Raw genomic sequence first — 109644 nt, 5'->3', positions numbered from 1 at the left:
GCGCGTCGCTGATCATCCCTGGAGGGATCGCAACGCTATTTCCGCCTATTCTTGACCTACCGGCGGGTCGCTGATCATCCCTGGAGGGATTGCAACATCGCGAGCATGTTGACCAGCCCGACGTCGAGCAGGTCGCTGATCATCCCTGGAGCGATCGCAACGCCGGCGAACGGCGCCGGGCCCGACCCGCGCGAGTCGCTGATCATCCCTGGAGGGATCGCAACAAATCGTCACGCGGCGGAGACGACACCGCGCCGGGGTCGCTGATCATTCCAGGAGGGATCGCAATCTCGCTGGCCGGGCTGGAGGAATCTCACTTTCAGGTAAGCGCGAGCAGTGCTCCGAGGGCAAAACCGACCGCCCCGAGCCAGACGAGGGTCGGTAGCGCGTGCAGCCAGCGCGCGAGTGGTCGCGGTCCGGACCTCCCAGCAGCCCCGGCCGGCGGTCCAGGCTGGGCAGGCACCGAGTGTTGGGGCGTGAGTGCCTGGCCGGGCGGCGCGGGGGGACGGCCTGCTGCCGGCGCCCCCGGCGGCGGGGCTGCGGGGCGGGGGAGGATCGCGGATGGCGGTGGGGGGGTGGCCTGGCCGGCGAGGATCGTTTCCTGGTCGGCGAGGTCTGGGTCGGCGGGTGGGACGGGCGGCCGGGGTGCCGGGGGNGGGGGGATCAGGACGACGAGCGGGCCGTTGGCGGCGCCGAGGTGTACTCGAATCTCGCCGCCGACGAGGGGGACGCTGACCCTGCGGCTGCCGTCGACCCAGATGCCGTTGGAGCTGATATCGCGGGCGAGCCAGCCGTCGGCGCCGGGTTCGAGCCGCAGGTGGCGGCGGGAGACGCGGCCGTCGGCGAGGACGACGTCGCAGTCGCGGCCGCGGCCGACGACGTGCGCGCGGTCGGGCGGTAGGACGGTTTCGCCGGCCGGGGTGACGATCCGCAGCCCTGTCGGGTCCACTGCTTGTCCTCTCGAAACGGGCCGCCCGGTGGCGGGGCGGGTTGCCGACGGGGGCGGTCAGGCGGGGAAGACCTCGTCGCCGCGGACGGTCACCGCTACGCCGGGCAGGGGCGCCTTGGCCGGGCCGGCGACGGGTTGGCCGGTGCGGGTGTCGAACGCGCTGCCGTGGCAGGGGCAGCGGATCCGGCCCTTCGACACCGCGTTCACCGTGCAGCCCTGGTGGGTGCAGACGTTCGAGAAGCCCTGGACCGCGCCGGCGGCGTCCCTGGTCAGGACGATGCCGGCGTCGTCGAGGATGAGTCCGCCGTCCGCCGGCACGTCGCCGACCCGGGCCAGCGCCGCCTTGCCGCCCGAACCGCCCGAGCCCGAACCGCCCGAGCCCGCGCCCTTGCCGTCGGCGTCGTCGGCGCTCCCCGAGCCGCCGGAGCTGCCGGCGGCGGCCGGCGTCCGGCCGTGGTCGCCGGACCGGCCGGACGAGGACTTCGCCGCGTCACTGCTGTCTGCCACGACGTAGCCGACCGCCCCGGCGGCGACGGTCACGGCGATTCCCGGAACCACGGTCCNCCGGCTCGGCGCTTCCTGGGTCATCTTTTCTTCCTTGAAGTCGGGCCCGGGAGCGTCGGCTCAGACATGGGGAATTCCGGACTGGGTGAAGAACCACAGTGAGGCGCTCAACCACAGCACGACAAGTGACGCCAACACCGTGGAACCGAGCACCGGCAGCGCCCACCCGGGCAGGCCGCGCACCCGCAGGCCGAGCATTTTCGCCGCATAGGCGCCGTAGAAGAGGCAGCCGACCACGCTGTGCACCAGAACGCGGGCGTCGGTGTCGGTGAAACCGAGCGCCCAGATGCAGTGGAAGGCGACCGGCAGAGTAAGGACGAAGGCGGCCGTGCCGCTCCATCGATGCAGCGGAGCGGCCCAGGAGGGGGCCGGACCCGCGGCGGGCAGCCGGCCCCACATCCACAGTGCCGTGATGAGCTGGACGATCAGGAGAAGGGTGGCCGCCGTCGTCAGCCAGGCTTTCATCGGCAGCATTCCGGAAAAGCCGAGAGTGAACACGGGCCGGCCGGCCGGGTCGTGAACTTTCGCATACACGCCCATCGACACGGCGACGGCGGCGCCGAGCAGAAGAACGCCGGCCACCGGCACGCCCCGACCGGTCGACCTGTTGGGCGCCTGTGCGCCGACTGCCATGCCGCCCCCATCCCGCCGACCATTGTTTCTGCGGCAACTATGCCCGAAGGACTCGGTTCGCGCAGGCAAACGTCGGCGGGATGACAAATTCTTTGCGGACCATTCGGGTCCNCTTGTCGTGCCGGTCGGGTCAGGTGCGGGCGCGGACGGCGCGGCGGAGCTCGTCGGTCGCGTCGACGACGACCCGGCGCAGCACCGGGTCGAGGCCGCCCCGGTCGAGCAGGGCGTCGGCGTCCCGCAGCGTCCCGGCGGACACCGCGTACTGCGGGTAGGCGAAGGTGGCGATCTGGCGGGCGGCGTGCGGGGTGCGCCGCGCGCTCATCGCGGGCATCTGCTCGAAGTAGCGGGAGACGTACGCGGCGGTGAGGTCGTCCTGCTCGGGCTGCCAGAAGCCCTCGGCGGTCGCCCCGATCAGCCGCGCGGACACGCTGTCGTCAGCCACGATCATCTCCCAGGCGCGCGCCTTGGCCGCGGCGTCCGCGATGGCCGCGCGGGCCCGAGCCGCGTGTTCGGCGGCGCGGGCGCTGCGGTCGCGCCGGCCCTCCGCGGCGATCTCGGCCTCGCCGGCGCGGCCGAGCACGACCAGGCGGTGCAGCAGCGTCCAGCGCAGCTCGGGGTCGATGAGCAGCCCGGCGGGCACGTCGACCCCGGCGAGCCAGGCGGCGAGGGCGTCAACCTCGTCCGGTCCGCTGCATCCGATGACGCCGCGTGCGGCCGAGAGCTGGCGGCCGCTGCCCGGGGCGGCGTCCGCCAGCGCCCGCAGGCAGGCGGCGTGCAGCCGCGCGCCCGCGCCCGGCCGGGCCGACGGGGCGAGGTAGCGGGTGAGCGCGGTGGCGCGGGCGAAGCGCAGGGCGTCCTCGAAGACGGCGAGCTGGGTCTCCGACGGCAGGGCGGAGGCGGCGAGCGCCAGGTAGTCGGCCGCGGGCCACTGCGCATCGCGGGTCGCGTCGGCTGCCGCCGCCCAGATCACCGCGCGGGCCAGCGGATCGGCCACCCGGGGCAGCGCGGCCGGCAGGGCCGCCAGGTCCGCGGGCGTGAACCGCACCTTCGCGTAGGTCAGGTCGCCGTCGTTGACCAGCAGCAGCCGGCCGGCCGCGGTGCCGGTCAGCGCGGCGACCGCGGTGCGCCCGTCCGCCGCGGCCGGGTCGATGTCGACCTCGACCCGGCGCAGCAGCTCGATCGGCGCGGCGTCGGCGCCGTCCGCGTGACCGTCCGCGGGGCCGTAGATGCCGATGCCGAGGCGGTGCGGGCGCAGCGTCGGGTACGCCGCCGGCGCCGTCTGGACGACGGTGACCTGCTCGTAGCGGTCCTGGGCGTCGACGGTGACCTGCGGGCGCAGGGTGTTGACCTGCTCGCGGCGCAGCCACAGCTCCGCCCAGCCGGTGAGGTCGCGCCCGCTCGCCTCGGTCAGCGCGGCCAGCAGGTCGGCCAGGGTCGCGTTGCCGTAGGCGTTGCGGGTGAAGTAGGCGCGCAGCCCCGTCAGGAACGCCTCGTCGCCCACCCAGGCGACGAGCTGGCGCAGCACGGAGGCACCCTTGGCGTAGGAGATCCCGTCGAAGTTCAGCAGCGCGAGCGCGGTGTCGTCGACGTCCNCCGGCGCGACGGGATGCGTCGAGGGCCGCTGGTCGGCGGCGTAGCCCCAGCCCTTGNGGCCGACGGCGAAGCTGGTCCACGCCTCGGTGAACCGGGTCGCCTCGGNGGTCACCCGGTAGCCCATGTACTCGGCGAACGACTCGTTCAGCCACAGGTCGTCCCACCAGCGCATGGTGACCAGGTCGCCGAACCACATGTGCGCCATCTCGTGGGCGATCACGACGGCGCGCAGCTCGCGCTCGGTGTCGGTCACCGCCGAGCGGTAGACGAACTCGTCGCGNAACGTCACGCAGCCCGGGTTCTCCATCGCGCCGGCGTTGAACTCCGGCACGAACGCCTGGTCATAGGTGCCGAACGGGTAGCGGTCGGCGAACAGCTCGTGGTAGCGGTCGAGGCACGCCCGGGTGACGTCGAAGATCTCCGCGGCGTCGGCGTCCAGGTAGGGCGCGAGCGAGCGGCGGCAGACCAGCCCGAGCGGGATGCCGTCGTGATCGTCCTCGACGAGGTGGTACGGCCCGGCGACCACCGTCACGAAGTAGGTGGCCAGCGGCGGGGTCTCGGTGAACTCCCAGCGGCCCGCGGCGGTCTGCCGGCCCGCCCCGTTGGCCCGCACCACCCAGTCGGGGGGTGCCAGGACGGTCAGCCGGACCGGTGCCTTGAGGTCGGGCTGGTCGAAGCAGGCGAACATCCGCTGGGCGTCGTCGAGGAACGTCTGGGCGTACAGGTACACCTCGCCGTCCTCGGGATCGGTGAACCGGTGCAGGCCCTCGCCCGTGTTCGAGTAGCGCATCGTCGCCGTCACCGTGAGCTCGTTCGACCCGGCGAGGTCGGTGAGCGGGAGCCGGTTGCCGTCGAGCGTCGCCGGGTCCAGGACTCGGTCGTTGAGCCGCAGCAGATGCGCGGTCACCGGCTTGACCTCGGCGAACGTCGCCGGGCTGCCGTCGCTCGAAGTCGAGGTCGAGGTCGAGGTCGGGGTCGGGGTCGGAGCCGGGGTCGCCGCTGGTTCGCGCAGGCTGAAGCGCACCCTGGTCGTCGAGCCGAACTCCGTCGACGTGCGGGCCGCCGTCAGGTCCAGCTCGATGTCGTAGCCGTCGACGCGCAGCAGGTTCGCGCGCGTCACGGCCTCGTCCCGGGTGAGGGTGTGCATACCGCGAACCTACGAGATGGCCGGCCCGGGGGAACGGCGATCCCGCCGGACGTCGGCTCAGGGGTTGGCCGACTCCTGCGCCGGTCGACCCGCGGCCCGCGCCCGCGACGCGGATCCGCGCAGCCAGGTCAGGCCGAGAACGGGCAGGATGACCGGGATGAACAGGTAGCCGCTGCCGTAGTTCGACCAGACCGCCTGGTCGGGGAAGGCCGCCGAGTCCACGACGCTCGCGGTGCCCACGGCGAGCACGCCGGCCAGCTCGGTCGCGCAGGCGGCGACGGCGACCCGATGCCAGGACGCGCCGGGGCGGGCCAGCGCCACCGTCGCGACGACGTAGACCACGGCTGCGAACGCCGAGAGCAGGTAGGCCAGCCGGGCGTGGTCGAACTCGGTGGAGATCTGGACCGCCGACCGGGAGCAGGCGGCCACCGCGAAGATCGCGTAGACCGTGACGAGGATCCGCCCCGGCCCGCCCGCCGTCCGCGAGCCGCCGCGGCCACGCTCTGCCGGGCCCGCCGGCCTTGTCTCATCCACCTGTGCCTCCACCCGTGCTCTCCCAGACCTGACCGAGCCGGACGACGATGATGGCGACGGCGAGGCACGCGATGCCCAGCACCCCGCTGCCCCACCGGGACCGATCGCCCAGGGACCACCACACGCCCACGGGCAGCGCGACGACCGAGGCGATCAGGTACAGCACGAAGTTCACCGGCTGGTCGGCGTGCGAACCCCCCGCCACGACGACGATCGCGGCGATCACCTGGGCGATCAGGACGGCCTCGACCACCCCGGCCGCGGCCAGCAGCCCCACCCCGACGGCCCGGTCGCGCCAGGTCTGCAGCAGGCAGGCCACCCCGGCCACGAGCGCGCAGGCGATGGATGCGGCCGCCAGTCCGTCGATCATCGGCCGTGCCCCGGCCCGCCGTCCACCCGCATCCGTCCGCCCCTTCCGAGCTTGCCGCGCGTCCTGCCGCACGATCGTCCGCGCGCCTGTCTACGACGGATGGTAGAAGATTGCCGTCGAACCCGTCGGGCGGAACATCGTGCGTGGCGCCATGCCATGCCGCGCCGGGCCCGGCCCGGCTCAGCCCGGCGATCGTGCGGTTCCGCGGAACCGCGGTTCCGCGGAACCGCGCCGAGCCCGTCGCCCCCGCCCCCGGCCCCGGCCCTTGCCCCTGGCCCCTGGCCCCGGTGGTGCATGACCGCACGGATGACGGGAATACCGTCCGCTACCGACATCACATCGTGTCACAACCGTCACACCCCGGATGTCGGCGCGCGTCGGAGGTGGATTGACCGGGCGCTCTCGGCTTTGTCTCTGCGGATCGGTCGATCGCGGCTCTGCTGTCGCGGCCGGGAAATACCGCCATCCAGCTCGCGCTGTTCCGGGACATCGTCCGCCGTTTCCTGAGCCGGGTGAACGGTGGCCACGGGGTTCCGTGATCGTGCCTTCTGTCCGGTGAGAGGTGAAATCCGGGGAAGCGGNTCAACCCGGCGGACGGGGATGATCAAGGACGTAGCAGCGGATGGCGGCGATGAACCCGTCCCGTACATCGGTGACGAGCGCGGCCGGCAGGGCAGGCCAGGCCGACCCGTCCGGGACACGGCCCAGCAGCGTGCATTCGGTGACGACGGACCCCTCTCCGGCGACATGCAGCCGAGCGTCGCCGGCGATCACCCGCAACCCCGCCTCGCGCAGATCCCGCAGCCGGTCGGCGATCTCGTCGCGTCCGCGCAGCAGACGCGGGAGCGGGCCGGCCGGATCGGCGAGGGGGAATTCCACGACCGCGTCCCGGGCGAACAGTGCCGCGAGCTCGACCCAGCGACCGCCGCCGGCTCCGGCCAGTATCCGTTCGACCGCTTCCTGACCGGTCATGGTGGTGCCCTGAGTGCCCTGGGTGCCCTGGGTGCCCTGGGTGCCCTGGGTGGCGTGGGTGCTGGCGCCCTGGTTGGTGAGGGCGTCGAGCAGGCCGGGGAAGCGGGCGTCGACGTCGGCGGCGCGCAGCCGCATGCGCCGCTGCCGGCCCTCGACGGTCGTCGAGGTCAGGCCGGCCTCGCGCAGGACCCGCCAGTGGTTCGACAGCGTCGACTTCGGGATGTCCAGGCCCGCCGGGGCGCAGGTGACGTCGGACTGGGTGCGCAGGCGTCGGACGATCTCCAGCCGGACCGGGTCGCCGAGCGCGTGCAGGATCACCGCGAGGTCGAGATCCGCGGTGGCCGGGTGGGGCAGGCGTCGCACGGCGCCAGCATACGACGGACAGTTTGATAGTTCGGAAATATCGAACTATCTTTCCGGCATGATCCCCATCGGTCTCGTTCTCGAACCGCCCGCTCCCGACGTTCCCAACGCCGTCGACGACCTCGTCGCGCGGGCCCGGTGGGCGGCCGGCACCGGCCTGGCGTCGCTGTGGCTGGGGCAGGGGTACGGTCTCGACGCGCTGACCGCGCTCGCCCTGCTCGGCCGGGAGATCCCCGAGACCGCGCTGGGCACCGCGGTGACGATCATCCCTGGACGGCATCCGATCGCATTGTCCAGCCAGGCTCGGACGACGCAGGCGGCGACCGGCGGGCGGCTGCGGCTCGGCCTCGGCAGCGGGCACCGCGCGTCCGTGGAACAGCGCTACGGGCTGCCGTTCGACCGCCCGGCGCTGCGGCTGCGGGAGTACCTGGCGGCGCTGCTCCCGCTGCTGCGCGAGGGCGCCGCCGACGTCCGCGGCGAGACCGTCACCGCGGTCACCGGCGGCGTGGACGCGCGGGTGGCCGGGGCCGCGCCGCCGCCGGTCCTGGTCGCCGCGCTCGGCCCCGCCATGCTGCGCGTCGCCGGCGAGGTGGCGGACGGCACGGTGACCTGGCTGGCGGGGGCGCGGACCGTCGGCGAGTACATCGTCCCGGCGATCACCGACGCCGCCGCGGGCCGGGCCGCTCCCGAGGTCGCCGTGGGCCTGCCCGTCTGTGTCACCGACCATCCGGACGAGGTGCGCGAGCGTGCGGCCGGGGCGCTGGNGCTGTTCGACTCCATCCCCTCCTACCGGGCGGTACTGNACCGGGAGGGGGTCGTCACCGCGGCGGAGGTGGCGATCATCGGCGACGAACGGCAGGTCGAGCGGGAACTCGGCCGGCTCGCCGCCGCTGGAGCGACCCACCTCCTGGCCAACCTGCAGATCGCCGGTGCAGCGGAGCGGGCCCGCACGGTCGAGCTGCTCGGCGCGCTCTCGCAACCCAGGGCCGCGAACCCGCACCGGTAGCGGCCGGGTGCGAGGGCGCGGGAAGCGCAGGCGGCCCCGCCCCGGTTCGGCTGGATGCGCGGAAGCGGGTCGGCCGGTGCGGTAGCGTCGGCGTCCCGTTTGGGCAGGGGGCGACGGCCGAGGACCGGAATCGGGGCGGCGTGGATGTCGGAGCGAACCTGCGGCTCGTCGTGGGCCTCGCGTTGCTGCTCGCCGCGGCGGTCGCCTGCCTGACCTGGGCGCGGGTGCCGCGGCGCCGGGACGTGCTGACCGCGTCGGCCCGCGCGGTGGCCCAGCTCGCGCTCATCGGCCTCGCGTTGCGGGGGGTGTTCGCCGCGCCGGCGGCCGCGGCCGCCGTGCTCGCCGTCATGCTGGCGGCGGCGGTGGGGACCGCGTCGCGCCGGCTGGTCGGCTTCCCGGCGATCGTCCGCCGGGTCGGCGTGTCCTGCCTGCTGGGCGCGACGGTCGCCCTGGGACTGGTCTTCGCCGCCGGGGCGGTGGAGGCGACCGTGCGCAACCTCGTCGCCCTTGCCGGCAGCGTGGTCGGCGGGACGATGACGGCCTGCACGCTGACCGGGCGCCGGCTCGCCGACGGGTTGCGCCGCCGCCGTGACGAGGTGGAGGCGTGGCTGGCGCTCGGCGCGACGCCGCGGCGGGCCGTCGCCGACATCGCCCGCGAGAGCGTCGCCGAGGCACTCGTCCCGCCGCTCGACCAGACCCGCACCGTCGGGCTCGTCTCGCTGCCCGGGACGTTCGTCGGCGCGCTGCTCGGCGGCGCCTCCCCGGCCGCCGCCGCCCGCTTCCAGGTGATCATCCTGGTGGCCATGCTGACCGCGCAGAGCATCGCGGCGGTGTCGTTGTCCTACCTGCTCGGCGCGCCGACGCAGCTTCCGCCGACGGCGCCGGAACCGACCCCGCGGCGCTCGACTGGCAGGCCGAGCAGGCTGGGCGGGCTGGGGCGGAGGGGCACGCGCCTGTCCCGTCGATTCCGCCGGCCGGACGCGCCTCGACGAGGACGGCTGCCGTGACGGGCAGATGGCCTGACGGACGGATGGCCTGACGGACGGCTGGCCTGACGGACGGCTACCGTGGCCCGCGGGCGCGCCGGCCGGCGGGCGCGGGTCAGTCCGCGGTGGGCTCCAGCACGAAGACCGGGATCTCGCGCTCGGTCTTGCGCTGGTACTCGGCGTAGTTCGGGAAGGCGGCGACGGCGCGCTCCCACCACTGCGCCTTCTCGTCACCCGTGACCTCGCGGGCGACGTAGTCGCGCCGGACCGGGCCGTCCTGGAGCTCGACGTGNGGGTCGCTGAGGATGTTGAAGTACCAGACGGGGTGCTTGGGCGCGCCGCCGAGGGAGGCGACCGCCGCATAGGCGCCCTCGTGCTNGACCCGCATCAGCGGCGTCTTGCGGATCTTGCCGGACTTCGCGCCGCGGGTGGTCAGGACGATGACGGGCAGGCCCTGCAAGGAGGTGCCCCGGGTACCGCCGGAGCTCTCGATCTCCTCGACCTGGTCACGGACCCACTGCGCGGGACTTGGCTCGTACTCTCCGGTGAGTGGCATGCGTACCAGTCAACACCACCGGGTACTGACCGGCCGGGCGGACAGGCCGGCTGGCAGGCTGGACGGATGACCGGCGCACACACCACGGACGGCGGCGAGCTCGCCGCGGCCCGGCTGGCTGCTCAGGGGTTGGCGGGGACGCCGGCGCGGGACCCCGTCGACGTCGTCGGACGCCTGCTCGCCGTCCAGGCTCAGGATCCCCGCGGCCTGCGGCTGGCGATCCGGTCCCGGACCCGTGGGTTACACGCCGCCGACGTCCACCGGGCCCTGACCGACGACCGGTCGCTCGTCGTGACCTGGCTCAACCGCGGCACCCTGCACCTCGTCCGGGCCGAGGACTACTGGTGGCTGCGGGAGCTGACCGCGCCGACCATGGCCGCGCAGATCCGTCGCCGGCTGGCGCAGGAGGGCGTCTCGTCGGACGCCGCGGAGCGGGGCGTGTCCCGGATCGAACGCGCGCTGACCGACGACGGCCCCCTGTCACGCGACGAGCTTCGGAAACGGGTCGAGGCGGCCGGGGTTCCGACGGCCGGGCAGGCCATGATCTACCTGCTCATCGTCGCGGCGACGCGGGGCCTCGTGGTGCGCGGCCCCGTCGTCGGCACCGAGCAGAACTACGTGCTGGTCCGCGACTGGCTCGGCGCGCCGCCGCGGGAGTTCGACCGGGACGCCGCCCTCGCCGAGCTGGCCCGCCGCTACCTCGCCGGGCACGGCCCGGCCGACGATCGCGACCTGTCCCGCTGGGCGGGCCTGCCGCTGCGGGACGCCCGCCGCGGTCTCGCCGCCGTGGCCGACCTGGTGACGCGTGCGGACGGCCGGCTCGACCTGCCCCGAGGCGACGGGCCGGCGCCGGGCCTGCCGGCGCCACGCCTGCTCGGCCCGTTCGACCCGGTGCTGCACGGCTGGGACCGGCGGGACTGGTTGGGCGCGGCCGGGCGGGCCGTCACCGTCAACGGCATCTTCCGCCCGGTGATCCTCGTCGACGGTCGGGCGGCGGGAACCTGGTCGATGCCCGCCAGCCGCGTCGAGCTCGCGCCGTTCACCGACCCGCCGGACTGGGGGCCGGCGGTGGCGGAGGCGCTGCGCGCGGAGGCCGCGGACGTCCGGCGCTTCCTGGCGTCCCGCCCCGACTGAGCCCGGCGGGGCGGAGCTGGGGGAGGACGCTCAGGAGGAGAACAGCATCCGGGCGAAGCCGCCGTGCTTGTGGTGGCCGTGACCGTGGCCGCCATGGCCGCCGTGACCCCACGCCGGCTGGGCGTATCCGGGCTGGGCGTAGCCGGGCTGGGCGAAGTGGCCGGGCTGCGCGTACGGCCCCGGCGCGGGCGGCGGGGGAGGCGCGGGCTGGGACCACTGCGCCTCCAGCCGGGTGAGCGCCTCCAGCTCGCCGTAGTCCAGGAAGATGNCGCGGCAGCCGTCGCACTGCTCGATCTGGATGCCGNTGCGGTTGTAGGTCCGCATCATCGCGTGGCACTTGGGACACTGCAGCGTGTAGCTCACGGGGCGCAACCTGCCGTTCGATGCGGGAGACATCCGACGTCGCCGGTAGCGTACCGACCGGCGTCAGATCATCCGCTGCACAGTCGGGATGGCGACGCGTCGCCAGCCGTCCCCGCGATGCGCGCGCAGGCGTCGACGAAGGCCAGTGCGACCTCGTCCAGCCCGTCCTCCCGGTCGGCGTCGGGGCGGCCCGCGTCGGCGCGGGCGATGGCGGCGCGGGCGGTGTCGGCGCGGGCGGTGTCGGGGTGGGCCGCGTCGAGGTGGGCCGCGTCGAGGTGAGCGGCGACGGCGGTGGCGGCGTACTCGACCGTGAGGGCACGCGCGGGCAGGTCGAGCGCCGCCCAGGGATCGTCGCGGTTCGTCACCGCCGGGCCGCCGCACGCGGCGTAGGCGTCGAGGAAGCGTGCCCAGATCTCCACCGGCAGCAGGCCGGTCGCGAACCAGGCCGCGGGCCGGGCCAGGTCCCAGGCCGGATCCCCGAGACCGAGGTCGTCCACGTCGATGATCCGCCAGCCGGCCGCGGGCAGGGCGACAAGCTGCCCGAAGTGCCAGTCACCGTGGATCACCGTGGTGGGCCGCCCGGCCCGGATCGCGGCCGGCGGCGACGCGGGCGGGGACAGCGGCGTTGCTGAGGTGGGCGCGGGCGATGCGGTCGGCGCGGGCCGTGCGGTGGGCGGTGTGGTGGACGGGAGCGGTGCGGCGTGCGGGAGNGGTGCGGCGTGCGGGGGTGGCGCGGTCGACGGGGGCGGTGGTGGTGAGGGTTCGGTCAGCGTGGTCCAGGCGGCGAGGACGGGATCGACCAGCGGGTGACCGGCGTGGCCGCGCAGTCGGCCGACCCGGTCGGTGAGCCGGCGCAGCACGGTGGCCGGCGGCAGCTCGGTCAGGTCCGCCGGGCTCACNGGGACGCGGTGCAGCCGGGCCAGCAACGCCGCGGCCTGCTCCCAGGGGGCGACGTCGGCGTCCTCCGTCCCCAGGTTCACCCCGGCCGGCCAGGCACTGACCTGGTGCGCGCCGACTCGGGCCGCGTAGGTCCCCGGCACAGGCGCCAGCTCCAGCGGAGTGAGCAGCACGGGGCGCAGGTCGGGCCGGGCGGCGAAGCGCAGCCGGGCAGCGAGATGCTCCGGATCGGCGGTGTCGGCGTGTGCCTTGAGAATCACCTCGCCGCAGCGCACGATCAGCCTGTCGTCGCGCCGCGACACCACGGCGGGCGGGCCGCCGGCCTGGTCCGGGCGCAGCCGGCCGGCGAGCCGCGCCATGCCCGCCAGCAGCGCGGCCTCCGCGACGTCCGGCCCGGTCTGCGCAGGCCCAGCCACGTCCGGCCCGGCCTGCGCTGGACCGGTTTCCGCCGCGTCGGGCACGCCTGGGTGGGTCGCCTGCGGGTCGGTCACCGCGGGCTCAGCGGGCGGGTTTGCGCAGGCGCCAGATGCACTCGGACGGCCAGCGCCGGGCCCACGCCTCGTCCCCCCGCTCGGGCTGCTCGGGCTGCGTGGCCCGCTCCCGGGTCGACCCGCCCGCGGCCTCCACGTCGTACACCTGCTGCCCGCCGCGGCCGTCGTGGGCCGGCGGGCGCGGCTCCAGCAGGTCCTCGATGACGAGGCCGCAGTCCCGGAACAGCCTGATCCACGCGCCGTAGGGCAGGTTCGCGCTGACCAGGCCGTCCGCCTCGGGCAGCAGGCGCAGGGCGAAGTAGTCCCGGGTCAGGNGGGTGCCGGGGGTGTCCCGGCCCGGCCGCACGGTGATCTCGTAGATCGGGCTGACGTGGCTGAAGGCCAGCAGGCCACCCGGGCGCAGCACCCGCGCCGCCTCCGGCATCGCCCGCAGCGGGTCGGCGAAGCAGAACGCGCCGTGATCGGCGAAGACGATGTCGAACGACTCGTCGGCGAAGGGCACCGACTCGGCGCTCGCCTGTACCAGCGGGAAGGTCAGCCCGGTGTCCGCGGCGAGCTTGCGGCTGTGCAGGAGCTGCCGCTCCGACAGGTCGAGCCCGACCGCGCGGGCGCCCCGGCGGACCAGCGCCGTCGACCACTGCCCCCCGCCACACCCCATCTCCAGCACGTCCCGCCCGGCGACCTCGCCCAGCACCCCCAGGCTGGACTCCGGGATCGCCCACAACCCCCAGGAGATGTCGCCGGTGAACGCCTGTCGGCGGATCTGCGGGGCGTTCAGACGCTGGTAGTCGTCGGAGATCTCGTTCCACCGAGCCCGGTTGGTGCGTACGTGGGCGTCGCCGTCGATCATCCTGGCCTCGTCCTTCTCCCGGCGGACGCGGCCAGGCGTTCCACCCGCGCCGCCGCAGGGCGGGCTCGGGTCAGGACGGGGCGGACCGGGATGCCGGGTCGCCGGGCGGGGATCATCCCGATCGGCGGCTGTCGTGATGGATCAGATCGCTCGATCGGCCATCGTATGAGACCGGGACGAACGGGTACGTCCGGCGTCCGTTCGTATCGGGTGCTCGACGGCGTGGTGCAGACACCGACCGCCACGCTTGAGTCCCGTTCCCAGTGGGGAGGCATCTGTTGGTGAGGCGGGAACCCCCTGTCGCGAGATGCGGGAATCCTCGGCCTTCAGGCCGAGGAGGACGTCGAGAGTTCAGTCCTTGGGGTCGGCGACGGCCGTCGCGGTGCGCGTGTTGCCGGCGACCGTGGCGCGGACGGTGACGGTCGCGCCCGGGTGGATGTCGGTGGCCTTCGCGGGCTTCCCGTCGGCGCGGAACCTCGTGTCGCCGTCGATGACGTACGTGGCCGCGTAGCCGTCCTCGCTGGTCAGGCTGATGGCGGTCGCGCTGATTGCGGTCACCTTCCCCCGCTGCCCCGCGACGACCTGGAAGCCCTTGGCCGTCTTGATGGTCGCCTCGCCGTGCAGGCCGTGCTCGGCCAGCCGGTGCTCGCGCCGCAGCCGGCGTGCCTCGGCCGGCTTCGGGTGGTCCTCGGTGGTCGGTGATGCCGCCGCGGTGGTCGGAGCCGCCGCGGCGGTCTGCGCTGCCGATGCCGGTGCCGGCGCGGCGGATGCGGCCGTGCCGCTGAACCCGAGGCCGACCCCCAGCCCGAGCCCGAGCAGCCCCGCCGCCGCCACGGCCGCACCCCGTCGTCCCGTCAGGAACCTGCCCATCTCTGCCGTCCTCTCCCGATGGCGCCCGCACGCCGTACCTGGACCGGGCGACCCGCGCTCGGTCGCCCGACCGATCGGCGTCGCGCGCCGCTGCGGCGCGCTGGCAGACCCACAATGCGACAGCAGCATGTGAGCGGGATGCGAACGCGGTCGGGAACGGATCTCAGCCGGCGGGCACCGGTGTCGGGAGGTCGGACCGGCGCCGGCTCTTCCGGCGGACGGGTTACTGGAAGCTGACCGCGGTCGGCCGGACCGCGTAGGCCACCCTGTGCGGCGCATCCGCGGGCGGCCCGTCGAGCTTCATCGCATAGCGGTCGGCGAGCCGCATGAAGAACTCGGCGAGCGGATCGGGGTCGATCCGCTCGANGACGCCGCGGATCTCCAGGTACCGGTAGGGCGCCTCCGGATCGTTGACGGACACCGCCACCTGCGGCGTCGCCGTGACGTTGCGGTACTTCTGCCGTGTCGTGGTGTTCGTGAACCACAGGAACGTGCCGTCCCAGAGCATCCACATCGGGTTCACCTGGGGGGTACCGTCCGGCCGGATCGTCGCGAGGTGCCCGAACAGCGGCCGCTCCAGCAGATCACGATGACTCTCGGGAATGACTGTCATATCCCGACGATATATCAGTACCTTGATGGTGGGCCCTGCCGACCCGGCGGCCTGGACCGCACGGGGAAGTGAGACCGAACGCGCGAGGTCGGGGAAAGCGCCTCCTTGCACCCTCGAGGATCAATGCCCTGACCTGGGCAGTTGCATCACTGCCGGACCGCTGCAACGATCATGTCGCACGCCCCGCAGGTATCCTCTCCGACCTGCGGCTTTACCATGGGGTTCGTGATCATCCCTGGAGGGATCGCAACCCGATCTGGGAATACGGCGCCTTCCTCGACGTCCGCGGTTCGTGATCATCCCTGGAGGGATCGCAACGCGATCAGGTCTATGAGCTGTCCACGGAGGTCGGTTCGTGATCATCCCTGGAGGGATCGCAACCCGATCTGGGAATACGGCGCCTTCCTCGACGTCCGCGGTTCGTGATCATCCCTGGAGGGATCGCAACGCGATCAGGTCTATGAGCTGTCCACGGAGGTCGGTTCGTGATCATCCCTGGAGGGATCGCAACCCGACCGTCGGCCCGCTCACAGCGCACCATCCGGTTCGTGATCATTCCTGGAGGGATCGCAACCCGCCTGTCGTGTCTGCGGGCGTCGGCAGGTCAGGCCGCGTAGTGGTCGTGGGGGCGGGGGCATCGCGAGGTCGGGCTCGCTTTCGATGGCGCAGCGCGGTTCCGCGGAACACCTTGATCGTCGGGCGAGCCGGTTCGGGCTGAGCTGGAGGGGGTGCGATGCGCCGAGGCGGGGGGCGATCGGCTGGAACTGTCAGAGGGTGGGGAAGCGCTCGATCCAGCGGCGTTGCCAGGGGGTCTCGACAGCCCGCGGGTGATGGTGCGCCCGGGTCCAGGTGACGGCGTCCGCGGGGGAGAGGCCGGCCAGCACGGCGAGGCAGGCGAGCACGGTTCCGGTGCGGCCGACGCCGCCGCCGCAGGCGAGCTCGATGCGGTCGGACGTCTGCGTGTGCGCGTGCAGCGCGCGGATGCGGGCGGCGGCCGTCGCGGGATTGCGCGGGAGGAGAAAGTCCGGCCAGTCGATCCACTCGTGCGGCCAGGTCAGCTGACCGTCATGCCGCCGCCGCAGCCGGGCGCCGCCCAGGTAGAGGCCGCGCTCGGGGTGAGGGCCGGGCGGCGGGGGGTGACGCAGCCCGCGCGGTCGGATCCAGCCTCCGTCCGGCAGCCGGATCGCCCCGGGTAGCGTGCTCGCCGCGGACGGGTCGCGAGCCGTGGACGGGTCGCTCGCCCCGAGCGGGTCGCTCGCCCCGGCCAGTTCGATGGTGGCGGGCCGTTCGAGGGCGGCGGAAGGCGCGGCGCTGTCCTCGGCGGGGCGGGCGGCGGGGTCGCCGGATCGGATCGGTCCGGACGACGCGCGTGCGGCCGAGGCCGGTGCGGGGGACTGCGGGCCGCCGTCCGTCGGATGGGCCGGCGGAACATCGGCACTGGCGGGGGGTGCGCCGGCTCCCTCGGAGGTGGGGGCCGGGGATTCGGGTCGCCGGATGGTGGCCGGCCCGACGGTGCCCGGCGACGCATCCGCGCCGACCGAGGCGCTGGGGATGCGGGGGATGGCGGGGATGGCGGGGATGCTGCCTGGCTCGGTGGCGGTCATGGGTCCTCCGATCCGCGGTAGCCTCGGATCAGTATGGCCGTCCCGGCCATCCGTGGGTCGCCCACCCCAGCGAGTCGAGCGGGCGCAGTGAGGGCCGTGGCCGCCAGATCCCGCCCGGTCGACGCGAGGGCCGAGCGGCTCGGCCTGGCGATCAAGCGGGCCGAGCAGGTGCTGATCGCGGAGAAGGCCAGGGTGCTGCGGCCATTGGGCCTCACCGTCGCGCAGTACGTGGCGATGGCCGCGATTGCCGAGACTCCGGGCATCTCGGGTGCGCGGGTCGCCCGGCAGAGCAACGTCACGCCGCAGACGATGGCCGTGGTGCTGGCCGGTCTGGAGGCGAAGGGGCTGATCGAGCGGCAGCCGTCCGGCGACCACGCGCAGGTCCTCGTCACCCGCCTGACCCGGGCGGGCCAGGCGCTGTTCCGGCGCGCCGACGCCGCGGCACTCGAGGTCGAGGAGCGGCTCGCCGCCGCGTTCAGTGACGCCGAGCTTGCCACCCTGCGGGAGCTGCTCGCCCGGGCGACGGCGGCGATCCCCGCCCCGGCCGCGGCCAGCTGACGTCCCCACTCGCGGGAAGGCGGGTGTCATCCCGCCTCGCTGCATTGTCATCGCGCCTTGCGGCCGACTGTTGGCCCAGGTCACGGTACGGACGACGACCGCCCGGCGGGAGCTCGTCCGACCGGGCGGTCGTGTGGTGGTGCGTGCGGCTGCGGACTGCGCGGCCTGTGCCGTGCGACGCGAGTGGTCTAGACCCGGGTGGGTTCCCGGCTCTCGGTGCCCTGGGGCGGGACCTGGGTGCGGGCCGCGCCCGTCCAGGACGGTGCCTCGTCGGCCTTCGGCGGCAGCGACGGGGCGAAGTTCTCCCCGAGGCGTTCCAACGCCGCGCGGGCGAAGATCTGCTGCTGGGTGACCGTGCGCTCCGAGCGGCCCCGGCCGATGAAGCTGACCGTCCAGTGCAGCAGGGTGGTCAGGCGGTGCTTGAAGCCGATGATGTAGACGAGGTGCACGGCCAGCCAGACCAGCCAGGCGAAGAAGCCGCTGAACTGGATGTTGCCGATCTTGGCCACCGCGCTGAACCGCGAGATGGTGGCCATGCTGCCCTTGTCGTTGTACTTGAACGGGTGCCCGGTCTGCTTGCCGGCGACCCAGGCCTTGATCTCCTTGGCCGCGTGCCGGCCNCCCTGGATCGCGACCTGGGCGACACCCGGCAGCCGGTTGAGGCTCATCATGTCGCCGATGACGTAGATCTCCGGGTGGNCCGGGAGGGTGAGGTCGGGGAGTACCTCGACGCGGCCGGCGCGGTCGATGCCGGCGCCGGTCTGCTCGGCGAGCTGCTTGCCGAGCGGGCTCGCGGCGACGCCGGCGGCCCAGACCTTGCAGACCGAGTCGATCCGGCGGCGGGTGCCGTCGCTGTCCTCGACCTCGATGCCGGTGGCGTCGACGTCGATGACCTTGGCCCCGAGCTGCACCTCGACGCCGATCTTCTCCAGCTTGTCGGCGGCCTTCGCGCCGAGCCGCTCCCCGAAGGGGGGGAGCACGGCGGGCGCGGCGTCGAGCAGGATGACCCGGGCCTTGGTGGGGTCGATGCTGCGGAAGTCGCGGCGCAGCGTGCGGCGCGACAGCTCGGCGATCTGGCCGGCCATCTCCACGCCGGTGGGGCCGGCGCCGACGACGACGAAGGTCAGCAGCCGCTCGATGTCGGCCGGGTCGGTCGAGCCCTCGGCGAGCTCGAACATGCCGAAGATCCGGCCGCGCAGCTCGAGGGCGTCGTCGATGCTCTTCATGCCCGGGGCGTGCGTGGCGAACTGGTCGTTGCCGAAGTACGACTGCCCGGCGCCGGCAGCGACGACGAGGCTGTCGTAGGGGTGGACCGTCGTCCGGCCGAGCAGCTGCGACGTGACGGTCTTCGCGTTCACGTCGATCGTGGTCACGTCGCCCAGGACGACCTGGGCGTTCTCCTGGCGGCTGAGCACCTCGCGGGTGGTCGGGGCGATCTCGCCCTCCGACAGGATGCCGGTCGCCACCTGGTAGAGCAGCGGCTGGAACAGGTGATGGGTGGTCTTTGNGACGAGGGTGATCTCGACGGGCGCCTTGCGAAGAGCCTGCGCGGTGAACAGGCCCCCGAAGCCCGAGCCAATGATCACTACGCGGTGCGGGGAGCTCTGCCGCCCCTCGAGCCGTTCCGGTTCGTCGGCATGCCCTGTGCGGGCGCTGTCCGTGCTCACGATCCTTCTCCGCTCAACCTTTGACTCCCAGCGGTGCCCGTTGGCGCCGCGGAGACCTTATCCCCGATAGCACGTCGGTCTCCACCAACTATTTTCCGCCGTATACCGGCCGGTGGATCGTGTTCATCGTCACCTCCGAGTCGGAAACATCGACCACGGACTATGTGGCGTGGAACACACTCTCGGCGGCGGGCGGTAGGCTTAGCCCGGACCTTGATCGACGCGTGCGGCCGGTCCCACTACCGGTCGCTGGGGAGGTGCCGCGTGCCGGCTCGGAAATACGGCCCGACGGCGCCCGCGGTCGACCATACCGTCCGCAGCCTGGCCGAGGTCGGCGGGGATCTGTCTGGGCAGGAGCATGATCACGTCGCCTTCGTCGACCTCGACCTGACCGAGGTGCCGACCACGGGCGCGGTTCTGGACTCCTGTACCTTCCGCGGGGTCCGGTTCAACGCATCGGGTTATTCAGATACCGCTTTCATCAACTGCGTCTTCGTCCGGTGCTCCTTCTTCGACACGAGCTTCGACGCGTGCAAGTTCACCGGCAGCCTGTTCGACGGATGCACGCACGACCTCATGAAGGTCGGCGGCGGGGATTGGTCCTTTGTTGGTCTGTCGCGGGCAAAACTGAGTCGCGCGTCCTTCGTCGGGGTCCGGATGCGGGAGGCGGACCTGACGGGTGCGCGCTGCGATGGCGCCACACTGCGTGACAACGATCTTTCCGGTGNGCTGTGGGAGGGGGCCGACCTGTCCGGGGCAGACCTGCGCGGCAGCGACCTGTCCGCGCTGGATCCGCTGGCCGTCACGCTGCGGGGCGCCCGCATCGATCCCTGGCNGGCCATCGTCGTCGCGACCGCGCTCGGCCTCGCGGTGGACTGACCCCGGGGTCGTCCCGAGCGCCCCTGGCCGCGGGCCGCCGTCCCCTCGCGGGAATTGCTCACGATGCCTATCGTGCAGGTAGGGAAGGTGGGCGTCGTATGGATCTCGATCCCCTGATCACCCTCGCGGGGTTCGTCGTCGGCGCGGTCGTCGGGATGACCGGCATGGGCGGCGGCGCCCTGATGACGCCGGTGCTGGTGTTGGCGTTCGGCGTCCACCCGCTCGCCGCGGTGTCCAGCGACCTGGTCGCCTCGGCCGTGATGAAGCCGGTCGGCGCCACCGTCCACCTGCGTCGCGGCACGGTCCACCGGGGCCTGGTCGGCTGGCTGTGCCTGGGCTCGGTGCCGGNCGCCTTCAGCGGCGTGCTCGTCCTGCGGGCGCTGGGCGACTCCGACGCCGTCCAGGAACGGATCAAGGTCGCCATGGGGGCGCTGCTCGTCCTCGCGGCGGCGGGGATGCTGGCGAAGTCCCTGGTCGACCGCGGCCGGCCGCCGGCGCCCGCGGGCGAGGTCGTCATCCGGCCCCGCCCGCTGCCGACCGTCCTGATCGGCGCCATCGGCGGGCTGGTCGTCGGGCTGACCTCGGTGGGCTCCGGCTCGCTCATCGTCGTGCTGCTGCTCGGCCTCTACCCGCGCATCCGGTCCTCCCAGCTCATCGGCAGCGACCTCACCCAGGCGGTCCCCCTGGTGGCCGCCGCGGCGCTGGGGCACCTGCTGTTCGGGGACTTCCAGCTCGGCCTGACCGGTTCGCTGCTGCTCGGCTCCCTGCCCGGGGTCTATCTGGGAGCGCGGATCTCCGCCGGAGCGGCGACGAGCCGGATCATCCGGCCCGCGCTCGTCGTCGTGATCTCGCTCAGCGGCCTGAAGCTGGTCGGCGTGCCGACGGTCTGGCTCGGCGGGATCCTGTTCGCGATGCTCGGCACGGCGGTGGTCGTCCTGGCGCTGCGCCGCCATGCCCGGGCCGCCGCCGACGCCGATGTCGCCGCCGGCCCAGCCGATGGTCCCGTCGGGGTGGCCGTGGCCGCGGGGATCGGGCCCGGCGCGTGGCCGACCGGAGCGTCCCCGGTGAGGGCCGTCGCCCGAGATCGCTGGGAGATCACCGACGTGCGGGTGCTCGTCGCGTCCACGGCCGGGAGCCCGGCCGGGATGGCGGTGGGGATCTCAGCCGCGCAGCGGGTCGCGGGCGAACGCCGCCATCCCCGCGGCGAAACCTACCCGCGCCCGGTAGCCGAGCAGCTCGGCGGCGCCCACCGATGAGGCGACGATGTGCCGCACGTCGCCGATCCGGTAGCCGCCGGTCACGACGGGCGACGGGCCGCCGACGGCACGGGCCAGCGCGTCGGCCATGTCCCCGACGGTGCGCGGTGTCCCCGAGCCGATGTTCAGGGCCGTGAGGCGGCCGGGCCGGTCCGGGCGGCGTGCCGCCAGCAGGTTGGCGTGCGCAACGTCGTGGACGTGGACGAAGTCCCGCAGCTGGCCGCCGTCCTCGAACACCCGGGGTGCACGTCCGGCCGCCAGGGCGCTGCGGAAGATCGACGCGACCCCCGCGTACGGGGTGTCCCGGGGCATCCGCGGGCCGTAGACGTTGTGGTAGCGCAGGGCGATCACGGTGCCCCCGGTTGCGGCCGCCCAGGCGGCGGCCAGGTGCTCCTGGGCCACCTTGGTCGCCGCGTACACGTTGCGAGGATCGATCGGAGCGTCCTCGCGGACGGGGACGGACGCGAGCTGCCGGTGGCAGTGCGGGCAGGGCGGTTCGAATCGCCCGGCGTCCAGGTCGGCGCGCACCCGCGGGCCGGGGCGCACCGCTGCGTGCTCGGCGCAGCGGTAGCCGNCCTCGCCGTAGACGACCATGGAGCTGGCCAGCACGAGGCGCCCGATCCCGGCACGGGCCATCGCGGCGAGCAGCACGGCCGTTCCAAGATCGTTGTTTGCGGCGTACGCCGGCAGGTCGTCGAGGTCCACCCCCAGGCCCACCATCGCGGCCTCGTGGTACACCACGTCGATCCCGTCGAGCGCGGCCTCGACCTGGCCGCGGTCGGTGACATTGCCGACGACGAGTTCGGCGCCGCCGTTCACCGCGGGGGCGACCCGGTGCACCGCCGGCAGCAGGGCGTCGAGGATCCTGACCTCGTCGCCGGCCGCGACGGCCGCGTCCACGATGTGGGAGCCGATGAAGCCGGCGCCGCCGGTGACGAGAACTTGCATGGAGCCGACGCTATCCGCGCCGGCCGCCGCCGGATCTTACGATCCGCGGACGGCGCTGCATCCCGCCCGCTGCGGCGGTCAGGACGTCGGGAGGGCGACGACGAAGCGGCAACCCCCCGGCTGGTTGTGCACGCTGACGGCGCCGCCGTGCGCCTCGATGATCCCGCGCACGATCGCCAGGCCGATGCCCGAGCGCATCCGCGGCTGCCCGGGCCCGTCGTCGCCCTCCGGTGTTCGCGCGGGCTCCCCGCGGAAGCCCAGGTCGAACACCCGGGGGAGGTCCTGCGGCGGGATACCGCCGCAGCGGTCCGCCACGGCGAACAACGCGCGGTCCGCGGCCATGGTGGCGCTGACCTCCACCGTTCCGTCGTCCGGGGTGTGCCGGATGGCGTTGACCAGCAGGTTCGTCAGGGCCCGCCCAACCTCGACGGCGTCGGCGTCGACGCAGCCGGAGTCGTCGGCACTGCCACGCACGACGACCCCGCGCGCCCGCGCGATCGGATCGACGGCCGCGACCGCGTCCGACACCACGTCCGCGACGCGCACCNTTGCCAGGCTCAGCCGCAGCGCCCCGGCCTGCAGGCGGGCCAGCTCGAACAGGTCGTCGACCATCCCGGTGAGCCGCTCGGCCTCGGTGAGCACCCGGCGGTGGTAGCGGTCCGTGGTCTCGGGATCGGTGATCAGGCCGTCCTGGAACGCCTCGGCCATCGCCCGGATCCCCGCCAGCGGGGTCCGCAGGTCGTGGCTGATCCAGGCGACGAGCTCCCGGCGGCTCGCCTCCAGGGCCCGTTCGCGGGCGAGCGACTCGACCAGCCGGGTGTTCGTGGCGTCGAGCGTGGCGGCGAGCGTGGCGAGTTCCGTCGTCGGGACGCGCCCCGCGCCACGGTAGCCGGGATCGCCGAGGCTCGCCGCCGCCCGGGTGAGGGCACCGGTCCCGGCCACAACCGGACGCCCGACGCGCAGCGCGAAGGCGGAGGCGACCACCGCCGAGACCACGACGACGATCAGGACTACGCGCAGGTCGTGATCGGAGAGGAACATCATCCGTGCCGTCACGGCGACACCCACGACGACGGCGACGATCGGCCACACGCACAGCGCCGCGGCCATCGCCCACAGTGGCCGGCGGCGCAGCGTGAGCAGCAGCGGCACGCCGCTGACGGCCGCGGCCGTCGANCAGCCCAGCGCGATCCCCGCGACCTCCAACTCGGCGATCATCGCATCCCCGCGATCCCTGGACCGCCGCCGTTCATCCCGCCTGCCGTGGGTCGCCCGGCGACGCCTCCGCTCCGGCCACCGCCGGCGGGGCGTCGTAGCGGTAGCCAACGCCCCACACGGTGACGAGCAGGCGGGGGGCGGTCGGATCGTCCTCGATCTTCTCCCGTAGCCGGCGGATGTGCACGGTCACCGTCGACGGGTCGCCGTAGCTCCAACCCCACACCTGTTCGAGCAGCTCGACCCGGGTGAAGGCGTGGCCGGGCCGGCGCAGCAGGAAGGCCAGCAGGTCGAACTCGCGGACGGTGAGCCCGAGTGGCACCTCGTGGCGGGTCGCGGTCCGCGCCGCCGGGTCGACGACCAGGGCGCCGGCCCGCAGGACGCCGGGCTCCGGGGCCGCGGCGGCTTCGGCCGCCCGCCGCAGCACCGACCGCACCCGCAGGGTCAGCTCCCGCGGGGAGAACGGTTTGGTCACGTAGTCGTCGGCGCCGACCTCCAGGCCGGTGATCCGGTCCGCCTCGTCGGCACGCGCGGTGAGCATGATGACCGGGACGGGTCGGCGGGCCGTCAGCCGGCGGAAGACTTCGAGGCCGTCGAGGCCGGGCAGCATCAGGTCGAGGACGACGAGGTCGGGCGGCCGGGCCTCGGCGGTGCGCAGGGCGCTCGGGCCGTCCGCGGCGCGGTCGACGTCGAAGCCGGCGTTGCGCAGGTAGCGGTCGACGACCTCGGCGACGAGGGCGTCGTCGTCGACGACGAGGACGCGGGCCATGCGGCCACGATAGGCAGCCCGGGCCGCCCTCGCCCCGCCTGGCGCGGATGTTCCCCGCTTCGTAATGTCCCGCGGACGGTGGGGATGGCCGGGTGTCCGCACGGGGGCCGACCAGTCGCCGTCGGCGGCGCTCCCGACCGCCTCCGTCGCACCGATGAGCCAGGTCAGCGGGCCGACGTTCGCCGAGGGCCGTCCTCGTTCCGTAATGATCGATCATGGTTGCCCGGCACTACAGTCCTGATCATGTTTACGGAAAGTGATGGTGGCCGGACGTCGGTGGACGTCGTCCTGCCCTGCCTGGACGAGGCCGGGGCGCTGCCCTGGGTACTCGACCGGATCCCGGCGGGCTACCGGGCGATCGTGGCCGACAACGGGTCGCGCGACGGATCCGCCGAGGTTGCCCGTGGCCGGGGCGCGACGGTCGTCGCCGTGCCCGAGCGCGGCTACGGGGCGGCCGTGCACGCCGGCCTGCTGGCCGCGGACGCCGACGTCGTCTGCGTGTGCGACGCCGACGCCTCGCTCGACCCGGCCCGGCTGCCCGACCTCGTCGCCCTGCTCGCCTCCGACCTGGTCGACTCGACCGCCGGCCGCGCCGATCTGGTCCTCGGCCGGCGCCGCCCGACCTCGCTGCGGGCCTGGCCGCCGCCCGCCCGGCTCGGCAACGCCGCCGTCGCCCGCCGCCTGCGCCGCCGCGGCGTGCCGGTACGTGACCTGGGGCCGATGCGGGCCGCCCGACGCGCCGATCTGCTCGGCCTGTCGATCGCGGACCGTCGCTTCGGCTACCCGCTGGAGCTGCTGCTGCGCGCCACCCAGGCGGGCTGGCGCATCGCCGAGACGGACGTCGCCTACACCCCCCGGATCGGCCGGTCCAAGGTCACCGGGACGCCGCTCGGTGCCGCCCGCGCGGCCCGGGACATGTCGGCGCTGCTGGCGAGCATCCGGTGAGGCTGCTCGTGATGGCGAAGGAGCCGGTGCCCGGTCGGGTGAAGACCCGGCTCACCCCGCCGCTGCGCCCGGAGCAGGCCGCGGCCGTCGCGGCGGCGGCGCTCGCCGACACCCTCGCCGCCGTCGCGGCGGTCACCGTCCGGCCCGGATTCGCCGACCTGCGTCCCGTGCTCGTCCTCGAGGGCGCCGCCGGCCCGTGGCTGGCCACGGCCGGCGGCTTCGGCGGGCTGGCGGTGGCGGCCCAGACGACCGGCCCGTTCGACGCCCGCCTGGCCGCCGCCTTCGCTGCCGAGACCGGCCCGGCGCTGCTCATCGGCATGGACACGCCGCAGCTCACCGCCGACCTGCTGGCCGCCTCCTGCCAGGCACTGCGTTCGGCTGACGCGGTGTTCGGCCCCGCGGCCGACGGCGGCTGGTGGGCCCTGGGCCTCGCCCGACCCGACGGCGACCTCCTGCGCGGCGTGCCCACGTCCCGCCCCGACACCGGCGCCCGCCAGCGTGCCCGACTTGGCGCCGCCGGCCTCGACGTGACGGTGCTGCCGACGCTGCGGGACGTCGACACCGCGGCCGACGCGACGGCGGTCGCCCGGCTTGTCCCCGGTGGCCGGTTCGCCGCGGCATGGCGCGCGGCGGACACCCGCGCCGATCTGGACGCTCGGCAGGCACCCGGCGCGTCCGCGACCGCTGCCGCGACACGGTGACCGCGGAAAAGGTGACCGCGGGAACGGCGACCGCGGAAAAGGTGACCGCAGAAAAGGTGACCGCGGGAATGGTGACCGCGGCGGGCGATGGATGGGAACCGACTGACATCTACGAGGCGGGACTGCGCTCCACCGCCGGCCGGCTATGGGCGCACCATCCGGACGGGCGGCGCTTCCCGCTGCCGGTGCACCGGTGGCGGGGCACCCTCCCGCCGCGTTCCGAGCCCGAGGCAGTGGCCGCCCTGAGCGGTGTCACTGTCGGGGGTGTTGCCGGAGCCAGTGCCGCTGGTGGTGGGGCGCTGGCGGCCGGGGATCTGTCCCTGCTGTGGCGCTGCGCGGGGCCGACCCTCGACGTGGGCTGCGGGCCCGGACGGCTGGCCGCGGCGCTCGCCGCCCGCGGGGTGCCGGCGCTCGGCATCGACGTCGCGCCGCTCGCCGTGCGGCTGAGCCGGCAGGCCGGGGCCGTCGCGTTGCGGCGTGACGTGTTCGGCCGGCTGCCGGCCGAGGGTCGCTGGGTCGCGCTGCTGCTGGCCGACGGAAACATCGGCATCGGCGGGGATCCGGTGCGCCTGCTGCGCCGCGCCGGGCAGTTGCTCGCCCCGACCGGCCAGGTGCTCGTCGAGGTCGAGCCGCCGGGAACTCCGACCGGGCCCGTCCGGCTCCGGCTGGAGGACGCCACCGGTCGCATCTCCAAGCCCTTCGCCTGGTGTCTGGTCAGCCTGGACGAGCTGGCCGTTCTCGCGCCGGCCGCCGGCCTGCTCGTCGCCGGGTCCTGGCAGAGCGCCGGTCGCCACTTCGCCGCCCTGGGCCACGGCTGACGCCCGGACGCCCGCGCCGCGCCGCCACCNCCCGGACGGCCATGATGAGCGCGGCGCCGGCCCAGACCGCGCCGAGGACGATGGCGAGGTTGCGGCCGTAGGCCAGCGGGTTCACCGAGGGGTTGTCCGCGGATCCGCCGTAGCCACGCCACAGCGGCAGCGACGCCAGCGCCACCGATCCGCTGACGACAAGCGCGCCCTGCACGACGGCGCGGTAGGGCGCCGGGACGAGTCGGCTGAGCGCGAAGCCCACGATCATCGTTGCTGGCACCAACAGCGCGTCGTGGACGACGATCCCGCCGATCAGCCAGGCACCGGCGTTCGTCGGGCGCGTCGCCCGGGACATCGACAGCAGACCGTCGACGCCGTAGCCCAGGGCCGCGAGCCCCGCCGCCGCGAGCACCACCCGCAGGGCGAGCCCGCCGACGCTCGGCCCGCTCCTGCCGCCGCCGCTCGTCACAGCATCACCACCCGGTGCACCCACTTCGTCTGCAGGACGCCGGGCCGGTCGGGCGCGATGAGCCGGGCCGGGTAGCCGTGGTCGAGGTCGAGGTCGGCGCCGTCGAGGCCGGTGGCCAGCAGGGTCAGCGGATCCCGGGCGTGAGCGGGGCGCACCTCGCTGGCGCGGTAGCCGCCGCGCGCCTCCAGCGACTCGACCCGGACGGTGGCGTCGACGGGGATGAGCGCCGCGTCGAGCAGGTCGCGCAGCCGGGGGCCGTGCCAGGTCGCGTCCGCCGACCAGCCCTCGACACAGGTGATCGGCAACCGCACGGTGTGGCGGGGCAGCGCGTGCACCTCGGCGAGGTGGTAGACGACCCGCCGGACGCCGACGACCTCCAACCGGTACTCCGGATCGCGGGCCGCGGCGGCGACCCGGGCGGCCCGCGCGGTCCGGTTCACCGGGAGCCCCTGCGGGCCGAGGTCGGGCCGGCGGGGGGCGAGCAGGTCGAGCGGTGCCAGCGCCGGAACCGACTGGCCGGCCGTCGTCGCGACGATGACGGCCGCCGCGGTGCCGGTCGCCACCGCCAGCCCGCGGCGGGTGAGCCCGCCGGTCGGCGGGCCAGCGTCCTGCATGCCTGCGTGGGGAAGGTCCTCGTATCGATTCCGGCCCACGTTCGCGCGCACGACGGTCAGTTTCGCGGCTATATGCACGACCAGGGCGCCGATGATGATCCAGGCGACCCAGTAATGGGTCACGGTGAAGAAGAAACGGAACCGGTACCACTGTGCGATGTTCGCGATTCCGGACGCGAGCTGGAATATGGCACCGGCGATCAGCGGCACGATCGTGAGTCGTTCAAGGGCATGCCCGACGGATCGCAGCGGCGGCCATTCCCACAGCCGCGGATACACCGTCCACAGCTTCACTAGCAGCAACGGGACGCTGGCGAGACCGGTCGTGACGTGCAGACCCTGCGTGACCCGGTACAGCCAGACCGGCCGGGAGGGCCATTGCAGCCAGTCCGGCGGATGTTGNATGAAATGTGACACGAGCCCAGTCAGGAAACAGGTTCCGAAGGTGATCCCGAGCGCGATGCCCAGCAGCGACGCCACTCGCGGATCATGCAGCGTGCTCGGGAACGCCCCAGCCCGCAGCGGGCCGCGGCNCATCGCCTCCGGTGGTTCCNGCAGTTTTGTGGAAAGCAGGCGGGCCCCATCGGTCGGCCGGCCGATGAACACGCGGGAAAACCGTTGCACGAGAGGCAACGTAGGTCGCCGCAACCGGAATCCGGCCTGATCGTCGCCTTACGGAACGAGGAAACCGCGCCTCGACACCCGGGCATCCCGCCGCTGTCCTGCGAGGCTCGGCGCATGCCGTCCGCCGCCGCCGTGTCGCGAAGCCGCCCGGACCGTGCCCTGATCGGCGCGGGCGTCGGGCTGGCGGGGGTGCTCGCCACGCAGCTCGCCGTCCGCGCGGTCCCCGGCTACCTGCCCGGCCGGGCCGGTGTGTTGCCCGGGGTGCTGGTGTGGTGGGTCCTCGGAATCGCGACGGCCGCGTCACTGGTGCGGACGGCGAACCGGCGGGCCGCCGCCGGCCTGCTGCTGGCCGGGATCCTCGCCGTGCACGCGGTCGCGGCGACCGGACCGCCCCAGCTCTCCGACGACCTGTACCGCTACGCCTGGGACGGCCGGGTGCAGGCCGCCGGCGTCGACCCCTACCGCTACGGCCCCCTGGACCCGCACCTGGCCGGGCTGCGCGACCAGTGGCTGTTCCCCGATGCCGCCGGCTGCGCGGCGATCGAGCGGGGCCCGCACTGCATCCGCCTCAACTACCCGCGGGCGCACACCATCTACCCGCCGGTGGCGCAGGCGTACTTCACCGCCGTGCACTACCTGCCCGGCCCGCCGCGGGAGCACAAGCTCCAGCTCTACGGCTCGCTGCTGTCGCTGGCGTTGACCGGTCTGCTGATGCGGATGCTCACCACCCGCGGTCGGGATCCCCGGTACGCGGCGTTCTACGCGCTGTCGCCCCTCGCCGGCCTGGAGGTCGGCTCGGACGCGCACGTCGACGTCCTCGGGGCCCTGCTCGCGCTGGCCGGCCTCGCCGTGCTCACCCGCCGCTCCGCCCGCCCGCCGGCGGCACCCTCGTCCTCGCCGCAGCCGTCCTCGCCGCAGCCGGCGTCGCCGTCACGGTGGCGGGCGGCGGCGGCCGGGGCGCTGCTCGGCGCCGCGGTGGCGGTGAAGCTGTACCCGGCGCTGCTGCTGCCGGCCGCCGCCCGGCGTCGCCCGGTGGCGCTGGTCGGTGCCGCGGCCGGGGTCGTCGGGCTGGCGTATCTGCCGCACCTGCTCGCCGTCGGCACCGGCGTGCTCGGCTTCCTCCCGCAGTACCTCGACGTCGAGGGCTACGGCCAGGGCGCGCGGTTCCTGCTGCTCGTCGGCGTGCTGCACCTCGGCGGGTCGGCCGCGAAGGCGGTGGCGGTGACGGTGCTCGCGGCGGTGACGGTGGCGGTGTGGCGTACCGACCCCGACCGGGTGCCCCCCGAACGGGCCGCACTGTGGACGGTGGGTGCGGCGTTCCTCGTCGCCACGCCGGTGCAGCCCTGGTATGGCGTGCTGCTGGCGGCGCTCGCCGTCGTCGCCGGGCGGCTGGAGTGGCTCGCCGTGGNCGCCGCCGCCCATCCCGTCTACCTCTCGCTGTTCACCGATCTACCCGGCGATGCCTGGACCTTGCGGGTGACCTCCTACGCGATGGCCGCCGCGATCGTCCTCGCCGCGACCGGCCTGCGTCACCGACTCACCGTCCCCGGCCGCCAGGTGGACCGGGACGCGGAACCGACGCTCCTCGCCCTGCCGCTGGATTCTGGAGTGAGGGCTCCAGAGAGGTAGGGTTCGTCGATGAACCCACCCGTCCCCGGCGGTGCCGGCGGTGCCGGCGGCCAGGACGGTCGCCGGATCACCCGCAAGGGCCAGNCCACCCGGGCGCGGATCGTCGCGGCCGCCGCCGAGCTCATGTACGCCCNGGGCGTCGCCGGCACCAGCACCGAGGACGTCCGCGTCGCCGCCTCGGTGAGCAGCTCGCAGCTCTACCACTACTTCGAGGACAAGAACGCGCTGGTCCGCGCCGTGGTCGCCTACCAGACCGAGGCCGTGCTCGCCTTCCAGCAGCCGCTGTTCAGCCGGCTGGACAGCCTGGCGGGGCTGGCGGCCTGGGCGGACACGCTCGTCGACTTTCACCTCGGTCTGCATCTGCGCGGCGGCTGCCCGCTGGGGTCGCTGGCCAGCGAGCTCGCCGATGCGGATCCGGTCGCCCGCGAGGCCCTGGCGGCGGCGTTCGCCCGCTGGGAGGCCGCCATCCGGGAGGGTCTGGCGGCCATGCGCGCCCGGGGCGAGCTGCGGGACGAGGCGGATCCGGACCGTCTCGCCCTCACCCTGCTCGCCGCGGTGCAGGGCGGTCTGCTGCTCGCCCGGACCCGCCGCGAGGTGGCGCCGCTGCGGGTCGCTCTCGACACCGTGCTGGACCACATCCGCTCCCTCGTTTCCGACGTCGTCCGTCCGTATCCGGTCGGGTCGGCCTCGGTCGTGGTGACCTCCGGCGTCCCGGTTCGGGTCGAACGGCACTGACCTGGGCGTTGTTCATGCCGGAGGCTGGAGCCAGCCAACAGCCGAACACGACTGCGCACAGGCGCGCAGGGCGGAGGAGGAGCAATGGCCGGTGTGCGGTTTCCCCGTCACAAGCCCGTCACGGTGCCCCGCGAGATGACCATCGTCGAGGCCGCCCGGTGGATGGACGTGCAGGGGGTGGGATCACTGCTGGTCATGGACGGCGAGGACCTCGTCGGGATCGTCACCGATCGGGACCTGGCGCTGCGGTCGCTGCGGCGGCGCATCCCCTTCGACGGGCGGGTCGAGGCAGTGATGACCCGCGGCGTCGTCACCCTGGACGTGGACGCCGACCCCGCCGACGTGGTCCGCATGTTTCGCGAGCACACCGTCCGGCGACTGCCGCTCACCGACAACGGCCGGGTGGTCGGCCTGATCGCGCTCGACGATGTCGTCGCGGCCCCGGCGTTCGCCGCGGTGCCGGCCGGTCGGGCCGCCGGTGGCTCCGGAATGGGCGCGCCCACGCCGGTCGCCGCGGCCGGCCCTGAGCCGACCGCCGAACTCGCGGACCTGCCGGGACTGGCCGATCTCGCCGCGGCGGTGGCCGCCGAGACCCCGCGCTCCCTGCACGAGGGCGGGCTGCCCGGCCCGAAGACCGTCACCTGGCTACCCGAGCCCCGGCTCGGCCGCTGGCGGGCAGCCGTCGGCGACCGGCTGGTCGTGTCGCCGCCCAACCCCGGCCGGCCGCCGTGCGGCGGGGAGATCCTGGAGGTCCACTCGCCTGCCGGTGACCCGCCCTACCTGGTCCGATGGGGCGACGGCGGCCACGCCACCTTTGTCTACCCTGGCCCGGACGCCGAGGTGCAGCCTCTGGGCGGCAACGCCGGGCCGGTGGCCCCGGTCTGACGGCTCGAGCCCGGCGTCCCCCAGCCGGCGCTCCCCAGCGTCGCAGCGGCCTCGGCTCGGCGGCGGGCGTCTGGCCGGGGCGCGCGTCTGGCCTTCGGGTCTGGCCATCGCGTCTGGCCATCGGGTCTGGCCATCGCGTCTGGCCATCGGTGGGACGAGGATGGNCTTGGTGCTCGCGAGGGCCGCGGGCCAGGGCGAGGGGGGCTCGTTGCGCGCGCTGCGGATGACCCGTTACCAGTCGGCTCCCGAGCTCGTCGAGGTGCCCGACCCCGTCCCCGGGCCGGGTCAGGTGCGGCTGCGGGTGGCCGCCGCCGGTGCCTGCCACAGCGACCTGCACCTGATGGAATGGCCGGCGGAGCAGATGGTCGGGCAGGGTCTGCGCCTGCCGTTCACCCTCGGCCACGAGTCCGCCGGCTGGGTCGACGCCGTGGGCGCCGGGGTCANCGCGGTGCGGGTGGGTGACGCCTGCGCCGTCTACGGGCCCTGGGGCTGCGGGCACTGCCGAGCGTGCGCCCGCGGCGCCGAACAGTACTGTGAGGTCACCCACGGGATGGGTGGCCCGGGCCTCGGTGGGGACGGCGGTATGGCCGAGTACCTGCTCGTCGACGACGTGCGCCACCTCGTCCCGCTCGGCGACCTCGACCCGGTGGCCGCCGCGCCGCTCACCGACGCCGGGCTCACCCCGTATCACGCGATCCGCAAGGCGCTGCCGCTGCTCGGGCCGGGCTCGACCGCGGTGGTGATCGGGGCCGGCGGCCTCGGTCACCTCGGCATCCAGATCCTGCGGGCGATCACCTCGGCCCGCGTCGTCGCCGTCGACGTCGCCCCGGGCAAGCTCGTCCAGGCGCTGGCTCTCGGCGCGCACGCGGCGGTGCCGGCGGGCGAGGACGCGGCCGCCGCGATCCGGGCGCAGACCGTCGGCGGACTGGGCGCGCAGGCCGTGTTCGACATGGTCGGCAGCGCCGCGACGATGGCCACCGCCGCGGCTGCCGTCGGGGCCGAGGGACGGATCACCGTCGTGGGCCTGGCCGGCGGGGCGCTGCCGTTCCGGTTCGGGACGGTGCCGTTCGACGTTGACGTCTCGCTGCCGTACTGGGGCACCCGCGGCGAACTGTTCGAGGTCCTCGACCTCGCCCGCGCCGGCCTGATCCGCGCCCACGTCGAGACCGTCCCGCTGGNCGGCATGCCCGCCGCCTACGACCGCCTGCGCGCGGGCGACGTCTCCGGCCGCATCGTCATGGTCCCCTCGGCCTGAGCGGGACGTGGCGGGCCCGGGNTCAGGTCACGGGGNTGATTCCAGCGATCGCCTGCGCGCGAGCTCGTTCTGACCGAAGCCGAACCCTCGATGCTCGGGACGAGCGCGCACATCGTGGGCGTGGCGCGCAGGCCGTCGGGGCTCGATGTCTGCTTCGCGCAGGTGAGTGCACCTGTGGGTGGGGTGACGGGCCGGGCGATCCGGACGTGAGGTGTCCGTTCTGCGTAATCGGCAATACCCCGCGTGGTGACGAAGGCTGCGGTGGTGGACAATTCACTCACGTTAGGTCGTCGATCGGACCGGGCAGGGGATGAGCGGATGATGGATGAAACGCCCGGGTGGGCCGCGGGTGTCGACGTCGATCGGCCGAGCGCCGCGCGGATGTACGACTACGCGCTCGGCGGGTCGCACAACTTCGCCGCGGACCGGGAGGCCACCCAGGCGGTGATCGCCGCGTTCCCGGACGGCCCGCTGGTGGCGCGGTCGAACCGGCTGTTCCTGCACCGGGCGGTCCGCTTCCTCACCGCCGAGGCGGGGATCACCCAGTTCCTCGACCTCGGCTCGGGCGTGCCGACCGTCGGCAACGTGCACGAGGTCGCCCAGGGGATCAACCCGCAGGCGCGGGTCGTCTACGTGGACATCGACCCGGTGGCGGTCGTCCACTCCCGGATGCTGCTCGCCGACAACCCGCTGGCCACGGTGCTGCAGGCGGACATCCGCGAGCCGGCCTCCATCCTCGGGTCGAGCGAGGTCACCGGGCTGCTCGACCTCTCCCGGCCGGTCGCGGTGCTGATGGTCACCGTGCTGCACTTCGTCGCCGACGGCGACGACCCGGCCGGGATCATCGAAGCCTTCCGGGCGGCGACGGTGCCCGGCAGCTACCTGGCGGTGTCCCACGTGACCGCCGACGAGCGGGCCGAGCAGGTGCACGGCGCGGGCAAGGTGTACGAGTCGACGCCGACCGGGGTCACCCCGCGGTCCCGGGCGACGATCGCCGCCCTGCTCGCCGGCTACGACCTGGTCGAGCCGGGGCTGGTCTACCTGCCGTCCTGGCGGCCGGACGAGGCGCACGGCGGGCGCGACCCGCTGGCCNCCGATCCGAGCCGGGCCGTGGCGCTGGCCGCCGTCGGCCGTCGGTAGTCCATCCGACAGGCGTGGAGAAGAGGTACCTGTCCCCGGCTGCCCGCAGCCGCGGGGTGGTGCGTTTCGCGCGGGTGTGGGCGCGTGCCATCGTCGGTGCGAGCTACCCGGCCACCGGCCTNCTCGCCGTGGAGGAGCGGCTGCTCGGCCTGACCGAGCGGCTCGTCGATGCCCTGCTCGACGAGCCCTGGGCTCACGAGCCGCCCGCTGATGAGCCGCCCACTGACGAGCCGTTCGCTCACGAGCCGTTCGCTGACGAGCCGCTTGCTGACGAACCGCTTGCCGGGGAGCCGGCCGCGGTCGGGGCCGCCATCGCGGACTACACCTTCNGCGCCGCGGACGCGCTGGCCGCCACGATCCGCGTCTGCGGCGCCCGGCTGCTTCCCGAGCTGGGCCTCGACGCGGATGGCGAGCTCACCGGCCGCGTCGCCGCCCTGCAGGGAGCCCTGGCGCACGGATACACCCGCGCCCTGCGCGAGCGAATCCTCGCCGGCCAGGACTCGATCCACCGCGCCGCCCACCTGGCCACCGACGCCCGGTTCCAGATGATCTTCAACGGGGCCGCGATCGGGATCGTGCTCGCCGACGCCGCCGGGCGGATCGTCGACNCCAACGACGCCTTCCTGCAGATGCTCGCCGTCGCCCCGCACCGGGTGCACGGTCGGGCGCTGCACGAGTTCGCGCATCCCGACGACGCCGCCGGTCTGCGCGACGCCCACGCTGCCCAGCGGCTCGCCGGACCGGCGCACCTGCGCACGGAGCTGCGCTTCGCCGGGCCCGTCGGCGCCACGGTGCGGGCCGAGCTGACCACCACCTGCCTGCGCCAGGCCGACGGACGTGGCGAGATCCAGCTCTCGATGATTGTGGACGTCACCGAACGTCACCGGTTACAGGGCCGCTTACACCGGCAGGCCCGGCACGACCCGCTGACCGGGTTGCCCAACCGGACGGTGCTCGCCGAACGGGTCACCGAGTTGATGGCCGCCGAGCCGGACCGACGCCTCGGGCTGTGCTTCATCGACCTCGACGGGTTCAAGGCGGTCAACGACAGCCTCGGGCACGACGCCGGCGACCGGCTGCTCGTCGCGGTCGCCGGGCGGCTCACCGCGGCGCTGCCCCCGGGCCAGCTGCTCGTCCGGATGGGTGGGGACGAGTTCGTCGTCCTCCTCGCCGACACGGCCGGCATCGACGACGTCACCGCCACCGCCCGCGCCGTGCTCGCGGCGCTGGCGGAGCCCGTCCGGGTCGGCGACCAGTCGTTGTCGATCGGCGCGAGCATGGGCCTGGTCGAGCGACCCGCGGCCGACGGCGACCTCGCCGATCTGCTGCGCGCCGCGGACATCACCCTGTACCAGGCGAAGGACGCCGGGCGGGGGCGGTGGGCCGTCTTCGACGCGGAGCGCAACGCGCGCCAGGTGACCCGGCACACCCTGTCGACGATGCTGCCCGGCGCCGTGGAGCGGGACCAGTTCATCGTCGTCTACCAGCCGATCGTCACCCTCGGCGAACAGTCTGGCCGCGTTCGGGCCGGCTGGGCTGGAGTGGCCGGCGGGGCTGGGGTGGCCGGCGGGTCCGGCGGGTCCGGCTGGGCTGGCGGGGTGATGATCGGGGTGGAGGCGCTGGTCCGCTGGCGGCATCCCCGGTTCGGGCTGCTCGGTCCGGAGGCGTTCATCGGCCTGGCCGAGGAGACGGGCCAGATCGTCCCGCTGGGCCGTCGGGTGCTGGAGCTGGCCTGCCGGCAGGCGGCCCGCTGGCGTGAGCTGCGTCCGGACGGCGCGGGCGCGCCCTTTGTCAGCGTGAACCTCACCGCTCGCCAGACCCACGAGACCGACCTGGTCGACCAGGTCGGGCGAATCCTCGACGAGACCGGGCTGCCGCCCGAACTGCTCCAGCTCGAACTCACCGAGAGCGCGTTGATGGGCACGGCCGGCGAGCCTGCGCGGGCCCTGGACGGTCTCGCGGCGATGGGCGTGCGCATCGCCATCGACGACTTCGGCACCGGCTACTCCAACCTCGCCTACCTGCGCCGGCTGCCGGTGCACACGCTCAAGCTTGCCGGGCCGTTCGTCGACGGCTTCGCCTCCGCGCGCGGGCACGACCCCGACGGCGAGAAGATCGTGNGGATGCTCGTCGAGCTCNCCCACTCGCTGCGCCTGACGGTGACGGCCGAGGGCGTCGAGACCGCCGCCCAGGCCGAGGGGCTGGGGCAGGTCGAATGCGACAGTGCCCAGGGCTACCTGTTCGCGCCGCCGCTGCCGCCCGGTGAGATCACCCGCTGGCTGCGTGCCGCTCCCGCCGACGCACCGCCCGCCGACGCACCGCTCGGCGGTGCCCGGCCCGGCGGTGCCCGGCCCGGCGTCGACCCGCCCGCCGGGGGACGGCCCGCCGAGTCCTCGGCCGTCTCGGTGCTGCCTGTGCCGCGGGCCTGTGGTGCTCCTACCTCCGGATATGTCGGGTGAGCAGACCCGCTTGACTTGGCATGTGACCGCCCTAACATCGTTTACTACGTAAAGGGCGCATTGCGGTCCGTGCCAGCGGGACGGTCGACAGGGAGGGTCACATGCCAGAGGCTGNGGCGATGCTCGGCGAGCCGTCCCGGCATCCGGCGGACCGGCTGGCCGTCGTGATGGCCGACGGCAGCGCGCAGCTCACCTTCGGCGAGCTGGAAAGCCGCAGCCGGCAGGTCGCGCACCTGCTCGCCGGCTATGGTCTGCGTCCCGGCGATCACGTGGCGATCCTGCTACCGAACCGGCCCGAGTACTTCGAGGTCGCCTGGGGCGCGCAGCGCAGCGGCCTGTACTGGACGCCGGTCAACTGGCACCTCACCGCCGAGGAGACCGCCCACATCGTCGACGACTGCGGGGCGCGGGTGCTGTTCACCTCCGCCGAGCTGGCCCCGATCGTCAAGCGCGTCCGGGAGTCGGCCACGCGGCTGGAGCACATCGTCATGATCGACGCCGGCCCGGCCGAGCTCGCCGAGGGCATCCTCGACCACCGCGCCACCCTCGCCGGCCAGCCGGACGCCGAGCCCGCCGGCCAGGTCGAGGGCATCTACATGTTCTACTCGTCGGGCACGACGGGCCGCCCCAAGGGCATCGAGCCGGCGTTGCCGCTCGACCCGTTCGGCACCGGCCTGGCCATCGACCGCGCGATGGTCGGCTCGTTCGGCTTCGGCCCGGACAGCGTCTACCTGTGCCCGGCGCCGCTCTACCATGCGGCGCCGACGGGCTGGAGCACCGCGACCCAGCGCCTGGGCGGCACGGTCGTCCTCATGGAGCGCTTCGACCCCGTCGAGGCCTTGCGGGCCATCGAGCGCTACCGGGTCACCCACGTCCAGGTCGTGCCGACGATGTTCGTCCGCCTGCTCAAGCTGCCCGCCGCGCAGCGCACCGCCTTCGACCTGGCCAGCCTGCGCCTGGTTGTGCACGCCGCGGCCCCCTGCCCGCCGGAGGTCAAGCAGCGGGTGATCGACTGGCTCGGGCCGATCGTCTTCGAGTACTACGCCGGCAGCGAGGGCGGCGGCATGTGCGCGATCACCTCGCAGGAGTGGCTCACCCACCGCGGTTCGGTGGGGCGGGCCGTCGTCGGCGTCGTGCACATCGTCGACGACGACGGCGCGCAGCTGCCCGTGGGCGAGATCGGGCGGGTCTTCTTCGAGAGCCCGACCCGGATGGAGTACCACAACGACCCGGAGAAGACCGCCGCCGCCTACAACGACCGTGGCTGGCTGACCCTCGGCGACCTCGGCCATCTCGACGCCGACGGCTATCTCTACCTGGCCGATCGCCGCACCGACCTGGTCATCTCCGGCGGGGTCAACATCTATCCGCAGGAGATCGAGAACGTGCTGATCCTGCACCCCGCCGTCGCCGACGTCGCGGTGATCGGCGTGCCGGACGCGGAGATGGGGCAGCGGCTGCTCGCCGTGGTCCAACCGACTGCCGAGGCGGTCGTCGGGGCGGAGCTCGCGGCCGTGCTGCAGGCGTTCGGCCGCGAGCGGCTCGCCGGTTTCAAGGTGCCGCGCACGATCGAGTTCGTCGAGGAACTGCCGCGGCTGCCCACCGGCAAGCTGCAGCGCGTCCGGCTGCGCGAGCGCTACGTCGGCTGACGGGCGCCCGGCGCCGCGCGGCCGGCCGACCGGCGTCGCCTGCGCCCCAGGGCCGTGGCCGGCCGGCGTCGCCTGCGCCGCTGCGCTGCGGCCGGCCGGCGTCGCCTCAGCCGCGGTCGGCGCCCAGACGCGCCCGGTTGCCGGCCATCACCTCGACCCGGCGCTGCTCGATCTCGGCGAACGCCGGTGGCGTCTCGATCGCGCCGCGTGCCTCGGCGGCGCTCGCCGGGCCGGTGTAGGTGGCGATGCCGTCGCCGTAGACCTTCTTCAGCCCGCGCGTCATCCGCGGGTCGACCTCGCCCACGGACGCTGCCACCGCCAGCGCCCGCTCGCGCAGCTCCGCGTGCGGCACGACCTCGGTGACCAGCCCGATGCGCAGCGCCTCGGCGGCGTCGACGAGCGCGCCCGTCATCGACATCCGCCGGGCGTTGCCGACGCCGACGAACAGCGGCAGGTGCGCGGTCAGCCCGCCGCCGGGCAACACCCCGACGCGCGCGTGCGTGTCGGCGAACACGGCACGCTCGGAGGCGATGAGGAAGTCGCAGCCCAGTGCGATCTCCAGTCCGCCGGTGAACGCCGGCCCGTTGACGGCACCGATGACCGGGGTCCGCATCCGCGCGACCTGACCGACGCAGTTGGTGCCCTCGAACTGGTCGAAGTACTTCTTGCCGTCCCGCGCGGCCTCCTTGAGGTCGACGCCGGCGCAGAACGCCGGGTCGGCGCCGGTGAGGACGACCACATGCACGTCCGGGTCCTCGTCCGCGGCGACTAACGCCGAATACAGCGCGGTGACGAGCCCGCCGCCGAGCGCGTTGCGGGCCTGGGGCCGGTTNATGGTGATCAGGCGCGTGGTGCCGAGCGTCTCGGCAATCAGGATCTCACTCATTCGAGGAGTATTTCCCAGCCCCGTCACAGCCGCGACCCTTCCCACCTGCGGCGGTTGTGGTGGCAGAGATGGGGGCTGAAGCAGCGGCCCGAGGCGGCAGCAGTTGCGGTGGTAGTTGTGGTGGCAGTGGCAGTGGCAGTGGCAGTGGCAGTAGCAGTGGCAGTGGCCGGTGGTGGTGATGGTGGTGGCCGCCGCGAGGGGCGGCCGCGAGGATATCCGGTGGGGTAGCGTCGCCAGCATGGACCGCGGCGGTCGCCTGGTCGGCATCTACACCGCGGCCGGCCGCGGCGCGGCGATGCGGGCCCGCTCCCGGGCACGGGTGATCGAGGGCCGCGGCCTGGCCGGGGACCNGTACGCGGCGGGCGCCGGGACCTACTCCGCGTGGAGCGGCTCCGGGCGGGCGGTGACGCTGATCGCCCGGGAGGCGGTCCGTGCCCTGGTCGACGAGGGCCGGGTCACGCTCGCCGAACACGAGACGCGCCGCAACCTGGTCACCGAGGGGATCGACCTGCCGGATCTGATCGGTCGGGCGTTCCGCGTGGGGGACGTGGTGCTGTACGGCGCGCGGCCGTGCCCGCCGTGCGGCTACCTGGAACGTCTGCTCGACCGCCCGGGGCTGTGGCGGGCCCTCGCCGAGCGAGGCGGCCTGCGGGCGGACGTCGTGCGCGGCGGCACGGTCGAGCTCGGCGCCGCCATCGTCCCGCTGACCACTTCCTGACCCGGCNGACCGGCCTCGGCGCTGTATCACAGTAAATCACCACCGGCGACGGTTTGCTTCTCGTCTCATTCTTTACAATCGGCAAGCACGCCCATCGAATTGAAGGTCTGTCGGGGCGCTTCGCATTCCCCGGTCGGTTCACCGGCGGGTGTTGCGTTCCGGCAGGTCACGGGTGTTCCCTGTGGGTCGGGTCGCGAACGCGCGCCGGAAACGCGTGACACCGGGCGTGCCGACTGGTTAGTCTAAGCGCGACGATAATTCCACTGCCGGGGGCGGCGATGGTGCGCGCGGGTGCGTCGGCAGGTCCCGTTCGGAGTGCATCCACGGCAATGACGGGCGCGGCCGGCAGCCGGGGCGCCCTTTGCTGTCCAGTCGTGCGCGGGGCAAGGCCGNCAGGAATCGACCTCCGCGGCGATCCGCCGACCGGGCGTCAGGCTGCGGGCGGGCGCTGGGTGTCNCCGGAACGACGGGAGGCCAGGTCGCCGTTCGCCGACCGGTGGCACCGGCAGCCGTGCCAGACCTCGGCGAGGACCGTCAGCAGCTGCAACNCGAACAGGAGGTAGAACGATGAACCGGAGCTCGGGCCGCCCGTCGGCACGGCGACCAGAAAGACGAGTATCGGTCGTGAACGGGCGCGTCGGGCGGCCTCGTCGGGAAGAGTAAGTCGCATACCGGTATGGTGCGCGGCCGTGCGGGAAAGTGGCGACCATCTGACGGCGCATCTTCCTGCGTGGTGGTTTCGCAGTTCTTTCGGGGGAGGTTGTGAACGAGGAGTTGCTCGCCGTGCTGCGGGGAAGGTGCCTGGCGGCGTCNCTGAATGACGCACCCCACTTCGTCGGCTGGCTGAAGACCAACTGGCCGCCGCTGGCCGGCTGCCAGCCGGCTGATGCGCCTCGACTGGTGCGTCAGCTCCTGGTTGACGCNGCGACGGCGAGTCTCGATCCGCCGAATCTGCTGCCCGTCGTCAAGATCATGATTGGTGCCTCGGTTGCGGACCCGGCCCGGACCACCCGGCAGCGCATTCTGGGGCTCATGGCAGAGGCGATGCCCAGGCATCGGTCCGGTGCGCCGGGTCTCGCCTACAGCCCCCGCCGGATGGAACAGTTGGAGCGAGAAGTGATCTGTCCTGCGGTTGAGACGGCACTGCGCCTCTTTCTCGGCAAGACGTCACTGCCGGGCACACAGCCCTGGCTGGACTACGACCTGACGATCACACTGCGCGGGCATCACGCGAACCGCGAACTGATCGCGTGAGGTGGAAGCCGAGAAAGTGCGCGAGCGCATGGAGACGACGGGGGACGTGGCCGACGACCTGCGGATCTACGCCAGTGCCGAGAATACCGACGCCAGCCCGACCCGCTGGCGCATCATCTCCGACCAGGAGATCACCCGGGCGACACGCTACTGCTACTGGAGCGCCGCTCGGCCGCTGTTCCTGCGTAGGGCGCAGTTCGACTACTCCGCCTTCCCCGACGTCGAGCGGCTGGCGTTCGAACTCAAGCNGCGCCTTGGCCGGCGGATGACGGTCGGGCGGCATGACGACCTCGGCGTGATCGAGTTGGAGGTCGGCTCCTGGGTCAGTCCGGGCAACGCCGTTGAACTCACCTGGCAGGAACGCGCGGGATGACCGCGGAGGTGCTGGTCATCGGCCGGCATGACGACCAGCATGTGGCGCGATGTGNCGCGGTGNTGGGCGCGGCCGGCCGGACCTGCGAGGTGCTGTGGCTCGGACTCGCCCGCCAGCGATACCGGATTCACGGAGATCTCGCCTCGATGGAGCTGGGGCTCGACGGCCGCCGCTACCCGCTCGCCGACTACCGGCACGTGCTCTGCCTGCCCATGGCGGTCAACCGACCGANCATGGTCGACACCGACGGCGACGAGTTCGGGGAGCGTGAGTGGAACGCCCTGCTCCGATCGGTGCTCGTCCGATCGGCGGCGCACAGTCCGGCCGCGTGGCTGATTCATCCCGATGCCGACCTTCTTCAGGATCGCAAGATCGCTCTCCTGCAGTGCGCCGCGCGCGCCTGTCCAGAACTCGCGATACCGCCGACCGTCATCACCAACGAGCTGCTCGACGCCGACGTCGCGTTGCTCGGCGATCGAATCGTGGTGAAACCGATCAATGCCTGGCAGGAGGTCTCGCCGGGCCGGTATTTCAACACCACCCTGCTGACCGATGCGGCGTTGGCGAAGATTCGTCAGGTCGGGCCGCTCGACACTCCCACTATTTTCCAGCGTTTTCTTCCGCATTCGATTGAGTACCGGTGTTACTGCGTCCACAACGCCGTTCTGACGGTTCGACTTCAGGTGGCGCCTGGATCGGCGGACTCCCGGCTTCCCGGAGCGTCCCAGGGGGCCACCGTCACAACCGACGAACAGGATTTCGCGCCGGCCCTGCGAGAGATCACCCGAAGTCTTCNGGTCCATTACTGCTGCTTCGACATGGTGATGGACGGAAGTGGAAGGAGCTGGCTGACCGATATCAATCCGACCGGATCGTGGCGGTATCTCGAGAACCAGTTCGATTGTGACCTCACGTCCTGGATCCTGGCGACCTGGCTAGGCAGGAGTACTGATGGATAGCCCCTTCGCGATTCGTCGCCATGTCCCGAACTCGCCCGACGCGTTGCACTGCGCGCAGGCGAGTCTGATCATGACTCTGGAGACTCTCGGTCATGCCGAGCAGATGACCCTCGACCAGGCAGATGAGATCACCGGATTCCGGGAGGGAGTGGAGACCTGGCCGTACTCGATGCTCGCGTGGCTCGGGGAGAACGGCTATGAGGTTCGACACGAGGATGCACTCGATGCAGTCGCGCTGATGCGGGACGCGGAGACGGAGCTGCGGCGCTCCGGGCTGGACGACGAGACGTTGGAGTATTTCCTCGACATCAGCGACTTCTCGCGCGAGGGCGCTGCGATCGCTCGATGTCTCGCGAGCGGTAATGTCACCTTTGTGCCCGGAATCCCCGACCCGAGGCGTCTGACGGACCGCATCGATGCACGGTGGCTTCCGCTGCTGAGTCTGGACGCGGCGGTGCTGGCCGAGCGTGAACGCGACGGTTTCGAGGGGCACATGGTGCTGGTCACCGGCTTTGTCGGGCAGTGTGCCGTGATCCAGGATCCGGGACCGCCGAGCAGGTGGGACTGGGTGGTTCCGCTGTCGCGTGTTTCGGTGGCCCTGAGATCTCCGGCGGATACCTCGGGTACGATCACCTACATTCGAAGAAAAGCAGGGCGGGGAGGAATTCCACATGTCAGTACATGATCTTGTTGCGCAGGAGGCCAGCGCTCAGCAGACGGATTCCGAGGACGGCCAGCCGGTAGGTTGACGACCTTGTTCCGGTGGTGTCGGCACCGTCGTCGTCGGTGCGGCGGGCGCTGACGACCGGACCGCTTCGTCGGCCGCTCGGACAGTCCGGGAGGCGACAGGTGGGGAACCTGCCGCGGCCCGTTCGCCGCGGAGAGGGGCCGTAGGCTTAGCCGGTGTCGTCTTCACAGATATGCGGCGTTCCGTGGTCGGAGGACGGCCCGTCCCCCCGCCCCGTCCGGCCCGCCCGGGCGCGCGGACGGGTGCTGGCCAGTGGGCTCGCGCTCGGGCTCGCCGTCGGGTTGGGGGCGGNGGCGGGGTGCTCCTCCGACGGGTCCCGCGCGGCGGCGGACGTGCGGATCACCGACTGCGTGCGCGACCCCGACAACCACCGGGCGGTGGTGACGGGCGAGGTGCTCAACGGCTCGTCCAAGCGGTCGAACTACGTCATCCAGGTCGACGTCAAGNCCAACGACAGCAAGATCGAAAGCGGGTTGGCGTCCCTGTTCAGGGTGGACTCGGGTGCCCGCAAGACGTTCACCATCCGGCCGGTGGGCGCGGACGTCCCCAGCGACACCACGCTGACCTGCACCGTCGCCCACGTCGGGCGGATCGCCGCCGAGTAGCGGTCGGTCGGGTGGCGGTGGNGCGGGCCGAACGGCCGGAGCCGAGGCGCCGGCAATCGCTTGTCCCCGGGCGTCGTGGCGGCATAGACAGGGAACGGCGCTGGACCAGCGTCACCAGCAGCGAGCAGTCGCTGGCCCGGGTGATCCGTGGAGGATGCCGATGTCCGACTCCGAGCGTGTGTCCGTCCAGCGGCGGGTCCCGGCCGCCGCGAGCGAGATCTTCGCGCTCATCACGGACCCGCACGGCCATGTGCGCATCGACGGCTCCGGGATGCTCGTCGCCCCGGTCGACGCGAAGCGCCTCGAGCGAGTCGGTGACTCCTTCGAGATGGACATGGACCGCGAGCCGCTCGGCGACGTCCCCCTCGGCCGCTACAAGGTGATCAACACGGTCACCAGGTTCAGCCGGGACGCGCACCTCGAATGGGGGGTCGCGGGGGTCGGCATGCCGAACGTCGGTCACGTCTACGGTTACCTGCTCGACCCCGTCGACGCGACCACCACCGACGTGACGTCCTACTGCGACTGGAGCGGCTCGCCCGAGCGGTGGAAGGCCCGGATCACCTGGCCGGTCGTCCCGGTGGCGTCCCTGGAGAAGTCGTTGGAGAACCTGGCCCGCGTCGTCGCGGCGTCGGCCGGCTGACCCCCGACGCCGCGCGGTCGGGACCGGGCGGCGTCGGCTGGCCGGCCGAGGCTGTCCGCAGCGGGCGCGGCCGGGGCGGGGCGGCGGGCAGGCGGCGAGGGCCGGTCTGGCTGCCGGGTGGCTGGTGCTCGCCCCGACCCGGCTGGCTGCGGTACCACTGGTCGTGGTCCCACTGGTCATCGTCCCACTGGTCACGGTCCCGCTGGTAAAGGTCCAGCCGGACGACGTCGGCGCGATCGAGGTCAGGGGAGTCGAGCCGGTCGGGGTCGGGCCGGTCGCGCAGCAGGCCGACCCGGGCGGCGACTCCGAGGCTGTAGAGCAGGGAGCGCACCCGGGAGTCGATCTCGTCCCGGATCGGCCGGACGTCCTCGAGCGGCTTCTCGGCCGGGTCGTCGAGTTCCCAGGCCAGGTACCGGGTGTGTGGATAGATCGGGACGGTGTCGCCGCAGCCCATGGTGATGACGACCGACGCGGCGCGCACGGCGTCGTCGGTGAGCCGGGTCGGGCAGGCGCCGGACAGGTCGATGCCGACCTCGGCCATGGCCGCGACCACAGGTAGATGCAGGGTCGCCGCGGGCGCGGGGCCGGCGGAGCGGGCCTGAACCCGACCACGGCCGTGCTGGTCGAGCAGCGCGGCGCCCATCTGCGAGCGCCCCGCGTTGTGNGCGCACACGAACAGCACCTCGGGTGGTCGCTGCACGGGCACCACGGGCTGGGCGGGCCGCAGCGGGGCGGGGTCGACGGACGTCGAGTGGACGGACGTCGAGTGGACGGACGTCGCATCAATGGACATCGCATCGATGGGCGTCGAGCCGATGGGCGTCGAGCCGATGGGCGTCGAGCCGATGGGCGTCGAGCCGATGGGCGTCGAGTCGAGGGACAACGAGTCGGACGGCGAGCGCCCGGTCATCGGGGCCACGGCGTCAGACGACGCGGGGCGCACCGGGAACGGCGCCGCCGATCGGCCCGGGAGAACTCTCCCCAGGCTGGGCCGACGGTGACGGCGCCCCTGCCGCCGGCCGCATGGACGGGTGTCTCGCCCGGTGCTGAGCCGCGCCGCCCGAGGGCGTCCGCGCGCTGTTGCCGGTCCGTGGTGTCCACGCATGAATTTCAGGCATTCATCCCATCTTACAGGGACGGCCCGGGCCGTCATCGGCGAATCCCCGCGGTCGAGGCGGTCGAGGCGGTACGGCCGACGAACTGCGCGGGCCGGTCTCAGTCGAGGCCGTCGAGCAGCGCGGGGAGGTCGGCGAAGGAGTCGATGACGTGGTCGGGACGCCCGGATGCCGCCGCGAGGGAGTCGGGCCGGAACTTGCCGGTGCGGACCAGCACCCCGGTCAGGCCGTGGCGGGCGGCGGCGAGCACGTCGTGCTCGACGTCGTCACCGATCATCACCGCCGCCTCGGCCCGCGAACCGAGCGCCCGCAGCGCGGTGGCGAAGAACTCCGCCGCCGGCTTGCCGACGACGACCGCCGGCCGGTCGAGCGCCTGCTCCAGACCGTGCAGGTAGGCGCCGGTGTCGAGCTGGAGGCCGCCGTCGGTGCGCCAGAACAGGTTGCGGTGCAGCGCGACGAGGGGCACGCCGTCCGTCGCCCAGGCGAAGACCTGGTTGACCGCCTCGTAGCTGAACTCCGGCCCGGCGCCGCCCAGCACGATGACGTCCGGCCGTTCGCCGGGCGCGCTGAACGCCACCCCGTCGAGATCGGCGCGGATGTCGCCGCTGTTGAGCACGTGGCAGCGGGCGGCCGGGTGGTGCTGGCGCAGGTAGGACGCGGCCATCGCGGGTGCGGTGAACACCTCGCCGGGATCGACCGTGAAGCCCGCGGCCACGAGCGCCGCCGCGATCGACGCCCGGTCCCGGGAGGTGGTGTTGGTGACGAACGCAACGCCGAGCCCCGCCGCCCGCAGCCGCTCCAGCGCCTGGGGCGCGCCGGGCAGTGCCTGCCAGGACACCGTCAGCACGCCGTCGATGTCGATGAGCACGGTCCGGATGCGCGCCATGGGCCGAGACGCTACCGAGTCCGCCGCCCCCGCCCCGTCGGCGTGGCGGTGGCCGGGTCGGTGGTCGACGCGTCGGTGGTCGACGGGTAGGTGGTCGACGGGTAGGTGGTCGACGCGTCGGTGATCGGGGCCGCGTGTGCTTCGGCGAGGCCGGCGGCGGCCAGCCGGTCGAGGGCGCGGGCCAGGACCGCGGTGTCCTCCAGGGTCCGCACCTCGGTGATCTTTCCCCAGCGCATCCGCATGAACTGCATGACGACGTTGTCGTAGCGGGAGCCGTCCGGCAGGCCGGCGTCGACCGTGACGCGGGTGGCGACGCGGGTCGACCACGGCCAGCCGGCGACGAGCACGTCGTCGACCCGGAAGACCGTGCCGGGCAGCAGCCGCTCGGTGCGTTGCCACCACAGCCGCAGCGCGGCCGAGGTGTGGCGCTCGCCGGACAGCGCGTGGTCCCCGTAGAAGCGGTAGGTGAACGTCGGCGCCATCCCAGCGATCATCGACTCCCAGTCGCCGGCGTTGATGGCGGCGAAGGCGGCGCGCACCCTGCCCGCCACGATGCGGTGGTACATCGGCCCTCCTGCTTTCGCTGGACCCGCGGGGCCCGGCGCTGGCGCCGNCCGCGGCGAGATGCACGCTAGCCGCAGTAAGTTCAATAGTGCAACCCGTTAGGCTCGGGCCATGCGCCAGACGAGTTTCGCGACCATGCAGTGTTCCCTCGCCCGGACCCTGGAGGTGGTGGGCGACTGGTGGTCCCCGTTGGTGCTGCGCGACCTCTACCTGGGTATTCGTCGCTTCGACGAGCTGGTCACGGATCTGGGGATCTCCCGTAACCTGCTGACCTCCCGGCTGGCCGAGCTGGTCGCCGGCGGAGTGGTCCGGCGGGTGCGGTATGCCGATCGCCCGCCGCGGTTCGAGTACGAGCTGACCGACGCCGGTCGCGACCTCGTCCCGGTGCTCCTCGCGATGACCGCTTGGGGGGACCGCTGGGCGACGCCCGAGGGTGGGCCGCCGATCCGGTTCGAGCACGACCGGTGCGGCCAGGAGTTCGTTCCCACGGTGCACTGTTCCGCCTGCGGCGAGCCCGTCACCGCTGACGCCGTGCAACCCCGGCCCGGCCCCGGCGGCCGGCGGGCGCCGGGNACGATGGTGCTCCCCGACCTCCTCGCGGATCGTCCGAGCTGACCCGGCCGCCATCGGAGGCGACCGTCGCGGGTGGATCCCCCGGACGGCGGGTTGATCCCCGGACGGCGGGTTGATCCCCCAAAGGGAGGGTGGACAGGGTCCGCGGGGGTGATGCGGGACCCGGGGGCTACCGGGCATCCTCGACGAGCGGTGGTCGAGCTACCGATGATGGGGGAAGCGGTGACCGAGGAGACGGTGAGCGAGGAGGCGGCCATCGGTGCGGCGGTGAGCAGGCAGGCGGCGGTCGAGGCGGCGGCCGTCGAGGCGGCGGCGGTCGAGGCGGCGGTCGACGGGTCGGCGTCCGGGGAGCACCGGAGCGGTGGACCGCATCCCGACCTGGCGCAGTTGTCGACCGTGCGGGTGGACCGGCCGCGACCCGGGGTCGCGCTGGTGCGGCTGCACCGTCCCGAGCGGCTCAACGCGCTGGACCGGCGGATGCTCGGCGAGCTGCGTACCGTCGCCGAGCGGCTCGCCGAGGACAGCTCGGTGCGGGCGGTCGTGCTCACCGGCACCGGCCGGGGCTTCTGCTCCGGGTACGACCTCGACGGCGCCGCCGAGTTCCCGGCGCTCGGCGCCACCGGCGGGCTGGCGCTGCAGGACCTGGCCAACCGGATGCTGCTGGCGTTGCACACGCTGCCGCAGCCGCTGCTCGCGGCGGTCGGCGGTCCGGCGATCGGCGGTGGCGTGAGCCTCGCCCTGGTCGCCGACATCCGGACCGTGGCCCTCGATGCGTACTTCCAGGTCGCCTTCGTGCGCATCGGCATGTCGGGCGGGGACCTGGGAGCCTCCTGGCTGCTGCCGCGCATCGTCGGGCGCGGCCTCGCCGCCGAGCTGATGTACACGGCGCGGCCCGTCGGCGCCGAGGAGGCCGTTCGCATCGGGCTCGCCAACCGGGCCGTGCCCGCCGACCGCCTGCTGGCGGAGACGCTCGACCTCGCCGGACAGATCGCCGCCCACCCGCCGCTGGGTGTGCAGTTGTCCAAACGAGCGCTCGCGGCCAGCACGGACGCCCCGTCGCTGTGGTCGGCGCTGGAGACGGAGGCCCGCGGTCAGGCGCTGCTGATGGGCCATCCCGACACCGCCGCCGCCGTGGCGTCCCTGCGGGCGAGCCTGGCCGCGACCCGCGCCGCGGGAACCTGACGGCCGGAGCAGCGGCGCCCCGTCGTCCTTCCTCGGCACTCGGTATTCGGAATTCGGCGTCCATCGTCCGGCCGACGGCCCGGCGGGACCGAGCACGGGCTGTGTGTATCCGAGCGTATTCACCAGCCGGCCGCAATGCGGAGCCGCCCGGCGGCGAGCCCGGGCCGACCGTTTCGCCGACCGGCCGAGCCGCTCATCTCGGCGTGCCGACGCGGTCCCTTCCTCAGGAGTCCGGCGAAATCACGGCGGTACCTCGGCATTTGCCGTGGACGCCATTCGCCTTGACGGCGTGAGCTGCGTCACCTAGTCTTTTGCCGGTAAATCCGACGGCTTGCGTCCACGCTTTCCGACCGACCTTTCGGCGGGGTTGTTCGGCGACGTCGAGGAAGCGGCGCAGAGGCGGCCGGCGGGTCTCGCGGACCGGGGAGGTACACCGCTTTGACATCGCCCGCTCCCTCGCTCGTGTCCATGCAGCAGGAGATCCGGCGGCGGCGCGGGGATCTGGTCTGCGCGCTGCGCTCCGCCGCAGCAGGCGGCGCGTCGCCGGCGCTGACGGCCCGGCTCGATCGCCTGGCCGTTGCGGGCGCCGACGCCGAACTGCGTGCGGAACTCGCCGCAGGCCGTTTTCGGCGGGTCGGCGAGCTGCTGGCCGAGCTCGGTCCGGCCCAGTCGGCGCTGGGAGCGCAGATGGCGGCGCACCCGGTCGCGGTCCGGCGGCGCATCGACGAGAGCCTCGCCGCGCTGCGCCGCGAGCCGAGTGCCGCGCGGGTGACCGGGGCCGCGCCGTCGGCGCTGTGCGCGGCTGCCGGGTTCGACCGCGCGTTGATCTCCGGCGTGCGCGGGTCGAGCTGGCTGCCGATCGCGCTGCACGTGGCGGCGCCCAGCGGCGGCGCGGTGCCGGGCGAGTTTCTGCGGGACGCGGAGGTGACCCTGACGGCCGCGATGCCGGAGGCCGAGCTCGTTCGCCGGCGGTCGGCTGTGCTCGTGCACCATGCCCGCTCGCCGTGTAGCCGGATCCTGCGGCTGCCCGTCGAGCTCGCCGGGAGCGACGAGGAGTACGTTGCCGCGCCGATCGTCGCGGGCGGTGCCGTCCTCGGCCTGCTGCACGCCGACGTCCAGCACTCGGGCCGGCCGCTGCGCCCCGCCGACCGCGACCACGTGCAGGTCTTCGCCGACGGCCTCGGCCTGCTCCTTGAACGGATCACTCTGATGGAGCGCGCGTACCTGCAGCAGGATCGGATCGCGCAGGCCCTGCGCGCCGTCCGCGCGACGACCGCGGGGCTCGGCTCCGCGCCGGTGCGCCTGGGCCGCGCGCCCGCGCCCGCGACGCCGCCGACGCTGCCGGCGCCGTCCCACGGGCTCGGCGCCGTCCGGGCGGGCGCCGTCTCGGCCGGCGCCGTCCCTGGCGGTGCCGACCTGGCCGGCGTTGCCGCGGCGGCCGGCGTCGCACCGGCGCGGCTGGACGCGGTGGACGCCGCGGCCGGACCCGCCGGGCTTACCCCGCGCGAGCGGGAGGTGCTGCGCATTCTTGCCGGCGGAGCGACCAACGCCCAGATCGCCGCCGCGCTCACCGTCTCCGAGACCACCGTGAAGTCCCACGTCAAGCACATCCTGCGCAAGCTGCGGGCGACGAACCGCTCCGAGGCGGTCGCCCGTTACCTGCATCTGGCCCGCATCGCGCAGCGGGCGCTGTGAGCGCGTCCGCCGGCGTCCGCCGGCAGCTCGTCTTCGCCGCGGGCGCCGCCGATCGTGAGCGCCGGCGGCGTGGGCGGGAGCTCGCCGCCCGCTTCGCCGCGGTGTCCGGGCGGGTGCATGAGGCCCTCGACGTCGAGCCGCCCGCCGCGGCGGCCGTCCCGGCCACCCCCGCGGTGCCGGCGGTCGAGGACGCCGTCGACCTGGCCGAGCACTGCCTGGCGCGGTTACGCGACCTGGGCGACCCCACCGCCGAAGCCATCGCCGACGCCCCCGTGCACGGATCGTCCGCGGGGGCCGCCGGCAGCGGCATGCCCGCGGAGGGCGGCCTGCGGTTGTGCCTGCTCGTCCTCGAGCTGCACGAGCTCGCCTTCGACCTCGGGCAGTTCGAGCGGGACGCGCGCCACCACCGGCTCGGCGCCGTCTCGGCGGGGTTGGCGCGGTTGCGCTCGCTGCCCGGCTCGACGCCGCTGCTGGACGAGGCGTGCGGGGAGCTGGTCCGGCGCTGCGGATTCGGCCGGGCGGTGGTGTCCCGGGTCGAGGACGACGCCTGGTGGCCGTGGATGGCGTACTTCAGCAACGGTGACGAGTTCGAGTCGTGGTTCGCCGGCTGGGTGGACCGACCGATCCCGCTGCGCGGACGCACCCCGGAGGCCGGGCTGCTGACCGACGGCCAGCCCGTCGCCGTCCTCGACACGGCGCGCGCGGTCGTCCACCGGCCGATCATCGTGGAGTCGGGCCGGTCCGCGTCCTACGTCGTCGCCCCGCTGCTGCAGGGCACATCCGTCGTCGGGTTCCTGCACGCCGACCATCATCCCGCCGGCCGGCGGGTCGACGCCTTCGACCGTGATGTCCTGTGGGCCTTCGCCGACGGGTTCAGCCACCTCTACGAGCGGGCCGTGCTCGCCGAGCGGTTGCGGGCCGGCCGGGATCAGGCCCGGACGATCCTGTCGTCGGCGGTGGAGTCGATGAGCGCATTCTGCGACGCGGGCCTCGACCTGTCGCCCCGGGCCGCACTCGGGGCGATGCCCCCCGCCGCGGGCCCGCCGGCGCCCGCCCGCCCGGGCGACGGCCTCACGGCCCGGGAGTCGCAGGTGCTCGACCTGATGGTGGCGGGGGCGGCGAACGCCGCGATCGCCGCCGCCCTGGTCATCACCGAGGACACCGTGAAGTCGCATGTGAAGCACATCCTGCGCAAGCTCGGTGCGGTGAACCGCGCGCAGGCGATCGCGACGGCGCTCGGGCTCGCCGGGCCCGGCCCGCGCGGCTGAGCCCGGCGACGCCCCGTGCGCGTCAGGCGCCGTCGAGCAGCCCCAGCTCCGCGCGCCCGAGCAGGTCGTACGCCTGGTCGGTGGTGAGCGGGTGGAAGGGCCCGCCGCGGGCGTCGCGGTACAGGCGCTCCAGGACGTGGCCACGTCGAAACGCCGACCCGCCGACCAGGCGCAGCGCCGTGTCGGTCACCCGGATCGCTGCCTCCGTGGTGGCGACCTTCGTGACGTCGAGCAACCCCGTGCGGGCGAGCGGATTCCACTCGGCGTCCCGGCCGTCGAGCAGAATGCGCCCCGTCGTCTCCAGCGCGCGGGCCGCCGTCTCCGTGTCGACCAGCATCCGGCCGAGCCCGTGCTGGATGTAGCCGATGCCCTTCAACGTGACGTCGGAGCCCTCCATCGTGGCGCCCAGGGACTTCTTGCGCAGGATCTCCCGAGTCGCCGCGTACGCCTTCTCGGCCAGGCCGCAGTAGACCCCGGCGAAGCTCATCGACGCCCATTCGAACTCGCCGAACAACCCGTTGCGGAAGTTGCCGCCGTAGGCGTCCGCCGGGGCGGCGACACCGTCGAACACGAGGGTGTGGGTGCCGGTCGCGCGCATGCCCATCGTGTCCCAGGTCTCGACCACGCTGATGCCGGGGCTGTCGATCGGCAGCACGAACACCGCCTCGCGCGCAGCGTGGTCGGTGAACTCCGTCGGCAGCTCGCCGGACGGGTCGGTGATCGTCGCGTTGAACGCGACGAGATCGGCGCCGAGGCAGAGGGTGGCCCAGGTCTTGCGCCCGGTGACCCGCCAGCCGCCGGAACCGTCGGGAACCGCCTTCGTGTCGGCGAGACCNGTCAGGCCGGCCCGATCCTCGCTGAACGGTCCGCACACGATCTTCTGTTCGTCGACGACCTCGGCGAACACCCGTTCGCGCATCGGCTCGTCCAGCAGTCCGCGGAAGATCCCGATCATCGTCTGGTGCATGTTGAAGGCGAGCGCGATGGCCGGGTCGCCCTTGGCGAGCTCCTTCGACACCAGGGTGGTCGTCCAGATGTCCGCGCCCAGCCCCCCGTACTTCTTCGGCACCGAGAGGGCGACCAGGCCGCTGTCCCGGTAACGGGGAACGAGTTCGGTGGGGAACCGGTTGTCGGCGTCGGCCGCCGGCCCGGCGGCGGCGAACTCCTCGGCCAGCGCGCGGGCCGTCGCGAGCACGTCGGCCTGTTCGTCCGGCGTCATCTCCACGTGGTGCTTTCCCATGCCGCAGCACACTCCTCGTCGTCGACGGTGTCCCGGTGAACACGCCCCCGCTGAATGCGTCCCGGTCGAGCGAAACGTAGCTCGGCCGGCGCGGGGCGGAATCTCCCTGCGGGAGAACTTCCGCCCTTCATCGGGGTGACATCGGCACCGCACCGACCCGCTCTCACCGGGCGGAGCCGGCCGGCCCCGTCGCATTCACCCCAAGGAGCAGGGTCTTTACCCCCGGGGGATGACGCGGTGCCGCCGGCGACGGACCTAACCTGGTGGCCACCGAACCACGGGATTCCCTCGGACCGCCGTCGGGAACCGTCGACCCGGCAGGAAGCGCCGACAGGGAGCGTTGTCCGATGTCCTCCTACCGTTTCGCCGTACAGTGNCTCAAGGCATTCCGCGAGAGCGCGGAGAAGGTGTGCGCGCTGTATGCCGACGAGTTCCTCTTCGAGGACCTGATTCTCGACCAGTCCATCACCGACAAGGCGGAGCTGCATCGGGTCTTCGCCCCGTACGCCAACGCGGACCGGGACAACGGCATCGGCATCAACCTGTTCCGCATCGACGAGTACCTCGGCGACGCCCGCAGCGGTCTCATCCGCTGGACCTGGGAACCCGACGGAGCCGCCGCCTTTCTCGGGGTCCCCACCAGCGGGCGGCCCTTCGCCACCGCCGGCCAGACCTTCCACGTCTACGACGCCGACGGGCGCATCCGGCGCGAGTCGACCTACTGGGACGCCGTGGCGCCGCTGCACACCCTGGGACTGCCGGTGTCGGCCCACGGCGGGATCACCGCCCCGGTCCCCGCCCCCACTCACTGATCCGCCGCCCGCCGAGCCGCCGCCCAGCCGGCGCGAGAGGAGAACCCGATGAGCCAGGCGACCGAGCACGCCGAGCGGTGGGCGCGGGCGATCACCGCCGACACCGACGCCGCCGTCGCGCTCTACGCCGACGCGGTCCTCTACGACGACCGCCGGGCGGTCGACCACGTCGTGGACACGGCCACCGACCGCACGCAGGTGCGCGAGCGCCTCGCCCCCTTCGCGAACCAGGATCCGGCCAACGGCCTCGGCATCCACCGCTTCGACGTCCTGGAGGCCATCGAGACCACGGGCGGGGCCGGCGCCCGCGCCGTGACGATCCTGTGGCGGTGGACGGGCGAACATCTCGCCGGCTTCCGCGGAGTGCCGACCGGCGGGCGCTCCCTGGCCACCCGCGGCCAGACCTGGCATCAGCTCGACGCGGACGGCCGCATCGACCGTGAGCTGACCAACTGGAACGACACCCCGGTGCTCCAGCAGCTTGGCCTGCCGGTGCTCACCCCCCACTACTGGGTCGCCGACGCCGGCGCCATCGCGGTCTCGGGCGCCGCCCCGGGCGTCGGCACCCCCACCGCCTCAGCCACCGCCGACGGCGCCGGTGGCTGAGGCGGCCGGGCAGACGGCGGCCGGGCGACAGCGAGTCGGCGAGGAGGGGATCGGTCATGTGGGGCACCCTGCCCGAGGTCTTCGACCGGGCGTGCCTTTACCACGCGGGAGCGACGGCGCTCGTCGACGGCGAGCGGCGGCTCACCTACCGGCAGATGCGGGAGCACGCGAACCGGGTGGCGCACGGCCTGGCCGCGCTCGGCGTCGGCCGCGGGGACCGGGTGGGTCTGCTGCTGCCCAACGTGCTGGAGTTCATCCCGACCCAGCACGGCATCTGGAAGGCCGGGGCAGCGCTCGTGCAGATGCCGGCGCGGGCCGCGGCCGCCGGGCATCGGGCCACGCTGCGCCAGACCGGGGCGACCACGCTGATCTACCACGAACGGTTCGACGACGTCGTCGCCGAGGCCCTCGCCGGCGTGCCGCAGCGNCCCCGGCTGATCCGGCTCGCCGCGAGCACACCGTCACCGGCTGGACCGGGCGGTCTGGCCGATTCGGCCGATTCGGCTGGTTCGGCTGGTTCGGCTGATTCGGTGCGCCGCGGCGGTCCCGTCGAGGCGGTGGACTCCGCCGGGCTCGGCCGCCTCGACTACGCGGCGTACTTCGGTGCCCAGCTCGACGGCCCGCCCGCGACGGTGCCACGCGAGGACGACGAGGCGTATGTGCTGTTCACCTCCGGCAGCACCGGCGAGCCGAAGGGCGTCGTCACCTCCCATGAGACCTGGGCGCACTACAGCATCACGGCCGGCCTGGAGATCGGCGACATCCGTCCGGGGGAGGTGTTCGCGCACGGCGCCCCGCTCACCCACTTCACCCAGATCTTCGTCATGCCGACGTTCCTGCGCGGTGGGACGAACGTGATGCTGCCGGGGCTCGACGTCGACCTGCTGNTGGGCACGGTGCAGCGGGAGCGTGTCACCGCCACGGCCGTGGTGCCGACGATCGTGTACCTGCTGCTCGACCATCCCGACCGGGCGTCCTACGACCTCTCCTCGCTGCACACGATGATCTACGCCGGGGCGCCGATCGCCCCGGAGCGCCTGCGCGAGGCCCTCGCCGTGTTCGGCCCGATCTTCGTGCAGACCTACGCGGGTACCGAGCCCGGCTACGTGTCCTGCCTGCGCAAGGAGGACCACCGGGTCGACAGCGAGCCCGGCCTGCGCCGGCTGGCCTCGGCCGGACGCCCGATCCCGTACGTGCGGGTGAGCATCCAGGACGAGGCCGACCGCCCGCTGCCGATCGGCGAGACCGGGGAGATCTGTTCGCGCCAGCTCGGGCAGATGCTGACCTACCTCGACCCCACCCGCAACGCCGAGGCGCTGCGCGACGGCTGGGTCCACACCGGCGACATNGGCCGCCTGGACGACGACGGCTTCCTCTACCTCGTCGACCGCAAGAAGGACATGGTGGTCAGCGGCGGGTTCAACGTCTTCCCACGCCAGGTGGAGGACGTGCTGCTCACCCATCCCGCGGTCGCGCAGGCCGCCGTCATCGGCGTGCCGCACGCGAAGTGGGGCGAGGCCGTGCACGCGGTCGTCGTCGCCCGGGCCGGGGCCGAGGTGACCGAGGCCGACCTGATCGCCCACGTCCGCCGGGAGCTGGGCGGGGTGCCCGCGCCCAAGTCGATCGAGTTCCGCGCCGGCCTGCCGCTCAACGCGGCCGGCAAGGTCGACAAACGGGCGATCCGCGAGCCGCACTGGGTCGGCCGCGGTCGCCGGATCGGTTGACCGCCGTGCCGAGCCCCGCCTGGGCCCCGTCGGGAGGAGACCACACCGTGCCTGTGCNTACGCGTAGGACCGGACCCGGACCGGCTCACAAACCCGGACCCGGACCCGGCCATGGATCCGGATCGGTGGCCGGGCCGGATGCCGCCAGCTTCCGGGACGTGCTGTCCCGGTTCGCCACCGGCGTGGTGGTGGTGACGGCGCTGGCCGGCGACCGGCCGGTCGGGCTGACCTGCCAGTCGTTCACCGCGCTGTCACTGGACCCGCCGATGATCCTGTTCTGCCCGGGCCGGTCGTCGACCTCGTGGCCGGCGGTGGCGGGCGCGGGCCGGCTGTGCGTCAACATCCTCAGCGCCGACCAGGATCTGCTCAGCGCGGGCTTCGNGCGCAGCGGGGCGGACAAGTTCGCCGGCGTCGCGTGGACGCCGCTGCCGGGCGGCGCACCCGCCCTGGACGGCGCCGCCGCCCACATCGGCGCGCACATCGCCGCCATCCACGACGGCGGCGACCACCACATCGTCACCTGTCACGTCGAGAGCGTCCGCGCCGGCGAGCACGACGGCCCGCTCGTCTACTACCGCAGCCGCTACCGGCGGCTGCTGCCGGCCGACTGATCTGTACCGGCACGGCCCGCCGGACCGGACCGGACCGAGGAGGGGAGGCACGATGGGCGTACCGCACCACCCGCTGTTCATCGCCGGACGATGGGTCGACACCGCCGACCGGTACGACCTGCGCAGCCCCGCGACGGGCGAGCTCGTCGCGACCGCCGCGCGGGGCGGGATCACGCACGTCGACCAGGCGGTCGACGCCGCCGCGGCGGCGCACGCGGCGGGGGACTGGCGACGTACCCCCCCGGCCGAGCGGGCGGCGCTGCTGCACCGCGTCGCCGACCGGCTGCAGGCGCGGCTGCCCGAGCTCGCGGCGCTGCAGAGCCGGGAGAACGGCGCCACGATCCGGGTGAGCAACGCCCTGCACCTGGGCCTGTCGATCGCGCACCTGCGCTACCTGGCCGACCTCGCCGGCTCGTACGCGTTCGAGCGGCCCGGCCCGGCGATGGACCCGCTGCCCACCGCGGGCCTGCTGCGGCGCGAACCGCTCGGCGTCGTCGCCGCGATCGTGCCCTGGAACATCCCGCTGCTGGTGACGATCTGGAAGGTCGCCCCGGCGCTGGCCGCGGGCAACACCGTCGTGCTCAAGCCCGACGAGCACGCTCCGCTGCTGCCGCTGGAGCTGGCCGCCGAGTTCGCGGCGGCCGGCCTGCCGGCGGGCGTCCTCAACGTCGTCACCGGCGACGGCGACCCGGTCGGCGCCCACCTCGCCGCGCACCCGACGGTGCGCAAGGTGGCGTTCACCGGCTCCACCGAGGTGGGTCGCGCCATCCTGCGCGCGGCCGCCGGCACGGTGAAGCGGGTGACCCTGGAGCTGGGCGGCAAGGGTCCGAACATCATCCTGGCCGACGCCGACCTGCCGCTGGTGGTGGACGGTGCCCTGTACGCGGCGCTGGCGAACAACGGGCAGGCGTGTGAGGCCGGCACCCGCCTGCTCGTGCCGGCGGCCCGGCAGGCGGAGATCGTCGAGGCCCTGGTGGACCGCGCCAAGGGCCTGCGCCTGGGCGACCCGCTGGACCCGGCGACCGACGTCGGACCGGTGATCAGCGCCGGCCAGCGGGACCGGATCCTCGGCCGCCTGGCCGCCGCCCGCGCCGAGGGGGCCACGATCGCCCTCGGCGGGGCGACGCCGACCGGACCCGGCTTCGACGTCGGGTACTGGGTCGAACCCACCGTGGTCACCGGCGCCGCCGCCACCGCGCGGATCGCCCGCGAGGAGGTCTTCGGCCCGGTGCTGACCGTGCTGTCGTACGACTCCGTCGACGAGGCGGTGGCGCTGGCCAACGACAGCGACTACGGCCTGTCCGCCGGGGTGTGGAGCGCCGACGAGGCCCGCGCGCTCGACGTGGCCCGCCGGCTCGACGCCGGGATGGTCTACGTCAACGACTGGCACGTCATCCACCCCGCCTACCCGTTCGGCGGGACCAAGCAGAGCGGCCTGGGCCGCGAGGGTGGACCGGACGCGCTCGACGCCTACACCGAGCAGAAGATCATCACACTCGACCGGGCCGGCGGCCTGGCGAACCGGCCGGCGTTCGGGCTGGTGCTCGGCGCGCCACCAGAAGGGCTCGGCGCGCCACCGGCAGGGCTTGACGCGTCACCGGCAGGGCTTGGCGCGTCACCAGAAGGGAACCACGGTGGACTTCGCTGAGACCGCGGAGCTGACGGCCCTGCGCGAGACCGTCGCCGCGATCATCAAACCGTTCGGTGGCGCCTACTACACCGAGCGGTCGGCGACCCGGACGCCGACCGCCGAGGCGTGGGGTGCACTGGCCGAGGCCGGCTACCTCGGCGTGAACCTGCCCGAGCGCTACGGCGGGGGCGGCGGCGGCATCGTGGAGCTCGCCGCCGTGTGCGAGGAGAGCGCCGCGGCGGGCTGCCCGCTGCTGCTCCTGCTGGTCTCGGCGGCGATCTCCGGGGAGGTGATCGCCCGGTTCGGCGACGAGGGCCAGCGGGAACGCTGGCTGCCCGGCCTCGCCGACGGCAGCCACAAGATCGTCTTTGCGATCACCGAGCCGGGCGCCGGGTCGAACACCCACCGCCTGGCCACGAGCGCGCGCCGCGCCGGCGACGACTGGCTGCTCAGCGGCCAGAAGTACTACATCTCCGGGTTCGACGAGGCCGCCGCCGTCCTCGTGGTGGCGCGCACCGGCGTCGACGAGGGCACCGGGCGGGCCCGGCTGTCGCTGTTCGTCGTCCCGACCCGCACCCCCGGGCTGACCGCGCACCCGCTGCCGGTCGCGGCCCAGCTGCCCGAACGACAGTTCACCCTGTTCCTCGACGACGTGCGGGTGCCGGCCGACGCGCTGGTCGGCACCGAGGGCGACGGCCTGCGCCAGGTGTTCCACGGGCTGAACCCGGAACGGATCGCCGGTGCCGCGCTGTGCGTCGGCATCGCCCGGTACGCCCTCGACCGCGCCGTGGCCTACGCCCGCGACCGGCGGGTCTGGGACCAGCCCATCGGCGCCTACCAGGGCATCGCGCACCCGCTCGCCAAGGCGCGGATCGAGACCTCGCTGGCCGCCCTGATGACACGCCGCGCCGCGTGGGCGCACGACCGGGGGCTGCCCGCCGGCGAGCCGTCCAACACGGCCAAGTACGCGGCGGCCGAGGCGGCGCTGGCCGCCGTCGACCAGGCCATCCAGACCCACGGTGGCAACGGGATGTCGGCCGAGTACGGCCTGGTGCCGCTGTGGGGGCTGGCCCGCACGCTGCGGATCGCGCCGGTGAGCCGGGAGATGATCCTGAACTACGTCGCCCAGCACGGTCTCGGCCTGCCCCGCTCGTACTGAGGAGACGACACCTTGACGACCACCATCCGCGGGACGACCACCGTCGGCGGGACGACCACCGTCGGCGGGACGACCACGACGCCCGGCCCGGGCGCGGCACACCCCCGCGTCGCCGAGGGGACGGTCCTGCGCTCCCGCCTGGACACCGGCTCCGGGCAGTACCGGACCAACCGGCGCACGCAGCTCGGACTCCTGGCCGACCTGTCCGAGCAGCTCGCCGCCGCCCGCGACGGTGGCGGCGAGCGCTACCGCGACCGGCACCGTCGCCGCGGCCGGCTGCTGGTCCGGGAGCGCATCGAGCTGCTGCTCGACCGGGACTCGGCGTTCCTCGAACTGTCCCCGCTCGCCGCCTGGGGCAGCGGGTTCGCCGTCGGGGCGAGCGTCGTCACCGGGATCGGCGTGGTGTCCGGGGTCGAGGTGGTCGTCATCGGCCACGACCCGACGGTCCGCGGCGGCGCGATGAACCCGCACTCGCTGCGCAAGACGCTGCGCGCGCTGGAGATCGCGCGGCGCAACCGGCTGCCCGTGGTGAACCTCGTCGAGTCCGGTGGTGCGGACCTGCCCAGCCAGGCCGACCTGTTCGTCGGGGCCGGGCGGATCTTCCACGACCTGTCCGCGCTGTCGGCGGCCGGCGTCCCCACGATCGCCCTGGTCTTCGGCACCGCGACGGCCGGCGGCGCCTACGTGCCCGGGATGTGCGACTACGCCGTCCTCGTCGACGGCCAGGCGAAGGTGTTCCTCGGCGGCCCGCCGCTGGTGCGGATGGCCACCGGCGAGCAGGCCGACGACGAGGAGCTCGGCGGGGCGGCGATGCACGGGCGGGTGTCCGGGCTCGCCGACCACGTCGCCGTCGACGAGCGCGACGCGATCCGCATCGGCCGCCGGATCCTGTCCGAGATCAACTGGCGCAAGCTTGGTCGCGGGCCCGAACTGCCCGCCGACCCGCCGCTCTACGACCCCGACGAGCTGCTCGGCATCGCCCCGGCCGACCTGCGGCTGCCGTTCGACCCCCGGGAGGTGCTCGCCCGCGTCGTCGACGGCTCCCGGTTCGGCGAGTACAAGCCGGAGTTCGGCACCCGCCTGGTGACGGGCTGGGCGTCGGTGCACGGGTTCGCCGTCGGGGTGCTGGCCAACGCGGGCGGCATCCTGTTCAGCGCTGAGGCGTGCAAGGCCGCCGAGTTCATCCAGCTCGCCAACCAGGTCGACACCCCGCTGCTGTTCCTGCAGAACACCACCGGCTTCATGGTGGGCACCGCCTACGAACGCGGCGGCATCATCTCCGACGGCGCCAAGATGATCAATGCCGTGACGAACAGCAGCGTCCCGCACCTGACCGTCACCATGGCGGCGTCGTTCGGCGCCGGCAACTACGGCATGTCCGGGCGGGCCTTCGACCCGCGGCTGATGTTCGCCTGGGCCGGCGCCCGCTGCGCCGTCATGGGCGCCGCCCAGCTCGCGGGCGTGCTGTCGATCGTCGGGCAGTCCGCCGCCGAGGCCGCCGGCCGGCCTTTCGACGCCGCCGCGGACGCCGAGCGGCGGGCGGCGATCGAACGCCAGATCGAGGCCGAGTCGCACGCGTTCTTCATGAGCGGGCGGCTCTACGACGACGGCGTGCTCGACCCACGGGACACCCGCACCGTGCTCGGCATCGCCCTGTCCGCCGCGCACTCCGCGCCGATCGAGGGACGCCGTGGCTACGGCGTCTTCAGGATGTGACCGCCGTGAGTCCCACCGACCCCCCAGCGCCCACCGACCCCCCAGCGCCCACCGACCCCCCAGCGCCCACCGACCCCCCAGCGCCCATCGGCCCCCCAGCACCCACCGGCCCGACGCGCCCGATCCGCCGGCTGCTCGTCGCCAACCGGGGCGAGATCGCCGCACGGATCATCCGGACCGCGCACGCGATGGACATCGCCACCGTCGCCGTCCACGCCGATCCGGACGCCGACGCCCCGTACGTCGCCGCCGCGGACGAGGCCGTCGCGCTGCCCGGCGCGACGCCGGCCGAGACCTACCTGCGCGCCGACCTGCTCGTCGAGGCCGCCCTGCGCACCGGGGCCGACGCCGTCCACCCCGGCTATGGCTTCCTCGCCGAGAACGCCGCGTTCGCCCGGGCCTGCGCCGCCGCCGGCCTGACGTTCGTCGGACCGCCGCCGGCGGCGATCGAGGCGATGGGGTCGAAGACCCGGGCGAAGGAGCTGATGGCCGCCGCCGGGGTGCCGGTCCTGCCCGGCCTGGTCGTCGACGAGGCCCTGCTCGCCGGCCGCGACGGCGGGACCGTCGCCGCCGAGGCGGGCCTGACATTCCCGCTGCTGGTCAAGGCCGTCTTCGGCGGCGGCGGGCGGGGGATGCGCATCGCCCGGGACGCCGCGGAACTCGCCGCGGCGGTGGCGGCGGCCCGGCGCGAGGCGGCGTCGGCGTTCGGCGACCCGACGGTGTTCCTGGAGCATCTCGTCGACCGGCCCCGCCACATCGAGGTGCAGGTCTTCGCGGATTCCCACGGCGAGGTGGTGCACCTGTTCGAGCGGGAGTGCTCGATCCAACGGCGCTACCAGAAGATCATCGAGGAGGCGCCGTCCGCCGTGGTCGACGCCGGGCTGCGCGAGCGGCTCGGCGCCGCCGCCGTCGCCGCCGCCGCCGCGATCGGGTACGTCGGCGCGGGCACGGTCGAGTTCGTGCTCGACCGTGCCGGGCGCTTCTTCTTTCTGGAGGTCAACACCCGCCTGCAGGTCGAGCACCCGGTGACCGAGCAGATCACCGGCCTGGACCTGGTCCGCGCCCAGCTCCTGGTCGCCGAGGGCGCCCCGCTGCCGGCCGAGGTACGCACCGCCCGGATCACCGGCCATGCCGTCGAGGCCCGGCTGTGCGCCGAGGACGTCGGCGCCGGGTTCCTGCCGGCCGCCGGGACGATCCACCGCTTCGAGGTTCCGACCGATCCGGGCATCCGCGTCGACAGCGGCGTCGCGGCAGGGTCCGTCGTCGGCGTCCACTACGACTCGATGATCGCGAAGGTCGTCGCGCACGGGGCGACCCGTGACGAGGCGCTGCGCCGGCTCGCCCGGGCGCTGTCGCGGACCCGGGTGCACGGGATCGTCACCAACCGCGACCTGCTCGTGGCCGTGCTGCGCGACCCGCGGTTTCGGGCCGGCGAGTTCGACACGGGCTTCCTCGACCGGTGGGACCTCGCCGGGCTCGGCGCGCCCGCGGTGGGCGGGGACGTGCTGGCCACGCATCTCATCGCGGCCACCGTCGCCGCCTCGTCGCAGCGCCGGGCGGCGGCGGTCCTGCCGGGCCTGCCCCCCGGCTGGCGCAACGTTCCCGGCGAGCCGCAACGCGCCGTGTACACGGTGACGGGCGGCGGGACGGCCGGTGGCACGGCCGGTGAGGTCGAGGTGCTCTACCGGTGGCGGGGCCGGGGTCTCGACGTCAGCGTCGGCGGGCGGGCGCACGACGTCGGTGTTCACCGGGTCGGACCGGACGGGGTCGATCTCACCGTCGACGGCGTCCGGGCCACGGTGGCGGTGCACCGGGTCGGGTCGCGGGTCTACCTCGACGGCCGCGGCGCGTCGACGGCCGTCGACGAGATCCCCCGGTTCGTCGAGCCGGGTGCCGCCGCGGCGGCGGGGTCGCTGGCCGCTCCCATGCCGGGCACCGTCGTGCGCGTCGCGGTGGCGCGGGACGCGGCGGTGGCCGCCGGTGACGTCGTGGTCGTCCTGGAGGCGATGAAGATGGAACATCCGGTGGTCGCGCCGCACGACGGGGTGGTGAGCACGCTGGACGTCCGGCGCGGGCAGGCCGTCGGCGGCGGTGACATCCTCGCGGTCATCAGCCCGGTCGAGCCGGTCGGCGCCGTCGTGGCCGGGGCGGTGGCGCCGTGACGTCCCCGGCGGTCGGCTACCGCCGCGAGGGACCCGTCGCGTGGCTGACGATCGACCGCCCCGAGACCCGCAACGCCCTGTCCGCCGAGGTGCGTGCCGGGCTGTGGGAGGCGTTCACCCGGCTCGGCGCGGACGCCGACGCCGCTGTCGGCGTGCTCACGGCCAGCGGGGACCGGGCCTTCTGCGCCGGCGGCGACCTGCGGGAGATGGCGGGGGAGGGGCTGCGGGTGCCGCCGCCGGACTACCTGCCGCAGCTCGGCCGCAACATCGACGTCGACAAGCCGGTGATCGCCGCCGTCAACGGGGCCGCCTACGCCGGCGGGTTCCTGCTGACGCAGTGCTGCGATCTCGTGGTCGCCGCCGAGACCGCCCGGTTCGCCGTCACCGAGGCCCGGGTCGGCCGCGGCGCCCCCTGGGCCGCGCCGCTGCCCTACCTGCTGGCGCCGCGGATCGCGATGCAGATGCTGCTGACCGGTCAGCCGCTGACCGCGCGGCGCGCCCACGAACTCGGCCTGGTCAACGAGGTCGTCCCCGGCCCGGAGCTGGCCGGCCGGGCCGGCGAGCTCGCGGCGACGATCGCGGCGAACGCGCCGCTGTCGGTGCGCGCGGCCCGGCGCACGGTCGGACTGCTCGCCGAACTCCCGCTGTCGGCGGCGTACCGGGAGGCGGAGCGGCTCTGGGAACCGGTCTACCTCAGCGACGACGCGCAGGAGGGCCCGCGGGCGTTCCGCGACGGCCGCCCGCCGGTGTGGACCGGCCGCTGATGACCCCCGAGACGCCGCGGCGGGCGGTGCGCATCGCGAACTGCTCGGGGTTCTACGGTGACCGGATCGACGCCGCCCGGCTCATGGTCGACGGCGGCCCGGTGGACGTGCTCACCGGCGACTACCTGGCCGAACTCACGATGCTGATCCTGTGGAAGGCGCGCCGGCGCGACCCCGACGCCGGCTACGCGCGGACCTTCCTCGTCCAGCTCGAACAGGTGCTCGGCACCTGCCTGGACCGCGGGATCCGGATCGTGGTCAACGCCGGCGGGCTCAACCCCGCCGGGCTCGCCGCGCAGGTCGCCGCGGTCGCGGGGCGCCTCGGCCTGGCCCCGCGGGTCGCCCACATCACCGGCGACGACCTCGTCGGCCGGCTCGACGAGCTGCGAGCGGCCGGCGAGCCGCTCACCCACCTCGACACCGGGCGGCCGTTCGCCGGGCTCGCCGCGGACGGCGGGCCGCCGGTGACCGCCAACGCCTACCTCGGCGGGTGGGGCATCGCCGCCGCGCTGGCCGCGGGCGCCGACGTCGTGGTGGCGCCGCGGGTGACCGACGCCTCCCTCGTCGTCGGGCCGGCGGCCTGGTGGCACGGCTGGGCCCGCGACGACTGGGACCGCCTCGCCGGCGCCGTCGCGGCCGGGCACGTGATCGAATGCGGGCCGCAGGCGTGCGGTGGGAACTACCCCTTCCTGGCCGAGATCACCGACCGGCGCTATCCCGGGTTCCCGATCGCGGAGGTCGCCGCCGACGGCTCCAGCGTCATCACGAAGCATCCCGGCACCNGCGGGCTGGTCTCCGTCGGGACCGTCACCGCCCAGCTGCTCTACGAGATCGCGCAGCCGGCGTACCCGAATCCGGACGTCGTCGCCCACTTCGACACGATCCGGCTGGTCGAGCAGGGCCCGGACCGGGTGCGGCTGTCCGGCACCCGGGGCAGCCCGCCGCCGGACACGCTGAAGGTCGCCATGACCTGCCTCGGTGGGTACCGCAACACGATGACGCTCGTCCTCACCGGCCTCGACATCGAGGAGAAGGCCACCTGGGCCCGCCGGGAGCTGTTCGACCTGCTCGGCGGCGAGGGCGCCGTCGACGAGGCGGACGTGCGGCTGCTGCGGTTCGACCGGCCCGACGCCGACGACAACGCCCTGGCCACGGCGCACCTNCGGATCACGGTGAAGGACCGCGACCCGGCCCGGGTCGGCCGGCGGTTCTCGGACGCGACGACGGCGCTGGCCCTCGGCGGCTACGCGGGCTTCCACACGACCACCCCGCCGACCGAGGCCAGCGCCTACGGCGTGTACTGGCCGACGCTGGTGCACCGCGACGCCGTCGAGCAGCGCGTGGTCCTCGACGACGGCCGGCAGATCGTCGTCCCGCACAGCCCGTCGGCGCCGCCCGCCGTCGGCATCCCACCGCTGCCGAGGCCGTCGGCCGTCGCGGGGCGGGGCNCCGTCGCGGGGGGCGATCGGTTGGTCCGGGTGCCGCTGGGGCTGCTCGCGGGGGCGCGGTCCGGGGACAAGGGCGGCAACNCCAACGTCGGGCTCTGGGCCCGCGACGACGCCGCCTACGCCTGGCTCGCCGCCGAGCTGACCGCGGCGCGTTTCGCCGAGCTGGTCCCGGAGGCGCGGGGGCTGACGATCCACCGCTACGAGCTGGCGAACCTGCGGGCGCTCAACGTCGTCGTGGTCGGCCTGCTCGGCGACGGCGTGGCCGCGGCGACCAGGCCCGACCCGCAGGCCAAGGGGCTCGGCGAGTATGTCCGCTCACGGCTGGTCGACGTGCCGGCCCGGCTCCTGCCGCGTTGAGGTGGCCGGACTACGGACGCCGCCGCCGAGTGGCATCGCGCCGTCCCCGGCCGCGACCACTCGGGCCGGTGGGCCGGCTCGGGAGCTCCCGGCGCCGTCGCGGCGTGAGCCCCGGCCGAGCCGGCGGGCTCTGGGTCATCGGGAATCTGACCATTGCGCACCTCTCCCTCGCAGTGGACGTCTCGCAGTGGACGTGTAGGACCCTCGCGGTGAAGTGCAGGACTCGCGGTCCCCTGCCCGCAGCCTCGGGCGGGGGAGGACGTCAACGCCGCATGAGCAGCGAGCCGCCCAGCAGGTAGGCGCCGACCATCTCGAAGTTCGTCGGCGACAGGGTGATGTGCGCGGCCGCGCTGTGGACGTCGCGCAGGCAGCGGTCGAGCCGCCCGCCCGCGCCCAGCGCGCGGGTGCCGGCCATGCTGTGCAGGCTGTCCACGGCCTTGACCGTGTTCTCGCCGACGGTGGCGGCGGCCAGTCTGATCAGCGCGGACAGCTCCTCCCCGCCGATCAGGCAGCGCAGGCTGGCATGGTGGGCGGCGTCCTCCAACAGCAGCTCGGCGGAGCGGACCAGTGCCGCGGCGCGGGCGAGGCCGGCCTGGACGGTGTGGCTGGTGCCCAGGGTCTGCGTCCCCCGGGCGGGGACCGTGCCCACGGCGATGCCCGGGAAGGCGCTCAACGCGTCCTGGGCGATGCCGAGAATCGTCGACGCCGTGGTGAACGGCCCGAAGTCGTAGTAGGCGATGNGGTAGCCGCGGGAGGGGCGGGCGGCCGGTGGGCGGCGCAGCAGCCCGCCGTCGACGGTGAACTCCTCGGGCACGAACTGGTCGTCGACGGTGAAGCTGACACTTCCCGTCCCTCGCAGGCCCGTCGTGTGCCAGTCGTCGTCGAAGCGGACCACGCCGGCGGGCACGAACAGCATCCGGGTCGGCGCGGTCGCCGCCGGCGCGCAATCGCCCCCCGCGAGGCCGTCGGCCGGGGAGTCGCCCTCCGTGACCAGGGAGGCGCAGACGAGCCAGTCGGCGTGGGTGGATCCGCTCGCGAACGACCAGCGACCCCNCAGCCGGTAGCCGCCGGGCACCGGCTCGGCCTGACCGGAGGGGTTGATCCCGCCGACCACGAGCCCGTCGCTGTCCTGGAAGAGCTGGCAGGCGACCTGCTCCGGCAGATAGTCCGACATCCGGGAGATGACCCCCTGGACCCCCATCTGCCAGGCGACCGAGGCGTCGACACGGGCGAGCGCCTGCAGGACGGCGGAGCCGGTCCGGACGCTGACTCCGCCGCCACCGAAGGACGGGGACACCCACATGCGGTGGATGTTCTGATCCCGTAGCGCGGCGATGACGGCGGCCGGCGTCACCCTTTCCCGCTCGGCCTGCTCGCGGTGCCGAACCAGGACGGGAGTGACCTTCTCGACTCGCGAGAGCCACTCGGTCGTCTCTTCATGGGAGTGCGCGGAGCCGCTCCAGGACACGTCAGATACCTACTCTGCTCGGAATGCGCGTCGGGTCTGCGGGCAAAGGCTGGAACGGAGGTGCCGGTAGGCTCTTGACCGGCAGGTTTCCGGCTCTTTGCGGGGACCGGCGGCTGCTTGTCATTCGTGTTGACGGCTCGATACGGGCCCGCGCCGGGCGGCCCGAAGGTGGCGGGCGGCGGGCGGCGTCCCGGCGGGGTGGGACGCGCGACGAGGTGGTGCGCCGCGGTCGTAGCGGCGCTGAGCTGCGCGGACATCCGCCGCCCCTTCCTCGTCGGGGCCAGGCGACCACGGGTTGAGGCCACCCGGCGGCCCGGCGTTCAGCCGCATCTACGGTTGGATCCTAGCAATTTAAACGCAGATGCGGTCCGATATGGGAAGAAGGGTCCGTGGGCGCGGTCCGGTTGGCCGGGACGGACGGTCCGATGGACCCCAGTGTGACCCCGGGGTTCGAGGGTATTCGCCGGTCGCGACGTTGNCCGAACGGTCGGAAGACGGTCGGGTGACTCGGGTAACACCGTCGTCATGCAACTCGTCCGATACATGGGCTAGATAAGGTCGATTCATGATCCTTAGTATTCGTAACCGATTCACCGGAATTATTACCGAGATAGTCAGCGGCTCGGTCATGGGAACCGTCACCATGGAGATTCCCGGCGGCCTGTCGCTCGCGGCCACGGTCACGATGGACGCGATCAAGGATCTTGGTATCGGCATCGGCACCGCCGTGGAGGCACTCATCAAGTCGACCGACATCGCGGTGGCGACCACCGAGGTGTCGGGGCTGAGTATCCGGAACAAGCTGGCGGGTACGCTCGTCGGGCTCGACTCCGGCGGAGCGATGTCGGTCGCGAGGATCAAGGTCGGCAAGGATGTGGAGCTCACGGCGGCGATCACTCGGGCGGCGGCCGAGGAGCTCAAGCTCGAGCCCGGCACGCCGGTCACCGCACTGATCAAGTCCACCGAGGTCTCCTTCTCCGCGGTCTGACGCACCCTCCGCGCCGACCGGCCCACCCGCCGGTCGGCGCGCGGCGCCCCGCGCAGGCCCCGCAGCGTTCGCCGGCCCGTCTGCCCGTCTGCCCGTGAGCGCCTGCCTGCCACCGGCCGCCTGCCTGCCGCCGTCTGGCGAAGTCACCCGATCCGGGTGTCCGGTGCGGTTCGGAAAAGGACGCACTGTTATCGCGACTCAGGGTGGGTACCCCGTAACGCAGGGCCTGACCACCCGCTGTGCGGTGGATCGCATCGGCATGTCCCCCGGCGGTCGCGATACGCGTCCCTGACGTCGACGCACTGTCACCAAATTCCGGGTGACCGCTTTCGCGTCGCACGTTCCATCAGCGGTCCGACGTGTGCGGAGGATGCGCGGTGTCCCGGTCCGGCCGCGGTGCCTCGCGGACAGGCCGGATGGACGCCGTCGACCAGGAGGCGGGAATTCTCGTGGAGATCGCAATCACNGGGGCAACCGGATTTCTGGGTGTGCATCTGGTGCGGGAACTTCTCNAGCGGAATGCGTCGCTGACGGTGCTGGCCCATGCGGGCTCCGGGGACGCCGCGGACCGGCTCGCCAGGTTCCTGCGGGCCACCGGAGCCAGTCCTCGGCTGATCGACGACCTTCCCCGCCGGATCTCGGTGGTCGACGTGGACGTGGCCGAGCCGTTTCTCGGCCTCGACCGTGCCGACTTCCGACGGATCGCGGACGGCGTCGACGCCGTCTGGCACAGCGCCGCCCAGACGAAGCTCGCCGGTGATCTCGCCGAGTTGCGGCACGTCAACGTCGACGGCACCCGGAACATGCTGGCGCTGGCGGCGGCGGGCGGACGTCGGCCGCGCTTCTACCACGTGAGCACGGCGTTCGTGGCCGGCCTGCGACCCGACCCGGTCGTCTACGAGGACCAGCTCGACGCCTCGCGGGGCTTCGCCAGCCCGTACGAGCAGTCGAAGTACGAGGCGGAGGTCGCGGTCCGGGAGTGGTCGGCCGGCAGCGGCCGGCCGGTCGTGGTGTTCCGCCCGAGCGTCCTGGTCAGCCATCGCCCGCCGCACCCCGACCGGCCCTCGGACACGATGGAGGCGGTCGCCCGCTTCATGCTCACGATCGCCTCGATGGCCGTGGAGAGCGGTCTGGCCGACGCCGAGGAGCCGGTCGTGCAGACCGTGCGGGTCGTCGGCGACCCACAGGCTCGCTGGAACGTGATGGCCGTCGAGGACGCCGTGCGGGACATGGTGCGCCTCGCCGAGCGCCCGCCGCCCGGCGCGACGGCCACCTATCACATCGTCAGCACCCGCGACCTGCCCGTGTCGCTGCCCGTCGACCTGCTGGAGAGCTTCCTGCCGGTGCGCGTGGAGCTCGTCGATCAGCCCCCGGCCGATCCGACGCCACTGGAACGGATCATCGGCGCGGTGCCCGGGTTCCTCATGTACCTGCGTCACCGCCACGTCTTCGACGACACCCGCACCCGCACGGCGCTGGGCGAGCGGCTCGCCGAGACGCTCGTGGACCGGGACTACCTGCTCTCCGGCCTGGGCATCGCGGAGATGGACCTGGCCCCGGGCGATGTGCTCGCCGCCGACCTGCTGTCCCGTGCCCTGTCCGCCTACGACCCGACGACCCGCCTCGCCCCCGCCGCTCGGCCCGATCCCGCCGCTAGGTCCGATCCCGCCGCGCCGCTCGGTCCCGCCGGGCGGACCTACCCGGCCGCGCGAACAGACCCGGCGCCGCGGGTCGAAGCCGCCCAGGTCAGGTCCGCCCTGGGTGGGGGCGCACGATGACCGTCACCCCTCGACCGGCCCGCGTCGCGCGCCCGCCGCAGCGCGGCCGCGTTCCCGTGCCGGCGCTGCGCCGGCCGCCTGCGCGCCAGCCCCGGTCGGGTGCATCCGACGGTGGGCCGATGTCGGTGCCGACCTGGCGGGCGGGCCCGCACCCGGCGGCCTTCACCGGACCGGAGCTGGCCGCCTGCGTGCGCGCGGTGCGGGAGCCGGTGCACCTGCTGGCCGTGCCCGGCCGGGGCGTCGGCCTCGGTCTCGGCGGCGACGTCGGCGCGGGGGACCCCGCGGCCCCGGTGGTGGTGGGCACCCTGCCCGCCCTGTACCCGGAGTGGCTCGGCGACCGTTCGTTCGCGGCGGCGCACGGGGTGCGTTTCCCGTACATCGCCGGGGAGATGGCGACCGGCATCGCCACGACCGCGATGGTGACCGCGATGGCCCGCGCCCGGATGCTCGGCTTCTTCGGCTCGGGCGGCCTGGGGCTCGACCGGATCGAGNAGGCCGTCGTCACCCTCGCCGGCACGCTCGCCGGCCAGCCGAACTGGGGGGTCAACCTGCTGCACTCGCCGGGCGACCCGGCGCTGGAGGACACCACCGCCGCCCTGCTGCTGCGCCACGGGGTGCCGTGCGTGTCGGCGTCGGCGTTCATGTCGATCACACCGGCGGTGGTCCGCTGCGCGGCGTCGGGGTTGCGCCGCACGCCCGACGGCCGGGTCGAGCGCCGCACCCGGGTGTTCGCGAAGATCTCCCGGCCCGAGGTGGCCGAACAGTTCATGTCGCCGCCGCCGGGAGAGATCCTGCGGGCGCTGGTCGACGGCGGGCAGATCACCGCGGCGGAGGCGGAGCTCGCCGCCGGTCTGCCGATCGCCGAGGACATCACCGTCGAGGCCGACAGTGCGGGGCACACCGACGGCCGGCCGATGGCCGTCGTGGTCCCGGCCGTGCAGGCCGTGCGGGACCGGGTCGTCGCCCGGTTCGACTACCCGCGGCCGGTGCGGGTCGGCGCGGCCGGCGGTCTCGGCACGCCGGCGGCGGTCGCGGCGGCCTTCGCGCTCGGGGCCGCCTACGTGCTCACCGGCTCGGTGAACCAGGTCAGCGTCGAGTCCGGCCAGTCCGCGGACGCCAAGGCGATGCTCGCCGGCGCCGACCTGGCCGACGTGGCGCTCGCGCCGGCCGCGGACATGTTCGAGCTCGGCGCCAAGGTGNAGGTGCTGCGCCGCGGGTCGATGTTCGCACCGCGTGCCGGGCTGCTGTTCGAGGCCTACCGCCGGCACGACAGCCTGGACCAGCTCGCCCCCGAGCTGCGCGCGAAGCTGGAGCGCGACCTGTTCGGCATGTCCCTGGACGACGTGTGGGCCCGAACCGCGGCGTACTGGGTCGAACGCGACCCCGTGCAGGTGGAGCGGGCGCTGCACGACGCCAAGCACCGGATGGCGCTGGTGTTCCGGTGGTACCTGGGGAACTCCGNCCGGTGGGCGCTCGCCGGCGAGCGCAGCCGGCGCACCGACTACCAGATCTGGTGCGGCCCGGCGATGGGCGCGTTCAACCGGTGGATCAGCGGCAGCTTCCTCGCGCAGGCGGCGGAGCGCGGCGTCGTCCAGATCGCCCTGAACCTTCTCGAAGGAGCGGCGGTGGTCACCCGCGCCCATCAGGTGCGCAGCTTCGGGGTGCCGGTGGGTGTCGCTCAGTTCCCCCCACGGCGGCTGGCGCTCGGCGCCGACGGCTGACCTCGCGGCCGGTAGACCCGGAAAGGGCCGGCCGGTCCGGAAGGAGACACGGACACCATGCGACGAACGGACTCCCCGCCCCAACCGCCGATCGCGGTCGTCGGAGTGGGCGCCANCATGCCGGGCTCAACCGATGCCGCCGGGTTCTGGAACTCCATCGTCGGCGGCGAGGATCTGATCACCGAGGTGCCGCGTTCCCACTGGCTGGTCGAGGACTACTACGACCCGGACCCGGCCGCGATCGACAAGACGTACGTGCGTCGCGGCTCGTTCCTGCCGACGATCGACTTCGACCCGGCCGAGTTCGGCATCCCGCCGAGCACCGTCCCGGCCACCGACACGGCGCAGCTGTTCGCGCTGCAGGTCGCCGACCAGACCCTGCGCGACGCCCTGGGCGACGAGTACGACACCGCCGACCGCGGCGGCATCGGCTGCATCCTCGGCAGCGGCAACCTGGAACTGCTCAGCGAGATCGACCTGCGCCTGGGCCGGCCGATGTGGTTCAAGGCGCTGCGTGAACTCGGCTACTCCGACACCGACGCCCGCGGCATCTGCGACCACGTGCTCAAGGACTATCCGCAGTGGCAGGAGGCCACCCTGCCCGGTGGCCTGGGCAACATCGTCGCCGGCCGGGTCGCGAACCGGCTCAACCTGCACGCGGTGAACTACACCGTGGACGCCGCCTGCGCGAGCTCCCTGGCCGCGGTGTCGGCGGGCGTGAACGAACTCGTCCTCGGTCGCGCCGACATGATCATCAGTGGTGGCGTCGACGCCCTGAACAACCCGTGCACGTTCGTCAGCTTCTGCAAGACGCCGGCCCTGTCGCCGACGGAGGACTGCCGGCCCTTCTCCGCACAGGCCGACGGCACGCTGCTCGGCGAGGGCGTCGCGATGGTCGCGCTCAAGCGCCTCGACGACGCCCGCCGGGACGGCAACAAGATCTACGCGGTGATCCGCGGGATCGGGTCGTCCTCGGACGGCCGCGGCGCGGCGATCTACGCCCCGGCGCCGGGCGGCCAGGTCAGGGCGGTGCGCGCCGCCTACGCCGACGCCGNCTACGGGCCGGAGACGGTCGGGCTCGTCGAGGCCCACGGCACCGGCACCGTCGTCGGGGACCGCACCGAGGTCACCGCGCTGACCGAGGTGTTCGGCGGCGCCGAACGCACCGGCGACCGCTGGTGCGCGCTGGGTTCGGTCAAGTCGCAGGTCGGGCACACGAAGTCGGCGGCCGGCGCGGCCGGGCTGCTCAAGGCCGTGCTCGCCCTGCACCACCACACCCTGCCGCCGACGATCAAGGTGACGGAACCGAACGCCGACCTCTCGCTCGATTCCAGCCCCTTCTACCTCAACACCGTCTGCCGCCCCTGGGTGCGCCCCGCGGACCACCCGCGGCGGGCCTCGGTGTCGAGCTTCGGCTTCGGCGGCATCAACTTCCACATCGCGCTGGAGGAGGCCCCCGCCGCCGTCATCAGCGGCTCCGGTGGCAACGGCGCGTCCGCGGCGTCCGGTGAATCCGGAGCCGGCCGCGTCCGGCGGCATCGCCTGGCGCGGGCCGCCGGCAGCGAACTGGTCCTGTTCGGCGCCGACACACCCGAGCAGATCGTCGCCGCGCTGCGGGCGATCGACACCTCCCGGCCCACCGCGGGGATCGCGCGGGCCAGCCGGCGCGCGTTCGACGCCCGCCGCCCGGTCCGCCTCGCCCTGGTCGCGGGCTCCGCCGAGCAGCTCGGCACCCGGATCGACCAGGCCGCCAACCTGATCGGCCAGCGGCCGCGGGAGCCGTTCACCAATCCCCGCGGCCTGCACTACGCAGTCCCGACCGGCGCAGTCCCGACCGGCGCAGCCACGACCGGCGCGGCCACGACCGGCGCGGCCACGACCGGCGCGGCCACGACCGGCGCAGCCACGACCGGCGAGTCCGGCACCGGCATCCCGCCCGTGCCGCCGCCGCCCGCGGCCCCGCCGGCGTTCCTCTTCCCGGGCCAGGGCAGCCAGTACGTCGGGATGGGCACGGACGTGGCGCTGCGCTATCCCGCCGCGCAGGAGATCTGGGACCGTTTCGGTGGCCTGCGGTTCGGCGGCACGGCGCTGCACGAGGTGGTGTTCCCACCGCCGACCTTCGACGAGGCCGAGCGCGCCGCCCGGCAGAACACGCTGACCGCCGCCGAATGGGCGCAGCCGGCGATCGCGCTGCACTCGCTCGCCCTGCTCGCCGTCCTCGCCGGCTACGGGGTGCGCCCGCGCTGCGTGGCCGGACACAGCTTCGGCGAGCTGACGGCCCTGTGCGCCGCCGGTGTCCTCGACGCCGAGTCGCTGATCGTCCTCGCCCGCCGGCGCGGCGAGCTGCTGCGCACCACCACCGAGCGGGCTGGCGGGCGGATGCTCGCCGCCGTCGCCGCCCAGGACGACGTCGCGGCGGCCCTCGACGGGCTGCCCGACCGGGATGTCTGGGTGGCCAACCACAACGCCCCGAGGCAACTCGTGCTGTCCGGCACCGCGGCGGCGCTGGAGACCGTCCAGGGCAAGCTCGCCGCCGAGGGCATCGCCACCCGGTGGTTGGAGACGGCCACCGCCTTCCACTGCCCCCTGGTCGCGGCGGCCCGCGATCCGCTGCGCGAGGTGCTCGCGGGCATCGAGATCCACCCGGCGCGCTGCGAGGTCGTCGCGGGCTCCGACGGCCGGCCCTACCCGACCGACCCGGCGCTGATCCGGGAGCGGATCGTCGACCAGCTCACCGCGCAGGTGTTGTTCGTCNACCAGATCGAAACGATGTACGCCGACGGCGTGCGGNCCTTCGTCGAGGTGGGCCCCGGCGGGACCCTCACCGGCCTGGTCAACCAGATCCTCGACGGCCGGGAGCACCTCGCGATCAGCCTGGACCGCCGGGGCCAGGACGGCGACGCCATGCTGCAGTCCGCGCTCGGTCAGCTCGCCGTCCAGGGNGCCCGGCTGACCTTCGACGACCCGCCGCCCGCCCCCACCGGTGGGCGGCGCCGGAAGCCGGTGATGACCATGCGGATCGACGGATCCAACTACGGCCGCAACTACCCGCCGCCCCTGGACGAGCCCTCGCCCAACGGCGAACACCCGGTGCGGTCCGCCGCGACCACCCTCCCGGCGGCCGCGTCTGCGGCGACCATCGCCGCGGTGGCCGCCCCGGCGGTGCCGGCCCCGGCTGCGGCCGACGACACTGCCGCCCCGCCGCGTCCCACCGTCCCCGCCGTGCATCCAGCCACGGCGCCGGTCGACGGCGCGATCCCGACCGCGCCGACCGCACCGTCGCCATCGACCGCACCGTCGCCATCGACCGCACCGTCGCCATCGACCGCACCGTCGCCATCGACCGCATCGACCGCATCGACCGCACCGACGGCACCGACGGCACCGACTGCACCGACGGCACCGACGGCACCGATCGCAGGACCGCCGCAGCAAGCCGGTGCGCCGTCGTGGGCCACGCAGACCCCGGCGGCACCGCCGGCGTCCGCGCCGCCGGCCGCGGGTTCGACACCCGCACCACCGCCCGCGGAGCCGACGCCCCCGCCTCCGCTCGCTCCTCCGCCCGCGGAGCCGATGCCGGCCGCGGCGGCTGCCGAGCCGTCGCCCGCGGAGCCGATGCCGGCCGCGACGGCCGCGGAGCCGATGGCAGCGCCCCCGGCCGCGGGGTCGGTGCCCATGGCGCCCTCCGCCGGCGTGCCGGTCGGCACTGCGCAGGGGCCGACGGTCGCGCCGTCGCCCGAGCCGGCGCTGGTGGGCGACGTCGTCGCCGGGCCGGGCTGGTGGACCGCCTTCGTCGAGGCACACCGGCAGACCGCCCAGGTCCAGGCCGCGTACCAGCATCTGATGACCGAGGCGCAGGTGGAGTTCCTGCGCACGACGGAGGCCATCTGCGCGCAGCTGGCCGGCGCACCCGCCATGGACGTTCCCTCGACCGCCGGATACCTGCCGGCCGTCCCGACGGCGAACCCCGCGGCGCTGGCACCGGTGGCCCCGCCAGTGCCAACCGTGACCGCCGCCCCGACCGTGACCGCCGCCCCGACCGCGACCGCCGCCCCGACCGCGACCGCGACCGCCGCCCCGACCGCGACCGCAACCGCGGCCCCGGCCCCGGCACCGGCAACGACGCCCCCGGCACCGGAAGCGCCGACGGGCACCCCGTTCCAGCCGGCCGAACCGGCCCAGGCTGTTCAGGCCCTGACGGCGCCGCCCGCGGTGCCGGCGGCAGACTCGACGGCTGCGCCTCCCGCCTCCGCCACGGAGGCTGTGCCACCGGTGGTGGCACAGGGCATCCGCGCGTCCGTTGCGCCAGCTCCTGGCGTTGCCGATCAGCCGGCCGGCGGCTCACCTGCCGACGACCCGGCCCCGGCCGGCGGCGAGACCGCGCCGGCGTCGGCGCCACGCAGTGTCGAGGAGCTGGAGGCCCTGCTGCTCGACGTCGTCGCGGAGCGCACCGGATACCCCGTCTCCGCGCTGGCGATGGACATGGAGCTGGAGGGCGACCTCGGCATCGACTCGCTGAAGAAGGTCGAGATCCTCTCCGCGCTGCGCCAGCACGTCGGCGAGATCGCGGTCGACATCAGCGAGGGCGACGCCCTGGCCCAGCTCACCGCGCTGCGCACCCTCGGCGAGGTCGTCGACCTCATGCGCAACCGGGCAGACGAGCCGCCACCGGCGGCGGGAGCACCGACCGGGCCGGATCCGACCGGGCCCGGCACGGCGGCGGCCGCGGCCATCCCGGACCTCGCCGAGCACCCCTCCGAGCGCCCCGCGGAGCATCCCACCGGGGACTCGCCGGGAGCTGCGGCGGCCACCCCGGCTCCGGGCTCGACGGGTGTGGCGGCCGATGCCCCCTTTCCGGCCGACTCCGCACGTGGGGCCACCGGCTGGCCGCCGCTGACCCGGCTCGTGCCGGCCGTCAGGCCGGTCCCGGCCGCGGGGCTCGCTCCCCTGGGGCTGGGCGCGCGGCCGCTGACGATCCTCGACGGCGGCAGCGGGCTCGGGGCCGCGCTCGGCGCCGAGCTCGACCGACACGGCATCGGCGCGGTCGTCACCGACGGCCCGCCGAACGCCGGGCCGGACGGGGCGCCGGGTGGGCTGCCCGCCGACGCCGGCGGGGTGATTCTGCTCGGGGGACTGGCGGCCGCCGACTCCGTCGACCAGGCCCTCGACCGGCAACGCGACGCCTTCCGCTGGGCGCGGGCCATGGCCTTGTCGCCGGCGGTGCACGGCGGGCTGTTCGTCACCGTGCAGGACACCGGCGGCGACCTCGGCCTCGACGGTCGGCAGGGGGCGCGGGCCTGGCTCGGCGGGCTGGCCGCGCTGGCCAGCACCGCGGCCGCGGAATGGCCGGACGCCGCGGTCCGGGCGATCGACTGCGAACGGGCCGGGCGGGACCCGGCGTCGCTCGCCGCCGCCGTCGCCCACGAGTTGCGGCAGGGCGGGATGACCCCGGTCGTCGGCCTGCGCGCCGACGGCACCCGCCTCGTCGCGGGGGTGGCGCCGGCCCCGCCGGAGCCGGCGGACGCGCACCCGCTGCGGCTCGCGCCCGGAGCGGTGATCGTCGCGACGGGCGGCGCCCGCGGCGTGACGGCCGCGTCCCTGATCGAGCTGGCCCGGACCTGCCAGCCGCGGCTGGTCCTGCTGGGCCGCACGCCCCTGCTCGACGAGCCGCCCGGGCTCGTGGCCGCGACCGACGAGCCGTCGCTGGTGCGACTGCTGGCCGAGCACGACGACGCGGCGAGCGGCCCGGCTCGGCTGCGGGCGCAGGCGCGCGAGATCCTGGCCGCGCGGGAGGTGCACGCGACTCTCGCCGCCCTCCGGCGCGCCGGTTCGCAGGCCCGTTACCTGCCGGTGGACGTCCGTGACCGCGACGCGGTCGCCCGCGCCCTGGAGGAGGTCCGGGCGGACTGGGGGCCGGTCAGCGGGCTCGTCCATGGTGCCGGCACGCTCGCCGACAAGCTGCTCGCCGACAAGACCGACGACGCCTTCGACCGGGTGTTCGACACGAAGGTGCGGGGNCTGCGGACGATGCTGGACGCGCTCGCCGACGACCCCGTGGAGCTGCTGTGCCTGTTCTCCTCGGTGGCGGGCTGGTTCGGCAACGCCGGGCAGGCCGACTACGCCATGGCGAACGCGACCCTGGACCAGGTCGCGGGCGCCTACCGGGCTGCGCATCCGGACTGCCTGGTGCGCTCGATCGCCTGGGGCCCCTGGGCCGGTGGGATGGTCGGGCCGCTGCTCGCCGAGGTCTTCGCCAGCCGCGGGGTGCCGGCGCTCCCGCTCGCCCAGGGCGCGGCGGCGTTCGTCGACGAGATCACCGGTGCACACAGCGCCGGGACCCAGCCACGGATCCTGCTCGGCGCAGGCGGCCCGGAAGCACTCGGCGCCTCCGCCGACGGCCGTTCCGGTTCGTCCGGCCCAGGGACGTCCGGCCCAGGGACGTCCGGCCCAGTGACGTCCGGCCCAGGGACGTCCGGCGTCGGGACGTCCGGGGGCAGCCTCGCGGGCGCCGAGTCCGGGCCGGCGGGCGGGGGGTCCGGGCCGGCGGGCGCCCGGCGGGTTCTCGGCCAGCTCTCGGTGCACGAGCGCACCCACCCCTGGCTGACCGACCACAGTCCCGCCGACATCGCGGTGCTTCCGCTCGCGATGGCGCTGGACTGGCTCGCCCGCGGCGCCCGCGCGTTGCGCGGCGACGGCGAGGCCGGGATGGTGCTGCGCGACCTGCGGGTCCTACGCAAGATCGCCTTCCCGCGCCTGGCCGACACCGGGCACGAGCTGTACGTCAGCGTGACCGAGGCCGAGGCCCCACGCCGCGGCGACGACCCGCCGAATCCCGGGGCCGGGGCCGCGGCGGCGCCGCTACCCGTCCTGCGCCTGGACGACGCCGACGGCATGCCCCACTACCAGGCGAAACTGGATCCCGCGCAGCCGCAGCCCGTGCCGTCGTCGGCGTGGCCGACGCCGGACGGCCTCGCCGAGAAGGCGGCCGAGGTGTCGAAGTGCCGGGACCTGATCTACCGCAGCGACGCGCTGTTCCACGGCCCGCGTTTCCAGGCGATTCAGTGGCTCAAGGGGATGTCGGAACACGGCGCCGAGGGGTNCGTCGTCGGCGTGACCGAGCTGGCCTGGGGCCTCGACGACTGGTACTTCGACGTCGCCGGCCTCGACGGCGGCATGCAGCTCGCCGGGCTGTGGGCCTGGCGGGTGCTCGGCGGCGCGCTGCCCGTCGCCGTCCGCGAGTGCCGCATCCACCGGCCGGGCCTGATGACCGGCGAGGCCCGCAGCGTCGTCACCGCCAGGGAGATCGACAACATCCACGCCCTGTGCGACGTGGTGGTCCTGGACGACGACGCCGCCCGGATCGAACTGATCGGGGTGGAACTGGTCCGCCGCCCCGACTGGATGCCCTCGTCCTGACCCGAAATGGCAATCACCCGAACGGTCGCGGACGAAGACGTGCGACCCCGGGCCGGTAGCAGGAGCCGCCCACCGGCCCGGGGCCTGTCTTTCGTCCCCGAAAGGCCAGCTCGTGCCACCCCCGTCCCCGGCTCGCCGGGGATGCGGTCTCGTTCGCTCCGAGAGGTCTCAGCTCAGGACCGCTTCGTCCTGGGGGTCGTAAACGACCAGGCCGAGGGAACGAGCGATGCCGGCGATGAATCTGACCACGTCCGGCCCACCGTCCCAGGACATCGTGATGTAGATGAACTCGCCGTCGGCCTGGCTGGCCAGATCGCCATCAGCCGGGCCCTCCCAGATCGGCTCCTGCTGGGGGAACTCGGCGCGCATGCGCCGAATTAGTTCGACCAGCTCGGGGCAGGCCGGTTCGAGGGCATCCGCCTCCCATCGCTGCTCGGACTGGTTGCACCGGCGTTCGTACTCGGCCGCAGCCTCCTCGTCGGTTGGGGAACCGGCATNCCGCCAAACAGCTACGTCGTAGGTCACAGCCACATCATGGTGTGCGGCGCAGCCGCGCCGCGTGCCGCGTGCCGGGGTCCGGGGTCCGGCGAGAGTCCACCGCCAGCTCGTCCGTCCGCGTTGTGATTGATATCTCCGCCGCGATGGTGAACGAGAACGCGCTGCGGGGATGCCCGCCTGATTTCGGCTGGTCAGGGGTATCGGAATGTGTTGGACGGTGCCCTCGACCGCCGGTGAAGAGTCCTTCCGGGCGGGGATTGATGCCCTTGTTGCGGCACTTTCTGGTAGCACCCGGCGGGGAGCGATGGCGCTAGTCTTCGGGTCGTCGCGAAGCGCGACGGCAAACATTCCCGGTTGCTTTCCGGATTGCCGACTGTTTGTCCATCCGGTCCAGGTGTCATGTCGTCTGTGGTTATCCATCGACGGAAAGGCGTGAGGATGCGTATCGTAGCTTTGCGAAGGATCCAGTTGGCCGTGGCGGCCGCCGGTCTGCTCGTTCTCGCTTTCGGGATCGGCAGCATCACCCCGGGGAGGATCTCCGCGCCCATCGGTCAGTCGCACGCGAGACACGGAGCCGTGAATATCTTCGCCGGCGGCGGCAACGGTATCGACAACGGAAACGGTGCCGACCACGGTAACGGTATCGACCATGGCAACGGCGTGGACCACGGGCGTTAGAGTGCGTAGCTGATCCGGATCATGGGGCTCGGTTATGTTCCTTGATCCGGATCGTCAGCGCTGCGCGTCCGCCCAGGGGACGCCGTCGCGTTCGTCGAGGCGCAGGGCGAGGCCGTAGCCGACGAGCACGATCAGGTGCAGCAGGAACAGCCAGAAGCCGACGGCGACGGCCGCACCGATGGCGCGGAAACCGCCGAACGGCAGGCCCAGGTCCAGGTGGAACGACAGGAACAGCACGAACCCCTGGACGAAGCCGGCGACGAACGACCCGGTCGACGCCGCCGCCCACAGCGTCGCCGCCCAGCCCGGCCGCCCCGGTCCCACCACCCGGTAGACGATCACGAGCGTCGCGGTCAGCGCCAGCCAGTCGACCGCGAACGCGACGATCACGCCCAGCCCCGCCGAGACGCCGCGCTCGGCGAACAGCCGGGCCAGCGTCGGCGTCACGAGCAGGACCGGCAGCAGCAGGACCGGGGCGGCGGCGAGCAGCGGCAGGACGCCGAGGCGACCCCGCCACCCGACGAGGCCCTCGCTGGTGCCGGCGAGCCGGACGAAGGCCCGCCGCAGCCCCTCGCCGTAGAACGAGGCGGGCACCGCGGCGGCCACGACGACCAGCGGCGACATCGTCAGCGCCGCGTCGAACGCGGCGAGCACGACCGCCGGGGCGCCGAGACCGTCCGGCAGCGCGTCGGCCAGGGAATCGCCGAGCTCCGCCGCGCGCGGGCGTCCCAGCAGCAGGCCGAGCAGGTTGACGGCCACCAGCACGCAGGGCACGACCGCGATCGCCGCGTAGTAGGTGACGCCCGCCGCGAGCAGCGCGAGGTCGTGGCCGCGCAGCGCGCCGACCACGTCCCGCCCGAGCGTCGTCACCCATCGCAGCCTCGTCACCCCGCACACCTCACCAGACCCGCACACCTCACCAGACCCGCACACCTCACCAGACCCGCACACCTCACCAGACCCGCACACCTCACCAGACCTGTGCACCCCGCCAGCCGGGGGCAACCGCCAGGTAGCGGTCCTCATCCTGCCCGCACCGGTCCCGCGGTGGTTACTCGATGACCCGNAGGGTGGAGGGAACGTCCATCCGGCGGATCCGGCGGGCCGCGGCCAGCGGGGCGACCGCCACCGCGCCGACGCCGAGCACCAGGATGACGGTCAGGGTGCGACCGGACAGAATCGCCTGCACGCCGAGGTCGGGAAGCGTCCTGGCGAGCAGCACCTCCACGGTGTAGCGCAGCGCCCAGTAGCCGGCGGCGATCCCCAGCAGCGTCCCGACCAGGCCCATCGCCGCGCTCTCGGCGACGGTCAGGCCGAGCACGGTGCGGGTGGACAACCCGTAGGCGAGCATCGTCGCGTGCTCGCGGCGCCGCTCGTCCACGGCGATGCTCATCGCGTTGTAGGCGATGAGCACGGCCAGCAGGAGCACCACCACCTCGCCGATGCGCAGAATCCCGACGAAACTGCGCAGCAGGGCCCGGATCTCCTCGATACTCGCCGTCGCCGACACCACCGACGCCACCCCCGGGATGGCGGCCAGCGTCCGGGTGGCCGCGTCCCGCCCGTACCCGGCCGCCGGCTGCACGACGACCACGTTGGTGGTTCCGGCGAGCCGGAACGCGCCGGCGTCGTTGTTGTCGAGGAACACCACCGAGCGCACCGGGAAGTCGTGGATGCCGGCGATCCGCAGGGGCGTGTCGATGGTCCGGTAGCCGGTGCCGACCCGCTGCGGATGGCGCAGCGTGATCGTGTCGCCGGGGTGGACGCCCAGGTCCCGGGCGGCCTTCTCGGAGATCAGCAGCCCTCCGGTCGGGGACCCGGAGACGACCGACGGCGACCACAGCCCGTGCCCGATGTCGAGGATGTAGGTGAGGACGTCGATCGGCGCGGCCGAGGCGTCGCCGCCGGGCCCGGCCCCGGCCCCGGCGCTGCCGCCGCCGCCGGGGGGAGCGTGGGCGGGGGAGATGCGGCCGGGCAGCGCCAGCGTGGGGTCGGTCTCGGCGACGGCGGGGGAACGGCGCACGGCGTCCACCGTCGGGGAGTTCACCGGTTCGACCCGGGGCAGCATCACCCGCAGCCGGTCGGGGGCGCTGGTCGTCAGGTCCGCCTCGGCCCGGTTCGTGGTGCGGGTGAACGTGTCCAGCTCGCCGGTGAAGACCACCAGGGCGGTGATCACCGCGGCGATCGCGACGGCGGTGAGCAGTAGCCGACGCGGGGCGCGTGCCAGGTTGCGCAGCGGCATCTGGGTGAGGCTGCCCCCGGGCAGCCGGGCCCGGCCCAGCAGTCGGACCAGCGGGCCCGTCCCCCCGGCCACGGCGCTGGCCCGGATCGCCCGCACCGGCTCCACCCGCACCGCCCGCCACACCGGCGGCAGGGCGGCGAGCACCGGCAGGACCAGACCCACGGCCGCGGCCCGGGCGAACACACCGACCTGGAAGTTCGTGTGCCACACCGGCAGCGGCCACACCCCGCGCAGCAGCCTGCCCATCGCGGCACCCACGACGAGACCCACCAGGACGCCGGCGACCACGCCGAGCACCCCGACCTGGGCGCCCAGCAGCAGCGGGCGCAGCGCGAGCCGGCGCGGTGCCACCCCGAGCGCCATCCCGATGCCGATCTCCCGGCGCTGNGCGTCGACGACCCGTCCGACCAGGTTGAACGCAGCGAAGACCGCCCCGACCAGGACGAGGACGGCCAGCACGTCCCACAGCCGCTGATCGCTGTTCACGTCGTCGTAGAGGATTTGCCGGGTCTGGATGTCGTCCCGGTCGGTGACCGTCACGCTGGTGCCCGGCAGCGCCGCGGCCAGGGCCCGGGACAGCTCGGCGGCGAACGCGCCGGTGTCCGTGCCCGGGCGCAGGGTGAGCACCAGGTCGTTGACGGCGCCGGGCTGCCCGGTGAGCCGCTGCGCGGTCGGCAGCGACGTGTAGAGCACCCCGAACCCGGACTGGGTGACCAGGCCCGGCTGCTCGCCGGGCAGGAGGAAGTACTCCGGCGACTGGCCCTGCCCGACGTAGCGCACCTCGCCGCCGCCGCTGGTCCGCACGGTGCCGGTTGGCGGGAGATGGTTCGCGTTGGCGAAGGTGCGGTCCAGCACGCCGACGTCGCGCCCGCTGTCGGCGGGCACGAGCCCCCGCCCCCGCGCCACCGACACCGCGTCGACCGGCGGCCGGGCGGTCAGGTCGATGCCGACCAGCTCGCCGCGGGCGAGCACGGTGTGCCCGGGGCGGGAGGCGTCGATCTCGGTGGGCAGGACCAGCCGTTCGGCGTCGGCGCTGACGGCCGCCGCGGCCGGCAGCGACCGGACCACCGCCGCGAGACGCCCCTGCGCCACCGTGGCCCCGGCCTCGACGGCGACGCGCAGATCGTGCACGTTCAGCCGGGCGTAGCTGGCGTCGTAGGACTGCCGCCGCCAGTGCGAGGAGCTGGTCAGGCCGGCGTAGAGCCCCGTGCCGAGGCCGATCATCACGGCGATCGCGACCACGAGCAGCAGCCGCTGGCGCAGCTCGCGCAGCGACCATCGCCACCACAGCCCCGTCGTCGATGCCATCCGTGCGCCGCCCGACTACCCGTCCGCCGGCGCGTACCCGGTCACCGGCCCGTACCCGGTCACCAGCGCGCACCCGCGCGCCAGCGCGCACCCGTGCGCCAGCGCGTGNCCGGTCACCAGCGCAGCTCCGCCACCGGCACCTGGCCGCCGGGCGGCGGTCCGTCGTGGACGATCCGCCCGCCGGACAGCTCGATCACCCGGTCCGCGATCCGGGCGATCTCCCGGTTGTGGGTGACGACGAGAACGGTCCGGCCCTGGGCGGACTGGCCGCGCAGCAGCTCCAGGATGCGCACGCCGGTGGCGACGTCCAGCTCGCCGGTCGGCTCGTCGGCCAGCAGGATCGGGTTGCCGGTGGCGATGGCGCGGGCGATCGCCACCCGCTGCTGCTCCCCGCCCGAGAGCTGGTGGGGGAAGTGCGCGGCGCGCTCGGCGAGCCCCACCCCGGCGAGCACCTCGTCGGTGACCTCGCCGGCCCGGTCCCGCCCGGCGACGTCCGCGCCGAAGCGGACGTTCTCCCGCGCGGTGAGCGCCGGGAACAGGTTGAACGACTGGAACACGAAGCTGACCNCCTCGCGGCGTGCCTCCCGCCGGATCCGCCGGGACGCGCGGGTGACGTCGACGCCATCCAGCCGCACCGTCCCGGTGGTGGGGGTGTCCAGCGTGCCGATCAGGTTGAGCAGCGTCGTCTTGCCGCAGCCCGACGGCCCGAGGATGACCANCAGGCAGCGGGCGCCGACCCGCAGGGTGACGTCCGCGAGCGCCGTGACGCCGGTCGCCCGGCCGTCGTACCGCTTCCCGACGCCGACCAGGTCGATGCGCACCGCCTCGGCCGTCCCGGTCCTGTCGGCCGACTCGCTTCCGTCGGCCGACCCGGTTCCCTCGGCCGTGCCGGTTCCCTCGGCCGTGCCGGTCCTGTCGGCCGTCCCGGGTTCCCGATCCGCCGGGCCGCCGGGCAACGCCACGCTCGGCCCCCTGTCGTCGCGATCCGGCGGGCTCCGGTCGCGCCGGGCCCGGGTCAGTATCGGCACGGCCGGGACGGCACCGGGGGAACCGGCGGGCGGCCGGATTACGCGCGCCGCCGGGCAACGCCCCACGAATGCGGTGGCATCCACCGGGGCCCGCCGTCGGGCACGGCGGACCCCGGTGGATGGTGGTCCGGCGGCGGCGCCGCACATCCGCCGGCGCCCCTGGCGGATGGGGGTGACGCGGCGGCCGCCACCGGTGGGGGAGTGGTCAGCGGACGGTGATCGTCGGAGCGGGACGTCGTGGAACGGGACGTGGTCGGGGCGGGGGTCGTCGGGACGAGGGAAGTGGACGGCTGCCCGCCGGTGGGCGCCATGGCGGACCCGCTCGCCGGTGGGGGTTACCGGGGGGTCGGACGCCGGCGCTGGGATGTCGGCGGGCAGCCGGTCTGAGGGGCAGCCGGTCTGAGGGGCGGCCGGTCTGCCGGTGGGGGCCTGGTCTGCTGGTGGGAGGTCGATCCTGTGGGGACGGCTGGTCTGGCGATCGGCTGGTCTGGCGATCGGCTGGTCTGGCGATCGGGTGGGATGGCGATCGGGTGGGATGGCCGTTGCGGTGGGGATGGTGGATCGGGCGGGCTGCCCGCCGTGAGGGGTGCGGCGGGCAGCCCGCAGGTCCGACGCGGTGGGACCGGCGTTGGTCCGGCCCGCGCGGCCGTCGTGCGAGCCCGCCGCGGTCCGCCCTCCGCGGACCGCGGCGGGCCCGGCTATCGGGCGGGGTGGCTGTGGTGGGAGCGCGGTTGCGTACCGCGGAACCGTTCGGAGCCGCCCTCGCGCTGGCGGACCAGTGGCAGAGCGCTGCCGTGCACTGTGCGGAAGCCGGTCGGGCGCCGGTCGGCGGCCGCCTCGTCGCCGCCGGCGTCCAGGTCGTCGATGGCGTGGGCGCGGACGGCCACCAGGATCTGGTCCCAGATGGTCTGCGGCAGCCGGTTCTCCCGCATGGTCCCGAGGTGGCGGATCCGGACGATCACCTCGTCCGGCAGGCCGCGGGCGACCTGGCCGCTGCCGGCGCCCCAGGAGGTCCAGCCGAGGGGTCCGTCGTGCGGGGTCAACCGGTCGAACACGCCGGTGCGGACGTCGTGGACGAACGGCGCCCACAGCGCGACGGGAATCCGGACCTCGCGGATCCGCCCGGCGTAGCGGTACCGGACGACGACGTCCGTGTGCTGGCTGGCGAACTTCAGCCCGGGGGCGCAGGCCGGCCGCCGCCAACGCAGCGGCGGTTCCCCCGCGGTCCTGCCCGTACAGTCGCCCTGGCCCACCCGACCGTCCATGGGTTCGTCTCCCGTCCTGGCCAGTCCGCCCGCGGCAACGGTCCACCGAGGGCCGCACGCGGCCCATCGGGAGCCCGCTGCGGGGGTGGGAGATGTGATGGTCGGGCCCGTGCCGGTGGCGAACCGGCGTACGCAGACCCGGTGCGTGCGCTCGATGCTGGTGCCCGGAGTGCGGGCAGGGTCCGGGAGAGGACCGGTGCGTGCGGTGCCCGTGGTCCTCTCCCGGTGTGCCTCACCGCCCATGAAGACCCGCGCGGCGATCCGCCCATCGCAGTGGGTGATCGAGTGCGGGCGGGNCAGNCACCCTCGGCGGAATCCGACATCCCAGGAGGAGGATCCCGTCGACATCATCAGGTGTCCTCCTCGCCTCGGTAGCTGGGAAGCGGGCTGCGCGTCCGCNGGTGGACACATCACACCGTGCTGGGCGTATCTGGGACAGAGTGCAACGAGNCGTTGCGGACGCGCGCACATTCGTTGCGCCTGATCGGCGGCTTCGGGCCTCGCCGACGACGGAAGCGCCGTGTCCGGCCGGTGATTACACACCGTCGTTGCCGGGCCGACTGTCGCCGGGGTCCTCCCGCCGCTGGCGGAGAGGATCGCCGATCAGCTCCGCCTACCTGTGGCGGCATTGCTGATGCCTGCCTGCGCGCATCCCAGCCTACGAGAGTTCCGCGCAATTGGCATTGATCAAAGATGGTCCGTTTTGTTGGCCGGCGAGAATTGACTACCCGTGTCGCCGCCGTTGCGCGTGGGCAGTGGAAGTCAACGTGGCCTGATCGCCGGTAGGTTCGGGTGTGGGTGAAGGTTGGGCTGTGGTTCACCCGGTGTGTTTCCGGGAAACCGCCCCTCCTGCCATGCCGGTGACCGTCCGCCGGAACCCGTCGGACCTCCCTGCCCGTCCTCGACGGCCGCCGCCGGCAGCACCCCCGCGGCGCCCGACCGCCGGTGTCGCGGCCTGCCGGAAACACTACCTCGAAAGGGCGGCCACTTCCGGGGAGCCGAACCGCCGTCACCGCAGCTCGGCGTCATCCCCCGGGCGTCGAGAGAAAGAACGGCGGCGGGCAGGCTGACGGGTCCGGCGGGGATGCGCGCCGAATCCGCGGTTCACCAGGTCAGCACGAGCCGGCCGCGGATGCCGCCCTTCTCCAGCAGACGGTGGGCCTCGGCGGCCTGCTCGACCGGAATGGTCTTCGCCACCCGCAGGGTGAGGGCNCCCTCCTCGACGAGCTGGCGCAGCCGGTCGAGCTTGGCCTGCTCACGCGCGTAGGTACGCACCCACACCTGGTGGATCGTGATACCGCGTTCGGTCTCGCCCTGGAACGGGCGGACGGCGACGAACCCGCCGCCGTCGCGAATCGCGCCGAGCAGGGCGTCGTTCTGGATCGAACCGTCCGCCAGCCCGTCCACCCCGCCGGGCACCGCCGCCCGGATCCGCTGCGCGACGTCGTCGCCGCGGCGCACCACGATGTCGGCGCCGAGCTCTCGGACGAGCTCGGTGTCCGCCTCGGAGGCGTCGGCGACGACCCGCAACCCGTCGGCCTTGGCGAGCTGGACGGTGTAGCCGCCGAAGCAGCCGGCCGCCCCCGTCACCGCCAGCGTCTGGCCGGGGGCGAGGCCAAGCAGGTCGAGCGCCAGCCGTGCGGTGAGGCCGTTCATCGGCAGCGTCGAGGCGGCCACGTCGCCGACGCCTGCGGGAACCCGCGCGACGGACTCGGCCGGCACCACCACCTGCTCGGCGTAACCGCCGTTCGACGCGGCGGGGACGACGATCGCCATCACGTGGTCGCCGATCGCGAGATCGGTCGCCACCCCCTCGCCGATCTCGTCGAGGACGCCGGCGACGTCCATTCCCGGCACGTAGGGCGGCGCCCATTTCGACAGCCATTTCGCCCGGTCGCCGCTGCGGGTGAAGGTGTCCGTCGGACTCACGGTGGCGGCGGCGGACCGGATCCGGACCTCGCCGGGACCGGCGTGCCGCTCGGGCACGTCCACGATGCGCAGGGCCTCCGGCCCGCCGAACTCGACCACTCCCACGGCTCTCATGACAGACGACCCTAACGCCGCCCACCTCCGCCGCGCAGGGAATGCGATCGGCGGAGCCGCGTGCGGCGGCCNCAGTCGGGCCGGCGCATTCCGCCGCAGAAAGGGGCGGATGAACAACCTAGGCAAGACGCATTGTGGTCGACTCGGTACTCTTGCCGACATGGGGGTGGATCTCGGCTCCGATCGGTCGCGGCTCCGGATCGACCGGACCGCGGGAGCGGTGCTGCAGGCGCAGCGGGATATCTCCGGATGGCTGGACGCCCGCCGCGGAGATGACCGGTTCCTCCGCTTTGGAAATCATTTCCGGGTACTCGGCGAGGTGTTGGGCGGGATGCTCGCCGCTCTGGCCGGCCGGGTCGCCTCCCTGCGGGAGCTGGGTGACAGCGGCGCGCGCTACGACGGCTGCCGGTCGGTGGAGACGCTGCTGACCGTCGTGCGGCNCACGTTCGACTGGTATCGCGAACGCTATGACCAGCGGCTCGACGAGCGGCTGGGCCCGATTCTGCTGGCCGCCGACGAACTCGTCCGGTCGTGCTGGTCGCAGCCGTTCGCGGCAGTCGGACGGCCCGCACCGACCGGTCCGCTCGCCTATGTCGACCCGCGCTTCAACGCCTTCGCCGTCACCCGGTCGAGCGTGCCGGTGCCGCTGCGCCCGCCGGCCCGCACCGACGCGGTGGACGAGGCCGTCCGCGCCCTGCTGCGCGAGTTGCCGATCCCGGCGATCGCCCTGCCGGAATGGGCCACGCGCCAGGCGTGGTGGCTGGCCCCCGCGGCCCACGAGACCGGCCACCACGTCCAGCGGGACCTGATGCCGGGTCTGCCCGACCGGACCCGCGCCGCGCTGGACGACGCGGTGCGCGCCGCCTCGGGCGGCGACGCGGAGCTCGCCGCCCGGTGGTCGGGCTGGCAGGCGGAGCTCTTCGCCGACGCCTTCTCCGCCGTCATGATCGCCGACGCGGCGGCGTGGGCGGTCGACGAGCTCGAACACGCCGCCCCCGCCCGCCTGGCCGGGCTGTCGCCGCCCGGCCACCCGTACCCGCCGCCGCTGGTCCGCCGCGCGCTGCTCGGCGAGCTGGTCCGCCGCGTCCGGCGCGAGCACGGGGCCGCGCACCAGCCCGCCCCCGCGGCCGCCCCAGCCCCAGCCGTCGCCGTCCCACCGGCCGTCGCCGTCCCACCGGCCGTCGCCGTCCCACCGGCCGTCGCTGTACCGCCGGTGACCCGTCCCACGGGCGAGCTGACGACGGTCGCGGCGGCCGAGGCCTGGCTGGCGGCCACGAACGCCGCCGGGCCGACCGCGGCCGAGCTGCGCCGGCACCTGGCCGTCGTGCCCGCCGTCGCCGAGGCACTGCTCGCCCTGCCGATCGGCCCCACCACGCTGCTCGCCGCGGCAGGCGTCGACCCGGCCTGGTTCGACCCCGGCGGGCGGATCGCGAGCTGGACGACGTCCCTGCGCAGCGACCCGGTGCCGATCAGCCCGCACGCCCGCCGGACGCGCCCGGCAGCGCGCCTGGCCGTGCAGGCCGGCGTCGCCGCGCACCTCGTCGTCGCCGAGGGGCAGTCTGACGGCCTGCACCGCCGGCTTGCCGCGTTGCTGCGTACCTGCGGCGAGCCGGGGGTGCTCGCTGGCCCGCCCCCGCCCGGCGACGTGGCCGCCATCGCCACCCGCCTCACCACGTGGCTGCTCGACCGCGGCGACACGCTGTCCGCCGAGGCCGACCTGTCCGCCGAGGCCGAGATGAAGGTTCGTTGACGATGACGGGATCTCGGCGAGGTCAACTGACGAACGGGTGGTCCGCCGCGTCGCCCGGAACTCCGGTGGGCGGCGGATTCGCCGTCGGAGGCGCGAGCGTGACGACCTTGACATCCTCGACCCTGGCCGAGGGGCGGTGAGGATCCCACGGGTCCTCGTCGACGTCGAGGACCGTGGGGACGAATGGACCGTGCACGTACGGGGCGTGGGGATCACGGCTCGGTACGGGATGGCCGCGGTAGTGGTCACCGACGTCGACGGACTGCCGCGACGGGTGCCGACCTGGTGGGTCGGGCCCCCGGGTCCGCCCGCGCCGCCCATGCCCGACTACCCCGAGGGGACCATCGCGCCCGACGGTGCCGCCGCGCCCGACGGTGGCGCCGCATGGGATCCGCTGGCCGACGCTGATCTCGTGGCGGGGCCGCAGCTCGCCGCGGGGCTGGGGCCCGGTCCCGGGTCGTCCCGTCCGTGGCGGGGCGGGAAGAGGGGGCTGTGGGCGGGCGCGCGTCAGGATCATCCGCCCGGTCACGGTCACCCTGCGGGTCACACCGTCCGTTCGGGCGGCTCGATGCCCCCGGCGCGGCCCGCGCCCGATGCCGGCCCGTCGTTCGGGCCGGAAGGGGCCGATCCGACACTGGCCGCGGTGTGCGCCGGCGACCAGGGCGAGATCTCCGGCCTGTTGGCCCGGATCGCCGGCCGGGAGCTGCGCGACAACGACGCCGAGCTGTACGGCCGGTGGCTGTTCGAGTGCCTGCTCGCGCCGGTGTGGAGACGCCTGCTCGCCGCGCCCGCGGTGCACGCCGCCCGGGGGGTGGAGCTCGCGCTGCGCTGGCCGGCGGACGACACGGCGCTGGCCGGCCTGGTGTGGGAGGCGATGCACGACGGGGAGGCGCCGCTTGCCGGGCATCCCCGGGCGCTCGTCGCCGTCACCCGGGTGGTGCCGACCGCGACCCCGGCGCCGGCGACGATCCGGCGGGTGCCGCGGGTGCTGTTCGTCGCCGGCTCCGCCCTCGACGACGCGGTGATCCGCCCGGGGGCGATGTTCATGGGCCTGATGCGCGCCTTCGAGGCGGAGGGCCTGTGNGTCTCGCGGGCGATGACCAACGCGACGCTCGCCGACCTCGGCGAGGTCTGCGCGCGGTTCGAGCCGGACGTCGTTCACCTGGTCGCGCACGGTGACGTCGACGAGCACCGGGCGGTCCTCCGCGTCTGCGACCCAGGCGAACCGGACGGGTTCCGCTTCGTCGACGGCGAGACCCTGGCGCTCGCACTGCGTGGCCCGGCGGGCATGCCGGTGGCGGTCATCCTGAGCGCCTGCGGCAGCGCCCGCCCCGGTGGCCAGGACGCGGACGACCCCGGCGACGGGCCAGCGGGAAACCCCGACGCGCCCCCGGACGCGGCCCGGGCCGCCGGGCGGTCGCTCGCGGCCGAGCTCGCCGTGCGCGGCGTGCCGATCGTGGTCGCGATGTCCGGTGAGGTCAGCGAGCAGGCGAGTCGGTTGTTCACCCGCCGGTTCGTGCGGGCGGTGCAGCAGGGCGCTTCGGTGGTCGACGCCGCCGCGGCTGGGCGGCGCGCGGCGCTGCTGCACGGTGACCCGCCGAGCCGGTATCTCGACTGGGCGATGCCGACCCTCGTCCTGGCCGAGAACGTCCCGCCGGATCTGCGGGTGGTCGACCCGGCGCCGCTGCTCGGGCTGCGCCAGGCCGCCGAGAGCCTGGGGCTGCGCCAGGCGCCGGTGTTCATCGGCCATGACCGGGTGCTCGCGGCGACCGACGCGCTGGCCGCTCCGGCGGCGGAAGCCCGCCCCGGGTTTGTCGCCGCGGTCGCCAGGGATTCGATGAGTGGCCTGGGTGGCAGCCGGTTGCTGCGCGAGGTCGGGTTGCGCCTGCTGCGGACGGGGCATCTGCCGCTGCTCATCGGCCCCTTCGGCGCCGGCGCCGCGCCGTCTGACCTGCGTGCGGTCGTCAGTCAGGTTCTCGAGAAGGCGATCATGATCGCCGAGGTGCTGGGGATCGACCCGCCGCCGCTGACCGTCCTCGACGCCGATCCCGACTCGCGGCTCGCGGGCACCGTCAGCCCGGAGGCGTTGCGCGGCGTCGGCGCCGAGGCGCGGTTCGACCTGCTCTACGACGCGGTCGCGGAGTTCACTGCCGGGACGGCCCCGCTGCCCGGACCGGGGCTGCGCCACCGCCTCGCCCGCGACCTGGGAGCGCTCGCCGACGCGGCCGGGGCCGCCGGCGAACCGTTTGGCGCGGCGACGCGGGTGGTCGTGCTCGGCGACGAGGTACATCGGTGGGTTGGTGGGCTGNGGCCGCTGCTGGCGATGATCCGACGCGACGGGCTGGGCGGCCCGGACCGGCCGATCCCCGTGGTCGTCACCGCCTCCCTGGTGGAGCAGGAGGGGGTGTTTCTCAAGGACTTCCGGGACGGCCAGGCCGGCCAGCCCGGCTTCGTCTTCCCGGAGCTGGCCCCGATGTCCCCGGCGAGCGCCATACTGGGATATCAGTGGGTGCTTCTCCACCCGTGGCATCCGAGTTATCCGTTCGTCTACACCGCCGCGCGGAACGCATCACGGGCGAGAATCGAGAAGACTCTGGGGCGCCTGCAGGGCAAACCGACCGCCGTTGGCGAGCGCCTGTATTTCGTCGCCGCGATTCTCGCCGATTACGAGGCCTTCGTGGCNGCCGACGACGAGGCCGCCATGCGAGCCTACGAGGAGCAGGTCCGGTGAGATCGTCGCCGCCCCCGCCCACCGGACGNCCCGCCGGGACGACCGGTCCCGGCNGCGATCCCCCCGAGGACCCGCAGCCGGACGTCGACACGTTGCTGGCGCGGGCACGCACGGCCACCCTGGCGGCGTTCGCGCCGAGCGGACTGTGCCGGCTGGCGCTGGTGCCCGAGTGGACGGACGGCACCGCCGCCTTGTTCGGCCTTGTGGCCGCCGACGAGCTGGCGGCGCTGCTCACGCGACTCGACGAGGCCGGTCTGATCGAGCGGCGGCGTGCCCTCGGCCCCCGCCGGACGGTCCGTCAGGTGTTCTGGCTGCGGTCGTCCCGGCGCGACGAGGTCGGCCGCCACCTGCGCGGCCAGGGTTTCGACGTCGACGCCGAGGTCGACGCGCTCAGTGAGGTGATCGCGGCGGCGGCCGAGGCGTCGGCGGGGGAGCTCGCCCGCGAGTTCGCGCCCTGGCTGGAGGTCGCCGTCCAGCACCGNCGCGACCGTTCCGGGTCCAGCCTGTTCCAGCGGGTCGACAGCCTCGTCACCGCCGCCGGAGCCGGCCCGGGCAGCCGCGTCGAACCGCCTGCGGGGTTGGCCGCCGCAGCCCGGCTCGTGGCCGCGGCGGGAACGATCGGCGCGGTCTGCGGGGGCACACTCGCCGAGGCGGCCCGCCGCGCCGGCTGGCGGCTCGACCGCGCCCACCGCGACGCCCAGGACGCCGAATACCTGCGCGACTACCAGAACCGGGCCGAGGTCGAGGAACCGCTCGGCGAGCTGCTCGCCGAGGATGGGCCGGGCACGCAGTGGGCCGTCCACCTGCTCGGGACCGGCGGCATCGGCAAGACGATGGTGCTGCGCTACCTCGCCTCGGGCGCGTACGCGGCCGCGCGGGACATCGCGCCGTTCCCCGTCGCGCGCGTCGACTTCGACCATCTCGACCCCCGCTACCCCGAGCACCGGCCCGCGGAGGTGCTGCTCGCCCTCGCCGACGAGCTCGCCGGCTACGGACCCAGCCGCGGCTGGTACCACTCCTACCGGCGCTTCCGCGACGCGGCCAACGCGCTGCACGAGCAGCTCGGCCGTACCGGCCCCGAACCCTCAGCCGCGGAGCAGGCCGCGGAGCAGGTCTATGGCTCGGCGGTCTACCCGGACCACGGCCCGGTCCGGTCGACCGCGAGCGCGCTGCGGGCCGCCGCCGCACAGACGATCCGGGCCCTGTTCGACGAGGTCGTCCGCGCGTTCGCCCGGGTGCTGCGGGAACTGGGCCGCCCGCGCGTCGTCCTCGTGCTCGACACCTGCGAGGAACTCGCCAAGCTATACGCGCCGGGCACCGCGGCCCCGGCCATCGACCGCACCTTCGACCTGCTGGAACGGCTGCACGCCGAGCTCCCGGGCGTCCGGGTCGTCCTGGCCGGGCGCCGTCCGCTCGTCCCCCCACCCGACAGGAAGCAACGCGCCGGTGGGCCCGTCCTGCTGGCCCGCGAGTACGTCCGGGTGGTCCCGGTCGCCGGTTTCACCGCAGACGAGGCCCACCGCTACCTCGACGCCCCGCGCCCCGAGCCGGACGCAGGGCTCGACGACAGGGATCTGGACCCCGTCTCCCAGGAGGCCAGCACCGCGACCGTCCTGCCCGGTCGCCGGCGCGGCGGCGCGTTGCGCACCGCGCTGCTGGAACGGGCCCGCATGCCGCCCTCACTGGCCGGCGACGTCCGCTACAACCCGTTCGAGCTGGCCGCCTACCGGGAGTGGATCGCCCGCGAGCCCGACCTCGACCCGGCCGTGCTGCGCGCCGCCGGCGACCCGCTGGTGGAACGGCGCATCATCGCCCGCCTCGCCGACGACAACGCCCGCGGCGCCCTCGCCATCGCCGCCGAGCTCGGCCGCTTCGACCTCGGCATGATCAGCCCCGCGCTGCGCCGGGCCGGCCTCGATCCGCAGGCCGCCTTCGACGGTCTTGCCGCCCAGGAATGGATCCACGTCCGCGCGCTGGGCCCCCAGGGCGAACCGCTGGTGATCGAGGTCGACGAGCACCTGCGCGACCGCATTCGGGTCGCCGTCGCCGCCGCCGCCGAGCCCGAGCGGTACCCGCTCGACCGGGCCCGCCTCGGCCGGGACGCGGCCGCACTGGTCACCGCCGGCCCGCTGGCGACAGTCACCGCCGAGGCCGTCGAGACCGCGGTGCGACTGCTGCCGCTCGCGGACGCCGCCGCCTTCTGGGTCGACCTGGAGGACCGGATCGTCGCGTCCGGCGCCTGGGCCTGGGCCGCGCAGGTCTGCGTGCGCGCCGCCGCCGTCGAACGCCTGCGTGCCGACGGCCTCGCGCCCTACCCGTTGCCGCTCTCGTCTCATCCGCCGCGTCCGGCCGACTCGCCGCTCCCGTCGGGTCCGCCGCTCCCGTCGGGTCCGCCGCATCCGGCCGGCCCGGCGCCGCGTCCGCCCAACCCGACGATCCTGGCGGCGATCCTTGCCACCCAGGCCGCCGCGCGCCTCCACGTCGGGGAGCCCGCCGAGGCCCCGGCACTGTGGGCCGCCGTGCTCGACCAGGCGCCCCGCCATCCTCTGGCCGAGCACGGTGACCTTCTGCGCGCCAGGGCTGTGCTCGGCCTGCTCGCCTCGGGCGGGAGTGCGTTCGCGCCGTTAGGCCCGGTCGCGGCGACGACAGTCGTCGACGCCCTCGACGACGTGACTGCCGTCGACGACGTGCCGGCCGGGTCGCTTCTCGCGGCCGCGGAGGCCCTCGCGGAGGGCACACTGCCCGACGTCGGTCCGGTCAGGAGCGGGGGCCGGCCCGGTGTCAGCCTCGTTCGGCCCGATCATCCGTCGGTCTGGCGCGGGGCGCTGGCGGGCTCCGTTCGAAACATGGCGTCCGGGACGGCCATCGTCGGAGTTCAGTCGGGCCGGCCCGCCACGGTGGGGCGGGACGTCCGGTGGGAGGTCGACGAGCTGCTCGGCGCCGCGCGCGGCGCGCCGGGAGCGGACGATCCGGGGGTCGTGCTGGCCGCCGAGGTCGCCGAGGCCATCCTGGCGTTGCGCCTGCCTGCCGCGCCCGAGATCTCGCCGGACAGGCTGCTCGCGACCGTCGAGCGGTTCGAGCCGGCGACCGCCCGGCCCTGGGCCGACTGGGTGGTGCCCCCCGGGCTGGTCGACCGCGCCCACCTTGCCGTGTTGCTGCTGCGCGCCCGCCGGGTTCCTCCGGCCGAGCCGCCTGAGTTGTCCGCACCCTGGCTGGATGACATCCTTCGGCGCACCGGCGACATTGACGCCGAGCGACGCGTCGCCGCGGCTGTCCGCCTCTCCCTCGACCACCACGTGATCCCCCGTGGCGTGCTCGAACGTTTCGACGATCATCTCGGGTACGTGGCCGGGCGGCATCCGACGAGCTGGCTGCACCGTCAGGTCCGCCCGCTGGCGGTCGAGGTCGCCGATGCCTGGATGCTGCTCGACGAGCCGCACCGGGCCGCCGAGATCATCACCAGGTACCGCGAGGCAGCCCGGGCGGGCGGCGACGACCTCGCCGCCGTCGAGCAGTGCGAGCTCGCCCTGCTCGCGCTGTGCCGCCGCTACCGGACCACCGAGTTCAGCCCGTCGATCCGCCAGCTCGCACGGGCAGGTTCCGTACCGGTGCGGGCCGAGGCCTGGCTGGTGCTGGCCCTGGTCCGCGGGCAACGGCCGGACGGTCCGGCGGAGGCGGGTAGCTGGCACGCCTGGTGGCGCTGCCAGGACCACGAGTCGCTGACCCGCGGGACGCCGCCGGGCCCGCCGGTCGTCCCGCCGCTCCCGCCGCCGGTCGATGAGCTGGGCCTGCCCTCGGGGACGGCCGCGGTGGACCGCCTCGAGTGGCGGACTCTGGGCCTTGGACCGCTTGGGACGGCCGACGCCAGTCCTGGGGATTCCGCCGGCTTCAGTGACTCCGCCGACTTCGGTGACTCCGCCGACTTCGGTGACTCCGCCGGCTTCAGTGACCTCGGCGACCCGGGGGGCCTCACCGACCCGCAGACGCGGCTGCGCGGTGCCGCGCTGCTGCGGGACCCGCGCCGCCTGCCCGGCTCAGCTCGGCGCGCCCTACGGTCGCCGTCGGGCGGCGACCCGGTGGCTCTCACCCTGTCCGCGCTGCCGCCGCTGGCCGGCGCCCGCGATGCGATGGCGGTCGCGGAGGTCCTCGCCCCACGGCTGCCCGCGCAGGCCGCCGCCCTGCTGGACGACCCGTTCGAGCTCGCGCCGCCCGCAGCGGCGGAACGGATGCCGGAACATCCTTCCGATCTCGCGCCGCGGCCCGTGGCGGACCTGCTGCGGAACGCCGGCGACGAGTTCGGCGCCCAGGCCGCGGTCGTGCTCGCCGCCCGCTTGCGCCAACGTGCCGGGCAGGCACCCGTCCCGCAGACGGCTCCGCCGTCCTCGTCGCGGCTGGCTCCCTGGCCGGGCTGGCTCGAACGCCTCGACCTGGTGCGGACCGGGTCGCATCCGGGGCCGGCCGGGCGGGAGCACCGACCCGCTGACGGCCCGCCGGACGCGACTGCGCCATCCCCACCGCCCGAACTGTCCGCCGCCGTGGTGCCGCCGCCCCCCTGGCGCTACTGGGCATGGGCTCAGCCCGCTCCGTCTGTCCGGTCCGCCGCCGCTGCAGATCCAGCCGATCCAGCCGATCCAGCCGATCCGACCGATCCAGCCGATCCAGCCGCACCGACCGGTCCGGCCGATCCGGCCGCCCTGGGCGACCTGGATGGCCCCGACGGCGATCTCGGGCCCACAAGATCGGACGCCGCGGGGCGGCGGTCCGAACCGGCCACTGCGCGTCGCCGTCCCCGGCGACGGACGCGCATCACTGTCTCGGCGGTCGCTGTGGTGCTTCTCGCCGCGGCCGTGACGGGGCTGATCGTCGTGTTCTCGCGGTCCGGGGACGCGGTCAGGACGGGCGAGGGCACCTCCTGGCGGGACGGAGACGTGGTGCTGCCCGCCCTCCTGATCCCCGGCGTCCTGCTCGTGCTCGCGTCGGTGGCGACACTGGCCGCCTGGGCCGCCGGCAGCCTCCGGAACATGCCGGCGACGCTGTTCCCGGGGCGCGGCCGTTCGCCACGGGCCGGGCGTCGCAGCCCCGCCTGCGTCTCACCCGACCGCCTGCGCCTGCGCGTCGGCTCGCCGATCCGGATCCGGGACGGCCAGTACACGGCCATTGCCGTGCCCCGGCGCCTGATGGCGCCGGTTGTCACCTCGGAACCGACCTCAAGCTGGCCGTTGTGGGCGGACAGGCCGTGGCCCCTCGTCGACCGTGTCCTGTCCGCCCGGCCGCTGTGGCGGCTGGACGGGCAGCGGGCGACGTTCGTGCGCCGGCGCCGCTGGCGCGCCTGGGAGCGCCGACGCCTGTGGATGATCCCGCTCGTGGTCGAGGACGAGGCCCGGGGCGAGGACTGGGAACGGCGGCTCGCCGCGACCGCACCCCCGCGGTCCGCCCGCACGATCGTCTTCGCGCGCTTCGGGTCCAGAGGCTTCCAGCCGGTCGGCAACCAGCCTGCCCGATCGGGGTCGACGGGTACCTTTCGCGGTCCGCGGCACCTGCGGCCCGACGGCGACCTGGCCGCCTCGGCGGTCATCGCGCAGGTGATCGGCACCCCCGTGCACACCATGTCGGGGGTGCGGCTGCGGGTCAGCGACGACGGGTCCTCCTCGTCCGCCGCGGAGCAGGAGAACCTGCTGGGGATCGAGGACCTCGACGTCGGCGACGTCCACCTGGCCGTGCTCCAGGCCGATCCGATGGACGGCGCGGCGGCGCCCCTGGGTGAGGATCGCGCGGGCTTCGTCGACCTGGCCATCGCCGCGCTCGACGCGGGGGCTCCGGCGGTGCTGGTGATCCCACCCCTGCCCGACGAGCTTGCGGCCGCGGTCGGCGCCCTGACGCGCGAGACGGTCGATCTCGCGATGCGGGGCGGGCTCGGCCCCACCGGACCGCTCCTGGCGCCGGTCTACGCCGCCCGGCGGGTCAAGGACCTGATCTACGAGGCCGAGGCCGCCTCCGGCGACGGGCCGGCGCCCACGGGCGTCGCCGTGGCGGTCGATCCTTCTGCTGGTGACGGTCCCCTTCCGACTGGCGGTCCGCGTCCGGGTCACAGTCCGCGTCCGGGGGACAGTCCGCGTCCGGGTGACGATGTCCTGCTGCTGTTGCCCTGACGGCACCCCCTCGGCCCGGTGGGACGTGCCCGCGCCGAGGGGCGTCGCCGCTGTCAGCCGGCGAGCAGATCGGCGAGGGTGAGGGCGGCGAGGGCGGGGTCGTCGCGGGCGGGCAGCAGGGCGATCACCTCGTCGGCGACGGTGGCGTCCGGGTCGGCGAAGGCCGCCTGCTCGGGGCCGGCGTCCAGGGCGGCGGCGATCGCGGCGGCGATCCGGGGGCGGTCGGACTCGACGTAGTCGGCGGACGTCCAGGCCAGGGTGACGGCCTCGGCGCGGTGGTCGGCGAACGCCCCTGCCCGTCCGTGCGCCCGTGCCAGCCGGGCCTGCGTGATCAGCGTCGTCATGGCCGGCGACAGCCAGACGTCGTGCTCGGTGCGGGTCTCCACCCGCACGACGAGGTAGTCGAACCCGGTCAGCCGCCGCTCCCCGCCGCCGGCACCGCCTGACCCGCCGGCAACGGTCGGGTCGCCGCGGACGGCGAGCCGGCCGTCGGCGCCGATCGTGAGCTCACCGGGCAGCGAGCCGGGCGGGGCGTTCACGACGGCGAGATGGCCGGCCTGCACCGGCTGGCCGCCGCCACCGGGGCTGATCATCGCGTAGTGGACGCCGAGGACCGGTTCGTCGCCGGACGCGCCGATCAGTGAGTCCAGGCCGGTGGAGATGGCGTTCGCCACCGACGCCGCGGTCGCCAGGGGCGGCCCGAGCAGCTCGGCGAACCCGGCGACGAACGAGGCCNCCGTGCCCAGCGGACCCGTCTGAGCGGCCTGGTAAACCGCCGCCTCGATCTCCACGGTGCCGCCGTTGAACGGCAGCAGCGGAGTGATGGGGAAGTCAAACTGGTCGCCGGGCACCGCCCAGGCGGCGGCCGGCCGCGAGAAGGTCGTGAACGCGACCGGCGCGCCGGCACCGAACGTCAGCGACGCGCCGGCATGCAGCACCGGAAAGCGGTCGTTTCCCCAGTTCCGCGCCCTGGCGAGGAAACCCTCGGCGAGCCACAGCCGCAGATATCCCTGCGCCGGCCAGATCGGCGCCGATCCAGGCGCCGGCAGAAAGCACGTGGTCACATGCTCTGCGTCCGCGGCGAGGCCGCCTTTTATCCGAGCCCACAATCCCCCCGACACGACGCACAGCCTATCGTGGGCGGAAATCCCGCGGGCCGGAGGCGGAATCGGCGCGACACGCCGGACCGGTCGCCGTCATGACTCGTCCAACGGGCGGAAGAGCGCGACGGTGAAGTCGCCGCCGGGCAGGTCGGCGAACTCGGCCCGCACCCGCAGGCCACAGCGCACCTCCGCCGGGTCGACGCCGACGATCCGGGCGGGCAGGCGCAGGCCTGCCTGCTCGTCGAGCTCGACCAGGGCCACCACGTAGGGCAGGTCGTCGAGGTAGCCGGGCACGGTCGCCCGGTGCTGGACGATGAACGAGTAGACGGTGCCGGTGCCGGCGACGTCGGTGAACCGGGTCGGCCCGGCGCACCGGCGGCACCGCTCGAGCGGCGGTTGCATCCACAGCCCGCAGTGCCCGCAGCGGCACATGGCCAGCCGGCCCTCGGCCAGGGCCGCCCAGAAGGGCGCGGTCACCGCGTCCGGCACCGGCTGCGGCGGGAGGCTGAGCGGATCGGCCGCCACGGTCGCGCGCTCCTCGTGCGTCGTGGTCATGCCTCCGCCGTTCCGTAGACGAGGGCGCCGCCGAAGGGGCCGGCACCGGACGTGACCAGCGCCGTCTCGGCGCCGCTCACCTGCCGGTCGCCGGCGTCGCCGCGCAGTTGCAGCACCGCCTCGTAATGGTGGTTCAGGCCGTGGATGTAGCCCTCGGACAGCAGCCCGCCGTGCGGGTTGACGACGACGTCGCCGCCGTAGGTGGCCCGCCCGGCCCGGAAGTAGTCGCCGACCTCGCCCTTGGCGCAGAACCCGAAGTCCTCGAAGGTCGCCATCACGGTGAAGGTGAAGCAGTCGTACATGCAGGCGACGTCGATGTCGGCGGGACGCAGCCCGGTGCGCGACCACAGCCGGGGCGCGGTGTCCCGGGAGTACATGCAGCTCAGGTCGTCCCACTGGTCGACCGAGCCGCCGAAGCGGTTGCTGTCGGCCGCGCCGAGCAGGTGGACGGGACGGTGCGGCAGATCCGCGGCCCGCTCGGCGCTCGTGACCACGATCGCCACCGCGCCGTCGATCTCGTAGCAGCAGTCGAACAGTCGGAACGGCTCGCTGATCCACCGACTGTTCAGGTAGTCGTCGAGGGTGATGGGAGACCGGGCCACCGCGTGCGGGTTGCNCACCGCGTGGTCGCGTTCCTGCACCGCGATGGCACCCAGGTCCGCCGCGGTGGATCCGTACTCGTACTGGTGGCGGCGGCAGAACATCGCGAACCACTGGGGCGGCACGAGGTACCCGTGCGGCCCCGCGAACTGCCCCTCGCCGTCGACCTCGACCCGCTCCAGCGCCCGGCCGTACCGGGTCTGCGAGCCGAGCACCCGGTAGACGACAACCACCTCGGCCTGGCCGGTCAGCACCGCCGCGGCGGCCCCCGCCACGGTCGAGGTGACGATGTTGCCGCCGCCCAGGACGCTCAGGCTCCACCCGAGGTCGTCGACTCCGATGGCGTGGGCGACCTGGCTCGGACCGGCGCTGTCGCCCGTCGAGTAACAGGTGAAGCCGTCGACGTCGGCGGCGGTGAGCCCGCAGTCGGCGAGCGCCTCCCGGGCGGCCTGCGCGGCCATCGACAGCGTGGTGCGCCCCGACGAGCGCACGAACGGCGACCGCCCGATCCCGACGACGGCTGCGCCCCCTAACGAACGACTCACGTCACTGCCCTTCCCGCCGCGTACCCACGCCCCGACGCGGCGTCGACGCCCAGACCTGATGCCGCCGCCTCGCCGNGAGTTTCTGACATTTGACTGCCAGAATCGTAACCGGAGACGCCGACGAGGTCCAGCCCCCCGGCGTCGTCGCGCCCGGCTCAGAGCTCCAGGCCCGGCCAGGTCATGGTGACCGGGTGCGAGTGGGGAAGGTCGAGGATCTGGACGAGGTACTGCTGCCCGAAGTTGTTGGTGCGCAGCTCCTCGATCGTCTCCGGGGCCATCGCACCCGTCGCCCCGTACAGGTCGCCGAGGCGCCGCAGGATGACCGCCAGCCGGTAGGACGCGAACACGAGGTGGAAGTCCAGGTTCGCGGCCTCCCGGCCGACGAGCTCCTGCCATCGGCGCACGGTCTGCGCCGGGCTGCCGATGCCCGGTAATCGCTCGACGCCGACCGACTCCGTGCTGCTGTAGTCCATGACCGTCCACCAGGCGAGGTCCGATTCGGCGCCGGCCAGGCACACCATGTCCCAGTCGAACACCGCCGCCACGTCGAGCCCACGGAACATCAGGTTCGGCAACCGGGAGTCGCCCCAGGCCAGGGCGGTGACGCCGAGGGGCGGGACGTGCGCGCGCAGCCACCGCTCGGCCGCGGNGATCACCGGATCGGTGCGCCCCCGCGCCACCCAGGCCGCCACGTCGATCCAGTGCGCGAGATCCTGCCGCAGGCCGTCCGGCCCGAGGTGCGGACGGTCGAGGAACNCCACCTTCGCCGGATCGACCTGGTGCAGTCGGGCCATGACCTCGACCGCGTTGTGCCACAGCACGGCGCGATCGCCCGGGACCAGGTCATGCACCCAGCCGGTGGTGTGGAACGGCGGGGTGTCCCCGGGCACGCGACCCTCGACGCGTTCCATGACGAAAAACGCCTCGCCGAGAACGCCGGTGTCCGTCTCCAGGCCGACGACCGCGGGGACCGGAATGCCCGGCTCGCGGCCCAGCACCCGGTACATCTCGGCGTGGACGGTGAGGTCGGCGTCCTTGTACAGGAAGTCGGGGGAGTTGACCCGCACGACGTAGCCCGCCGAGCGGGTCACCCCGGCCTCGGTCCAGTTCGTCTCGCAGAGCAACGTCTCGTTGGCCACCCCGCCGGTCCGGGGCAGCGTCACCTCGGTAACGCGCAGATCGGCCCGGTGCGGCAGGGCCGCGCAGAACCACGATTCGAGGGCCTGCCGTGTCGTTTCCGGATCGCGTTGACGATCCCGGGTCGGCAGCCCGGATTCGATGTAGGTGGAGTTCGTCAACTCCGGCAACGTGTCCTCCTCGCGGTGGGACGAATACGTGCCCGGCGGAATTTCTCGCCGAACACCACAAAGGAGCCACCGGCGCCCGCAGCGGTCGCGCCGGACGCGGAACGTCCGCTGTTCGACTGGCCGCGGGAACGGTCATCACCTGCGCCGACCGGCGGGCGGCGGGATCGTGGCGAACCCGACGGTCGGCGATGATGCCGACGCACTGTATGGCAGTGAACTGTCAGAGTCAACGCCTGATCGTCGATGCCCCAGGGTTCGCCCTATTCGGCTCTGACCTCGACCGAGAGCGTCCAGGCCGAGCACTTGCGCGAAGTGCTGGAATGATCCATAGTCTGCTCAGCCCGAGTCCGATCAGTTCACCGGCGATGGCAGGCTGCTGCCAGAAAGAGATCGGCGACGGGTGGTGGTCCGGCATGCCTGCACGGCTGGCCGGTGGTGCCGGCGGTGCGGTGTTCGGGAAAAGGCAAGTATTCGGGGAAACAGGAGGTGCGCCGCGATGCCGCAGACCGATTTCTCGCCGCAGCCGTTCACGGTCCGCACGGATCAGGCCGTTCTCGACGACCTGGGTGACCGGTTGCGACGCACCCGCTGGACCGATCAGATTCCCGGGACGCAGTGGGAGTACGGCACCGACCTGGCCTACCTGCGGGACCTCTGCGAATACTGGGCGGACGGTTTCGACTGGCGGGCCGCCGAGGTCCGGATCAATCGATGGCCGCACGTTCTCACCACGGTCGACGGGACACCCGTCCACGCCATTCACGCCCGGTCGCCGCATCCCGGCGCCGTTCCGCTGCTGCTCATCCACGGCTGGCCCGGATCGGTCATCGAGTTTCTCGACGTCATCGACCGGCTGGTCGACCCACCCGCCCACGGCGGTGACCCCGGCGAGGCGTTCCACGTCGTCTGCCCGTCCCTGCCGGGATACGGCTGGTCCGGGCCGACCCGCGAGGGCGGCTGGCACATCCGCCGGGTGGCCGACGCCCTCGTCGAGCTGATGGCCCAACTGGGCTACCCGCGCTTCGCCGCCCAGGGCGGCGACTGGGGTGGGATCGCCGCGAGCCTCCTCGGCGCGCACCATCCGGACCGGCTGCTGGCCATCCACCTCAACCTGGTCCTGGCGCCGCCGCCCGACGAGGCCACCATGGCGGTGCTGAGCGCCCCCGAACGCGCCGCGCTGGAGAAGGTTGTGCGGTTCACCGAGACCGAGACCGGTTATCAGGCCATTCAGGGCACCAAGCCGCAGACGCTCGCCCACGGCCTGGCCGACTCGCCCGCGGGCCTGGCCGGCTGGATCGTCGAGAAGTTCCGGGCGTGGAGCGACTGCGACGGCGACGTGGAGAAGGCGATCAGCCGCGACGATCTGCTCACCAACATCACCACCTACTGGGTCACCGGAACGATCGGCTCGTCGGTGCGCCTCTACCGCGAGTCGATGCGGGCCGGCCTGTTCGGCCCCCCGGACCGGCCGGTCACGGTGCCGACCGGGGTCGCGGTCTTCCCGCGGGAGATCGTGACACCGCCCCGGCGCTGCGTCGAGGCGCACTACGACCTGCGCTACTGGAACGAACTGCCGCGCGGCGGCCACTTCGCCGCGCTGGAGCAACCGGAGCTGTTTGCCGAGGACGTCCGAGCGTTCTTCCGCCTACTGCGCGGCGGGGCCCATGAGCTCGGCTAGCGTGGCGAACTCGGCGGTGACGTAGGACCCGAGGCTGCGCGACGGCGCACCCTGCAGCCATCGCTGCATCGCGCGCTGTTCGGCCAGGATCCCGATCGCGGCCACCAGCTCGCAGCTCTCGTCGGGCTGCGCGAGGCCGCGCCGCGTGGCGACCGCCCGGGCGACGAGCGCCCGNTTGCCCTGCTGGTTGTCGTGTTCCTTGCCGCGGAGCAGGAACGACGAGGCGACGGCGACGTGGTAGAGCCTGATCCGTTCCCGCAGGCGGGCCACGCCGGGTGCGAGCGTGACGAAGGCCGCCCGCATCGCCTGGAACTCGCTCAGCGACTCCGGCTGGGCCAGGTACACCCCGACGAAGGATCGGATGTAGTCGTCCTCGCCGAAGAAGAGCACGGACTCCTTCGTCGCGAAGTAACGGAAGAAGGTGCGGGGCGAGACGCCGGCACGCGCGGCGACCTGCTCGGTGGAGGTGGATTCGTAGCCCTGCTCGGCGAACAGTTCCAGCGCGGCGTCGACGAGCGCCTGCCGAACCCGGGCCTTGTGCTCGGACCACGCGGCGGGGCGGGCCCGCACCGGCTGCGCGGCGCCACGCACCGGCGTGCCGTCCACCGGGCGCCCCCTCGTCTCCGCGCGGGCTAGCCGGCCCGCAGGTCCGAACGTTCGACGTAGACGTGGCCCACGTCGCCATCCCAGTCGCAGGACGCCCAGTTGAGAGCGTACGCCTGGCCGGGGGACGCGACGCCGTAGGGAAGGCCGCCGGCGAACGTGGTCCACAGCCCGGTCCGGGTGGTCGCGGTCAGCTCCAGCCGCCGGTCCTGCCAGGCCAGGCCGAACGGCAGCACCTCCCCGGCGGCGATCAGCGCGTCGAGCCGGGGCACGTCGACGACCCGGACGTGCCTGAGCACGCCGTCCTCGACCACGTAGCCGCCCTCCAGCGTCACCGTGCCGTCGGTCGACCAGTAGCGGGACAGCCCGAAGGCGCGCCCGCTGCCCGGGAACAGGCAGCCGGNGATGACGTGCCCGCCCCAGCCGTTGACCGAGTCGTCCCCCCGGGGACCGCGGGAATGGTCACGCCAGCCGGTGCCGTCGAAGGCGACCTCGCGCCGGCCCCACCGCACCGTGCCGCGGGCCCGGTAGAGCTGTTCGTAGTGCTCCTTCGCCCACTGCTGCTGGTCCATGCCGCCGCGGCCGGTCGCCGCCTCGGCCGCGGTGTGCGCGTCCCACACCGGCGTCGCGCACTCGATGTCCAGGTCGAGCTGCAGGCGGACCTTCTCCCCGTCACGGACCAGGCCGGTACGCATGCTCTCCTGCGGCGTGCGCAGGCAGAAGCCGTCGAAGGTGACCCGCCAGCGCCGAAACGGCTCCAGGCACTCGAAGCGCAGGTTGGCGCCGGCCGGGCGGCGGGCCGNATCGGTGCGGTGGTAAGCCCACATCGACAACACGCCCTCGTCGTCCGGCAGCGTGACGAGCGCGCGGTCCTCCCACAGCTCCCAGGCGTCGGCCACGGTGCCCAGATGCAGCCACATGCCGATGTTGTGGGTCGGGTCGTAGGGGGTGAACAGCATGTTCTCGGTCCAGGCCGGCACGGGCGGGCAGCTCGTGACGATCTGCTCGCGCTCCGGCGGCAGACCGGCGGACAGATCCGCGACGCGCGGCTCGCCGCGCAGGGTGCTCATCGGGAACCTCGGGTGCTCATCGGTTGCCTCGGGTGCTCACGGTTGCCTCGGGTGCTCATCGGTTGCCTCGGGCGAAAGCGCGGGGCGCCGGGGGAGGTGTGGGGGCCACGGGTCCGCACGCTATCCGTTCGCCTGGGCGCAGTCAGCCTAATTCTGACATGACACTGCCAGATTCGGCTCGCGTGGGCCCTGATGCCTCGGGTGAGGCCGGCCAGCCCGGCCGACCCGCCGTCGCGCTCCGGCGGCACTTCCGTGCCGGCTTGGGGGATGGCCATCACACGCCGGAGTGACACGATGACGGGTGCACGCCGCCGGTGGGGCTGCCGATGCGCCCGGGGGTCGCTGGGGCCGCAGGAGTCGCTGGGACCGCAGGGAGTTCGGTGGGACCGCAGGGAGTCGGTGGGACCACAGAAAGCCGCCGCGACCGCCGACCGGGACCGGCTCATCCTTGGACGCGGGCGAACCTCGCCGAGACTAGGGTGATTCGTAGGGATAATTCCGATTTGGGGGGGCTGGTGATGGTGGAACCGGACGCGGGTGGCGGGGAGTTCGAGGTCGGGCAGTGGTGGAGGTCCCTGGCCGAGGAACATCCGTCGATCGACCTGAGGACGGACAGGCCGCACACGGCCCGCATCTACGACTACTTTCTCGGCGGGAAGGACAACTTCCCCGCCGACCGGGTGGCCGCGGAGCAGGCGAGCGCCGCGTTCCCGAACGCCTCCCTGGCGGCCCGGCAGAACCGCGCGTTCATGGTGCGGGCGATCCGCCACCTCGCCGGCGAGGCCGGGATCCGCCAGTTCCTCGACATCGGCACCGGCATCCCCACCAGCCCGAACGTGCACGAGATCGCCCAGGCCGTCACCCCGCAGGCCCGGGTCGTCTACACGGACAACGATCCGATCGTCCTGGCCCACGCCCGCGCGCTGCTGGCCAGCACCCCCCAGGGCCGGACCGCCTACCTCGACGCCGATCTCCACGACCCGCAGGCCATCCTGACGGCGCCCGAGCTGCGCGAGACCCTCGACCTGAGCCTGCCCGTGGCCCTGTCGATGATCGCGGTGTTCCACTTCGTCCCGGACTCGGATGATCCGCACGGCATCATCCGCCGCCTCGTCGACGCGCTGCCGTCCGGCAGTTACCTGATCCTCACCAACGGCACCGCCGACTACGACCCGGCCACGCAGGACCTCGCCGTCGCCTACGAAAAGCAGGGGATCACCGTGNGGNTGCGCAGCCGCGCCGAGGTCGAGAGCCTGTTCGGCGGGCTGGAGCTGATCGATCCGGGCGTCGAGCTGGTCCACCGCTGGCGCCCGGACGCTCCCGACCCGCCCGGCCTCACCGACGCCCAGGTCAGCGTGTACGGCGGAATCGCCAGAAAGCCCTAGTTCCGCCTCGGTCCTGGAGTGGCGCTCGGGGTGATTGGTTCGGGGTGATTGGTAGGGCGGTCGGGGCCTGAGCCGCACCGCTGGGGGAATCCCCGTAGGTATGCAGCACGTCGTGGTCGGGGTCGACAACGGACAGGCCACTCCCGCCGCGCTCGGCTGGGCCGCCGACCTCGCCGCGCGGCTGGGCGCCGAACTCGACGTCGTCCACGTCCAGCCCCTCAGCCCCGCGCAGATCCGCACGATGGTCTCCACGGTGCCCGGCCGGCGCGCGTGCGAGCGCTTCCTCCGGTTCGAGGAGGACGCCGAGTCCAGGGCTGCCGGCGCCGTGGCGGACCGCACGCTCGCGGCGATCCCCGTGCGCTGGCGGTTCCACGTCCGGGCCGGCGAGCCCGCGACCGAGCTGCTCGCCGTCGCCGACAGCGTAGACGCCTACGCGATCGTCCTCGGCACTCGCCACGGCGGCGTCGGAGTCGCGCTGGAACGGCTGCTCACCGNCTCGGTCTCCCACCGGACGCTGCACCGGACGCGCCGGCCCGTCCTGATCGTCCCCACCGATGTCGACGACCAACCCGTCAGGGACGCCTGACCGCGCCCCGGTGCGTAGCCCNGCCGCCCCGTCAGCTGGCGGCCCGTTCCGCCCCCAGCGCCGGTCAGAGCCGAGCTGCTCGGACCACTCGGGACGCAGGCGTCTAGCCGGTGGTGACCGCGGGGTGGTGGCGGGCGGGGCTGGTGTGGATCGTGGCGGCGGACAGGCGGCGGATGTGGCGCAGCAGGTGTGCCTCGGCAGCGTGGGCGACGTCATGGGCCTCGGTGAGGGTGAGGTCCGCGTCGACGGTGATGTCGGCCTCGGCGCGCAGGGTGTGCCCGATCCAGCGCAGCCGGAGCTCGCGGACGGCCTCGACACCCGCGGTGTGCAGCAGGGTGTCGGTCGCCTCGGCGACCGTGTCCGGGTCGACGGCGTCCATGAGCCGGGCGCCGACGACCCGGGCGGCGGACCGCAGGACCCCGAGGATCGCCACGGTGATCGCCAGGCCGACCACGGGGTCGGCCCAGCGCCATCCCGCGGCGGCGCCGGCGGCACCGAGCAGCACCGCGAGGCTGGTGAAGCCGTCGGTGCGGGCGTGCAGCCCGTCGGCGACGAGCGCGGCGGAACCGATCTGGTGACCGACGCGGATGCGGTAACGGGCCACGATCTCGTTGCCGACGAAGCCGACGACCGCGGCCGCGGCGACCACCCCCAGCCGGTCGACCTGCTCGGGGTGGACCAGGCGATCGATCGACGCCCAGGCCGCGAGCGCACACGACAGCATGATCATCGCCAGGACGGCGAGGCCGGCGAGATCCTCGGCGCGGCCGAAGCCGTAGGTGAACCGGGTCGTGGCCGGGCGGCGAGCGAGGGCGAACGCGATGAGCAGCGGAACGGCGGTGAGCGCGTCGGCGACGTTGTGCAGCGTGTCGCCGAGCAGTGCCACCGACCCTGACAGCGCCACCACCACGGCCTGTCCGACCGCGGTCGCACCGAGCCCGGCCAGGCTGATCAGNAGGGCGCGCCGGCCAGCGGCGTCCGCTTCCAGCGCATCGTCGATCTGGTCGGCGCTGTCGTGGCTGTGTCCACCGACGAGTCCCGAGATGCCATGGCCAAGCCGCGCCCACCGCCCGACCGCGCGATGCTCGTGATCGTGGCGATGTCCGCCGTTGCCATGGCCGCGCCCACCGTGGTCATGGCGCTGATCGACTCCCATGCCCGCACCGTAGCCAAAAACGATCAATGCGGCACGGTCGCACCTGCCACCTCGTCGCACCGGCCGTGGCGGGTCGCCCCAGAGCGGTGCGACGACCTCACGCTGTGGTAGCGCCGTTGCATTGCGAGACGCCGAGGGCTATACAGGGGTTAGCACTCGGTATGNTCGAGTGCCAACCTCTGGCGCGACGGGTGCCTGGGCCCACGACGTGGCCCATCGTTTTCGTTGCTAGGCCCCGCTGGCGGCCGGCACTCCTCCCCGCAGGCATGAGCCGCAGGAGGATTTATCCGCATGGCAAAGATGATCGCCTTCGACGAGGAGGCTCGGCGCGGCCTGGAGCGCGGCATGAACCAGCTGGCCGATGCGGTCAAGGTCACGCTCGNTCCGAAGGGTCGCAACGTCGTTCTGGAGAAGAAGTGGGGCGTCCCCACGATCACCAACGACGGTGTGAGCATCGCCAAGGAGATCGAGCTCGAGGACCCGTACGAGAAGATCGGTGCGGAGCTCGTCAAGGAAGTCGCGAAGAAGACCAACGACGTCGCGGGTGACGGCACCACCACCGCGACGATCCTGGCCCAGGCCCTGGTGCGTGAG

69 protein-coding genes, 62 pseudogenes and 1 CRISPR repeat array are annotated in these 109644 nt (G+C 74.0%); of the genes and pseudogenes, 71 read left to right on the top strand and 60 right to left on the bottom strand.

Translation table 11 applies throughout. The annotated features are described in order from the left end of the window. Nucleotides 1-74: 74 nt before the first annotated feature. The 12 genes and pseudogenes from UK94_RS74940 to UK94_RS34095 all read right to left on the bottom strand — a co-directional run bounded on the left by UK94_RS74940 (nt 75) and on the right by UK94_RS34095 (nt 7125). On the bottom strand, nt 75-206 hold the full coding sequence (locus tag UK94_RS74940; protein WP_268761596.1) for a hypothetical protein: 132 nt from the start codon (nt 204-206) through the stop codon (nt 75-77). Nucleotides 207-656: 450 nt separating this feature from the next. Continuing rightward, nucleotides 657-949, bottom strand: a 293-nt coding sequence (locus UK94_RS64190) for an FHA domain-containing protein (protein WP_235489602.1), incomplete at its 3' end; no start/stop codon positions are given. A gap of 57 nt (nt 950-1006) precedes the next feature. Next, nucleotides 1007-1456 carry a Rieske (2Fe-2S) protein gene (locus UK94_RS24415; RefSeq protein WP_313949587.1) on the bottom strand — a complete coding sequence of 150 codons (450 nt, stop codon included), beginning with the start codon at nt 1454-1456 and terminating at the stop codon, nt 1007-1009. 117 nt (nt 1457-1573) lie between these two features. Next, nucleotides 1574-2146, bottom strand: a complete 573-nt coding sequence (locus UK94_RS24410) for a DUF6529 family protein (protein ID WP_055751671.1) — start codon at nt 2144-2146, stop codon at nt 1574-1576. A gap of 130 nt (nt 2147-2276) precedes the next feature. Continuing rightward, nucleotides 2277-3738: pseudogene (locus tag UK94_RS64185) on the bottom strand (ERAP1-like C-terminal domain-containing protein); the annotation flags it as partial. Between the two features lies 1 nt (nt 3739). Then, nucleotides 3740-3795, bottom strand: a pseudogene (locus UK94_RS64180) (hypothetical protein); the annotation flags it as partial. Nucleotide 3796: 1 nt separating this feature from the next. After that, nucleotides 3797-3844: pseudogene (locus UK94_RS64175) on the bottom strand (hypothetical protein); the annotation flags it as partial. 1 nt (nt 3845) lies between these two features. Next, nucleotides 3846-4019, bottom strand: a pseudogene (locus tag UK94_RS64170) (M1 family aminopeptidase); the annotation flags it as partial. A 1-nt stretch (nt 4020) separates the two neighbouring features. Next, a partial coding sequence (locus tag UK94_RS64165) for a M1 family aminopeptidase (RefSeq protein WP_268761595.1) occupies nt 4021-4886 on the bottom strand: 866 nt, incomplete at its 3' end. A gap of 57 nt (nt 4887-4943) precedes the next feature. Beyond that, nucleotides 4944-5420, bottom strand: a complete 477-nt coding sequence (locus tag UK94_RS24400) for a hypothetical protein (RefSeq protein ID WP_041938952.1) — start codon at nt 5418-5420, stop codon at nt 4944-4946. After that, a complete protein-coding gene (locus tag UK94_RS24395; protein ID WP_011602797.1) occupies nt 5413-5790 on the bottom strand; it encodes a hypothetical protein in 378 nt (125 codons plus the stop codon). Before UK94_RS24395 ends, UK94_RS24400 begins: the two co-directional genes overlap by 8 nt. 582 nt (nt 5791-6372) lie before the next feature. Next, the gene (locus tag UK94_RS34095; RefSeq protein WP_011602799.1) at nt 6373-7125 is read right to left on the bottom strand and encodes a helix-turn-helix domain-containing protein; all 753 of its coding nucleotides are present in this window, start codon (nt 7123-7125) and stop codon (nt 6373-6375) included. 58 nt (nt 7126-7183) lie between these two features. Here UK94_RS34095 and UK94_RS24385 point away from each other — a divergent pair. The 3 genes and pseudogenes from UK94_RS24385 to UK94_RS24380 form a co-directional block, all read left to right on the top strand. Beyond that, a pseudogene (locus UK94_RS24385) lies at nt 7184-7889 on the top strand (TIGR03564 family F420-dependent LLM class oxidoreductase); the annotation flags it as partial. A gap of 39 nt (nt 7890-7928) precedes the next feature. Continuing rightward, a pseudogene (locus UK94_RS64155) lies at nt 7929-8131 on the top strand (LLM class F420-dependent oxidoreductase); the annotation flags it as partial. 140 nt (nt 8132-8271) lie between these two features. Further along, nucleotides 8272-9138, top strand: a complete 867-nt coding sequence (locus UK94_RS24380) for an ABC transporter permease (protein ID WP_011602801.1) — start codon at nt 8272-8274, stop codon at nt 9136-9138. Between the two features lie 94 nt (nt 9139-9232). Here UK94_RS24380 and UK94_RS64150 read toward each other — a convergent pair. The 3 genes and pseudogenes from UK94_RS64150 to UK94_RS64140 form a co-directional block, all read right to left on the bottom strand. Next, nucleotides 9233-9409: pseudogene (locus tag UK94_RS64150) on the bottom strand (nitroreductase/quinone reductase family protein); the annotation flags it as partial. A 1-nt stretch (nt 9410) separates the two neighbouring features. After that, nucleotides 9411-9495 (bottom strand): annotated as a pseudogene (locus tag UK94_RS64145) (nitroreductase/quinone reductase family protein); the annotation flags it as partial. Between the two features lies 1 nt (nt 9496). Next, nucleotides 9497-9673 (bottom strand): nitroreductase/quinone reductase family protein (locus UK94_RS64140; protein WP_235489630.1); only part of this gene is annotated, 177 nt, incomplete at its 3' end. 66 nt (nt 9674-9739) lie between these two features. On the opposite strand from UK94_RS64140, the gene UK94_RS24370 reads away from it, so the two are divergent. Next, nucleotides 9740-10807, top strand: coding sequence for a winged helix DNA-binding domain-containing protein (locus UK94_RS24370; protein WP_011602803.1), 1068 nt, complete (start codon nt 9740-9742; stop codon nt 10805-10807). Nucleotides 10808-10837: 30 nt separating this feature from the next. Here the strand turns inward: UK94_RS24370 and UK94_RS24365 are convergent. From UK94_RS24365 to UK94_RS64105, 9 genes and pseudogenes are all read right to left on the bottom strand, one after another. Further along, nucleotides 10838-11075, bottom strand: a pseudogene (locus UK94_RS24365) (zf-TFIIB domain containing protein); the annotation flags it as partial. A 37-nt stretch (nt 11076-11112) separates the two neighbouring features. Continuing rightward, nucleotides 11113-11170, bottom strand: a pseudogene (locus UK94_RS74935) (zf-TFIIB domain containing protein); the annotation flags it as partial. Between the two features lie 68 nt (nt 11171-11238). After that, entirely contained in the window at nt 11239-11736 is a 498-nt protein-coding gene (locus tag UK94_RS64130) for a hypothetical protein (protein ID WP_235489598.1), read from the bottom strand. 829 nt (nt 11737-12565) lie between these two features. Then, nucleotides 12566-12872 (bottom strand): annotated as a pseudogene (locus UK94_RS64125) (methyltransferase type 11); the annotation flags it as partial. Between the two features lies 1 nt (nt 12873). Continuing rightward, nucleotides 12874-13408 (bottom strand): class I SAM-dependent methyltransferase (locus tag UK94_RS64120; protein WP_235489595.1); only part of this gene is annotated, 535 nt, incomplete at its 3' end. 351 nt (nt 13409-13759) lie between these two features. After that, the gene (locus tag UK94_RS24350; protein WP_055751665.1) at nt 13760-14278 is read right to left on the bottom strand and encodes a DUF5666 domain-containing protein; all 519 of its coding nucleotides are present in this window, start codon (nt 14276-14278) and stop codon (nt 13760-13762) included. Between the two features lie 223 nt (nt 14279-14501). Then, a pseudogene (locus UK94_RS64115) lies at nt 14502-14644 on the bottom strand (PPOX class F420-dependent oxidoreductase); the annotation flags it as partial. A gap of 1 nt (nt 14645) precedes the next feature. Then, nucleotides 14646-14891 (bottom strand): PPOX class F420-dependent oxidoreductase (locus tag UK94_RS64110; protein WP_235489593.1); only part of this gene is annotated, 246 nt, incomplete at its 3' end. Nucleotides 14892-15110: 219 nt separating this feature from the next. Next, a CRISPR array of direct repeats spans nt 15111-15468; the repeat unit is 32 nt; unit sequence CGGTTCGTGATCATCCCTGGAGGGATCGCAAC. A gap of 190 nt (nt 15469-15658) precedes the next feature. After that, nucleotides 15659-16495, bottom strand: a complete 837-nt coding sequence (locus UK94_RS64105; protein ID WP_011602809.1) for a protein-tyrosine phosphatase family protein — start codon at nt 16493-16495, stop codon at nt 15659-15661. A gap of 96 nt (nt 16496-16591) precedes the next feature. On the opposite strand from UK94_RS64105, the gene UK94_RS24335 reads away from it, so the two are divergent. Beyond that, a complete protein-coding gene (locus tag UK94_RS24335) occupies nt 16592-17053 on the top strand; it encodes a MarR family transcriptional regulator (RefSeq protein ID WP_011602810.1) in 462 nt (153 codons plus the stop codon). 621 nt (nt 17054-17674) lie between these two features. Here UK94_RS24335 and UK94_RS64100 read toward each other — a convergent pair. From UK94_RS64100 to UK94_RS76455, 3 pseudogenes are all read right to left on the bottom strand, one after another. After that, nucleotides 17675-17752 (bottom strand): annotated as a pseudogene (locus UK94_RS64100) (hypothetical protein); the annotation flags it as partial. Between the two features lies 1 nt (nt 17753). Next, a pseudogene (locus UK94_RS64095) lies at nt 17754-18560 on the bottom strand (FAD-dependent oxidoreductase); the annotation flags it as partial. A 1-nt stretch (nt 18561) separates the two neighbouring features. Next, nucleotides 18562-18720 (bottom strand): annotated as a pseudogene (locus tag UK94_RS76455) (NAD(P)/FAD-dependent oxidoreductase); the annotation flags it as partial. Between the two features lie 162 nt (nt 18721-18882). Between UK94_RS76455 and UK94_RS76450 the strand changes: the two are divergent. The 4 genes and pseudogenes from UK94_RS76450 to UK94_RS24320 form a co-directional block, all read left to right on the top strand. Continuing rightward, nucleotides 18883-19447: pseudogene (locus UK94_RS76450) on the top strand (pentapeptide repeat-containing protein); the annotation flags it as partial. Between the two features lies 1 nt (nt 19448). Then, nucleotides 19449-19555: pseudogene (locus tag UK94_RS64080) on the top strand (pentapeptide repeat-containing protein); the annotation flags it as partial. A gap of 142 nt (nt 19556-19697) precedes the next feature. Continuing rightward, nucleotides 19698-19947, top strand: a pseudogene (locus tag UK94_RS64075) (TSUP family transporter); the annotation flags it as partial. 1 nt (nt 19948) lies between these two features. Beyond that, on the top strand, nt 19949-20855 hold a 907-nt coding region (locus tag UK94_RS24320), incomplete at its 5' end, for a sulfite exporter TauE/SafE family protein (RefSeq protein ID WP_235489590.1). On the opposite strand, the pseudogene UK94_RS64070 reads toward UK94_RS24320, so the two are convergent. From UK94_RS64070 to UK94_RS24305, 5 genes and pseudogenes are all read right to left on the bottom strand, one after another. Further along, nucleotides 20760-21429 (bottom strand): annotated as a pseudogene (locus UK94_RS64070) (NAD-dependent epimerase/dehydratase family protein); the annotation flags it as partial. The gene UK94_RS24320 and the pseudogene UK94_RS64070 sit on opposite strands and share 96 nt — an antisense overlap. A 1-nt stretch (nt 21430) precedes the next feature. Next, nucleotides 21431-21803 (bottom strand): NAD-dependent epimerase/dehydratase family protein (locus UK94_RS64065; protein WP_235489588.1); only part of this gene is annotated, 373 nt, incomplete at its 3' end. 78 nt (nt 21804-21881) lie between these two features. Further along, nucleotides 21882-22277, bottom strand: a complete 396-nt coding sequence (locus tag UK94_RS64060) for a sensor histidine kinase (RefSeq protein ID WP_313949586.1) — start codon at nt 22275-22277, stop codon at nt 21882-21884. Nucleotides 22278-22351: 74 nt separating this feature from the next. Beyond that, on the bottom strand, nt 22352-22844 hold a 493-nt coding region (locus UK94_RS64055), incomplete at its 3' end, for a histidine kinase dimerization/phospho-acceptor domain-containing protein (RefSeq protein ID WP_313949585.1). Nucleotides 22845-23052: 208 nt separating this feature from the next. After that, the gene (locus UK94_RS24305) at nt 23053-23787 is read right to left on the bottom strand and encodes a response regulator transcription factor (RefSeq protein WP_011602817.1); all 735 of its coding nucleotides are present in this window, start codon (nt 23785-23787) and stop codon (nt 23053-23055) included. A gap of 243 nt (nt 23788-24030) precedes the next feature. On the opposite strand from UK94_RS24305, the gene UK94_RS24300 reads away from it, so the two are divergent. From UK94_RS24300 to UK94_RS34090, 3 genes are read left to right on the top strand one after another with little or no spacing between them, the layout of a single operon-like run. Further along, nucleotides 24031-24732 (top strand): glycosyltransferase family 2 protein, encoded by a 702-nt coding sequence (locus UK94_RS24300; protein ID WP_055751658.1) that lies wholly within the window; start codon nt 24031-24033, stop codon nt 24730-24732. Further along, nucleotides 24729-25433, top strand: a complete 705-nt coding sequence (locus UK94_RS24295; RefSeq protein WP_231861548.1) for a DUF2064 domain-containing protein — start codon at nt 24729-24731, stop codon at nt 25431-25433. The genes UK94_RS24300 and UK94_RS24295 overlap by 4 nt, the downstream gene beginning before the upstream one ends. A gap of 56 nt (nt 25434-25489) precedes the next feature. Then, nucleotides 25490-26251 (top strand): methyltransferase domain-containing protein, encoded by a 762-nt coding sequence (locus tag UK94_RS34090; RefSeq protein ID WP_235489586.1) that lies wholly within the window; start codon nt 25490-25492, stop codon nt 26249-26251. Nucleotides 26252-26707: 456 nt separating this feature from the next. Here UK94_RS34090 and UK94_RS64050 read toward each other — a convergent pair whose 3' ends face one another. Further along, nucleotides 26708-27325 (bottom strand): molybdopterin-dependent oxidoreductase, encoded by a 618-nt coding sequence (locus tag UK94_RS64050; protein WP_235489625.1) that lies wholly within the window; start codon nt 27323-27325, stop codon nt 26708-26710. 738 nt (nt 27326-28063) lie between these two features. On the opposite strand from UK94_RS64050, the pseudogene UK94_RS24275 reads away from it, so the two are divergent. The 12 genes and pseudogenes from UK94_RS24275 to UK94_RS24245 form a co-directional block, all read left to right on the top strand. Next, nucleotides 28064-29357 (top strand): annotated as a pseudogene (locus UK94_RS24275) (glycosyltransferase 87 family protein); the annotation flags it as partial. 355 nt (nt 29358-29712) lie between these two features. Beyond that, the coding region (locus UK94_RS24270) for a TetR/AcrR family transcriptional regulator (RefSeq protein ID WP_235489583.1) at nt 29713-30313 on the top strand (601 nt) is incomplete at its 5' end. A gap of 84 nt (nt 30314-30397) precedes the next feature. Continuing rightward, a complete protein-coding gene (locus UK94_RS24265) occupies nt 30398-31198 on the top strand; it encodes a DUF1918 domain-containing protein (RefSeq protein ID WP_011602825.1) in 801 nt (266 codons plus the stop codon). Between the two features lie 223 nt (nt 31199-31421). After that, a pseudogene (locus tag UK94_RS74925) lies at nt 31422-31641 on the top strand (alcohol dehydrogenase catalytic domain-containing protein); the annotation flags it as partial. A 5-nt stretch (nt 31642-31646) separates the two neighbouring features. Continuing rightward, a pseudogene (locus UK94_RS24260) lies at nt 31647-32376 on the top strand (zinc-binding dehydrogenase); the annotation flags it as partial. 1 nt (nt 32377) lies between these two features. Beyond that, a partial coding sequence (locus UK94_RS74920) for a hypothetical protein (RefSeq protein ID WP_268761599.1) occupies nt 32378-32453 on the top strand: 76 nt, incomplete at its 5' end. Between the two features lie 318 nt (nt 32454-32771). After that, nucleotides 32772-33545, top strand: a pseudogene (locus tag UK94_RS24255) (SAM-dependent methyltransferase); the annotation flags it as partial. 1 nt (nt 33546) lies between these two features. Continuing rightward, nucleotides 33547-33593 (top strand): hypothetical protein (locus UK94_RS74915; RefSeq protein WP_268761598.1); only part of this gene is annotated, 47 nt, incomplete at its 5' end. 545 nt (nt 33594-34138) lie between these two features. Further along, nucleotides 34139-34201 (top strand): annotated as a pseudogene (locus UK94_RS64035) (hypothetical protein); the annotation flags it as partial. 1 nt (nt 34202) lies between these two features. Then, a pseudogene (locus tag UK94_RS64030) lies at nt 34203-35713 on the top strand (EAL domain-containing protein); the annotation flags it as partial. Between the two features lie 19 nt (nt 35714-35732). Then, nucleotides 35733-36052 (top strand): EAL domain-containing protein (locus UK94_RS64020; RefSeq protein ID WP_235489579.1); only part of this gene is annotated, 320 nt, incomplete at its 5' end. A 119-nt stretch (nt 36053-36171) separates the two neighbouring features. Next, nucleotides 36172-37701, top strand: a complete 1530-nt coding sequence (locus UK94_RS24245; protein ID WP_055751653.1) for an acyl-CoA synthetase — start codon at nt 36172-36174, stop codon at nt 37699-37701. Between the two features lie 106 nt (nt 37702-37807). Here the strand turns inward: UK94_RS24245 and UK94_RS24240 are convergent. Further along, nucleotides 37808-38533 (bottom strand): annotated as a pseudogene (locus UK94_RS24240) (enoyl-CoA hydratase); the annotation flags it as partial. Between the two features lies 1 nt (nt 38534). Further along, the coding region (locus UK94_RS74910) for a hypothetical protein (RefSeq protein WP_268761597.1) at nt 38535-38587 on the bottom strand (53 nt) is incomplete at its 3' end. Nucleotides 38588-40229: 1642 nt separating this feature from the next. On the opposite strand from UK94_RS74910, the gene UK94_RS24230 reads away from it, so the two are divergent. The 3 genes from UK94_RS24230 to UK94_RS24205 form a co-directional block, all read left to right on the top strand. Further along, nucleotides 40230-40559: hypothetical protein (locus UK94_RS24230; protein WP_235489573.1), on the top strand; the 330-nt coding region annotated here is incomplete at its 5' end. Between the two features lie 1324 nt (nt 40560-41883). Then, a complete protein-coding gene (locus UK94_RS24215; protein ID WP_055751649.1) occupies nt 41884-42576 on the top strand; it encodes a hypothetical protein in 693 nt (230 codons plus the stop codon). A gap of 828 nt (nt 42577-43404) precedes the next feature. Further along, nucleotides 43405-43887 carry a polyketide cyclase gene (locus UK94_RS24205; RefSeq protein WP_041938960.1) on the top strand — a complete coding sequence of 161 codons (483 nt, stop codon included), beginning with the start codon at nt 43405-43407 and terminating at the stop codon, nt 43885-43887. Here the strand turns inward: UK94_RS24205 and UK94_RS76445 are convergent. Beyond that, nucleotides 43805-44551, bottom strand: a pseudogene (locus UK94_RS76445) (hypothetical protein); the annotation flags it as partial. The gene UK94_RS24205 and the pseudogene UK94_RS76445 sit on opposite strands and share 83 nt — an antisense overlap. 121 nt (nt 44552-44672) lie before the next feature. Between UK94_RS76445 and UK94_RS24195 the strand changes: the two are divergent. Then, complete coding sequence (locus tag UK94_RS24195) at nt 44673-44888, top strand: hypothetical protein (RefSeq protein ID WP_055751647.1); 216 nt, start codon at nt 44673-44675, stop codon at nt 44886-44888. A 214-nt stretch (nt 44889-45102) separates the two neighbouring features. Here UK94_RS24195 and UK94_RS24190 read toward each other — a convergent pair whose 3' ends face one another. Together UK94_RS24190 and UK94_RS24185 are read right to left on the bottom strand one after the other, a co-directional pair. Then, a complete protein-coding gene (locus UK94_RS24190) occupies nt 45103-45888 on the bottom strand; it encodes a TIGR01458 family HAD-type hydrolase (protein WP_055751646.1) in 786 nt (261 codons plus the stop codon). An 11-nt stretch (nt 45889-45899) separates the two neighbouring features. Further along, on the bottom strand, nt 45900-46454 hold the full coding sequence (locus UK94_RS24185) for a nuclear transport factor 2 family protein (RefSeq protein ID WP_055751645.1): 555 nt from the start codon (nt 46452-46454) through the stop codon (nt 45900-45902). Between the two features lie 109 nt (nt 46455-46563). Here UK94_RS24185 and UK94_RS24180 point away from each other — a divergent pair. The 4 genes and pseudogenes from UK94_RS24180 to UK94_RS24165 form a co-directional block, all read left to right on the top strand. Further along, a pseudogene (locus UK94_RS24180) lies at nt 46564-47024 on the top strand (helix-turn-helix domain-containing protein); the annotation flags it as partial. A gap of 223 nt (nt 47025-47247) precedes the next feature. Next, nucleotides 47248-48207, top strand: a complete 960-nt coding sequence (locus tag UK94_RS24175) for an enoyl-CoA hydratase-related protein (RefSeq protein WP_235489571.1) — start codon at nt 47248-47250, stop codon at nt 48205-48207. Between the two features lie 438 nt (nt 48208-48645). Beyond that, a complete protein-coding gene (locus UK94_RS24170; protein ID WP_235489568.1) occupies nt 48646-49902 on the top strand; it encodes a helix-turn-helix transcriptional regulator in 1257 nt (418 codons plus the stop codon). Next, the gene (locus tag UK94_RS24165; RefSeq protein WP_055751644.1) at nt 49899-51170 is read left to right on the top strand and encodes a LuxR C-terminal-related transcriptional regulator; all 1272 of its coding nucleotides are present in this window, start codon (nt 49899-49901) and stop codon (nt 51168-51170) included. Before UK94_RS24170 ends, UK94_RS24165 begins: the two co-directional genes overlap by 4 nt. Nucleotides 51171-51192: 22 nt before the next feature. Here UK94_RS24165 and UK94_RS24160 read toward each other — a convergent pair. Both UK94_RS24160 and UK94_RS64010 read right to left on the bottom strand, forming a co-directional pair. Then, a pseudogene (locus UK94_RS24160) lies at nt 51193-52005 on the bottom strand (acyl-CoA dehydrogenase); the annotation flags it as partial. A gap of 1 nt (nt 52006) precedes the next feature. Next, nucleotides 52007-52389 (bottom strand): acyl-CoA dehydrogenase family protein (locus UK94_RS64010; RefSeq protein ID WP_235489622.1); only part of this gene is annotated, 383 nt, incomplete at its 3' end. Between the two features lie 398 nt (nt 52390-52787). Between UK94_RS64010 and UK94_RS24155 the strand changes: the two genes are divergently transcribed. The 15 genes and pseudogenes from UK94_RS24155 to UK94_RS63970 all read left to right on the top strand — a co-directional run. Next, nucleotides 52788-53222: ketosteroid isomerase-related protein (locus UK94_RS24155; protein ID WP_235489566.1), on the top strand; the 435-nt coding region annotated here is incomplete at its 5' end. Between the two features lie 48 nt (nt 53223-53270). Continuing rightward, on the top strand, nt 53271-53828 hold the full coding sequence (locus tag UK94_RS24150; RefSeq protein ID WP_055751641.1) for a ketosteroid isomerase-related protein: 558 nt from the start codon (nt 53271-53273) through the stop codon (nt 53826-53828). Nucleotides 53829-53884: 56 nt separating this feature from the next. After that, a pseudogene (locus tag UK94_RS64005) lies at nt 53885-54255 on the top strand (class I adenylate-forming enzyme family protein); the annotation flags it as partial. Between the two features lies 1 nt (nt 54256). Continuing rightward, nucleotides 54257-54715 (top strand): annotated as a pseudogene (locus UK94_RS64000) (AMP-binding protein); the annotation flags it as partial. Between the two features lies 1 nt (nt 54716). Then, nucleotides 54717-55176: pseudogene (locus tag UK94_RS63995) on the top strand (AMP-binding protein); the annotation flags it as partial. A 1-nt stretch (nt 55177) separates the two neighbouring features. Further along, nucleotides 55178-55552, top strand: a pseudogene (locus tag UK94_RS63990) (long-chain fatty acid--CoA ligase); the annotation flags it as partial. Between the two features lie 125 nt (nt 55553-55677). After that, nucleotides 55678-55933, top strand: a pseudogene (locus tag UK94_RS63985) (flavin reductase family protein); the annotation flags it as partial. A 1-nt stretch (nt 55934) separates the two neighbouring features. Beyond that, a partial coding sequence (locus UK94_RS63980) for a flavin reductase family protein (RefSeq protein ID WP_235489563.1) occupies nt 55935-56163 on the top strand: 229 nt, incomplete at its 5' end. Nucleotides 56164-56215: 52 nt separating this feature from the next. Further along, nucleotides 56216-57811 carry an aldehyde dehydrogenase family protein gene (locus UK94_RS24135; RefSeq protein ID WP_055751638.1) on the top strand — a complete coding sequence of 532 codons (1596 nt, stop codon included), beginning with the start codon at nt 56216-56218 and terminating at the stop codon, nt 57809-57811. After that, on the top strand, nt 57798-58952 hold the full coding sequence (locus UK94_RS24130; protein ID WP_055751637.1) for an acyl-CoA dehydrogenase family protein: 1155 nt from the start codon (nt 57798-57800) through the stop codon (nt 58950-58952). Before UK94_RS24135 ends, UK94_RS24130 begins: the two co-directional genes overlap by 14 nt. Before the next feature lie 12 nt (nt 58953-58964). Then, nucleotides 58965-60668 carry a carboxyl transferase domain-containing protein gene (locus UK94_RS24125; RefSeq protein ID WP_200912895.1) on the top strand — a complete coding sequence of 568 codons (1704 nt, stop codon included), beginning with the start codon at nt 58965-58967 and terminating at the stop codon, nt 60666-60668. A gap of 5 nt (nt 60669-60673) precedes the next feature. Then, nucleotides 60674-62830, top strand: coding sequence for a biotin carboxylase N-terminal domain-containing protein (locus UK94_RS24120; RefSeq protein ID WP_235489560.1), 2157 nt, complete (start codon nt 60674-60676; stop codon nt 62828-62830). Beyond that, nucleotides 62827-63594, top strand: coding sequence for an enoyl-CoA hydratase-related protein (locus UK94_RS24115; protein ID WP_055751636.1), 768 nt, complete (start codon nt 62827-62829; stop codon nt 63592-63594). Before UK94_RS24120 ends, UK94_RS24115 begins: the two co-directional genes overlap by 4 nt. Beyond that, nucleotides 63594-64376: pseudogene (locus tag UK94_RS63975) on the top strand (acyclic terpene utilization AtuA family protein); the annotation flags it as partial. The gene UK94_RS24115 and the pseudogene UK94_RS63975, both read left to right, overlap by 1 nt. A 1-nt stretch (nt 64377) precedes the next feature. Next, nucleotides 64378-64756, top strand: a pseudogene (locus UK94_RS63970) (acyclic terpene utilization AtuA family protein); the annotation flags it as partial. 905 nt (nt 64757-65661) lie between these two features. Here UK94_RS63970 and UK94_RS63965 read toward each other — a convergent pair. Together UK94_RS63965 and UK94_RS63955 are read right to left on the bottom strand one after the other, a co-directional pair. Next, nucleotides 65662-66139: pseudogene (locus tag UK94_RS63965) on the bottom strand (acyl-CoA dehydrogenase family protein); the annotation flags it as partial. 314 nt (nt 66140-66453) lie between these two features. Beyond that, nucleotides 66454-66867: acyl-CoA dehydrogenase family protein (locus UK94_RS63955; RefSeq protein WP_235489557.1), on the bottom strand; the 414-nt coding region annotated here is incomplete at its 3' end. Between the two features lie 565 nt (nt 66868-67432). Between UK94_RS63955 and UK94_RS24100 the strand changes: the two genes are divergently transcribed. From UK94_RS24100 to UK94_RS63925, 9 genes and pseudogenes are all read left to right on the top strand, one after another. Next, nucleotides 67433-67855: a TOBE domain-containing protein gene (locus UK94_RS24100; protein ID WP_011602860.1), complete on the top strand. Its 423-nt coding sequence runs from the start codon at nt 67433-67435 to the stop codon at nt 67853-67855. A gap of 467 nt (nt 67856-68322) precedes the next feature. Continuing rightward, a pseudogene (locus UK94_RS74905) lies at nt 68323-68367 on the top strand (hypothetical protein); the annotation flags it as partial. A gap of 1 nt (nt 68368) precedes the next feature. Continuing rightward, nucleotides 68369-69633 (top strand): SDR family oxidoreductase (locus UK94_RS24095; protein WP_235489555.1); only part of this gene is annotated, 1265 nt, incomplete at its 5' end. Next, nucleotides 69630-70124 (top strand): annotated as a pseudogene (locus tag UK94_RS63950) (2-nitropropane dioxygenase); the annotation flags it as partial. The gene UK94_RS24095 and the pseudogene UK94_RS63950, both read left to right, overlap by 4 nt. Before the next feature lies 1 nt (nt 70125). Further along, nucleotides 70126-70832 (top strand): annotated as a pseudogene (locus UK94_RS63945) (2-nitropropane dioxygenase); the annotation flags it as partial. A 1-nt stretch (nt 70833) separates the two neighbouring features. Beyond that, a pseudogene (locus tag UK94_RS63940) lies at nt 70834-71094 on the top strand (2-nitropropane dioxygenase); the annotation flags it as partial. 1 nt (nt 71095) lies between these two features. Further along, nucleotides 71096-71354, top strand: a pseudogene (locus UK94_RS63935) (2-nitropropane dioxygenase); the annotation flags it as partial. A 117-nt stretch (nt 71355-71471) separates the two neighbouring features. Next, a pseudogene (locus tag UK94_RS63930) lies at nt 71472-72408 on the top strand (beta-ketoacyl synthase N-terminal-like domain-containing protein); the annotation flags it as partial. A gap of 1 nt (nt 72409) precedes the next feature. After that, nucleotides 72410-74108: pseudogene (locus UK94_RS63925) on the top strand (acyltransferase domain-containing protein); the annotation flags it as partial. 290 nt (nt 74109-74398) lie between these two features. Here the strand turns inward: UK94_RS63925 and UK94_RS63915 are convergent. Continuing rightward, entirely contained in the window at nt 74399-75031 is a 633-nt protein-coding gene (locus UK94_RS63915) for a hypothetical protein (protein WP_235489553.1), read from the bottom strand. Between UK94_RS63915 and UK94_RS63910 the strand changes: the two are divergent. The 4 genes and pseudogenes from UK94_RS63910 to UK94_RS24075 all read left to right on the top strand — a co-directional run. After that, nucleotides 74928-77371: pseudogene (locus UK94_RS63910) on the top strand (SDR family NAD(P)-dependent oxidoreductase); the annotation flags it as partial. The gene UK94_RS63915 and the pseudogene UK94_RS63910 overlap by 104 nt on opposite strands. 1 nt (nt 77372) lies before the next feature. Next, a pseudogene (locus UK94_RS63905) lies at nt 77373-78453 on the top strand (polyketide synthase dehydratase domain-containing protein); the annotation flags it as partial. A gap of 1 nt (nt 78454) precedes the next feature. After that, a partial coding sequence (locus UK94_RS63900) for a hypothetical protein (protein ID WP_235489551.1) occupies nt 78455-78770 on the top strand: 316 nt, incomplete at its 5' end. A 972-nt stretch (nt 78771-79742) separates the two neighbouring features. Beyond that, the gene (locus tag UK94_RS24075) at nt 79743-79946 is read left to right on the top strand and encodes a hypothetical protein (RefSeq protein WP_041938966.1); all 204 of its coding nucleotides are present in this window, start codon (nt 79743-79745) and stop codon (nt 79944-79946) included. A gap of 54 nt (nt 79947-80000) precedes the next feature. Here UK94_RS24075 and UK94_RS24070 read toward each other — a convergent pair whose 3' ends face one another. The 5 genes and pseudogenes from UK94_RS24070 to UK94_RS63880 all read right to left on the bottom strand — a co-directional run. Beyond that, on the bottom strand, nt 80001-80834 hold the full coding sequence (locus UK94_RS24070) for a YihY/virulence factor BrkB family protein (RefSeq protein ID WP_231861553.1): 834 nt from the start codon (nt 80832-80834) through the stop codon (nt 80001-80003). A gap of 179 nt (nt 80835-81013) precedes the next feature. After that, a pseudogene (locus UK94_RS63895) lies at nt 81014-82575 on the bottom strand (FtsX-like permease family protein); the annotation flags it as partial. A 1034-nt stretch (nt 82576-83609) separates the two neighbouring features. Next, nucleotides 83610-84063: pseudogene (locus tag UK94_RS63890) on the bottom strand (ATP-binding cassette domain-containing protein); the annotation flags it as partial. Nucleotide 84064: 1 nt separating this feature from the next. Next, nucleotides 84065-84214, bottom strand: a pseudogene (locus UK94_RS63885) (ATP-binding cassette domain-containing protein); the annotation flags it as partial. 1 nt (nt 84215) lies between these two features. Then, a pseudogene (locus UK94_RS63880) lies at nt 84216-84458 on the bottom strand (ABC transporter ATP-binding protein); the annotation flags it as partial. A gap of 303 nt (nt 84459-84761) precedes the next feature. On the opposite strand from UK94_RS63880, the gene UK94_RS34085 reads away from it, so the two are divergent. Beyond that, nucleotides 84762-84911 (top strand): hypothetical protein, encoded by a 150-nt coding sequence (locus UK94_RS34085; RefSeq protein ID WP_157734413.1) that lies wholly within the window; start codon nt 84762-84764, stop codon nt 84909-84911. Between the two features lie 311 nt (nt 84912-85222). On the opposite strand, the gene UK94_RS24055 is transcribed toward UK94_RS34085, so the two are convergent. The 3 genes and pseudogenes from UK94_RS24055 to UK94_RS24050 form a co-directional block, all read right to left on the bottom strand. After that, nucleotides 85223-85777, bottom strand: coding sequence for a hypothetical protein (locus UK94_RS24055; RefSeq protein ID WP_011602869.1), 555 nt, complete (start codon nt 85775-85777; stop codon nt 85223-85225). Nucleotides 85778-86893: 1116 nt separating this feature from the next. Further along, a pseudogene (locus UK94_RS63875) lies at nt 86894-87001 on the bottom strand (zinc-binding dehydrogenase); the annotation flags it as partial. A gap of 1 nt (nt 87002) precedes the next feature. Further along, nucleotides 87003-87832: NADP-dependent oxidoreductase (locus UK94_RS24050; RefSeq protein ID WP_235489549.1), on the bottom strand; the 830-nt coding region annotated here is incomplete at its 3' end. Between the two features lie 1979 nt (nt 87833-89811). On the opposite strand from UK94_RS24050, the pseudogene UK94_RS76440 reads away from it, so the two are divergent. The 3 genes and pseudogenes from UK94_RS76440 to UK94_RS24035 form a co-directional block, all read left to right on the top strand. Then, nucleotides 89812-90665: pseudogene (locus UK94_RS76440) on the top strand (hypothetical protein); the annotation flags it as partial. Between the two features lies 1 nt (nt 90666). Beyond that, nucleotides 90667-91890: pseudogene (locus UK94_RS63865) on the top strand (CHAT domain-containing protein); the annotation flags it as partial. Between the two features lie 905 nt (nt 91891-92795). Beyond that, nucleotides 92796-98462: hypothetical protein (locus tag UK94_RS24035; RefSeq protein ID WP_235489547.1), on the top strand; the 5667-nt coding region annotated here is incomplete at its 5' end. Nucleotides 98463-99658: 1196 nt separating this feature from the next. On the opposite strand, the gene UK94_RS24025 is transcribed toward UK94_RS24035, so the two are convergent. From UK94_RS24025 to UK94_RS63845, 5 genes and pseudogenes are all read right to left on the bottom strand, one after another. After that, on the bottom strand, nt 99659-100120 hold the full coding sequence (locus UK94_RS24025; protein WP_050997037.1) for an OB-fold domain-containing protein: 462 nt from the start codon (nt 100118-100120) through the stop codon (nt 99659-99661). 617 nt (nt 100121-100737) lie between these two features. Beyond that, nucleotides 100738-101265: pseudogene (locus tag UK94_RS63860) on the bottom strand (nonspecific lipid-transfer protein); the annotation flags it as partial. A gap of 155 nt (nt 101266-101420) precedes the next feature. Continuing rightward, a pseudogene (locus tag UK94_RS63855) lies at nt 101421-101914 on the bottom strand (phosphotransferase); the annotation flags it as partial. A 1-nt stretch (nt 101915) separates the two neighbouring features. Continuing rightward, a pseudogene (locus UK94_RS63850) lies at nt 101916-102021 on the bottom strand (hypothetical protein); the annotation flags it as partial. Nucleotide 102022: 1 nt separating this feature from the next. Beyond that, nucleotides 102023-102332: phosphotransferase (locus UK94_RS63845; protein WP_235489613.1), on the bottom strand; the 310-nt coding region annotated here is incomplete at its 3' end. A gap of 736 nt (nt 102333-103068) precedes the next feature. Here UK94_RS63845 and UK94_RS24010 point away from each other — a divergent pair. Further along, a complete protein-coding gene (locus tag UK94_RS24010) occupies nt 103069-104250 on the top strand; it encodes an epoxide hydrolase (RefSeq protein WP_011602878.1) in 1182 nt (393 codons plus the stop codon). Here the strand turns inward: UK94_RS24010 and UK94_RS63840 are convergent. The 3 genes and pseudogenes from UK94_RS63840 to UK94_RS63830 all read right to left on the bottom strand — a co-directional run. Next, nucleotides 104218-104424: pseudogene (locus UK94_RS63840) on the bottom strand (TetR family transcriptional regulator); the annotation flags it as partial. The gene UK94_RS24010 and the pseudogene UK94_RS63840 sit on opposite strands and share 33 nt — an antisense overlap. Before the next feature lies 1 nt (nt 104425). Beyond that, nucleotides 104426-104820: TetR family transcriptional regulator (locus UK94_RS63835; RefSeq protein WP_235489609.1), on the bottom strand; the 395-nt coding region annotated here is incomplete at its 3' end. Nucleotides 104821-105656: 836 nt separating this feature from the next. Beyond that, a pseudogene (locus UK94_RS63830) lies at nt 105657-105923 on the bottom strand (6-phosphofructokinase); the annotation flags it as partial. Between the two features lie 518 nt (nt 105924-106441). Here UK94_RS63830 and UK94_RS23995 point away from each other — a divergent pair. The 4 genes and pseudogenes from UK94_RS23995 to UK94_RS74900 all read left to right on the top strand — a co-directional run. Beyond that, nucleotides 106442-107146: pseudogene (locus UK94_RS23995) on the top strand (SAM-dependent methyltransferase); the annotation flags it as partial. Between the two features lie 4 nt (nt 107147-107150). Beyond that, a partial coding sequence (locus tag UK94_RS63825; protein ID WP_235489607.1) for an SAM-dependent methyltransferase occupies nt 107151-107308 on the top strand: 158 nt, incomplete at its 5' end. A 100-nt stretch (nt 107309-107408) separates the two neighbouring features. Further along, a pseudogene (locus tag UK94_RS23990) lies at nt 107409-107802 on the top strand (universal stress protein); the annotation flags it as partial. Nucleotide 107803: 1 nt separating this feature from the next. Next, nucleotides 107804-107894 (top strand): annotated as a pseudogene (locus UK94_RS74900) (universal stress protein); the annotation flags it as partial. Between the two features lie 103 nt (nt 107895-107997). Here UK94_RS74900 and UK94_RS23985 read toward each other — a convergent pair. Next, a complete protein-coding gene (locus UK94_RS23985) occupies nt 107998-108801 on the bottom strand; it encodes a cation diffusion facilitator family transporter (protein ID WP_235489604.1) in 804 nt (267 codons plus the stop codon). Nucleotides 108802-109341: 540 nt separating this feature from the next. Here UK94_RS23985 and UK94_RS74895 point away from each other — a divergent pair. Together UK94_RS74895 and UK94_RS23980 are read left to right on the top strand one after the other, a co-directional pair. Continuing rightward, nucleotides 109342-109432 (top strand): annotated as a pseudogene (locus UK94_RS74895) (hypothetical protein); the annotation flags it as partial. 1 nt (nt 109433) lies between these two features. Beyond that, nucleotides 109434-109644: TCP-1/cpn60 chaperonin family protein (locus tag UK94_RS23980; protein WP_313949584.1), on the top strand; the 211-nt coding region annotated here is incomplete at both ends.

Source organism: Frankia sp. AvcI1 (assembly GCF_001420875.1).
Taxonomy (GTDB): Bacteria; Actinomycetota; Actinomycetes; order Frankiales; family Frankiaceae; genus Frankia; species Frankia alni.
Note: the sequence above shows the minus strand (reverse complement) of the source record. Positions and strands in the feature narration are given on the sequence as shown.

Coding starts and splice junctions, on each gene's coding strand:
- UK94_RS24245 (WP_055751653.1), top strand. CDS start 36,172: ATGCTCGGCGAGCCGTCCCGGCATCCGGCGGACCGGCTGGCCGTCGTG.
- UK94_RS24185 (WP_055751645.1), bottom strand. CDS start 46,454: ATGTACCACCGCATCGTGGCGGGCAGGGTGCGCGCCGCCTTCGCCGCC.
- UK94_RS24190 (WP_055751646.1), bottom strand. CDS start 45,888: ATGGCGCGCATCCGGACCGTGCTCATCGACATCGACGGCGTGCTGACG.
- UK94_RS74940 (WP_268761596.1), bottom strand. CDS start 206: ATGATCAGCGACTCGCGCGGGTCGGGCCCGGCGCCGTTCGCCGGCGTT.
- UK94_RS24350 (WP_055751665.1), bottom strand. CDS start 14,278: ATGGGCAGGTTCCTGACGGGACGACGGGGTGCGGCCGTGGCGGCGGCG.
- UK94_RS24305 (WP_011602817.1), bottom strand. CDS start 23,787: ATGGCCCGCGTCCTCGTCGTCGACGACGACGCCCTCGTCGCCGAGGTC.
- UK94_RS24410 (WP_055751671.1), bottom strand. CDS start 2,146: ATGGCAGTCGGCGCACAGGCGCCCAACAGGTCGACCGGTCGGGGCGTG.
- UK94_RS24135 (WP_055751638.1), top strand. CDS start 56,216: ATGGGCGTACCGCACCACCCGCTGTTCATCGCCGGACGATGGGTCGAC.
- UK94_RS64050 (WP_235489625.1), bottom strand. CDS start 27,325: ATGCAGGACGCTGGCCCGCCGACCGGCGGGCTCACCCGCCGCGGGCTG.
- UK94_RS24010 (WP_011602878.1), top strand. CDS start 103,069: ATGCCGCAGACCGATTTCTCGCCGCAGCCGTTCACGGTCCGCACGGAT.
- UK94_RS24265 (WP_011602825.1), top strand. CDS start 30,398: ATGGCCGGTGTGCGGTTTCCCCGTCACAAGCCCGTCACGGTGCCCCGC.
- UK94_RS24150 (WP_055751641.1), top strand. CDS start 53,271: ATGAGCCAGGCGACCGAGCACGCCGAGCGGTGGGCGCGGGCGATCACC.
- UK94_RS63915 (WP_235489553.1), bottom strand. CDS start 75,031: ATGGGCACCGACCCCGCGGCCGGGGGCGCTGCCATCGGCTCCGCGGCC.
- UK94_RS24025 (WP_050997037.1), bottom strand. CDS start 100,120: ATGACCACGACGCACGAGGAGCGCGCGACCGTGGCGGCCGATCCGCTC.
- UK94_RS24100 (WP_011602860.1), top strand. CDS start 67,433: ATGATCCTTAGTATTCGTAACCGATTCACCGGAATTATTACCGAGATA.
- UK94_RS64105 (WP_011602809.1), bottom strand. CDS start 16,495: ATGACCGCCACCGAGCCAGGCAGCATCCCCGCCATCCCCGCCATCCCC.
- UK94_RS24215 (WP_055751649.1), top strand. CDS start 41,884: ATGGATAGCCCCTTCGCGATTCGTCGCCATGTCCCGAACTCGCCCGAC.
- UK94_RS24195 (WP_055751647.1), top strand. CDS start 44,673: ATGGACATCGCATCGATGGGCGTCGAGCCGATGGGCGTCGAGCCGATG.
- UK94_RS24370 (WP_011602803.1), top strand. CDS start 9,740: ATGACCGGCGCACACACCACGGACGGCGGCGAGCTCGCCGCGGCCCGG.
- UK94_RS24395 (WP_011602797.1), bottom strand. CDS start 5,790: ATGATCGACGGACTGGCGGCCGCATCCATCGCCTGCGCGCTCGTGGCC.
- UK94_RS24300 (WP_055751658.1), top strand. CDS start 24,031: ATGTTTACGGAAAGTGATGGTGGCCGGACGTCGGTGGACGTCGTCCTG.
- UK94_RS24205 (WP_041938960.1), top strand. CDS start 43,405: ATGTCCGACTCCGAGCGTGTGTCCGTCCAGCGGCGGGTCCCGGCCGCC.